We start from the raw sequence: 112284 nt of genomic DNA, 5'->3' as shown, positions 1-112284 counted from the left end.
CCTCCAAATCCAACCTTAGGCTGGGCATTTCGATGAGCCCAAGCCGTCGCTCCAAGGAACCTATACGCCAACTCGATGAATGCGGCATGAGGACCAGTCACCCTTCACCAGCCCGGTTCACACCACGGCGGATTCTGGTTTTCAATCGAACCAGCGACGAGGCGTGAATCCATAGACGGCCAGGAGCGCCAGCATCGCAAGCAGGAATGGCAGATCGTAGAGAAGCGCTAAGATCAGCAGGCCAAAGTAGCCGATGGCGGTCGAGGCCATGATAACCGCGACATACGGGCTCATTGCTTAGTGCCCCTTCCGAGTTTCCCGCTGCCTGTTTTCACAGCTTGTCCAACTTGGTCATCAATCAGACGGTTCGGTGTATTCGGCACGATAATTCTATTTCAGCCTTGTACAAACGCATAGTTGCCCATACAAGGCTAGATGGAAAGAAATCTCAAGTTGTATAATTCAAGATCCAATGAAAAAATCAGCCGGACGCCTTATAAATAAGATTTCCGACGTTGTGTTGTCTGCGTGGCCGGGTCGAAAGCTGCGAAGAATAGAAACTGAAATCGCCAGAATGGAGCGTATTATTGAAAAAGAAACAATGATGAGTTCACCTAAACAAGATGTAATTAAAAATGCAGAGATAGTGCTTCTAAAACTCAATGACGACAAAAGAAAATCGCGAAAGAAAAGTCGTCATACTATATAAATATTGTATAATGATAAAATTTTTCTGGTATTATGATATATAATACGTCAGTATATCATACAAGCACAATTGCCATTACCCTAAGAGTTCCTAAGTTGCATAGTCAGATGCATGTCGGTGGAACGCCTCATCCGGTTATGGAAGTGCGGAGTAAGGCGGATCGAAATTTTGCCTTGTCGAACGAGGCGACGGCCCCCCCGTAAGATCCCATCTTTCGGACAAGATGCGATAGATTTTTGGCCTTCTTACTTGATACATCTCCTCCGCAAGGCCACGTGAGAATGAAAGCCCGTAGCCTGACGAGACACGCCCGTGAATACGCTAAGCTGATGCTACAGCCGGCCTTTCGATTTCCGAATTGGATTTGAAGCAGCGGAATATCCAACGGATCCCTAGCGCGCCAAGTGCGGTCGCTGCGCTCCAGCCCAACGCGCTATCACGCGGTAGGTACGGGATCAGCCCAAACCATATCTGATAGCTCAGCCATAAGAGTACGAGCCCCGCGATTCCCTTGAGGGGCCTTACGACATATCGCGATTGTGTCGGCACCATTGCTCTTGGCCCCCAAGTCCTGCCCATCCAGGCAGTTCGAGCTTCACCGTTAATATATGCGCGCTCGCACAGATGACGTGAGACAGGATCCTGCTCGAACATCCGTCTCGCCCAGTCGTTGGTCTCGTTGAAGACGCCAGCGAGGACACCATGACCGAGAAGAAAACGCCCCAAACCGATGAGGCAGGCCCAACGGCTGCGCCGGACGCTCAGGATCCGCTGAACGTACCAATGGATCAGGTCATCACGAAAACCTCGAAGATCGAAGGCAGCCATACCCAGGAAACCGTCGATCCGGCTGAGCGGCTGTCTGATGATCCCGAGGGGCAGAACGATCTCGCTTGACCCTCTGCGTGTTGCGAACCCTGCCCCGCATGGCTCCGGCCACGCGGGGCAGTTCGCTCATCGCTCAACGGATCAGGCAGCCCCGACCTCGAATTCCATCCCCCGCCCGGGACCCTGGTCGGTATAATCGACCAGAACGTACCCGCGCTCAGCCAAACCCGCTTCGAGGATATCGCGGTGCTTCCGGTACATCTGGCCGATCGCCAGGGGTGTCAGTCGGGGGTTGCCGCGTCGCAATTGCTCGACGCCGATGCTCACCGGCGCTCCTTCGCGGTCGGCAATCCGAGCGAGGGCCAGCGCCAGATCGGCGGCCTTCGTCTCCGAGGCTGATTTCGCTTTAAACGCCATCGCGGTCCCATTCCCTCAAGCCACCCGCAGGGCTGAGCCGGCTTACTCGAACCTTAGGCTTCAACAACTGATCGAGGAAACCCGCGGGCCTTAACCCCTCGGCCTAATCCGAAGCACGAAGGCTGTTGATGAAACGCCTCGCTATCTCGCGCACAGCCTCATCATCTCGGGTGTCGTCATGAGCCTTGTCCCATAGATGGTCCACGCTGCGGCCGAGTTCGTCCAGTAAGTCCGGATGGCGCTGGGCGACGAACCGAATCGTGCCAAACAGCAGATGCTCAATCGCGATTTCCCGGCGGTTCGCATCCGCGATCTTGTCCGAGGTCGGGGTGTGAGGCGCATTTGTCATAACCCCACAACGTCACGCACCCTCGCTAGGTTCGCCACGCAAACCCGGTACGAGTGCCGCAGCACCGTGCGTTTGCAGCACGCGAGACGAGGCAGATATCTCGACAACGGACTCGTGGCTCGAACGGTCATCCGGTGCGTCTAACGCTTCACCGCCCAGATCGGCACGGCACCGTGCGGTCGCCCCGGCACAGCCCGGAAGTATCGCGTCCGCTCGAAACGGATGAAGTCCGGCTCGACCTTCGACACGAGATCGCTACTCAGAACGAGGGCTCCGCAGAAATCGGAGCGGATCACGCCGAGTTCGGGGTGCACGCCGAACAAGCCCAGCGTCGTCCAGCCGAGACGGCCAGCCTCGTCGGCGTACTTGTCGAGGAAGTTCAGGGCCGCGGCATGGACGCCCTGCCAATTCTGTACCGTCAGCCCAGGGCAAGGGACCACATTAGGCTTCATGCTGAGGAAGGCTTCACGCCACGATTGGGGGCTGCCTGGTTCGATCTTGAAGGCGGGTGATGCAGACATGGGGCCCGGCAGTTGTGATGGGCCGGACGGAATAGGGGGCGTGGGGCGGAGGCGCTATGCCCGATGCATCACAGGTGACTGCCCAACGGCGCCATCCAATCAGTCCGAAGCGGTGTAGGAGCTTCTGTCCATCAAGGCAGCGGCGAACGATTCCCGATGGCGGGCGTTTAAGGCCATGCTTGCGCGATCGCCCCTTCGACAGTCTCATTCCAGGGCAACGGCTATCGCCGATCGTTTCGAGGCTGGAGACGTCACGGCGGGGCTGACGCTCGCAGGCGCCAAGGATCATCCGGCCGTTCGAGCGCTAGGGCTAGCGAGCGAAATCGGGAGTTGGAAGTCGCTGCTCGCTCTGTCGGCTGGTGCTTTGGCCTTGGGCATGGTGAAGCGCGATCGCCGCCTCGCACAGGCAGGCCGACACATGCTCCAGGCCGGTATCTTGGCGAGCGTCGTGAAAACGAGCTTGAAAAGGACGGTGCATCGAACGCGCCCAAACGTCCTCATGGATGAGGGGATTTACGCGCGAGGGTGGCCCGGAACCGGCAACGGACCATGGCAATCCTTCCCCTCGGGCCATTCCGCCCTGAGTACTGCGGTCGCTTGTGCCGCCGCTCGAGTCTATCCTGAGGTCAAGGGTGCCGCGTATGTCACCGCTGCCGGGGTTGTCGCAGCTCAAGTTCTACGCGGGGCGCATTTCCCCGCAGATGTGTTGACAGGCGCTCTGATAGGTCTTGCCGCAGAATCGGCGGTCAATAGGCTCACGACGCAAGGCCCGAGGACGCGTTCCTAGCCAAGTTCCCCCACAAATAGGTCGGCTCGCTCCGGCTGTCTCTCACATCTCAACCTGTGCATGCAATGTGCAGGCTCGTTTAGATTCATATCGCGACGGATCTGTTTTCAGCACCGAGACGACCGGCGCGCGATAGTCATTCTGCCGGATCGCGCCGGGCTCCGGCCGCCACAACCTTCATCATGGTGTCGGGCAGCGGGCGCTGTAGCTCGAGGGCGATCTCGGTCGGCGCCTCGAGCCACGTCCGCCACTCCTCCGATGTCGTCAACAGGACCGGCATGGCCTTCGGGTGAACCGGGCCGACGATCCCATTGGCCTCTGTCGTGAGAAACGAGAACAGCCGGTGCTTGGCCTCCTCGCGGTCCGGGTTCTCGGCCTTGGTACCGCGCACGCCGGTCCAGGGACGCCAGATGCCGGCGAAGGCGAAGAGCGGACGGTCGTCATTGAGGGCGAACCACGTGGGCGTCTTCTTCGGCTTGGTGTCGGCGTACTCGCTGAAGGAAGAGACGGGGACGAGACAGCGGTATTCCGGCTTGAGCCAGGGCCGCCAATGCGGGCTCTTCACATTCCGGACGTTTGTGACCGGATGCTCGCCGTACTGCTTCGGACCTGGGATGCCCCATCGAAACATCTCGAGGGCCTGCCTGCCATCCTCGATCCGCACGATGGGCGCCATCTGGTCGGGGAAGATGCCCGGCATCCTCGGGAGGTTTCCGGCGCGATCCTCCGCAACGCCGAATGCCTCACGGATATCTGCCTGCGAGGTGATGAGGCTGTAGAGGTTGCACATTCCAGCACCATTCTGCCGCAGCTACGAACGGCCTTCTGTCACGTTAGCCGAGGCCCTCGGAAGGACAGACGATGACCTCAGACCCACGCACAGCCGGCCCCCGCCCGCCTTTCCCCGGCGACCAGCAGCAGGAACGACCTGGCTTGACCTCGAAGATGACGCCCGTGCCGGACCATGGTGAGGAGAGCTATGTCGGCAAGGGGTTGTTGATCGGCAAGGTCGCCTTGATCACGGGTGGCGACAGCGGAATCGGTCGCGCGGTGGCGATCGCCTATGCCCGCGAAGGAGCGGATGTCGCAATCTCCTACCTGTCGGTTGAGCAGTCCGATGCGGAGGAGACCGCTCGGTGGATCGAGAAGGCCGACCGGCGTGCTCTGTTGCTGCCGGGCGATCTACGCGACGAGGCGCATTGCCGTGAACTCGTCGCTCGCACCGTCGAAGCGCTGGGTGGCATCGACATCCTGGTGAACAACGCAGCTGCGCAGACGCTCAACGAAGAGCTCGACGACGTGACGTCGGAGGATCTCGAAGGGTCGTTCAGAGCCAATGTGTTCGCCATGTACTTCCTCTGCCAAGCGGCGGTACCTCACATGAAACCCGGCTCCGCGATCGTCAATTCGACCAGTCAGCAGGCCAAGATCGCCGATAAGACGATGCTGATCTACGCAGCGACAAAGGGCGCCATCGCGAGCCTCACCATTGGCTTGTCGAACTTGCTCGCCCCCAAGGGTATTCGGGTGAATTGCGTGGCGCCGGGCCCGATCTGGACACCCATCCAACCCATCGTGAAAAGCCCGGAGCAGATCGAGAAGCTCGGAGAGGACACCCTCCTTGGCCGAGCGGGTCAGCCTGCCGAGCTCGCGCCGGCCTATGTCCTTCTGGCTTCGCGCGAGGGCAGCTACATGTCCGGCGCGTTGGTGCCGGTGACAGGGGGCACTCCCATGTTCTAGGCGGGCGGCACATCCCGGCATCGTCGAAAACGGCCGACACGTCACTGTGGGGCTGGACGAGTTCCGTGAGGCGGCGGCTTGCCGGTAGCGGGGTGCGCGATCGACCTACAGACCTCTCTGAGCTGATTTCTCCTCTGTACAGGATCGCACCAAGTCGGAACTAGTACGGCCTCCTGGGCATGACCTCGTGTTCCTCCCCTGAACGGACTTCGCCCGCCCGGCTCATGCCGCGGCGGGCTTTTTGTTTCAGATGAACGCCTCACCGGTCATCGACGACTGGCTAGATGGGTACAATAATTCCAGCGACCTTAACAATATGCTCGCCAAGCACGCGATCACTGGCGTGTTGCCGCTCAGCTGCTTGAGCTCGTGCGATCGCTCGCTTCTTGGGTGACCAAGCATTTCTATAAGCTCGGTCATACACGTCAAATAACACTGGTCGCTGGCGGTCCCGGTTGCTCTTGGCCCTACCGCGGTTATCGCGTGCCGGGCTTTTTCTGTGGGCAACGGCATTCCTGCAATTTCAGCGAGCAGGGGAACGTGCGTTAACCAAATCAACGAGTTACCGTAAACGAAATCTTAACGTTATTGCCTGTGACCGCCCCAAGCGTGATATCAGGACAACCTGTGCGTATGGCCTCGGCCAGAAACCCGAAAGAGCCCGATCTTGTCAGCGTTCTTTAATTCGGACGGCTCGTTTCCGCTCCAGTTCCTGATCATCTTCGCCGTCATCTTCGCCGTGCTGGCCGCGATCGTGCTGGTCTTCCGGCGATTCTCGGGAAGGGGCATGGCGTTGGCCAAATCCGGCCCCCGCGGACGACAGCCCCGCCTCGGTATCGTCGATATCTACGAACTCGACAGGCAGCGGCAACTGATCCTGCTGCGCCGGGACAATGTCGAGCATCTGCTTCTCGTCGGTGGCCCCAACGACGTCATCGTAGAACGCAACATCCATCGCGGCGCCGGCGCCCGCCTCCCTGTCGACGAAGTGGCCAAGGTCGATCCGCTTCAGGAGGAGTCGGCCTTCGAGCCCGCGCGGCCGACCGAGCCTCCGGTGTTCCAGGCGCCGGTCTTTCAAGTGCCGGATCTGCAGCCGCCGACACCCCAATCTCAAGTCTCGAAAGCTCAGGCCTACAGCGAGCCGAATTCACCGGCAGCGGCGCCGGAACTGGCGGCAATGCCCAGGCCGCGCCGCGAAGATCCCGAAGAGCCGAAGACCGCTCCGAAGCCCAGCAAAGCCGACATCATCGCCGCAAAGGCGGCCCGTCGGAATCCACCGCCGCTCGCGAACCTCAAGGCCGAAGCCCCCGACCGTCAGCGCCCCACGGAGACACGCTCGGATGCGGCCGATGAACCGGTGTCCTCCGCGGCAACGCCGAATGCCAATGAGGTCTTTGAAGCCCCCCCGACCCCGGTCGCGCCACCGGTGACCGAGCCTGCGCGCACCGAGCCGCCGGTGCGTCCACAACCCACGGCGAAACCAGCCCCGATGGTCGAGCAGGTTCCCGCCGTTCCGCCGCCGCTTGCGCGGCCGACGAGTTCCCGTCCGGTGGACGCGGCGATCCTGTCCGACATGGCAAGGCAGCTCGAGGAGGCTCTTCGCCGGCCATCCGCCGCAATTTCTCCGTCGCCGCAGGCCGTGCCGCCGAAGGCACCCACGCCGCTGGCGGAACCCAAGCCTGCGCCGAGGCCTGAGCCGGTTCTCGATCCGATGACGACAGAGAAATCCGCCCCTGATCGGCCCGTGGATCCGATTGCGGCCGCCATGGCCGAGCCCGCAGACGCCGAACCGCCGCAGGCCGCGGTGCCTCCCAAGGCCGATCCATCGACGGTGAAGCCGAGCCGGGACGAGCCCGTTCCGAGTGAGTCTGCTCCCGACGGTCAGGAAAAGAGCGAACCGGGAGTATTCTTGCCGGCACCACCACCTCCTCTCCCAGCCGCTCGGGAACCGGCGAGCAAGGAGCCGCTGGCCCCGCGTCGCGCCCCTCCCGCCGCACAGAATCCATTCTCAGTGGAGGAGATCGAGGCCGAGTTCGCGCGGCTGCTGGGGCGTCCCCTCGATAGGAAGGGCTGAGACCAGCGCCTACTCGGCCGCGGAGCGTGACGGAAAGCCCTTTCCGTCATTGGCCAGTGTGGCCGGCAGGGCGAATACCCCCTCGGTGGGTTCGTCCTTCCGCCCGATGAAACGGCCGAAGAGTCGGACGAAAAGGCGAGACAGGTCGTCGACCAGGACGAAGATGGCCGGCACGAAGATCAGCGACAGGCCGGTCGAGACGATGAGGCCGCCGATGACCGCGACGGCCATCGGCGCGCGGAATTCGCCACCGATGCCGAGCGCCATGGCCGACGGCACCATGCCCGCCGCCATGGCGATGGTGGTCATGACGATGGGGCGGGCGCGCTTACGCCCCGCATCGATGATCGCGGTGGCGCGATCCACGCCCCGCGCCATTTCCTCGATGGCGAAATCCACCAGCATGATCGCGTTCTTGGTGACCACGCCCATGAGCATCAGGATGCCGATGACCACCGGCATTGAGATCGGCATGTGGAAGATCAAGAGACCGAGGATCGCTCCCCCGATGGAGAGAGGGAGCGAGAACAGGATGGTGAGCGGCTGCAGGAAGTTTCCGAACAGCAGCACCAGAACGCCGAAGACCATCATCAGTCCCGCACCCATGGCGAGGGCGAACCCTTCGAACACCTCGCCCATGATTTCCGCATCGCCGGTCTGGCTGATGCTCACGCCCGGCGGCAGGTTCTGCGCGGTCGGCAGCGCCATCACGGCTTCGATCAGGGTGCCCAGCGCGTCCGAGCCCTCCATGTCGGCCTCCAGGGCCACGCGGATCGAGCGGTCGTAACGGTCGATCGCCGTGGGACCGCGACCGAGGCTGAGATCGGCCACCGTGGAGAGCGGAACGGAGGCGCCGCCCTTCACCGGGACTTTCAGGCTCTCCAGCTGGGACAGGTCCCCGCGCAGGGCGAGCGGCAGCTGCACACGGATCGGCACCTGTCGGTCGACGGCGTTGAACTTGGCGAGGTTGGCACCGATGTCGCCGATCGTCCCCACCCGCACGGTCTCGGCGATGAGGTCCGTGGAGACACCGAGATCGGCGGCGACGCCGGCTTTGGGGCGGATGCGGATCTCGGTACGGTCGAGCGGTGCCGTGGAGAGTACGTTGATGAGGTGGGGCACGGTGGCCGCCTCACGCTGCAACTGCGCCGCCGTCTCCGAGACGAGGCGCAGGTCCGGCCCCGAAATGATGAGCGCGAGATCGCGCTGCCCGCTGTCTCGCAGCGACCAGAACCGGATGTCCGGCTCCTCTCGCAGAATCGCACCGATGATCCGGTCGAGCTGCTTCTGCGTGCGATGACGGGCGTTCTTCGGCGTCAGGTTGATGGTGAAGCTCGCGAGCCGCACCTCCTTCTTGGCCGGCAACTGGCGGCCGCCATCCACGAATACGCTGCGGACTTCAGGCAGCGCCCTGATCTTGTCGACGATGCCGTCCGTGACGCGGGTGGTGTCGGCGAGGCGGGCACCGGGCGGCAATTCCACGACGAAGATCGTTCGTGCCGCATCCTCTGCGGGAAGGAAGCCGGCGGGCAGCAGCCCGGTGGACATGATCGACCCGGCAAAGCACGCGAGGCCGACGACCAGCGTGACGTATTTATGCCTGACGGACCACGCGACCACGCGGGTATAGGCCCGCATCACAGGCCCCTCGCGCTCGTGGTCGGGACCGTGATCGCGCAAGAAATAGGCGGCGAGCAGCGGCGTGATGAGGCGGGCCACCAGCAGGGACATGAACACGGCCGCCGCGATGGTGAGGCCGAACTGTTTGAAATACTGACCGGCGATGCCGCTCATGAAGGAGACGGGTGCGAAGATAGCGATGATCGTGGCGGTGATCGCGATGACCGCGAGGCCGATCTCGTCGGCGGCTTCGAGGGCCGCCCGGTAGGCGGATTTACCCATCCGCATGTGGCGGACGATGTTCTCGATCTCCACGATGGCATCGTCCACCAGAATGCCCGTCACGAGGGTGATGGCCAGCAGGCTGACGGCATTGAGCGAGAAGCCGAGGGTACTCATCACCCAGAAGGTCGGCAGCACCGAGAGCGGCAGCGCGATGGAGGCGATGAGCGTCGCCCGCCAGTCCCGCAGGAACAGGAACACGACGATGACGGCCAGCGCCGCGCCTTCGATGAGGCTCAGCATCCCCGAATGGTAGTTGCCCACCGTGTTGATGACGGAGGTGTCGATTAGGTCGAACCGGACACCGGGATTCTTCGCCGCGAGATCGGCGATCTTGCGAGCCACCGCGCTGGCGACCTCGGCATCGCTGGCGCCCGTCGCACGCGAGATCGCGAAGGCGACGACGGGCTCGCCATTGAAGCGTGCGAAGGTGCGCGGCTCCTCCGACCCGTCCACCAGCGTCGCCAACTCGTCCAGGCGGACCTTGCGGTTGCCCGGTACGACGATCGAGGTCTGGGCCAGGGTATCGAGGCTGGCGGCGCCGGCCAGCGTTCGGATCGATTGTTCCTGGCCGCCGAGTTCGCCGCGCCCGCCCGCCATGTCGGCCGAGGTGAGTCGGAGCTGGCGGTTCACGTCCGCCGCGGTGATGCCAAGTGCCAGGAGCCGGTCGGGTTTGAGTGTCACACGGATCTCGCGAGCGACACCGCCCAGACGCTCGACTCCGCCGACGCCTTTCACGCCCTGGACCTGCCGGGCGATCACGTCGTCGATGAGCCAGGACAAGTCTTCCGGCGTCATCGCCGGCGCCGAGGCGCCGTAGACCATGATCGGCAGGCCGGCGATCTCGACGCGGCTGATGATCGGCTCGTCGATGGTGCGCGGAAGCGTCACCCGCACCTTGGCGATGGCGTCCTTCACGTCATTGACGGCGCGGTCCACGTTCACTTCGAGGCGGAACTCGATGGTGGTAGCCGAGACGCCTTCCGAGATCGTCGAGATGATGTGCTTGACGCCCTTCACCCCGGCGACCGCATCCTCCACCACCTTCGTCACCTGGGTCTGCAGCTCGGAGGGAGCCGCGCCGGCCTGGGTGACCTGGATCGCCACGATCGGGATGTCGATGTTCGGGAATTGCGTGATCGGCAGCGAGCGGAAGCTGACGAGCCCGAGGATCATCAGGACGAGGAACAGCACGATCGAGGTGATCGGCTTGCGGATCGCCCAGGCTGAGATGTTGAGGCGCATGGGCTGACGGGTCCGATTCTCAGCGCGACGTCACGGAGGCGGCGGCTTCGGCCTTCGGCTGCACCGGTCTGACCCGGTCGCCATGGCGAAGGAAGCTGCTGGCCCGCGCGACGACGGCCTCGCCGGATTTCAACCCCTCGCGGATTTCCATGAACCCGTCCGCCGCGAGGCCGGAGACGACCTTGCGGGCCTCCACCGTGCCGTCATTCACCACGTAGACGAGGGCCGAGCCATCGATCCCGTAGAGTACCGCGGAGAGGGGGACGGCCACGGAATCGCGCCGCGCCACCTCGACCTTGCCGCGCGCGAAGGCGCCGATGCGCAGGGCCGGGTCGCGGTCGAGGCTGATACGGATCTTGCCGAGGCGCGTCAGCCGGTCGATCTCGGGGTCGATCCGTCGGACCTTGCCCGTCACGATTCGCCCCTGGTCCGCTTCGAGGCGCACGATGTTGCCGCGCTTGATCCGGGGCATCCAGGTTTCCGGCACTTCGCCTTCGAGTTCGATCTCGCCGCGCGCGATAAGCCGGAACAACGGTTCGCCCGTGGACGTCGCCGCCGCGCCGATCCGGGCGGTGCGGCGGCTGACGATGCCTCCGTCGGGTGCCTTGATGTCGGTGCGCGCGCGCTTGAGCGCGATCTCGTTGCTCTGCGCCCGCGCCGCCGAGAGATCGGCCTCGGCGAGTTGCAAGCCGCCCTTCGCCGCGGCGAGCCGGCCTTCGCCGCCTTGGGCTGCCGAGACCCGCTGCTCCAGCACCGCCGCCGTGGCGTTCCCGGTCTTGATGAGGGAGCGGGCGCGTTCCAGCGCGAGGTTGGCCTCGATCTGCGCGGCCTCGGATTGGACGATCTGGCTACGGGCCTGAACGATGGCCGCCTGCGCCTTGGCGATGGCGGCGGCGTTGGCCGCCTCCTGCGTGGCGATCATCTCCAACGAGAGCCGGGCCAGGACCTGGCCCTTCGTGACCTCTGCCCCTTCCTCCACCAGCAATTCGGTGATGCGGTAGCCCTCGATTTCAGGCGCGACCAAGATCTCGTCGCGCGGGACGAGCGTGCCGGTGACCACGGCCTGCTCGACGATTTCCCGGCCGGCGGCCGGCACGATGGTCACTGCCGGGGCTGGCGCGGTTGCGCCGCTCACCGGCGGCGCCTCAACCGCCCGAGCCGTCGAGGACAATGCCAAGAGCATGAGGATCGAGAGAAGCTGAAGCAGGCGCATGGAAACGTAGCTCACCGTTCAGCGGAGAAGTCTGGACGACCCAGGCGAAGCGAAGCCGCCGCGCTTGTTTCTTCTCTAAGACGCCGGCCTTTTCATGACGCACGATCAATAGAGGTTTCGCGCTGGCCTGAGCTTCGATTATCCGAGTCGCAGACTTGCGACGGCAGCCTGGCAACCGGGCTGGCGTCATGACTGCTTGGCGAAAGCCTTTTCCAGGAACTTCGCGGCCGAGAGCGCACGAGCATCGTCCCCGAAACGGGCGATGATCTGCACGCCGAGCGGGGCCCCCTCCCCCGGCACGGGGATGGTGACGCAGGGCACTCCCATCAGCGTCCAGAGCCGGTTGAAGCGGGAATCCCCGGTGGAGGCGTACCCCTCCGGCGCCCGGCCCGGGGCCGAGACCGTCAGAAGGACGTCGAGATCGGAATCGCGCAGGATGTCCCGCAGGCTGCGCCTCGCATGATGAGCGACCCGCCGGGCGGCATCGTAGGTAGCGGCCTCGATGGTCCGGGCGGTGTCGAGATGGCCGCGCAGGAGCGGCGGCAGCGAGTCGCGGTGGGTTTCGTATTCCCAGGCGAGGGCTTGCGCCGATTCGAAATCCTGGATCGTCGCATGCGCATCGAAGGCATGGCGGAACTCGTCGGGCAACGCGAAGTCGCGGATGTCGGCAGCTGCCGCTTCCGCCATTACCCGCGCCCGGTCGAGAGCCTGCACCGCGTCGGGCTCGGCGGCCTCGCAATACTCGGGAACGAGGAGGCCGATCCTTGGAATCGGCCCCGTCCCGTCGATCTCCGGCCGGCCGGCGATGAGGGCGAGGGCATGGGCAGCGTCGGCTGCGCTCGCGGCGAACAGGCCGAGTGTGTCCAGGGTCCAGGAGAAGCACTTCACGCCGACCGTCGGCAGCAGCCGGAACGAGGGTTTCACGCCCACCACGCCGCAAAAGGCCGCTGGCCGGATCACCGAGCCGCCGGTCTGTGTTCCCAATGCCAGCGGCAGCATCCCGGCGGCCACCGCCGCTGCCGAACCAGCGGACGATCCACCCGGGGTCCGGCCCGGCGCGCGGGGATTTCGTGTCTCCGTGGGATCGACGAAGGCGAAGGCGGTCGTCGTGGTCTTGGCCAGGGGCACGGCGCCGAGACGCTTCAGACGCGCCACGATCGGCGCATCGGCGCGCGGCTGCCAACCGGCATAGATCGACGATCCCATCTGCGTCGGGAGGTGCGCGGTGTCGATGATGTCCTTGATGCCAACCGCGATGCCGGCGAGCGGGCCCGTATCGGACACCTGCGGGGTTGCATCGGTCGCCACGAAGGCACGGACCGACGGTTCGTGCTCCGCTATCGCGTCCCGGGTCCGCACGATGGCCTGGGCGGGGGTGAGCGTTCCCGCCTCGATACGGGCGCGGAGGGACAGGAGCGAGAGCATCGTCATCGGGTGGCTCGCTGGGGCACAATGAAAGGGAGAGCCGGCGGCTTGTTCCAGGAAGCGCCGTCGGGAGCGGGTGTCACAAGCGTGTCTCGGGCCGCTCGACGAACAGTCGAGGTGATGCCAGGAACGTCGGGAAGCGTCCAGCACATCACGGTGGCGCTGGTGCTGCGGCCTTGCAACTTCTGCGAGAGTTTTCGATTCCCGCTCAGCTTTGGTCTCGCTCATGCATGGCGGTTGCGTCACCGGTGGGCGACGATGACAAGCGTGCCGGAGACACGCCCGTGGCCGAAACGCTGCGAAGAGGGATGCGAGTGGGCGATGGCGGGAATTGAGACGCAGGTGGCCAAGGATCGCGTGGGAATGATGTGCCAATCCTTGCGCCGCGCCATCGTCGAGCGCGCGCTGGCGCCCGGTGATCGCCTGCCGGAAGATGCCCTTGGCGACCGTTTCGGCGTCAGCCGCACCATCGCGCGGCAGGTGCTGGGGCAACTCGCCGGTGAAGGGCTGGTGGAACTCCGCCGCAACCGGATCGCCATCGTGGCGACGCCGAGTTGGGAAGAGGCACGCGACACGTTCGAGGTCCGCATCTCCCTGGAGCGCCTCGTGGTCCAGCGACTGGCCGGTCGCCTCACCGCCGAGCAGGAAGCGATTCTGCTCGCACATATCGACGAGGAGGACGCGGTCCGTGGCGGACCGGAAGCCCCATCGATCCGGCTCGCCACCGAGTTTCACCTCCTGCTGGCGCGAATGACCGGCAGCCCCGTCCTCGTCCGCTACGTGGCCGAGCTCGGCTATCGCTGCGCGCTGACCCTCTCGCTGTACAGCCGTCCGCACTCCTCGGATTGCGCCGTCAACGAGCACCGCGAGATCGTGGCGGCGCTCATGGCCGGCGACGTCGATCGTGCGACTCATCTGATGGATCATCACCTCGATGCCGTGGCCGTGCGGGCGCATATCGTTGCCGAGCCGCCGCGCGAGCGTGACCTCCGCCGGGTCCTGGCGCCCTACGTCACCGAGAAGAGTACTTTGCGACGCCGGGCTGGTTGAAGCGGCGCAAATGCGATTCCGCGCCGGCTTGCGACATGCGCCAATCCGGCGGCTTTAATCTCTCGGCAACCCTGAAAGCCTAGGCCCCTCTCCTCGGACCGTCGGCCCTGACAGGAGAAGCCCGCCTTGCGTGAACCTTTCGTTCCCGATGCGCTGGCCGAGCGGCTGCGGGCCAAGCGGCGCAATACGAGGCCGGTGGCGGCCCTGGTCTGCGAGCCCGCGAAGCCCCTCTTCGCCGAGTTACTCGATGGGCGCGGGCATGGCACCGGGCAGTTCGTGCGTCTGTCGCAGGGAATGGTGGAGCGCATCGCGCGGGTGATGCGCGATGAGGTGGTCGGCGAAGAGGCTTGACCATCCGGCGAGGCCGCATCCCGCCGGGCAGTGTTCCGGTTCGGCGAGAACGGCCTTACAGAGCCGGCGATGGACCTGAGACCTTACCAGCGCGCCAGCCTCGACGCACTCTATGCCTCGTGGCGCAACGAGACCGGCGATGGGCTGATCGTCCTGCCCACGGGGGCGGGCAAGGCCTTCGTCATCGCGGCCCTGGTCCGCGAAGTGCTCGCCGAGCGTCCCGGCGCGCGGATTGCCATTGTCACACATACCCGCGAGCTCATCGCCCAGAATCATCGTGAGCTTATGACCTACTGGCCGGCTGCGCCGGCCGGTATCTACTCGGCCGGCTTGAACCGACGCGAAACCGCGACGCAGATCCTGTTCTGCGGCATCCAATCGGTCTGGAACCGCTTCGACGCCATCGGTGCCTTCGATGTCGTGGTGGTCGATGAAGCCCATCTGATTCCTCGCGACGCGGAGACTCGGTACGGCCGGTTCCTCGCGGCCCTGCGTGCCGCCCGACCGGAGCTGAGCGTCGTCGGCCTCACCGCGACTCCGTACCGCCTCGATAGCGGCCGCCTCGACGAAGGCGAAGGCCGCCTGTTCGAACGCATCGTCTATGAGGCCAATGTCGGCGACCTGATCCACCAGGGCTACCTCGCCCCCCTGATCTGCAAGGCCACCGCCACGGCGCTCGACGTGTCTGGCGTGGCCAAGCGCGGCGGCGACTACATCCCGAGCGCCCTCGAGGCGGCGGTGAACCAGGATTGGATCACCCGCGCGGCGGTGGAGGAAATGGCCGGTTTCGGCCGCGACCGCCGGGCCTGGCTCGCCTTCTGCGCCGGTGTCGCCCATGCCGAGGCGGTGCGCGATGCGGTGCGGGCGGAAGGCTTCAGCTGCGAAATGGTGACGGGCGAGACCGGCAAGCGCGATCGCGACCGGATCGTGCGCGATTTCACCGCCGGAAGGCTACGCTGCCTGACCTCGGTCGGCGTCCTTTCGACCGGATTCAACGTCCCGCGCGTGGACCTCATCGCTCTGCTGCGGCCGACCCAGAGCACGGGCCTCTACGTCCAGCAGGTGGGCCGTGCGCTGCGGACCGCGCCGGGCAAGTCCGATGCGCTGATCCTCGACTATGCCGGCCTGGTACGGATGCACGGGCCGGTAGATATCGTCACCGCGCGCAGTGCCGCCGCGATCAAGGGCCGAGAGGGAGAGATCCGGGCCAAGCCCTGCCCCGGCTGCGGCGCGCTCATCGCTCTCAATGCCAGCACCTGCGAGGCGTGCTGGGTCGAGCCGGACGAGACCGACGAGGATGGGCCGAGCCATGAGGCCGCGGCCGACGACGAGCATCCGATCCTGTCCCGCGCGGTACCGGTCTGGCGCGGCGTCTCCCGGTGGCGGCTCGGTCGCCATGCTTCATCAGGCAGCCTCGACGTCGAGTTCCAGACCGATGACGGGTCGAGTCACCGGGTACGGATCGCCCTGGAGCAGGCCGGATATGGCCGCGAGAAGGCGGTGCAATGGTGGCGTCAGCTCGGCGGGGGGCGCGACGTGCCGATGACCGTCGCCGAGGCCCTGTCGCGGACCGAGGAACTCACCCGCCCGGCCGCCCTTCTGGTCCGAGCCAACGGCCGCTTCTCGGAGAGCGTCAGCTATCGCTTCGCGGACGGCCGGACCTTCGTCGACACGCGGCGGCTTGCCGGAGCCGACGCCTGAGGGGAGCGCCTAAGCCGAGACGTCGTGCTTCGTGAGCAGTCGTTCGGCACTGTCGTTCCAGACTTCCATCGTCACGATCAGACCGTCACGTACCGTGAAGCGGTCGACGTAGCGATTGCCTTCGAACGGCGTTCCATCCGGCCATTCGCCGTAAAGGGTGCCGAGGCTGTAGACCGTGGTGACCCCCTCTCCCGGCACCACGTCCAGACGCTCCAGGCGCTTCTTCACCCAGGCATAGCGGCTCGCGTTGAAGGCCGTCACCTCGCGGGGGTGCCGGAAGACCCGGGCGCCGGTGAACACGATCTCGATCCCCGGCGCCATATAGCCCGCGGCGGTTTCTGGGTCGGGCACCATGGAGGCTTCCAGATAGGCGGTGACGATGGCCGCATCGGTGTCGGTGGTGGTTTCTGCCTCGGTCGCTTGGGTCATGCTCTGGTCTCCGTTCGATCCCGACACTGCTCCGAGCTCGCAAAAAGTGCATGCAACAAGTGTATGCAGTTTGGCGTGAAAGCAGGCATCGCAATCCGCGCTTTTGGAATTAGATAAAAGATATCAACGCTTTGACAAATGGCACGGTGGTTGCGGTGATGGGTCCGATTCCTCCGGAGAGCCGTCCATGCGCAAGCACAGCCCATCATCGCTGACCCGCCGCCTCGCCCTCGGGGCGACCGCGTTGGTCGGTCTCGCGTTCGTCGCGCCGGTGCAGGCGGCTGAGACAATCAAGATCGGCCTCGTAACCGCTTTGTCTGGCCAATCCGCCAAGTCCGGCGAAGCGATCTCGCGAGGCATCGGTCTCGCCATCGACGAGGTCAACGCTGCCGGCGGCGTTCTAGGGCGGCCTCTGGAGCTCGTGGCGCGGGATGACGAGGCCAACCCGTCGAAGGGCGTGCTGGCCGCCCGGGAGCTGATCCAGCGCGTCGGCGTCGTCGCCCTGGTCGGCGGTCTCGATACCCCGGTCTCGATGGCGATCGTGCCCATCGCCAACCAGATGAAAGTGCCCTTCCTCGGGCCCTGGGCGGCGGGCACCGGCATCACGCGTAACGGTGCCGCCGACAACTACGCCTTCCGCGTCTCGGCGGTGGATGCCCTCGTGGACGAGGCTCTCGTCGCCTATGCGATCAAGACCCATCAGGCGAAGAAGCCCGGCATGATCCTCGTCAACAACGCCTGGGGCGAGTCGAACCAGCAGGGTCTGACGGCGGCCTTGAAGACAGCCGGTCTTCCTGCCGCCGGCATCGAGAAATACGAGGCGTCCGACGTGGACATGGTGCCCCAACTCACGCGGCTGAAGGAGGCCGGCGCCGACACCCTGTTCCTAGTCGGCAATGTCGGGCCCTCGGCCCAGATCGTGAAATCCCTCGACCGGATGGGATGGAGCGTACCCGTCGTGTCGCATTGGGGCCCCGCCGGCGGTCGCTTCGATGAGCTTGCCGGCCCGAGCGCCGCCAAGGTGCATTTCATTCAGACCTTCACCTTCGCCGGCAATACCTCGCCAAAGGCGATGGCGGTGCTCGATGCCCTGAAGGCCAAGTATCCAGCGATCAAGTCCATGGCCGATGTGACCCCAGCCGTGGGCATCGCCAACGCGTACGACGCGACGCATCTCCTGGCCCTTGCGATTGGCGAGGCCAAGTCCACAAAGGGGCCGGACGTGCGCGACGGCTTCTACAAGATCGCCACCTATCCCGGCCTGATCAAGACCTACGACAAGCCCTTCGCCCCGGACCGTCACGACGCGCTCGGCCCACAGGATTACGTGTTCACGCGGTTCAAGGACGGCGAGATCGTCGCCGTGGCGAACTGAGGAAGCGGCCATCGCCGTTCATCCCACCCGCGACCTCATCCTGTGGCGCCGCGAAGCGGCCTCGAAGGAGGTCTCCGGAACTCACTGTGCGAACTGGACGCCTCCTTCGAGGCCTCCGCTTCGCTGCGGCGTCTCAGCGATGAGGTGGCTGGGTGGGATGGACCACATGATACGGTGAAAGTGAGAGTTCCATGCTGACCGGCTCCCTTGTGAGCGGCCTCGGTCTCGGGAGCATGTACGGGCTCATCGCCCTCGGCTTCCACGTGACCTACGCCGTCTCCGGTACGGTGAATTTCGCGCAAGGAAGCGCCGTCACTCTCGGGGCGGTGCTGGGCTACATGCTCGGCGTCACATTAGGCTGGCCGATGCCGTTGGCGCTGGCCGCAGCCCTGGCCGGCTGCGCGTTTCTCGGCATCGTGGTCGAGCGCATTCTGGTGCGCCCCTTCGTCGAGCGGAACTCGGATGCCTGGCTCCTTGCCACGGTGGCCGGGGGCGTGGTGCTCGACAACGTCATTCTGTTCACCTTTGGCAAGGAGCCACGCAGCCTGCCCTCCCCGCTGGCGCGCAACCCGGTCGATTTCTTCGGTACCGGAATCTACCCACTGCAGATCGTGATCCCCGTTGTCGGGCTCGCCGTCGCCTTCGCCATCCACACGGTGTTCCGCCGGACAGATCTTGGCCGCGTTCTGCTTGCGGTGGCGCAGAATGCCGACGCCGCGCGGCTGATGGGCATAGACGTGCGTCGCACGGTGGCCTGCGCCTTCGCGCTCTCCGCCCTCCTCGCGGGCGCGGCGGGCCTCCTCATCGCCCCGCTGTTCTCGGTCTCGGCCGAGATGGGCACCCTGTTCGGCATCAAGGCCTTCGCCGTCGCCATTCTCGGCGGGATCGGCTCCGCCACCGGCGTGGTCCTGGCCGGTCTGCTCTACGGCGTCGTGGAAGCCCTGGTCACCGGCTATCTCGGTTCCGGCTACACCCAGATCGTGGTGTTTTCGGTGATCATCCTCGCGCTGGCGCTGCGTCCTGACGGCCTCCTCGGCCGGGCCGCCGTGAACAAGGTCTGAGCCGATGCGCGCCGGAAGCTCCGCCCTGCCCATCGCCATTCTCGCCCTCACCGTCGCGGGGATCGGCCTCGTGGCCGCCACCGACGGCTACAGCCATTTCATCATCGCCCTCGTGGCGTTGACGACGCTGGCCGGAACGGGGCTGAACGTCCTCCTCGGCCTCACCGGCCTGATCTCCTTCGGCCATGCCGGTTTCTACGCGATCGGCGCCTATGCGAGCGCCATCCTGACCCTTTCCGGGGTGAGCTTCTGGCTGGCGCTCCCCGCCGCCGGCCTGCTCTCCGGGGTTCTTGGCGGCGTACTCGCGATCCCCGCCATGCGGGTCAAGGGCCCCTATCTCGCCATGGTGACCATCGCCTTCGGCTTCATCGTCGAGCATGGGCTGATCGAGGGCGGCGCGCTCACCGGAGGCCAGAACGGCCTCGTCATCGCCACCGGCCCGACCCTGTTCGGATTCCCGTTCCTGGAGCGCGAACTCGCGATCCTGTCGGTCCTCGGCGCCGGCCTCGCCCTCTACGGCTTCCATCGCCTCGCGCGCAGCCGCCTCGGCCTCGCCATGCGGGCGGTGCGGGACGCGGATGTCGCCGCCGCGTCCCTCGGCTTCGATCCGGTGCGGGTAAAGACCCTGGCCTTCATGATCTCGGCGGCACTGACCGGCCTCGCCGGGGCGGTGCTGCCGCCGTTGATGCTGTTCATTGCGCCGAGTTCGTTCCCGTTCACCCAGTCGATCCTGTTCGTACTCTCGGTGGTGGTGGGAGGCGCCGGCACAGTGCTGGGGCCGCTCTTCGGTGCCCTGGTCACCGTTCTCCTGCCAGAGACCCTCTCCGGGCTCGCAGAGTACCGCCTGCTGTTCTTCGGCCTCGCGACGCTGGTGGTCCTGTGGCTGGTGCCGGCCGGCATCGTCGGGAGCCTCGCCCGGCTCCTGCCGCGCCGCGTTTCCGGGACTGCGTCTGGAACCGGCGGCGACGTCGTGTCCTACTTGGCGCAGACGCAGCCGGAAGCGCTCTCGGTGGAGGGGATCGGCATCAGCTTCGGCGGCATCAAGGCTGCGGAGGGCGTCTCGGTGAACGCCGCACCTGGCGCCGTCACGAGCATCATCGGCCCGAACGGGGCCGGCAAGACCACCGTGCTCAACATGGTCTCGGGGTTCTACCGGCCCGGTGCCGGGGCGATCCGACTCGCGGGTCGGGATCTCGCCGGTCTGCCCGCCCACCGTATTGCCCGCGCTGGCATTGCCCGGACCTACCAGACCACGCGGCTGTTCGGTTCACTGTCGGTCATCGACAACGTGGCCCTCGCCATTGCCCCCGGGCGTCTGTTCCGAGCAGGCGCGAGAAGCGATGTCGCCGCCTCTACCGCCCTCCTCGCCTTCGTCGGCTATACCGGAGCCCTCCACCGGCCCGCCGCCGAACTGCCTCACGTGGATCGCCGCCTCGTCGAAATCGCGCGGGCCCTGGCCGGTCAGCCACGCGTCCTTCTGCTTGACGAGCCCGCAGCGGGCCTCACTCGCGCTGATACCGACCGTTTGGGTGGTCTCCTGCGCCGCATCGCCGATTGCGGTATCGTGGTGGTTCTCGTCGAGCATGACATGCCCCTCGTCATGGGCATCTCGGACCATATCCTCGTCATGGATGCCGGCCGGCCCATCGCGCGGGGGGACGCCACTGCGGTACGGGCCGATCCCGCCGTCCTGCGGGCCTATCTCGGTGGTGCCGATACCCCTGCCCGGCCGCGCCCGTCCCCTTGGAAAGGTCCCGCCGACGCGGTTCTCTCGGCTCTCGACCTGACCGCGGGTTACGGCGCCGCACCGGTCCTGGACCGGCTGTCGCTGGATGTCCGTCCCGGCGAGACCGTCGCGCTCCTCGGCGCGAACGGGGCGGGAAAATCCACCGCCATGCGTGCGTTGAGCGGTCTCCTCCGCCCGGTAGAGGGCGCGGTGATCCTGGAGGACCGTGCCATCGCCGGCCTACCGGCCCATGCCATTGCCCGCCTCGGCCTCGCCCTCGTGCCTGAAGGCAGGCAGGTCTTCCCGGAACTCTCCGTGTTGGAGAACCTCCGGCTCGGCGCGCATGGACGCAAGGCCCCGATCGATCCGAGTGAGATCGAGGCCCTGCTCGACCGGTTTCCCCGCCTTCGCGACCGGGCAACGAGCCGGGCCGGGCTACTTTCGGGCGGCGAACAGCAGATGCTGGCCATTGCTCGCGGGATGATGGCGCAGCCGCGCATCCTCCTCCTCGACGAACCCTCGCTCGGGCTCGCCCCGTCCATGATCAACGCCCTCTACGCCGTCGTGGCCGAGTTGCGCGACCAGGGCGTCACCATCCTCATCGTCGACCAGATGGCCGCACTGGCCTTGACCGTGGCGGATCGTGGCTACGTGCTGGAACAGGGCCGCGTCGTCGCCTCGGGCTCGGCGGCGGAACTCTCCGCCGATGAGACCCTTGCCGCGGCCTATCTCGGTGCTGCCTGACAATTCGAGGGAATGAGATCGATCATGGAGCGCGATGCATTGACGGATGCACCGAAACACCACGGCCGCTACCGCTATAGCGCCCTGCCCGATCGTCCCGTCTACGACTGGCCGGGGGGGAAGCGCCTCGCGGTCTATGTCGCGCTCAATCTCGAGACTTTCGATTTCGGATCAGGCCTCGGCGCCGAACTGGCTCCCGGCGGTCCCCAGCCGGACGTGCTGAACTATGCCTGGCGCGACTGGGGCAATCGCGTCGGCGCCTGGCGGATGAAAGCGCTGTTCGACGAGCTTTGCCTTCCCGCCAGCGTCCTTGCCAACAGCCGGATCTACGAGGATTGCCCCGGTCTGATCGAGGCTTTCCGGGCACGCGGCGACGAGATCGTCGGGCATGGCCGCACCAACGCGGAGCGACAGGGCAGCCTCGACGAGGATGCCGAACGCGCCCTCATCGCCGAAGCCACTGCCATCCTGGCTCGGGAGGAAGGCAAGGCCCCCGCCGGATGGCTCGGTCCCTGGATCTCGCAATCTCGCGTGACGCCGGACCTCTTGGCCGAGGCGGGATACCGCTATCTCCTCGATTGGGCCCATGACGACCAGCCGATTTGGTTCTCCACACGCGGAGGCGGGCGCATCCTTTCGGTGCCGTATCCCCAGGAACTCAATGACATCCCCGCTATCGTGGCGAGGAAAGATTCCGCGCGGGACTTCGCCGATATGATCGTCGATGGCTTCGACGAGATGCTGCTGCAATCGGAGCGGGCCCCGCTTGTCATGGGGATTGCCCTGCACCCCTATATCGTCGGTCAGCCGCATCGGCTGCGGCCGCTTCGGGCGGCGCTTGCCCACATCGCCTCCCACCGCGACGAAATCTGGCTCACCACCGCTGGAGCCATCGCCGACCATGTGACGAGCCAGGCGGGACCGGAGCCGGGATAGCGCCACCACTTCGCGCGTTGCTCCGACCCAGAGCGCCCGCTGGGTTTGTTCCGTCAGTAAGCGATATGGCTATTAAAGGGTGGAAGGCGCGGAAGGCTTGCGCCATATAGGGGACATGACCGAAACATCGACATACCCCTACACCCTGGAAATCCTCAGCCCCCGCACCGAGGGCGCGACCTACCAATGGGCCATTCGCAAGGGTGGCAAGCTGGTTCAGCGCTCGGACCGAAGCCTGACCAGCGAGGCCAAGGCCCGCGAGAACGGTCTCGCTCAGATCGAGAAGCTCCTATCGGGCTTTGGCGAGCGATAAGCTCGGTTTTCTTCGGTTCCGCACTCGGATAGCGGCAGGTCCTGGTTGAACGCCGGACCGCCGCTAAGACCGTATCGCCGGAACGTGACGTGGGGGCGGGCCTCCCCCGATTGGCTTCGGCCGATGGGACATATGGCGTCACGGTTGATGCCTGAGCCCTTCCACGAACGCCGAACTCCTTCCTGACTACCCTGGCCGCAGCGACCTAATCCGAATGGGTCCTGACGGCCGCTTTGCAAATCGCGTTGGCATATTATATCCCAGTATGTGTCTCTGACGCCGATTGCTGGGAGGTCGCTCGATAGTGAAGCTGGTGCAACCCGATCGTCCAATCTGGCCTCCTGTTCCGGACGAACCCAATGAGGTGCCTCCTTCGATAGAGGATGGGCTTCAGGGCGGAACGCCAAGCGAACGGATACCGCAGGCGGAACCTGGATACAGCCATGAGACCGAACGTAAGGAGCTTGTTCGACCCGCCATATTGCCGGGTTCATAGCTGGCTGCCTACACAGGTCTTGAGTTGTGGCGAGTGTGATAGACTGCAAAGCTTGAAACTGATCGCCCTCACGTAGGTTGACGTCCCAGAGATTCACTTGTGAATTCTGGGACGTTTCATGACGAAGATCGCCACTTCCTTCTTTGCGGTGATGCTGACTGTGTCCGCTCCCGCCTTCGCACAATCGACAGGGCCGGCGGAAATCAAGCAACCCGGCCCGGCACGTATGACAACGCCAGGGACCACCGGCGCACCGGTGGTAAAGCCGGGGGGCATCGATAACGGCGGTCCAGGCTCTATTGGAACCGAGGCGTATGGTGCCGTAGGCGCGGAAAGCCGTTCGAATAACTCGGGTGCTGCGGGCAACGCCAACAAGCCTGAAGTCGCGATCCCCAATACGGGCGGCGGTGGTGGACGATAAACCGCGCGTCGGACGTAGTCCCACAAACGTATTGGTGCTGGTCAGTTGCTCGTGCCGACGGTATAGGTTTGGGCTTTCGTTGAACGATGGCTGTATATCGTCGGATATGACTTGGATTATACGATGATATCATCTCAAAATTAGATTTTATTCATTCGAGTGCTGAAAATTATAACGCTACGGGTGTGTGATGAATTCGTGGCCTGTATGGCATTCAAGCAATCCAGTATTTGCATTTTGGCGGAAGCCGCTCCGGTTCATCGACCATAGACCAGTTATCAGACGATCGACCGGCCCGCGCGAGGAGGGCACCATCGCGAGCCGGTCGATGTACCGCGCATTCACCGGGTGAACGCGCGATGTCGGCATGCCCGAAGCGGTCGGGCATGATTGATGTGTCCCCTCACGATGCGGCCGGGTGAGCCATCGAGGTCGCGCCGGCAGTCGTCCGGTCCTTGTCCGGAACTCGCTTCACGCGGAACCAGAGGGCATAGAGTGCGGGGAGGAACAGCAGGGTCAGAAGCGTCCCGACACCGACGCCTCCGATGAGGACGTAAGCCAGAGCCCCCCAGAACACCGAATGGGTGAGTGGGATGAAAGCGAGCATGGCGGCGGCTGCGGTCAGGATGACGGGGCGGGCGCGCCGCACCGTCGATTCGACGATGGCGTCGTAATCCGACAGGCCGGCTTCACGGTCGTGGTGAATCTGGTCCACCAGAATGAGCGTATTGCGCATCAGGATGCCAGACAGGGCGATCAACCCTAGGATGGCGTTGAAGCCGAAGGGCTGGTGAAAAATCAGCAGAGTCGGCGCGGCACCGACCAAGCCCAGCGGGGCGGTGGCGAAAACCATGAACATGGCCGCGAACGAACGCACCTGAATCATGATGACCGTGAGGGTCACGATCAACATGATCGGGAAAACCGCCACGAGCGACATCATCGCCTTCGCGCTTTCCTCGACCGCGCCGGCTGTGTCGATGCGGTAGCCCGGGGGTAGCTTGGCCTTGATCGGATCGAGCAGGGGCGCAACCTGAGCGTGGATGTCCGGTGGCTGCTTTCCGTCGATCACGTCGCCCTGGACGCGGATATAGGTCTCGCGATTGTAGCGCTTCAGGACTGCATCCTCGCTGGTGCTCTCGAGCCGGGCGACTTGGGACACGGGCACTTGGCGTCCGTCCTTCGTCGCCAGCGTCAGGTCACCGATCTCGCCGAGTGAGCGCCGCTCCGGGCCGGGGCTGCGCAGCAGCACATCGACCGAGCGCAGGTTCTCGCGCACCTGCGTGGCGGGGGTGCCGTTGAGATAATTCTGCAGCTGCTGGCCTGCCTCCTTCGGGGTCAGCCCGATCAGGCGCAGTCGCTCCTGGTCGAAGGCGAGCCTCAGATTGGGGGTCTTGTCGCCCCAGTCCAGATGAACCAGGCGCAGGTTCGGGTTGGCCGCCATGACCTCTCGGATCTCAGCTGCGATGCCACGGATCACGTCGAGATCAGGACCGACGACCCGGAAGGCCACGGGGAAGCGGATGGGGGGGCCGAACACGATCTGCAGCACGCGCACCCGCGCCTCGGGGAAGCGGCCCTCTTCCACAAGTTTGCGGACTCTGCCGCGTAGGACGTCGCGGGTCGCCGCATCGGCGGTCTGCACCACGATTTGGGCGAAGGCCGGATCTGGCAGTTCGGGATCGAAAGAGAGCACGAAGCGGGGCATGCCCTGGCCGATATAGCTCGTGATCTCCCCAGCCTCGGACAGTTCGCGTACGGCCGCTTCGATCCGCTTGACGCTGGCCTCGGTGGTGGCGAAAGCCGATCCCGCCGGCAGGGTCACCTCGACGATGAGTTCGGGGCGCTCGGAATTCGGAAAGAACTGCTGTTCGACCTTCCCCATGGCGACCACCGCGAGCGCGAACAGACCTACCGTGATGCCGGCTGCCATCCATTTGTGGTCGACCGACATCCGCACGACGCGGCGTAGGCGCTGGTAGTTTTTCGTGGCGTAGATGGCCTCGTGGCCGCCTTCCACTTTCTTGATGTTCGGCAGAAGCTTGACGCCGAGATACGGCGTGAAAGTCACGGCGACGATCCAAGAAATGATCAGCGAGAATGCTACGACCCAGAAGATGTTACCGGCATACTCCCCGGCGGTGGAAGCGGCGAAGCCCACCGGCAGGAAGCCCGCGATGGTGACAAGCGTGCCCGTCAGCATCGGCGCGGCGGTGGCGCTCCAGGCATAGGTCGCGGCCTCGATCCGGTCGGCGCCTTCCTCCATGCGCACCACCATCATCTCGATGGCGATGATGGCGTCATCGACGAGTAGCCCGAGCGAAATGATGAGGGCGCCCAGTGTGATGCGGTCGAAGTCGCGGCCCGTCACCATCATGACGACGAACACCGCCGAGAGGGTGAGCGGCACGGCGAGCGCCACGACGATGCCGACCCGGAAGCCGAGCGCCACAAGGGAGACGAAGATCACTACGCCGAGGGCCGTGAAGAACTTGACCATGAATTCATGGATGGCGTCGTCGATGACCTTGGCCTGGTCGGTGATCTTGGTGAAGGTGATGCCCACCGGCGTCTCGTGATGGATCACCACCTCCTCGGCATTGAGGGCCGCGCCGAGGTTCAGACCATTGAAGCCGGGCTTCATCACGAGGCCGAGCATGAGCGCCGGTTCGCCGTCGTTGCGGATCTCGAAGGTCTTCGGGTCTTCGTAGCCGCGCTTGACCTCGGCGATATCGCCTAGCTTGAGACTGCGGTCACCGGCCGCAACGGGGAGGTTTCGGATCGCGTCGAGTCCGTCGATGGCGCCGTCCAGGCGCAGGTAGACGCGTGGACCCACCGCCTCGACGAAGCCTGCCGGTGTGACGTCGTTCTGATTGGCCAGCGCCGCCAGCACTTGCTGGCCGGTGATTCCGAGAGTGGCGAGGCGCTGATACGAGATTTCGACGAAGATCTTCTGGGCCTGCTCGCCGAGGATATTGATCTTCTCGACGCCGGGGACGCGCAGCAGGCGCTGGCGCATATCCTCGGCCCGTAGCACCAGCTGCCGGTGTGGAAGACCCTTTGCCTGCACCGCGTAGAGGGCGAAATAGATGTCGGAGAATTCGTCGTTGAACAGCGGCCCAAGCACGCCACGTGGTAGGCTGGAGGCCTGATCGGAAAGCTTCTTCCTGGCCTGATAGAACTCCGATTGGAGCTTGGCCGGCGGCATGTTGTCCTTGAAAATGACCTTGGTCATCATCAGGCCGGGCCGGACCGTCGTCTCGGCGCGATCGTAGTAGACGAGTTCCTGCAGGCGCTTCTCGAGCGGGTCGGCGACCTGACGCTGCATTTCCTCGGCGGTGGCGCCGGGCCAGGCAGCCGAAACCGTCATCACCTTGACGGTGAAGGCCGGATCCTCTCCTCGCCCGAGCTTTTCGAACGCGAAGAAGCCGGCACCCGTTAGAGCAATGAGGAGAAAGAGCGTTACCGCTCGTTCTCGGACCGCGAGTGCTGAAAGGTTGAAGCCGCTCACCGCACGACTCCCGTCATGCTCGCCGGGGCCGGCCTGACCTTCTGGTCGGGCTTCAGCATATGAGCACCCAGCGCCACGATACGGTCACCCGCACTCAGGCCCGCGACGATGTCCGCGCGCTCCTCGCCCATACGAGCGACCTTCACGACTTGAGGCCGCACTGTTTCGGTGGCTGCGTCGTAGCGCCAGACGGAGGTACCTTGGCCTTGGTCGAACAGCGCGCCGAGCGGAACTTCCACCGCGGCGGCACGGCCGGCACTCAAGGTCTTGAGCAGCAGGGTCACGGTCGCGCCGAGTGGCGCGGTCTCGCCGCCGCCCGACAGGATGTAGCGCGCGCGGTAGGTGCGCGTGGCGGGGTCGGCGGTTGCAGAGAGTTCACGTAGCCGCGCGGGATAGGTGCTCTCGCCTTCGGCGTAGAGGGTGGCCGAGGCTTCGCCTTGCGCGGCACGCCGGCTGCCCTCCGGCAGGAACACTTCTGCCTCGCGGGCGCCATCGCGTGCCAGTTTCACCACCGTCTGCCCGGCGGCGACCACCTGACCGGGCTCCGAGGGGACCTCCATCACGACCCCGTCGGCATCGGCCTGCAACTCGGCATAGCCGGCTTGGTTGGCGATCTGGCTCGCTTGGGCTTCGGCATTGGCGAATTGCGCGATGGCGGCGTCGGCCGCGCCTTTGTTCTGATCGTAGGTCTGTTTCGAGGTCCAGCCGTCGGAGGCGAGTTTCCGGCTGCGCTCCTCGTCGGCTTTGGCCTTGATCATCTGAGCGCGGGCAGCCTCGACGGAGGCGCGGGCCGCGTTGAGCGCGAGGCTGAAATCGGTCCGGTCCAGGCGCATCAGAGGCTGGCCGCGCGTCACCCGGTCACCCGGATCGACGAGACGTTCGAAGATCTTACCTCCGACGCGGAAGCCGAGATTGCTCTCGGTGCGAGCCCGGATCACCCCCGTGTAGCGGGCCATCCCGCTGCCGCTGCGCACGACCTCCACGGTCTGGACCAAGGGCGGCTGAGGTGACACGGCGGTCTCGGCCGGCGAGCATGCCGTCAGGGCAAGCCCGATCATCCCGAGCGCAATCCTCGCATCCATCACGCATTTCCCCGTCGGCGACTCATCGCGAATAAGATGATGAGTAACATATATTTTGCCAAAGAGAAGCGTCAAGATGCGTCGCCGTAGAGCGCGCCCTGTCTGAGGACCTCGCTCTCGGCCTATTCGGGGAAAGGCGGCTCTGCCGGTACTGAAGGCCGCGGCGGCTAGAGTTTCGTCGTCTCCGCCCGCATTGTGATCGGGCCGGCAAGGACTCTCGGCGAAAATCTCAGAACACGGGCAACGGCATGAGCCGATGCTTGGTCACGCCGCACAAAGAGGCCTTGCGACTCCCGTTCTCAACGAAACAGCTGGCGCCAAGGCCGAAAAATAGGGTCAGCCCCGCATGGGCCGGGCTTGCAGGATGGCCGCCAGCACGAAGGGGCGCTTCATCAGGGGGCCGGTATTGCCCCGGTTGACGAGATCATTCGCGCCGGGATGCCGTCGCACGGCTTTTCCCAGATCGAGACGGTAGCCTTCCTTGAAAACGAAAGGCGGCGCCATCGAATTTGCAAGAAACACTTCGACGGCAGCCGCCACTTCCTCTTGGGAAATCAAATTCAGGTCGCACAGGGCGGCTGTCGTCAGCTTTTCGGTCATTCCGAATGGTAGAGCCGCGCCGCTTTCCCGGCAACCATTAGCGCATTCAGTGCTGCTGCATTCTTCATCGGGCAAGCCATGCCTGACGGTCTCGCAGCCGTCAGCCGAACCCCTGAACCATCCGTCTGAGCCAGCGCACTAGTGATGGGTCGATGCGTTAGAGGGCGCACGCGACTTGCTTCAGTGACAACGCCGGTGCAGGGCGATGATGGTGTTCGGCCAGATCTCCGATTCCGCCACCGGCGCCAGGTCCGGATGCCAGTGATCGAGGAACCGTTCGATCCAGCGCGGCGCGTCGAGGGGCATGTACTGATGGACCGCACCCGCGGGCAGGCGCCGCCCGATCAGTTCGGCGGCGCTGCGCGTCCCCGTCGTGACGAGGACGCTGAAGCCCCGGGCGATCATGCCGTCGACCAATCCGACGAGCGAGAGGGCCTCGCCCACGCTTGCTCCGTGCATCCAGACCAGGGACCCGATCGGGCGGGCTCGTCCGGCAAGGCCGCGACGCTCAGGCAGGCGCCCGGGATCCTCCTTGCCCTGGCGGGAGCGCCAGGCCAGCAGGCCCGCCACCGCCGGTTCACCGACATAGAGGCCGAAGCGATAAGCCCGTAGAGCGATTTCCCCTATCTCCGGCGCCGTGGACCGCTCGCCCTGATCGGGGTCTCGTCCGCGATTCCCACCAAGCCCTTTGTCGCCAGTGGGCGCCTCGGCCCGTCGCAGATCGAGGCTGTCGAGACCATTCTGAAACGGCTGGGCGCCGAGCCCGAACCACCGTTTCGCGTGGCGATGATCCATCATCCGCCGCAGCCAGGGGGGGCGTCGCCCGGGCGCGAATTGAAGGACGCGGATGCGTTCACGGCGATGATCGCGCGTGCCGGCGCGGACCTGATCCTGCACGGGCACAACCATGTGGGGAGCATCGCCTTCGTCGAAGGCCCCGGTGGTGCCGCCGTCCCGGTGGTCGGAGCGCCTTCGGCCTCGGCGGTGTCGCACGGCGGCACCTTGCACCGCCGCGCGAGCTATCATGTCTATACGGTCAGAAAGGCCGACGACCGCTACGTGATCGAAGCCAAGGAACGCGGGTTGACGGAGGCCGGGGCGATTGCCGACCTCCGGGTGTTGCAGCTGACGCGAAGATGACCGCTCACCTGCCGGCGATGCCGGATCAGGCCGTCAATCCCACCAGGGGGCGCTGGGCCTGACGGGAGATGCTGGCCTGATACAGCTCTGCCTGAAGCCGCGTGAGGCCGCTCACGAGGGCCGTCGGACCCCGATAGACCGTATAGGTGCCGTCATGGGTCGGTTTGACGTGAATCGTCTGGGACATGGACTGTCTCCCGGCCTCGAGGAATCGGTCGATTCATTCTTTCGGAGTAGGTAGTGTTAATCGGGCGTTCATCCGCCGCAAGTGTGGCAGACGCCTATTCAGTCTACATTCGTCATTGCATCGCACTCCGACCCAAGCGGTGCTCACACACCCCCGGCACAAGAACACGTTCACGATCAACGACGGACAGCAGATTGGTGCGTCGCACAACGATGCATATTCCGCGTCGGTAGCGCTCTGTGCTCAGGCCGATTTGGGCAGTGGCGAAAACTCTTACGGATCATGAGGGCGACCTGACAGCCCACCCTGCGCTGAGCAAGCTGCCGGGCGGACGCCCCGTCATATCGATGCGGATGAAGCCGTGAGGGGATCACGTAGGCCGCTGCCGGCGAGGTGCGGCGATGGGCTGTCAGAACATCACTGGAAACGACATCGTCACTACCGTGCCGCGCTCGAACCGCGACGCGATCTCGAACTCGCCCGACCAACCCATGACGATCCCCTTGACGATGGCGAGGCCTAAGCCGGTGCCCCGACCCTCGGTCTTTGTGGTGAAGAAAGGATCGGTCGCACAGGCAGCGACCTCTTCGGACATGCCACACCCATCGTCGATCACCACGAGCTGAAGGCATGGCACCTCGGCAGGACCCGCGGTGAAGCGCCGGTTGCAACGGTCGACCCGCACCGTGATGCGCGATGCCTCGGCCTGCATGGCGTTCTGGACGAGATTGAGCAGGATCTGGGTGACCTCGCTCTCCGTGGCAAGAACCGGGCTCTCGGTATCCCGAATCGCGACATCGAGAGGCGGACGCAGCATTGGCTGGAGGAACGCGCAGGCATTCTCCACCGCATGGCCCAAGGGTATGGCTTCGGGTACCCTGCGCTCCTGTCTGACATAGGCCAGGATGTTGCGGATGACCCCGACCGCCTGATCGGCGCAGGCGAGGATGGTTTCGAGGTCTGCCCGCTCGGGCGCATTCGCCTCGAAATCCGCGAGCATGATCTCCGTCATGCCATGGACCGGCTGAAGCAGGTTATTCAGTTCGTGCGCCACCGAGCCAACCATCTGGCCGAGGGTCTCGAGGCGCTGACGCTCCCGTTCCGTTCGCTTGCTCTCCTCCTGCCGCTGCCGTTCAAGCAGTTCGAGCTTGCTCCCGAAGGCAATGGCCGCCGCGATGGCCAGGGCGCTCAGACAGGCCGACATCCGGCGGATCATGGCCGGCTCGCTGATGGCGATTCCCATCTCCGAGAGGGATAGAGTGGCCCCCTCGTGAAGGCCGACAATGTCTTCGAGCGAGACACCTGCCGCGATAGCCTCGCGGCCAAGCTCCTCGATATCGACGAGAGCGGCCTCCCCCTCGGTCATCACGTAAAGGCCATCCCGGCGGCATAGCGGTCGAGGAAGACCTTCACGCCACGGCTCCGTCGAAGGCGACGCAGAGGACGGAGCAATCGTCGCTCTCGCATCCGAAGCGTGCGAGCAGGCAATCCGCGAGCCTTTGTGGTTCGTCGCGAAACCGCCAGCACGTCTCGTCGATATCCACGTGCCGCAGGCCGTCGCTCCATAGAACCAGCACGTCCGCCGGATCGAACGCGAATGTGAGGGGGCGGATCGCTCGGATTCCCGCCCCGACGATGCCTGCGGCCCCGTCGAAGCGCCGCGTTCGAGCGCCGAAGATCCCGCCCTGAATGTTGCCGACCCCCGCAACGGTCAATGTCATCGCGGCAAGGTCGATCTGCACGAGGGTGGCCGCCACGCCCCGTGTGCGCACGATCGCCCGATCGGCCCGTTGCATCCGTTCGGCCAGGCCGAGGCCGGAAGAATCCTCCACGGCGGCCACGAAGGATTCGGCGGCGAGCCGCGCGGAGGTGCCATGCCCGAGGCCGTCCGCGACGGCGATGAGCGTCGCGTCATTCTCCCGCCACCAGGCGACGACGTCACCGCAAGCGGTCTCACCCGGGAATGAGCGCAGGGACGAGGCGATCTTCATATACGGGTCAGGCTGCAGGCGATGCGGGTTCCCTCGCCGGGACGCGTCGTCAACGCGAAGGTGTCGACGAGGCGCCTTGTCCCGGGCAACCCGCATCCCAGGCCCCCGAGGGTCGAGTAGCCATCCTGCATGGCCAGAGCGAGATCGGGTATGCCGGGGCCGTCGTCCTCTGCGGTGAAGCCGATGGTTGGAATGCCGTTCACCAGCGCGGCTGTCAGGTGGATGACGCCGCCACGGTCGGCATGGAGGACGAGATTGGTCGCGATCTCGGACACCGCCGTGGCGAAGCCATAGGCCTGCACCGTCTTGAAGCCATGTCGGCCGGCTATATGCCGCGCGGCCCGCCGGGCCTCGGCCACGTCGATCTCCGCGATGATTCGGAACATCAGCGTTTCGAGGGGGGCCTCGTCCGGACGTTCGGATCCGATGGGCGTCGTCATGTATGCCGCACCATCTGCGCCCGGATCATGGTTCGTCCCGGCCGCGTCTCCACGATCATGTCGTCCATCAGCCTGAGGACGGCTGACATGCCGAGACCGAGTCCTCCGCCGGTCGAGAAGCCCGGGGTGAGGGCGGTGGTCACGTTGTCGATGCCGGGTCCCCGATCCTCGATTTCCAGCACGATGGTGCGGGTCAGGGCCGCCACCTGTGTGGTGATGCGGCATTGGCCACCGCCGGCGTAGCGGAGGGCGTTGCGGGCCAGTTCGGAGATCACCGTGGCGAGGCGGGTCTGATCGACGGTGCCTAGCCCTATGTTCCGGGCTGCGTCCCGCCCGGCCTGACGCGCGATTAGGATGTCTTCCTGTCCGTGAATCTCCACGACCGATACCAGGATCGCCGACGTCTCGTCGGGAAACTCAGACCTCGGGTGGTTCGTCACGGTGACCTCCGCGGGTGGCCATCGCCCTCTGAACCTTCGCGACGCCGCCTTCGAGGTCGAACGCCGTTTCCATCTGAATCAGGTTCTGGCCCATCTCCACCAGAGTCAGCGCCACGGCGGGGCGCATGCCGGCCAGTACCGCGACACCGCCCATGATGCCGACCATCTTGGCGGTCTCCGACAGCACCCGCGCCATGTACGAATCCACTACGTCGACGGCGGTGATGTCGATGACGAGCCCATCCGCGCGGTCGTCGCGGAGCAGGGCCAGCGCATCGATCTGCAGATCCATGACCTGCTGGTCCGTCAGGTCGGCGGGCAGGGAGGTCAGCAGGACGCGCCCGAGCTTCAGGATCGGGACGCGCATCAGAACCCCGCCTTGCTGGGCGGTGCCTGGCCATCGGCGGAGAGCAGGCGGAAAGCTTCGCCGAGGCCGGCCCGCAAGGTGCCGCGGGTGATCATGCTCGTGAGGTTCACATCGAGCTTCACCAGGGTCTGCGCTGCATCCGGGCTGATGCCGGTGACGATGACCTTGGCGCCCAGAAGGCGTGCCGCCTCCACGGTCTTTGTGAGATGGAGGGCGACGCGGCTGTCGATCACCGGCACTCCCGTCACGTCGAGGATGGCGATGTGGGCTTCCTCCCGCGTCAACGCTTCGAGCAGCCATTCCATGATCTGTCGCGCCCGCTGCGTATCGACGATGCCCACGAGCGGCATCAGCACGATGTGGCGCCAGATCGGCAGGGCCGGTGTTGCAAGGTCGAGAAGCGCACGGCTCTGGCGCTCGATCAGCCGCTCGCGGGTCTCGACGAAGGCCGAGAAGGTCACAAGGGCAACTCTGTCCACCGTGGCATTCAGGTGCGCGAGAGTCGCGAGGAGTTCGGACGAAAGACCGCCGGCTTCGCGCTGGATGACCGCGCTGACGACGGGTTTGAGCGACATGACGAGGGTCGCGGTCTGGGCGGGGGTGTAGCCGTCCCGAGCCCGCGCCGAGCTGATGATGGTGGCCTGTGAGGCGACCTCGCGGAAGCTGTCCTCGGTTCCTTCAATGCCGCTGAGGAAGAACGCCGTCAGCGCGTCGAGAAAGGCGGCGAGTTCGATCCGCAGAACGCGGGGTGAAGCACTCGGTGTCACGCCGGCACCGCGATCGTCGCGTAAACGCTCGATCCATGAATCGATCACCGCATCGCGGTGCTCCGACAGGATCCGTCCGAGACTGTGCATCAATTCACTCCCTTCAGACGGGCGGCGAGCAGTTCCGTCACGCAGTTCAAGAGCTCTTGCATGCCCACGGGCTTCATCAGCACGCGGTCGGCTCCGGCCCGGATCGCCTCTTCGGTAGAGAAGAGCTGGGGCATCCGTGGCGCCCCGCCCGTGATCGCCACCAGGGGAAGCGGCCGGGTGCGCGATTTCACGTGCTGGATCAGCGTCAATCCATCCTGTCCCGGCATCCAGAGATCGGTCACGATCAGGTCGAATGAACCCGATCCCAGCGCCTGTTCCGCTTCGCCCACGGAACCGCATTCGGTCACCAAATGACCGCCGCGTTCGAGGAATTTGCGGATGGTCCGCCTGACGACAGGGATGTCGTCCACCACCAGGACGGTTGCCATGCGCGCGTGATCACTTTCTGCTTGTAGACGGTACCAGCGGAGCCGAGAGACCGGACGTTAATGTAGGTTACCATTATCCCGCTCTAGGCGCAGCACGGTGACCCATCGTTTGTGGCTCAGGCCCCATGCGTTTCATATGCAGGGAGCCTAGAAAAGCTCGATCTCGTCGCCGCCTCCGACGACGAGTTTGCGCGGTGGGGATGGGCCATCGGCGTTCGCCACGGCGGCGAACTGATCGAGATCGGGCAACTCGCCCGTGGACTGGGCGGCGTTACCCAACGCATCGAGATTGTGGCGTGCCGCCGCGAAGATCGTCTCGAGATGTTCGAGACGTTGGCGCGTGACATCCTGGAACTGAATCGAAGCCATGAGCTCGACCACCGGCTGAGCGATGCGTGCGCTTTCGTCCTGAACCTTCACCAGCGTGTCGCGCTGATGCGAGATCAGTCGCTCCATGTTCTCGGTCAGGTCCGATATCGCCGTCGAGATCTTCCCGAGTTCCACACGCTCACCCGCGATGCGGTGACTGACGAGGGTCGTCAGGTTTTCCCGAATCGAGCCACGCAGCGTCATCAAACCCTCGTTGATGCGGGTCGCCGCCTGATCGGAGGCTTGCGACAGCTGCTTGACCTCGGAGGCGACAACGCCGAAGCCGGCCCCGAACTCCCCAGCGCGCGCCGCCTCGATAGCGGCGTTGAGAGCGAGGAGATTCGTCCGCCTTGCTATGTCGCGGATACCGCCGACCAGGCCGCTCAGTTGATCCGTCGCGGTTTCCACGTCCTCGAGCCGGACGCGGCACTCTTCGATGTCCCGATCACGGCTTTCGAGAAAGGCCGCGATCAGGTTTCGGTTCGTCACGAGTTGCCGGTCGGTCTCCTCCACGATCTCGATTACGCGGGTGTTGGACCCGGACGAATCGAGGAAGCTCAGAAGGTCCGACATGGCGATGTCGACCGCTCGCAGGCTCATCATGATGTTATAGGCCGCCGCTTCGGTCTCGGATGTCACCGAAGCGGTGTCACGCGAGGCCCGCGCGAAGAGCTGATCGTAGACGCCGAAATGCTGCGTCAAGGCATGGTTGAATGGCGGAGGCTCGGTGCCGGACGGCCTGTCCGGCTCCTCCTCACCCGCCTTCGTCTCAGTCTGCTCATGGACGTCGTCGTCCGCGGCAGGGGCGGAAGCAGGATCGTCGGTTCGACCGCCGGACAGGCGTGTCGCGGTGGAAGCCAGCCACGTCGTCGCGAACCCTGCCGCCGCGATGGCGAGGAGGGCCGGCGTGAGACCGAGCGTGGGCAATCCGGCCGCGCCGACGACGAGGGCCGAAAATCCGGCCGCGAGCGGTGCGATCCGCTCCGGCGGTGGAAGGATGGCTTCCCGCCTCATGATTCAGGCGCCCGGCACGAGCTGGCGAATGACCTTGATGAGGGCGGTTGCATCGACTGGTTTCACAATCCAACCGGTGGCTCCGGCCGATTTAGCTTCGTTCCGTTTGTCCTGCTGCGACTCCGTCGTCAGCATCAGGATCGGCGTGAATTGAAGGCCAGGAAGCTTACGTACACGGCGGATCAGCTCGATCCCGTCCATCGCGCCCATATTGAGATCGGTGATGACGAGAGAAGGCTTGGTTCCGGTCTTTAAAGTCTCGAGCGCCTGCTCACCGTTCGCTGCTTTGACAACGCCGAGTCCAGCTTTGGTCAGAATTCCCTCGATGCTCATGAGCATCGTAGGGGAATCATCGACGATCATGATGGTCGCTGCCATGAATGCTCCTTAGACAAATTATAGAAGTCGAGATCAGTCGTAATTTTCTGGAAACCAATCAATAGGTGCAAAATCATTGATTAGTGGTTTAATTGTTCCAGATCCATCTTCTTTCCCCAGCGCATTTCAGGATAAACGGGTATCAAAAGCCTGATCGGGGTTGAGTTCAGGCCAGAGTCCCCCCAGTTCATCCGCCAGCACGCGATAATCGGCCGCACCACGACTGCGCGGGGCGTAATCGTGGATTGGCCGCCGGGCAGCGAAGGCCTCCGCGAGCTGAATGTCGGATCGGATCCCGCTGAGCAGGCGGTTGAAGCCGAACTCCGTGCCGACATCCTGCAGGGTATCCCGGTGATGGCTCGTGCGCGGATTCAGCATCACGGGAAGCAGGCCCGCCAGCGTCAGCCCCGCATTCACCGTCGTGGCGATCCGGAAGAACAGCCGCGTCAGTTGCCGCACGCCTTCGGCTGACAAGGCGTGGGGGATCATTGGGATCAGGACGCTATCGGCGGCCGCCAGGGCATTGACCAGGACCATGTCGAGAGAGGGCGGCGTATCGAGGATGACGAGATCGAACCGCTCGGCGATGGCGGGGGACCGTAAGTTACGTCGCAGAGCCGAGACACTTCGGTCGGCTACGCCCGTCCCGTCGAAGAGCGGGTCGGCGGGCGCCACCGCGACATTGGCCGATACGCTCGGCCGGATGGCCTCCTCGAGCGAGAAGCCCGTCTTGGAGAAGATGTGATGCGCCGTCGGCTCGTCCCGGCCCGCCACCACGCCGAAGCCGAGCCCGGCATGCCCCTGTGTGTCGAGATCGACGAGCAAGATGCGATGGCCGCGTGCCCCCCACTCCGCCGCGAGGTTGACAGCCGTCGTGGTCTTGCCGCTGCCTCCCTTCCGGTTGGAGATGGCGAGAATGGCGGTCACCTGTCGGCTCCGATCCCGCTGAGGAACGGCATGATTGCCTGGGCGAGCGTGGGATCCGACGGCGGCGCGATGCTGGCCGGCCGTGCGGCCGCCAGCACTTGGAGCAGGGCCGTGTGCAGGCCGGCGCATTGCGTCAGCACGACCTTGGGCACCTTGACCCGGCCAAAGAAGGCCTGGAGGTCGAGGGCTTCCTCCACCGAGCAATGACCTTCGAAATGCACGGTCGTGCGAGCAATTCTCAGCGGCATCAGATCAATTCCTTGAGGTCCAGGATGAGCAGGACGCGGCCGTCTCCCAGGAGCGCGGTCCCCGAATAGCCCCGCATGCCCGCCAGGGCGCCCTGGAGGGGCTTGAGGATCACGTCCATTCCCTCGCGGAAATCGTCGATGACGAGGCCCACATGACGGCCGTCGATCTGGCAGACGAGGACCGCCTCCTCGGCTTCCTCGTCGCTGTTCCGCTGGCGCGCCGGCACGCCCAGCAGGGTCGACATCCGCATCAGAGGGATGACGATGTCGCGCAGGACGAAGGCTTCGGCGCGCTTGATCCGCTGGATCCGGCTTTCCGGCACCCGGACCGTCTCGGCGATCATGTCCATGGGCACGCCGTAGACGCCATCCGCGGCCTCCACGACCATCACCCGCGTCACCGCCATGCTGAGCGGCAGTGTGAGTCGGGTGGTGGTGCCTTCGCCCAGGCGCGATGTCACGGAAACACGGCCGCCGAGCTTCTCGACCGTGGTCAGCACCACGTCCATGCCGACGCCGCGACCGGACAGGTCGGAGATCTCATGCGCCGTGGAGAAGCCCGGCCTGTAGATCAGGTTGATCGCCTCCTGATCGGACAGGCGGCCGGCCTCATCGGCATCGATGACACCCTTCTCGATCGCCGCGGCGCGGATCCGGGCCGGATCGATACCGCGCCCGTCATCCTGCACCTCGATGACCACGCCGTCGGCTTCCTGGCGGGCCCGCAGACGCAGGCTCGCCGTGCGTGCCTTGCCGGCGGCCTCGCGTATCTCGGGCTGCTCGATGCCGTGATCGAGGGAGTTGCGGACGATATGCAGCAGCGGGTCGCCGAGCGCTTCGATGATCGTCTTGTCGGCCGCCGTGTCTTCCCCTTCCACGGACAGGTCGATCTGCTTGCCGAGCTTGCGGGCGAGATCGCGTACCAGACGTGGGAATCGATCGAAGATGTCCGAGACCGGAAGCATCTGGACCTGCATGATCGCGCCCTGCATTTCCTTCGCGAGGCGGTCGATGACAGCGTATTGCTCCTTGATCTCCCGCGACATGTCCCGGGAGCCGTAGGTTTCCTCCGCCCGTTTGGCCAGGAAGGGCAGGCTGTTCTTCGAGACTACGAGCTCGCCGATCAGATTCATCAGCAGATCGACTTTGGCTTGCTCGACCTTGAGGGTCTTCTGTGGCGCGCGCACCTCCGGAGCTGCATTCCGTGCGGCTCCGTCCGGCACCGGTGCGGTACTCTTTGGGAGATCGGCAGCCTTCGGCAGGTCGGTTGAAGAGGTAATCGAGGGGAGTGGATCCGAGGGGGGGAAGGTATCCGGCATCCCACCGTTTTCGAGCACGTCCAGGAAGATCAGGAGCGGCAGGGTCGAGCGGCTCTCATGAGTATCCACGATCGCCTGCTGGAACGCATGACGTTGCGCGTCCAGGCCAAGGCCGACGAGCAGGTTGCCGACGACCGCCGCGACGGAGGCCAGCCGAATCTCGTCATACCCCTCCTTGCCGAGGGCTTGCCGTTGGCCCGCAAGAATGCTGCGAGCCACCGCGCCGTTGGGGCCGTCCAATAGCGTAGTCGGAGCCCCCGACGCAGTAGCGGATACGGTGGAATTCCCTACGCCGCCGAAACGCCCGGTTCCGGCCGCGTGGATCAGGGCGCGGACGAGGTCGTGGTCCGGAGCGGTGGCGGAGATTGCGTCTTCGAGCCAGGATAGGGCGTCGTTGCGCCATAGACCCGGCCCGGTGAAGCTCCGAAGCGTCGCCGCGCTGGCACGGATGGCCGCGAGATCGCCCGCGGCGTGCTGGGCCGAGGCGGCCTCGTAAAAATCGTCCCAGACCGGCCCGTCGCTCGGCTCGCCGGCAATCTGGACGAGGTCACGGGCAGAGACCGGGCTGAACGAGACCTGATCCAGCTCGTAGCGTATCGCCTGCTCCACCTCTGTCCGGGGGGCGTCCGTGAGGATGTGGAAGCGCAGGTTGCAATGGTAGGGGTCGAGATCAGCTACCGGTCCCCAGGGCGCCACCGCCTCGATGGTGAAGGCCATGGCCTCGGGAACCTGGAGGGCGGCCTGAAGCGGGTCGGTGCCCGCATAGAAGCAGCCGGGGTCGGGCTCGTAGCACAAGGCCAGAACGGTCGCGCCTCGACAGGCACGACGGAATCCCTCCCGAAGGGATTCCACGGGCAGGCGATGCAGCCAGATCGGCGGCGCTTCGGCCGGCAGCGTTGCGTCAGCCGTCGTGGCGGTTTCCGGCGAATCCTTGGAGGCGACCCGAGCACGCAGGCCCGATGCCATCCGGCTGGCTACGCCATCGGCATCGGCGGGAAGCTCGGCGTCGCCTTCGAGACGGTCGACCCAGAGGCTGACCTGGTCCAGGCTGTCGAGCAGCATGTCGACAAGGCTCGAATCGAGGACGATTTCCTGCGCCCGAACCGCACCGAGCAGATCCTCGGCGGCGTGGACGAGACGGGTCAGCGCGGTCGCGTCGAACAGCCCCGACGACCCTTTCAGGGTATGAACGGCCCGAAACACTTCATTGATCGCAGGTCCGTCCTGCGGGTTCTTCTCGAGCCGGAGCAGGCCGCCGGCGGAGGCCTGCAACAGTTCCCGCGCTTCCGGAATGAAGCGCTGCAGCAAGGGGTTGTTACGGCTCGGGTTGCTCATGCCGCTGCACCGGTGAGAAGGCGGGCGGTCTGGACCAGAGCGACGGGATCGGCGGGCTTCACCAGGTAGAGGTTGGCGCCTGCATCATAGGCTCTGGCGGCATCCTGGTCACCGGCTTCGGTACTGATCGCCACCACGGGAATCGCCCGTAGTGCCGGCTCGTTCCGAAGGCGAGACAGCAACTCGTAGCCGTCCATCTTCGGCATGTTGATGTCGACGATCAGCATGTCGAAACGGCCGAGAAGCGCCCGCTCCAATCCCTCGAATCCATTCGCCGCCTCCTCGACGACGAAGCCCGCCCGGCTGAGCACGTCGCGGTAGAACATGCGCATCGTCGCGCCGTCCTCGACCACGAGGATCTGTTTCTGTTCGGCGCTCATCTCAATCGTTCCCGAGAGGCTTCTGATAGACGATCGTGTCGCCGAATTTGCGCGGCTGAAACATCGACGAGATCCGGCTCATGCTCTCGGAATGCCCGAGGCAGATGAAGCCGCCCGGCGACAGGCAGTCGTAGAGTGCTTCGACGGCCAGCCGGCGCGACACGTCGTCGAAGTAAATCAGAAGGTTACGGCAGAAGATGACGTCGACGGCGCGGTAGCGGGTCGTATGTAGGGGGTCGACGATATTGGCGATGGAGAAGTCGACGGATTCGCGTAACTCCTCGCGGAGTTGGAAGCGATCCGGTCCGACACTTTGGAAATACTTCGCACGCAGTGCCGGAGTGAGCCGGTGCAGCGAGCGCTCGCCGTAAATGCCCTGGCGTGCCTCGTTCAGCACGCGGGTGTCGATGTCCGAACCCCTGATCTCGATGGCGAAATCATCGGCCCGCGACCAGTTCTCGATGATCTGGATCGCGACGGAATAGGGTTCCTCGCCGGTCGAGCACGGCATCGACCAGATCCGCAGGGTATCGCCGATCTTACGCGAGCGTGCGATCTCCGGCAGCATGCCCTGGACCAGGGCATTGAACTGATAATCCTCGCGGAAGAAATAGGTCTCGTTCACCGTCATGATGTTGACGAGGCATTGAAGCTCCTCGCCAGAGGCCTGGAAGCGAACCAGATCGAAATAACGCCGGAAGCTTGTGCTTCCCGTCTTTTCCATACGGTCATACAGGCGCTTCTCGACGAAGTACCCTTTCTTGTCGTTGAATAAAATGCCTGTCCTACGATAGAAGAACTCAAAGAAGATGTTGTATTCTTCTTCGCTGATCGGAGAGTGCCCCTGTCTCATCGTCATGGCGCTGGAGAGCGGCATTACAATCCTCTGATCCGGCGGATCACGGCCGAAACCGCGAAGGCAATGAAGGGGACGTCGGGGAAACGGCCGGGGAGGGCTTCCAGCGCGGGAATGGCGTGTTCGGTGCCGATCTCGGCCAGTCCCTCGACGGCGGCCGCGCAGACATTCACGTGCTCGTCCTCGGCCACGACCTGTGTCAGCCAAAGCGGCGTGCTGGGATGCGGCAGCAGGCTCACGATGTTCACCGCGAAGATGCGCACGTCGCTATCGGCATCGGCGAGCAACTCGGCGACGAACGGCTCGACCTCGGACGGCATCTCCTGAAGCGCCTCGATGACGGCATTGCGCAGGCCGGTATCCTCGCTGCGCAGGAACGGCAGCAGGCCTTCCACCACGCGCTCGGATTTCAGCCGAATGAGAGACGTGACGATGGCGCTCCGGACACTGAGGGCGCTCTCCACTGCCAGCCGATCGCATAGCAGCGGCACTGCTTCCGGGACTGCGCCGAGGGTCCGCGCGGCACCGCGACGCGCCGAAGCCTCCAGGGAGGCGAGTTCGAGGCTCAGCGTCGCCAGATCGATGGTGGACGCCATTACCTGCGTGTCGCCGAGTGCGGCGGGTTTCCTCAGTGCCATCCTAAGCTCCCTGGGCTCGAAGGCCGGCCTGTGGCCGAAGCCAGGCGGTGAGTTGTGCGGCGATGGCGTGGCTCGGCAGCACCATGCTGGCGCCTCCGAGCTTGATGAGTTCGTTCGGCATGCCGAACACGACGCTGGTGTCGGCATCCTGTGCGATGGTCAGGCCGCCGCGCTGGTGGATCCGGGCCATGGCCTCGGCGCCGTCATTGCCCATGCCGGTGAGTTGCACGCCGATGAGCTGCTCGGCGGGAAAATGATCGAGGGCGCTAACGACCAGGCGGGTGACGCTCGGATGCCAGAGATGATCCTGAGACTGGGGCAGCGGGGTCGCCGAATGACCGGTGCCGCGCTTCGTCACGACGAGGTCGGCGTCGCCCTTGGCGATATAGATCGTTCCTGCCGCCAGCGGCGTCTGGCGCGCCGCCTCGACCACGGACAAGGCGCAGAGCTCGTTCAGGCGCCGGGCGAAGACGCCGGTGAAGCTTCCGGGCATGTGCTGGGCCACCAGGACCGGCCAGGGGAGATCGGCAGGCAGAAGCGGCAGGATTTCCTCCAGCACGCTCGGGCCGCCCGTGGAGACGCCCACCAGGACGAGGCCCATGCGGCCCCGCGCGCCGGCCCTTACGCGGTTCGAGACGCTGTCGACGGGCGCCGAAGCGGGTGCGGGGCGCCTCGCCCCGATGCGCTGGCGCAGACCGATGCTACGCCGGATCCGCACCCGTGCAGCACCGCGGATCTTGGTGAGCAACTCGTGGTGGATGCGGTCGATCGACAACGAGATCGTACCACCGGGCTTCTGGACGAAGTCCACCGCACCGAGCCGCAACGCCTGGAGGGTCGTCTCTGCGCCTTCCTCGGTGATGGAGGAGACCATCACCACGGGGCGCGGGTAATCGCTCATGATCCGGGAGAGGCAGGTGATCCCGTCCATCTCCGGCATGTTCACGTCGAGGGTGATGACCTGCGGGTCGAATTCCTCCAGGCTCGCCAGGGCCTCGACGCCGTTGCGTGCGGCACGAACGATGAAATCGCCCTGGCCTTCGAGCAACTGGGTCAGATGCCGGCGCATGAGCGCGGAATCGTCGACGATGAGCACCTTGATCATGCAACTGTCTGACGGGTGAGGTGAAAAGGAGCAGAGGCGGAAGAACGGCACGATCCGAATTCGTGGATCGATGTCCCGTCCCGCGAAGGTCAGCCATGCCCGGGACCGACCGTCATCCGACGCCCATCGAGGGCGGCCGAACGACGGGCGGATTTCCGGAGCGGCCGGGACCGTGAGGCCGGTCCCGGCCGGGTATCAGTGCGTGACCTGTCCGATGGAAGCCGCTTCGTCGGTGTCCAGAAGCTGCAGGATATCCAGCAGCAGGATCATCCGCTTCTGATCCTCGAGGTTGGCCACCCGGCGGATCAGTCGCTTCTGCGCATCCGAGAGGTGAGGGGCATCTCCGATCACCTTGCCGGAGATACGCATCACCTCGGACACGGAATCCACGATGAAGCCCGTGCGCACGTCGCGGATCGTGAAGACCATGATCCGCTGGCGGTCGCTGCGGTCGGCCTGGGCAAGGTTGAAACGCCGCCGCTGGTCGATCACCGGCAGGACGACGCCCCGGAGGTTGATGACCCCCTCGACGAAGGCCGGCGCGCGGGGGATTCGGGTCAGCTCGTCGGGGACGCGGACGATCTCCTGCACGGCTTCGATCGGGACGCCGTATTCCTCGTCCATCAGGCGGAACACCACGAACTGTTCCTCGTCGAGGCTGTCCTGGAGCGTCTCCCGCTCAGAACCGGTGCTGGTGCCCATCATCGTCTCCCCGGCCTTCACGGCCAAACGCAGATCGGCGGTGTCGAACATCCGCCCCGCCGAGAGGACCGAGACTAGGCGCTTGCCACCCTGAAGGCGGCAGATCGCCTGGATCTCGTCCATTGTGCCGTCATGGCTGAGAAGGGTCGGCATGGCCTCCACGAGGCTGCGGTTGACCCGCAGGACCTCCTTGACGCTGTCCATCACGACGCCGACCGAAAAGCCGGACTCACCGCCGAGGGACACCACCACCACCTTGTCGGTGCCGCTGAACGCTTTCGCGGGCAGGCCGAACATCTCGCGGAGCGAGACGAGCGGCAGGAGCCGGTTCCGCAGGGTGATCACTCCGAGCACGTGGCCGGGAGTGTTCGGGATCTGGGTCACGTGCTCGGGGAGCTGCACAATCTCCTGCACCTGCTCGATGGGAAAGGCGTATTCCTGCCCGGCCACCTCGAAGCTGACGAGCTGGTCCTCATCGACCACCGCGTCGACCGATATGGAGACGGATGCCGTCCCGTCCGAGCCGATGAGGCCGCCCGCCGAAGACCGCTGGGCAGCGATGGAGCTGAACTCCCGCTGCACCAGCTGCACAGAGTCGAGGATCATGACCATCGATCCGCCCTTGGCGTCCTTGATCATGCCGGTGAGCAGCTCGGTATCGACGGTGCCGCGGAGCGAGGAGGCGGGCTCGATCCGCTCTGCATCTACGGTCACCACATTGGCCATCCGATCGACGACGAAGCCGATCGGACTGCCCTGGTCGAGCACCACCACGCGGGTCGCGTCGTCGTGGAGCACCGGCGGGAAGTTCAGCACGTCCCGGAGGTTGAGGACGGGTAGGACCGTGCCCCTGAGGTTGGCGAGGCCGAGGAGGGAGCCCGGGCTGAGGGGGACTCGGACCACGGTCGGGACCCGGATGATCTCCTGGACATCCGAGAGGGAGACGGCGAACATCTCGGTCTCGATGTGGAAGATCACGAATTGCCGTGCTTCCGTAAGTGCCGCGTCCGAGACGGGCGGCGGGGCGGCGCGAGCCGCTGGAGGCGCGAACTTGGCCTCCAGCGTTTCTAACGCCTGGGCAACTGCTGGTGCCATGGGGGTGTCTTCCCTTCGAGAGAGCTCGGTTCAGGCGGCCTGGAGCTCGTCGGCGAGGGAGGCGATCTCTTCGATGGCAGCGGCGAGTTGTTCGGCGCCCTTGGCCTGCTCGCGGGCCGCGTTGCCGGCCTCGCCCGAGGTGCGCACCGCCTGCTGGGCCGCCGCCGCCACCTGTTCGACGGCGGTCTGAACCTCCGTCACCATGCGGACGATCCCGTCCGAGCCGTTCAGGATCTCGCGGTTGCCGGTGATGATGTCGCCCATCTCCTTGGCAACCAGCTCCAGGTTCTTGGAGATGATCGCCGACTTCTCCACCTCGACGACGGCCGCCTCGGCGATTTCCTGGATATCGCCGCGCACGAACACGACCGTGTCCTGAATCGCCTTGACGGTATCCTTGATCCGCTCGGCATTCTCTGCGGAATCCCGGGCTAGGTTGCGGATATCCGTCGAGACCACTGCGAAGCCCTTGCCGAACTCGCCGGCCCGTGCGGCCTCTACGGAGCCGTTGACGGCCAGCATGTTGGTCTGGATCGAGACCGTGGTGATCGCATCGACGATCTTGTCGATGCGGCGGCTGACCTGTTCCAGGGCCGCGATCTGATCACGGCTGAGGCGACCGGCCTCGACGGATTTCTGGATTCCGTTCACCATCGTGTCCACCAGGGACTTGTTGTCGGTCAGGATGTCGGCGATGGACTGCGCCTTCTCGACCGCAGCCGTCGCGAAGGCGCGCGATGTCTGGGTCCGCCGCTCGATCTGGGTGATCGCGGCAGAGGATTGCTGTGTGGCCGCCGATTGCTGCTGTGCGCCCTTGGTGATCTGGTCCAGCGCGGTCATGATCTGGGTCGACGCCCGGTTGATCTCTTCCACGGCGCTGGACAGTTCTTCCGCTGCGGAGGCCACCTCTTCGGCGCTCTTGCCGATATTGGCGCTGCTCTTGAGCTCTTCGGCGAGTTCGGAGAGCTCCTGGGACGCCTGTTCGCTCTGCGAGAGGGCCGTCGTCTGCTGCTCGATCATCTTGGCGGCCTCCTGGCAGGCGGAACCCTGCTCTTCGGCCGCCGCCGCGATGATCTCCGCGCCCTTCTGAGACTCCTTGGCGGCGATGCCCGATTCATCGGCCGCCTTCGCCATATCGCGGCACCCGGTGATGATCTCGGCCATGTCCTGACGGATGCGCTCGAGCTGCCCCGTCACGGTCACGCCCTTCTCGGCCTCGCTCCGCGAGGAGGCGGCCGAGCTACCGATGCCGTCCGCCACGATCTTCACGTCGCGCTGGATCTGGGCGACCAGCTCCTGGATGTCCCGGGCCGATTTCTCGCTGGTTTCGGCCAGGGTCCGTACCTCGTCGGCGACGACAGCGAAGCCCTTGCCGTGCTGGCCGGCGCGGGCCGCTTCGATCGCCGCATTGAGGGCGAGTAGGTTGGTCTGATCGGCGATGCGCGCAACGGCTTTGACGATCTCACCGATGGTGGTCGCCTGTCGGTCGAGTTCCTCGACAATCTTGACGGAGGCTTCCTGGCGCTCGGATGCCTTGGCGATGGCCGCGATGGTGTTGCCGATCTGGCCGGCGGTCTCGGCGAGCAGGGCGGACAGGTTCTCGGTCTTACGAAGGGACAGATCGGCATTGTCCTTGGCGGCGAGAATCAGGATTGCGCCTTGGTTCACCGCTTTCATGGTCTCCTGCGCGGCGCTGGCTGCCTCCTCGGCTCCGACGCCGATCTGCTCTGCGGCCTTGCGCAGTTCTTCCGCGGCTGAGGACGCCTCGGCGACGCCGCTGGACAGCTGCGAGGTCGCCGAGGCGATCAGCTCCGCCGCCTTCTGCTGGCGTGCGAAGGTCCGCGCCTTGCGCTTCTCGGCTTCCGCCACGAGATGCGATTTGGCCGGAGGCGAATGACCCTCATCCCGCATGCCATGGGAGACGGGCAGAGCGCGCATCGTCGCCTTCTTCGCAAGAGCCATCTGAGTAAGACCTTCCCAATGTAGCAAGCGGTTGGGAAGGCTCGCTTCTGCTGAAGGCGCTCCAAACCCAAGATAAATTTGAAATTTCCCGGTAGTCTGTGGTTGGAACCAAATTTTACTTAAGTAATGTTCCGTTCCAGCACGATCCAATTGGCCTATATGAATTAAAAAACAGTTAATGCAGGCATTAAGCTCGCTTAATGGAACTCCGATAGGCAAACGTATTCAATTTGCTGAAATATACCTGCAAATAGTATCCCGCACGACGCATAATGGTGACATTAGATATCGATTGCCGATTTGGTTTGACGGGTTCCTCGGATTGAGGATCGCAAAGCGTTAATTCGCCAATTTTTGCTTCGCGATGAGGCTGAACCGCCTCTACGAATTGCTCGAGCCTCCGCACAAAAACGTGCCGTTAATGCATGCTGCAAGTCAGTCGACCTGTTTCATCATGTAATCCGTTGGACGTGCCAGAACGGGGCTGACCATGCGACCTTCTGGCTCATCATTCGAATGCGGGATGCAGACCGCCGGCGCGGACATGCGGAGCATGTCGTTGGCGATATCGAACAGGTCCGCACGTTGACCGACGTGAACCGGGAGCCGCGATCGAGCCGCGTGCTGGAAGTACTCCCCCGTCGCTGTCTGCGCCTCCGGTCCGTTTTCGTGTTGCGGCGATGAGCGATCGGTCTCGTAGGGACCTCGTTCGCAACGAGGTTGCGGGGACCGGCCCTCTATTGTCATGTGAGGGTTACACTGGAACGCAAAGCTTGAGCGAGGACGCGCCTCACCCTAGGCCCATCAGGTCGTGTTCCTTGGCGTGGTGTAGCTTGGTGAGGGCCACCACGATCACCTGATGCATCGAGCAACTGCAGCATTTGTACGACGCTGAAGTGCACCTCGCGCGCACGACCCACGCCCTGAAAGGGCCGCACGAGACGCCAGGCGCTATCGTGAGAAAGCCTATTTGTCGGATCTCCAACGGCATGATTAAGTAGCGCCATGACGATGCTCAGCACGCGATTCGCGGTGCCCTGACTACGTCGATGATGTTCGGCATCGCAATCCCTGTTCCCGATGCCGCTGCGCCATGCTTTTTCTTTTGTCAGCCGGTCGGGAACGTAAAGTTCCGATTGAGTCTAAGCCATAGAGTGCCTTTGGTGTGCGGACCTGCGACGAGTTCATTCGAGCGTCACCCGCCCGCGCCATCGGGAGCCCTGGGCCATGCGGCGTGGCACGGGGGCCCTTACGATCCCGACCAAATGGGTGAGGCCAAAATTGTGGCTACGCTCAGCAACCCCATCCAGCATGAGTGTCACCTACCGTCGTCCCGAGTGGAAGCGGTAGCGCCAGCCCTCCTCAAGCCTGCGTTCCTCCGCGCTCTCCTCAGGGAGTGGCTCCAGCCTCAGCAGAAGCACGGCGAAGCCGTTCGGCTGCAGGTACACCTGCTCTTATAGGGACGGTCTATGGAGGTCACGTTTCACGTCGATCCAGAGATCGGCACTGCACGCGGCGAAGTCGCTCGTGACGTTCGGCCGATGCGGACTGCTGTGATCGAGCGAGTGAACTGGGATCGGGCTTCCGACCGCGGAGATGATATCCGGGAAGGAGAGACCGCGGAAGTATCGCTGCACCCGGCCATTGCCCGTCACGACGATGGCGATCCGCCCGGGGTGGTATTGCACATAGGCTCGAGCCACGGCCTTCTTACCAACCGTGAAGTCGCGTGCGAGCGCAGGAACGTGCTGTAGATCTGAGTCCGATAGGCCGCCATGGCGCCTCGCATTAGGTGCCGGGGCATCAACACAAGAGCGGCGAAGCGGTTGGCCTCGACCTGCGCACCGATCCAATCCCAAAACAGTGAGAGAGCGATCCAGCCTCGCTCGCGCGCTACCGCTTCGCTGGACGTGTCGAGCGCTCTGACAAGGTGCTGCTGACCGACCGTGACGACGAGATGGGCTGGAACCCGTAGGCGAACGTACCAGCGACCACGGCGACATTGCAGATATTCAGCTCGGCGCACCGTTGGCTTCGCTCGCCACAGCCACGGTGACACAGTGTCAAAACGTGGGTTGGGATCGAAAGCTAAAAGCCGTTTGTTGACAGCGGATTATGGTCAAATGGCGGAGGGAGCGTCAGCCATATTGATGTTCAGCACTAGCCAACGTCGTTCGATAATCTATGACTTTTCAATGGTTTAGCTTATGTGCCTTATGCGAGCTTGTCCATTGTAATCCGCCTGCAGCCCACATAAGGTGTGGGCGAAAATGTGGGCGACATGAGTTCGAAGGACATTGCTGGAAAGCGTAAAGGCCGTCATCCTGAAAGGGCGCTCACCGCCGTGCAGGTTCGGGCGCTTAAAGCTCCCGGCAGGTATGCAGATGGCCATGGCCTCTACCTCGTTGTCGAGCCGTCTGGCTCAAAGCGATGGCTTCTGCGGATCGTTATCCAGGGCACACGGCGCGACATCGGATTAGGCGGGGCGAGCCTTGTCACGCTGGCTGAGGCCCGCGAAAAGGCCTTCGCCTATCGCAAGAAGGCGCGGGACGGTGGCGACCCACTTGCCGAACGGCGCAAACCCGTTGAGACGATCCCAACCTTCGCCGAAGCGGTCATACGGGTCTTCGAGGACAACAAGCCCTCGTGGAATAACGCGAAACACGCGGCGCAGTGGAAAACCACCCTCGAAACCTACGCGAATCCATTTTTCGGTAGCCGGCAAGTGGATCAGGTCGAGACACCCGATGTGCTGCGCGCCCTATCGCCGATCTGGCTGACGAAGCCCGAGACAGCGCGGCGGGTGCGCCAGCGAATTGGCACCGTGCTCGATTGGGCCAAGGCCGCCGGTTATCGCAGCGGCGACAATCCGATTGACGGGGTTAGCCGGGGACTGCCGAAGCAAGGTGAGCGCGAGGAGCATCATGCGGCGCTGCCCTATGCTGAGGTTCCCGCCTTTGTCGCTCGCCTACGAGAGTCGAGCGAGCAGGGGGAAATTGCACGATTGGCCTTCGAGTTTTTGATTCTGACAGCAGCCCGTATCAGCGAGGTGCTCGGCGCCGGCTGGTCTGAGGTCAACGATGGCGAAGCGCTGTGGACGGTGCCGGCATCTCGCATGAAGGCGGGGCGCGAGCACCGGGTTCCACTCAGCAGTCGGGCGGTTGTGGTGCTGGCACGGGCGAAGGCGCTCGGCAGCGGCAGTGCCATCATCTTCCCTGGGCGGTCGGGCGTGAAACCGCTGTCGAACATGGTTTTCCTGATGGCGCTACGCCGGATGGCAGTGCCTATCACTGCCCATGGGTTCCGGTCGTCATTTCGCGACTGGGCAGCTGAGGCAACGAACCTACCTCGCGAGGTCGCTGAGATGGCACTGGCCCATGCCGTGGAGAACCGAGTGGAGGCGGCCTATCGGCGAGGCGATCTGCTGGCTAAGCGGCGCGAGATGATGGAAGCTTGGGCGGCATACATAGCTGGCGCTACGATCTCTCATGACCGACAAAAAACAGCTTAGCGATGCGTTCCCTGAGCTACAGCCGAATTTGGGCATCAAGCTCTTTCGCGAAAGGGCCGTAGAAAAGGCTAGTACGCGGCGGGCTTATTTTGTTCTTCGAAGTTTTGTCAGCTATGAAAACTCTGCGGCTGCCAAGGATAAATGGCGAGATAATCGTCAGCTGACCCTGCATGGTTTATGTCATACATCGGCCCGCTATTGGTCTGACAAGGAGCATGATGACAGGGCAGCTGCTGGCTCCATCAGAGCTGAGCTTGGCAAGCTCAAAGCACATGCAGATGCCTTGGTCCAAGGGATGGAAAGCCTCTCGCCCGCTGCCCGAAGAGGGCTTAGCGGCAAAATAGTCAGTGAGATACTGAAGCGGCCATTATCTCAGCGAACATTCGATGATGCCTTACAGGCGGCGAAAGACATTCAAGCGAGCATTGATCTACTCGTAAGCCACAAAGCATCAAAACGAACGCAAGCATCAATACGTAATGCTTGCGGCGCTATCGTCAGTGTTCGCGAGCGGCTTTCTGGCAAACCCTTCTTGCGCAGTTATGAATCAACGAAACGGGGCGCGAACAGCAAGTTTACGACCGGAAAAACCGAGTTTTCGTCATTAGATGCTCTGTTTGTCCAAGCGGCAATGCAAGCCATTGATCCTACGTTGGAGTTACCTCCGATCAAAACGGGCCTGAGGGCGTGGTTCGCGTGGGAGAAGGAACCAGCAGAAGGGCGCGGCGAGGGCAAGGAGCGTCCATAACGCTGAACGAAGACACAATGAGCCATCAAAATCATGCTCAATCGTGTCCTAGGATTCGCTCGCAGTAGGCTGAACGTGGTGATTGATGTCCGACCCTATCCAATAAACTGGAGGGTCCGATGGATCTGAACGCCAAGCCTGAGAACCCCAAGCCCCAAGGTTTCTTACCCGACGGCTACGTTGTCTACGAGCCGACGCCGGTTGCGACGGCGTCGTTGAAGGCCGTGAAGGCGGGCTTCGCCCCGCACAAGCCGGTGAAGCCGAAGTCCAAGCCCGAGCCCATTGCGTTCCCGACCGAGGGCTACTGCACCTACAAGCAGGTGCAGGCGAGGTTGCAAATCAGCAACAGCACCATGTTCTCCTGGTTGAAGCAGAAGAACCGGCTGCCCCGGCTGCCGATGCCTGTCCGCATTGGCCCGCGAGCGATGCGGTTCAGCGTGCAGGACATCCTCGACTACGAGCGCGCGGCCCGCGAGGCCACCAAGGTGGCGGCGGAGTAGTCCGCCTTACGGCAGGTAAACCTGCACCGCACAAGCAACATCGAGCACGCTGGCAACCGGGAAATCTGCCAGCAGCTCTACCCCACCCCCTACGAAATCACTCGCCACCAAAGCAACCGGCCTCCCGGCCGGCAGGGCAGCTTTTGCCAAGGATCCCGCATGTCTGAACCCAACTACCTCGCGGCTCGGCGCCAGAACCGACGGCGACTGATCGGCCGGCTGAAGAAGGGCAGCGACGCTGAGGGCCAGCTCGCTGCGACCCTCGTTGCCTGCACCGAAGCTGATCCCTGCCTGAGCGGTGCCTGCACCGAGTGCGGTGGGCGTCTCCAACTCGCCGCCCTGGACCTGGCCGACCAATACGTTCGCGAGCCCGCACGCGCACTGCGCGGCCGGATGACCATGATCACGGTGGTTCCCAGCTGGGGCTGCATCCTGCCGGGTGAGCTCAATGTGGCCGTTTGTCGGCGGGTCCTGGCTGCGGTGGGGGTGATGCCGCTGTGACCAGCGGCATCACCCCCAGTATCTTCAGCCTCGACATCTCCTTCAATGAGGATCTGACCGGCAAGGGTCCCCCGCCGCACTGGTGCGTGCACGCGGCCGGGCTCGCCGTCGATTGGTTCTCCCAGGCTCAGCAAGCGCCCTTTCGCTTTGCGTTCCCGCGATCCGATTGGGTGAAGCGACCGGTCTGGTTTGAACCTATCGATGCCAGCGGGGTCGCCGAGCGCTACGCGCTCAAGCCCGACCGCGGCCGGCGGGTGACCCACTGGGACGAGCACCGGCTGAACGCCAGCGGCGGTCCCAGCACCAAAACCACTCCCCGTGGGTTGCGGGCGGTTCAGGCCGATGAGCTGGCCATGGTTGAGCATCAGCTCGGCTTGGCTGGCCGGGTCATCGGGTGCGGAATCGATGACGATGCCGTCGAGCGGGCTCTGGGTGGCTTCAACTGGGTGAGAGACGGGCCCTAGGGGCGATTAGGCGGGAGGGGGAACTGCAACCCCCGTCCGCCCTGGCCAAGGCGCCGTCTTCCATGGCGTGCCCGGCGCCTACCCCACCCTGTCAGCGAAAAGCCCGTGCATCCCGTGCATCCCGTGCGTGAGCTGACCCACCACCATCGAAAACCAGTCTGAGGACGGTATCAAAGGATCCATCATGTCAACCGACAGCGCCACGCTCAACACGGGCATTCGCAAAGTCTTCCAGCTTCACGACGAGGGTGCACAGGCATGGTACGACGTCTATGAGGCGCCAGGTATCGCTGGCCCGCTGGTCACTGCCTCTGTTCCGCGTGAAGACCAAAGTGCCGGGGTAGTCATCCGCCACCTCTTGCGGTGCGGGGCGAAACTGCCAAAGACTAACGAGCGCAAGGCTATCGTCACCGCCGCCATCGCATGCGATGCACCCATAGTTCGTCGAGCCGCTCGCAACGGCTGGCGGGACGCCAGCACGTTCGTGACGCACCGTACCGTCGTATCTGGGCGGGACAATGCCGAAGCGATTTTGCCGCCGACCGGAGCTTACGCTGGGAGCACCGGTCACATGCAGGATCGCGGTGACCTCGACGGCTGGCGTTCGCTGATGCTGATCGCGCGCTTCTCGACGGCAATGATGATCGCACTGGCCGCCATCTTCGCAGCGCCGCTCCTCAAGATCGCGCTGCGCCCGAACTTTGGGCTTGTGCTTTTCGGCCCCAGCCGTTCGGGGAAATCCACGGCTCAGCTCGCTGGTGCATCAGCCTTAGGCTATGGCCAGGAAGAGGATCTGCCTAGTCTGAATGCCACGGTCAGCGGTCTTCTGTCGGTTGCTGTCGCTTTCAATGACCACGCGATCCCGATCAACGAGATCGGCACCGCACGAGGTGGAAAGAACAATGTCTATGAGGTGGTTCGCGAGACGACTTATGGGCTGATGAACGGGCAGGACATCATCCGTCACCCGAGTTGGGCCGGTAGTGATGGTGGGGCGACGGCAACCTTCCAGGTTCTGCCACTTATGTCCTCCGAGCACTCGCCCGACGCTTGAGCGGCGCGGAAGGGCGAGACCCGCGATGAGGGGGAGACGGCTCGGCTCATTGGCGTGCCGGTGCTCTTTAACGGGTCCCGCACCATCTTCGATCTGGCACCGAAGGCCCTTTCCGGGGTTGATCTCGCTGCGTGGGAGAAGAAGCAGTTTCAGCTTTTGCGGGAAGGGCTGCCAAACTTTCGCGGTCGTGCCTTCAGCACCTATACCGAATGGCTCGCTAGACAACACAAGGCTGTCGAAGAGGTGGTTCGAATTCTGGTGGCGAACTTCGAAGTGGCCGTAGCGCGGCCAACGATGTCACCGGTTGAACGTGATATCGTGGCGAAGTTTGGCGTCCTTTATGCGGGCGGCCTTTTGGCAATCGCTGCGGGTGTTCTTCCACTGGACATGAAACGACTCGGCGCGGCTTTGAAGCGGGCATGTTTGGCGGCGCTTGCGGAGATCCCCAATCCGCAAGCTGAGCTCATTGCCGACCTGAAGGCCTTGAAGGCCAAGCTTAGCGGCGCCAGCGTTATGGATACCGAGACGTGCACTCGCAAGCAGTTGCGGCTGATGCACAACGCGGATGGCTTTCGCCAGATCAAGAATGAAGGTCTCGAGTTCGTGGTTCGATCCGAGGTTTTCACGCGGTGGTTTCGGTCGGAATTGCGGAGGCAACGGGTCCTTGAATGGCTCGACGCTGAGGGGTTCTTGAACCACGGCCGGGACCGGACCACTGGCCGCTCGATTGAGTGGGCTCAGCGTCAGGTGACTTGGCCTGATACCTCCCGCAAGCGTTCGATCAGCGTCTACCTGCCCGGCGGCTTCGCTGATTTGGAGCGGGCGTTCTAAGCCTTATCTAAGACTGATTACGGACCCCCGGCGCCATAAGCGGCGCCGGGGGTATTTTTGTATGTAAGCGCAACCCCGCCGCGGCAGTCGCTACTGCCCCGCGCCCCGCGCGGCAGCCGCAGGGGTTAAGATCATACATCGGCACCAAACACCTAGCTTTTGGCAAAGATGGCCGACCTGAGCCAAATGTCATGCTCCCAAGGGTATGGCTCTGATGTGGGTGCCCGTTACCCTCGGGAATCGGTCGCATCGGCTTCTCCCAGTCGTGCGCTAGCTCACGGACATGGATCGCATTTTCCCTATGACCCGTGCCGCCGGGCTCGACCGCCTCTCCGTTTTCCTTGCGGATGAGGGAGCCGAGTATGCCGGGTCCCGCAACTTCGACCGCGGGCCCGAAGGGAGGTCCACGACCTCGGCGCTTTCACCCTATCTGCGCCGGCGCCTGATCACCGAGGCCGAGGTCGTCGCTGCGGCCGTCGCTGCCTTTGGTGACGAGGGGGCTGAGAAGTTCGTCAGCGAGGTATTCTGGCGGACCTATTTCAAGGGGCACCTGGAAACCCATCCCGCTGCCTGGACAGGCTACCTTGCACTGGCCGCTGAGGGCGTTGAGCGGCTCGCCGTCGAACCGGGCCTGCGACGGACCTATGAGGCTGCGATTGAGGGGCGGAGCGGCATCGATTGCTTTGACGCCTGGGCCCTCGAACTCGTCGAGACCGGCTGGCTCCACAACCACGCACGCATGTGGTTCGCCTCGATCTGGATCTTCACCCTTCGCCTGCCCTGGGCCCTTGGTGCCGAGTTCTTCATGCGCCACCTCGTCGATGGCGATCCAGCCAGCAATACGCTCTCCTGGCGCTGGGTCGCCGGCCTGCACACTCGGGGCAAGCACTACGTTGCCCGCGCCGAGAATATCCGGCGCTACACTGATGGACGCTTCGATGCGGTCGGCCTCGATGAGTACCCCGACGCCCTCGACGAGCCGATGCCGCCCCGAGAAATACCGTTGCCGCCGGCCGACGCGGTGCCTGACGGTGAGGTCGCACTTCTCCTGCACCTCGACGATTTGCACCCGGAAAGCCTGCCCCTCGGCGCCGCGCGGGTCGTGCGCATCGGCGGCCTCGTTGCCCATTCGGACGGCGCGTCCGACTTAGTTAGGGCTCTGGATGAGGCTGCGATGGCGGAAGTGTTGGCTCGTGCCGCAGCCCATTTCGGATGCCCGGCTGGCCACGCTGATAGCGGTTGGGCGGATAGCCTGCCGGTTGTGACCGCATGGGCCCCGGTCGGACCATCGGCGATGGTGCTGCCACAGGGGTGCCTGCGCCTTCGCCGGGCCTGGGACAAGGCAGCTTGGCCGTTGTCGAATCGCGGCTATTCTCGGCTAAGGAAAGCCATCCCCCAACTCATATGAGGATCTGCAGATCGATTGGTGGGACTGCTCGCCGAGCTTGCCTTCGTCTGCGGTCGTGGGCGAGAGGTCATCACAACCATTCACCGTGTCCCTGATGCTTACCAGCGACGCTGGGAGCCAGCAGGCTTTCCAGTCAGTCGCCGCCAGAAGACCGTGAGGCCACGACCGCTCTCCTTGGCCTACGCGGCACCGACGACTGGGATGTCGGCGAGCCGGGTTGTGTAGCGCGGCGAGCGCATATCGAATCTCGTGGACCACGTTCGCTGCGGCCCGAAGCCGGCCGTGCCGAGTACCACCGCCCCTCGCCCACAGCGGCGGTTGCACGCGTCAAGAGCGTCCATTAGCGCCGAACCCCGCTCGCGGTCGAGACCGTCGAACAGCGCCCGCTGTGAGGCTGTCAGGGGCACAAGATCGACGGTGATGACCCCTGCCTTCGAGTATCGATAGCCCGCCTTCCAGATCCGCCGCACGCCCGCCGTCGCTGCCTTGATCAGCACCAGGGTATCCGACGTCGTTTCGGGTAGGGTGACAACGGTCGAAACGGATCGCTGCGGGTTGCCGGTGCCATGTTCCGAGATATGGAAGGATACCGTCACGTGGTCCGTGCCGAGCGTAGTCCGAAGCGTCCCTCGAAGCGCGGCCGGTGATATGGCCTGAGTCAATCCGGATGGCAGATGGACACCACGTCAACGGTCCACCATCGCCGACATGAGAGCATGTTCCACCTGATCTTCAATCTGCCCAGCCAGTACGTAATCGCCCAGGTGTTGTGGCCTCTCGCGTTGAAGGCCGGCGACGCCGTCCTCCTGCTTATCGCGTCACAGTACCACCTTTGGTGCCGCCTCTTATCCGGCTCGGTGTTTGCGCCCAGGTTTCCAGGCGTGCTGATTGTGCTGTTCAGCCGGGTCTTCGGCACGATCTTACTCGTGGCGGCGATACAGGTGGCGCTCGCCGTCGCATTGTTGGCCTCCAAACTCGCATTGGGTAGCGGCTGGGCTGTCTCCGCCCGCTGGCGCTACGTCGAGGCGGCGCTGGCCATGCCGAGGCGTCCGCTGCCGCATCAGATTTCGATGCAGATCTTGCCAAAGTGCCGATTGCTCTCCTGGTGCTGGAAAGCTTCGACCAAGCCTTCGAGGGGATAACAGCGGTCCACGACCGGCCTCAGATCGCTGGCGTCGATGGCGCGGATCATCTCGATCTGGTGGCGCCGGCTGCCTACGAGCACGCCCTGCAGCCGGATCTGGCGGACCAGCGCAGGCACCAGCGGAAGCAGTCCCTCAACTCCTGTGAGGATGCCGATGACGGAGACGTGGCCCCCGACCCGCACGGCCGCCATCGACTGTTCCAGCGTCGCCGGTCCGCCGACGTCGAGGACGTGATCGACGCCGCGGCCTCCCGTCAGCTGCCGCGCCGTCTCGCCCCAGGCCGCATCCTGCCGGTGGTTGACGACATGGTCGGCCCCGAGCACGCGCAAGCGTTCGAGTTTCGCACCGCTCGAAGAGGTCGCGATCACCGTTGCGCCGGCGGCCTTCGCAAACTGCAGGGCGAACAGCGAGACGCCGCCGGTGCCTTGCACCAGCACCACGTCGCCCCCCTTCAGTCCGGCATCGGCGTGCAGGGCCCTCCAAGCGGTTACCGCCGCCGTGGTAAGGGTCGCCGCCTCAGCGTGATCCCAGCCGACGGGTGCCCGTGTGAACGCGGTCGCCGGCACGGTGACGCGTTCACGGGCATAGCCGTCCACGCCGTCGCCCGGCACGGTCGCAAAGCCCTCGACCTCGGGCGCCCCCTCCAGCCAGGTGGGGAAGAAGGTGCTGACCACCCGGTCGCCGACCGCGAACTCGTTGGTCCCCGGCCCCACCGCCTCGACCTCGCCCGCGCCATCGGACATCGGCACGCGAGCTTCCGAGGGGCCCCACATGCCGCTGACGACGGCATAGTCGTGGTAGTTGAGCGAGCTGGCGCGCAGGCGAACGGTGACCTCGCCGGGTCCCGGCTCTGGGACCGGCCGTTCGCCGAACCCAACCCGGTCGAAGCCGCCTCCGGGCTGGACGACGACGGCGCGCGATAACGAGTGCTTCATGTCCGCCTCTTTGAGTCCCGATGACGTTGTGTGCCGGGCCGTTCGCGCGACGACCGCGATCTGAGTTGCCTCTCGACGATCCGTCCCAAGACGACGACCGTTGCCGGGTCGCCCCAGCGGGCGAGCGTGCAGGTCCGTTCGGCCTAGGCCGGGATTCGGTCGATGCGAGCGGTATCCTCCTCCGCCACGCCGTTCTCGCGATGACGGAAGGCGCTCAGGGCGCGGTAGACCTGAAGCCGGGCGCGCATCACGGAGCCGAGCGGTCGGTGCGCCGCGAGGCTGTGGGCCGGACGGAAGGTCATCACCTCGTCGAAGTAGCGAACGCGGTCCGGCGCGTAGGCGTCCTGACGGGGCAGGCGCAGCGTTGCCACCGTGCGGTAGGGGCTGACGGACACCGGCCAGTCTACCGAGGCGTCCTCGATGGGCTGCTGCTCGGCGTCCGCCCAGAGTTGGGCCCTCAACTCGAACACCACCTCGTGCTCCTGGAAGAAGGCGACGGTGGCATGGCGGAAGCCGTTCTCGTCCTGATTCGGATCGAGCCTCCATTCTGAGAGGGCGCGCTGGCTCTCGGACGAGGGCACGGCCCCGAGCTTGGCCACGTAGTCGCCGTAGCGGACCGGCGCCTGGCTGAAGTAACTGTCGGCCAGGGGATGGCTGTAGGGATGGCCGAAGAAGTCGGCCATCGCACTGTTGGTGCCGAAGGCGTGCAGCGCCTGGTTGAGGTTGCGCATGGTCGACGAGACCGCGCTTTTGATCCCTTCCGGCAGTCCCGTCGACTTGCCGATTACTGTGCCGTCCCGCAGGAATCCGGCCGCCGTGCCCGAGGGGAAGGTGGTCCCGGTCGCGAGGACAAAGTCCTGGGTGTCGGAGGAATGGCCAGGCAGCTTCTCTCCGGGCACGTCGAACACCTTGATGGACATGCCGCGGTGGGTCGATACGCGGTCACCCAAAGTCTCGCCTGGCCCCTGCGCGAAACGAACCGCCACGGGATGAATGCCGGGCGTGGCGAACAGCCCTTGGGCCAGTTCGGGCGGTAGGCCGGCGGAAATCGTCAACTCGCCGGTGACGCAGGCCGAGCTCTTGGCGTGGCTGGCGCGCACCGCATGGTGCTCGCGGGCCTCAACCGTCTCCGATTGCTGCGTCATGCCCTTGATGATGCCGTCAATCGTTTCTTGCTCGTCCGCGGCGGGCTTCTCGATGTCGGGTGCGTATCGCAGGTAGGTCATTGTCCGCCTCGCAGAAAATGAGGAATGGAGTTGCGGAAGGGCCGAATGATTCGCGTCCGGCCACCGACGCGACGCAAGATCAACTTAGCCGTGGCTGCCCGTTCGAAGCCGTCAGGCCGCCATCGACCGGCAGGTTCACGCCGGTGACGAAATGGGCGTCCTCGCTTGCCAGGAAGGCGATGACGCCGGAGATATCCTCAGGGTTGGCGCCGCGCCCCATCGGGATGCGCTCGTTGAACTTTGCGACAAGCTCGGGCTGGTCCTGCATGTTGGCGGTGAACGGCGTGTAGACGAGCGACGGGTTGACCGCGTTCACGCGCACCCCGTTCCTCGCCTCGTCGAGCGCCACGGCGCGGGTGAAGTTTGTCACGGCGCCCTTCGCCGCACAGTAGAAGCTGTGGTTCCAGTCGCCGCCGAGCCCGGAAACAGAAGATATGTTGACGATGCATCCGCGGCTTGCCCGGAGGTGCGGCAGCGCGAAGCGGGTCATGTAGAAGACGCCGTAGAGGTCGGTCTCAATCACCGTCGAGAAGTCGGCGATGTCGCCCTCGTCGACCTTGCCGAGATGGTCTTTGCCGGCATTGTTAACGAGCACGTCCAGGCAGCCGAACCGGTCGACCGCAGCCTTTACCGCAGCTTCGCATCGGCTGGCGTTCGAGAGATCTGCGACCTCCGCTAGGACGGCGACCGCCTCGATCCCGTCCGCCACCTTCCGAAGGCCCTCCCCGTTCTGGTCGACCAGAACCAGGCTCGCGCCCTCCAGCCCGAAGCGCCGCGCCGCGGCCTCGCCGATGCCGGATGCGGCGCCGGTGACCAGCACCACCTTGTTCGTAAAGCGTCCCATGATGTCTCCTGGATGGGGTGGGGCCCGTCTCGGGCCGCACCGGAATGCCTGCCGCGCTCAGACGCTCCGGGACTGGCCGGGATGGCGACCCTCGGCGAACTCTTCGACGATTTTGGCGCAGAAGGCGGGGAGGTCCTTCGGGGTACGGCTCGTGACGAGCCCCTGGTCGGTGACGACCGCCTCGTCGACCCACTCGCCGCCGGCGTTCCGGATGTCGGTTGCAACCGTCGCGAACGAGGTCAGCCTGCGACCTCTCACGACATCCGCCTCGATCAGCGTCCACGGCCCATGGCAGATAACGCCGACCGGCTTGCCCTGGGCGAAGAAATCCCGAACGAACGCGACCACGTCCTTGCTCGCCCGAAGCTTGTCGGCGCCGACCGTGCCGCCGGGAATGACCAGTCCGTCGTATTCGGCCGCCGAGGCCCCCTCGATGGTCGTATCCACGGCGTAGCGTCCGCCCGGGTCGAGGTCGCCGTTCACCGTCTCGGCCTCGCCGGCCTCCAGCCCAATCACGGTGACACTTGCCCCTGCCTTCATCACCGCGTCGTGCGGCTGGACGAACTCGGGTTCCTCGGTTCCGCGCGGTGCGATCAGGATGGCGATCTTCCGTCCATGCAGGCTCATGTCTTCTCTCCTCGTTTCGGTTGGGCCAGACCACTCCCGGAGGGGTCGCGGCGCATGCCGAAACTCCCCGTCCAGGGCGTCGATCCCGAAAGTCGTTCACGCGTGATGGAACGGAGGACGGCCGGGGAGGTTCATTTTCGAGTTGGAGAAAATGGAGTCCGGAGCCTTGCACGCACCTGTCCGCTACAGCCCCGACGTCGAGGTCGTGAGGCCCGACGAGGGGAAAACCATCGAGGGACTGAACGAGACGTTCGACACGATCCTGAAAACGGTCGCCGACGACTCAGGCCACGCCGTCCGCTCCGTCCACGCTAAGGCGCATGGCATTCTCGAGGGCGTGCTGAGAATCGACGCCGACCTGCCACCTGAACTGGCGCAGGGCCTGTTCGCCGCGCCCTTCGAGCACAAGGTCATCATGCGGATGTCGACCAACGCCGGCGACATCCTGCCGGATGCCATCTCCCTGCCGCGCGGCCTCGCCCTGAAGGTTCTGGACGTCGCCGGAGAACGCTTGCCCGATGCCGAGGGCACCACCCAGAACTTCATCATGGTCAACGGCAAGGTCTTCCAGGCGTCGAACACCGAGAAGTTCCTGGGCAGCCTCAAGCTGCTCGCCAAGACCACCGACCGGGTGGAGGGCCTAAAGGTTGCGGCCTCGACGGTGCTGCGTGGGGTGAACAAGGCGCTGACTGCGGTTGGCATAGAGAGCGCAACCTTCGGATCCCTCGGTGGCGCGCCCAACGTCGATCCGCTCGGCGAGACCTACTACAGCGTCACGCCGTTCCGGTACGGCGAGCACATCGCCAAGTTCTCGGTTGCCCCGGTGGCCCCTTCCCTGACCGCGCTCACCGGCACCGAGATCGACGCCTCCGGCCGGCCGGATGCGATCCGCGAGACGGTCCGTTCCGAGATGGTGGGCATCGAGGGGACGTGGGAGTTCCGGGTCCAGCTCTGCCGCGACCTCGAACGCCAGCCCATCGAGGACCCGACCGTCGAGTGGAACGAGGAGGAGGCGCCGTTCCAGCGGGTCGGCCTCATCACAGTCCGGCCGCAGGACAGCTGGGAACCGGCCCGCGTGCAGGCGGTCGACGAAGGCATGCGCTTCAGCGTCTGGACCGGGCTCGCCGCGCATCGGCCGCTCGGCAACATCAACCGTGCCCGCAATGCCCCTTACAAGCACTCGGCGGAGTTCCGCGAACGTTTCAACGGCTGCCCCATCCACGAGCCCGATGCCGGGCACTGAGGATAGACCGCATGCGCAATTCCATCGTGGCGGCGGTGACTGCCCTTATCCTTTTCGGCGCAACCTAGGTCCGGGCGGATGGCGTGGTGAGGACGGAACTGAAGCCCTTCAACATGACCATCCGGGTGTTCGATCCGACCGAGGGCGTGCAGAGCGGCCAGGACTACGTCCTCCCGGTCGACAGCCCGGACATCGAGCACGCCTTCGCCTCGACCACCGCTAACGCCGCCTCGTTCACGAGGAAGGCAGAGAGCGGCAAGGCCCTGCCGGTCGCCTTCACCTGCCTGAAGGTTGAGGCCCGCTGAGGCAACCTCATATGCAGGAGCTGTGATGGCTCTACAGCGGCGCCGACAGCCTTCGGTTGCTTCTGCGATTCCAGGCCCTTGGAACAGTCATTGGCAATGGCAGTCGCTCAGACTGGACGTTTCGTACTTTTGAGTCCTATCCGATCAAACTTCCGGGAAGTACAATGCACAATACGATGAAGATGACTCGCCTCGCCGCGCTTCTCGCCGGAACCGCGCTTCTGACCGCTCCATCGGCCTGGGCGCAGGCCGAGCCCACCATCAAGGATCGCCTCGACGGGGCCGTCTCGACGGTGACCGGCTCGCCGATGGCCAACCTCGACGTCGATATGAAGCACGTCCTCGACGCGTTGAAGAAGCTCGACCCGAAGCCGATCCCGGGCCTGTCTCCCCAGGATGCCCGCAAGCAGCCGAGCCCGACCGATGGGGTAAAGGCGCTCCTGACTGAGCAGGGTAAGCCGACGGCACCCGAGCCAGGCGTGACGACGAAGGAGCTCGCCTACGAGACCGGCGGTGGGTCTCAGAAGGTCCGGATCTACACGCCGGACGATGCCACCGATCTGCTGCCTATCGTCGTCTACTACCATGGCGGCGGCTTCGTCATCGCCGACCTCGACACCTACGACGCGACCCCACGCGCCATCGCCAAGGGCGCAAAAGCCGTCGTGGTCGCGGTCGAATACCGACACGCCCCGGAGGCCAAGTTCCCGGCCCAGCACGAGGACGCCTTCGCGGCCTACAAGTGGGCGCTCGCCAACGCCAAGAGCTTCGGCGGAGACCCGTCCAAGGTCGCGCTGCTCGGTGAGTCCGCCGGTGGCAATCTAGCGACGAACGTCGCCATCATGGCCCGTGACGGGAACGTCGAGAAGCCGCTGCAGGTCGTTGCGGTCTACCCGATGGCAGGGACCAACCTCGACACACAGTCCTACAAGGACAATGCTTCGGCAAAGCCGCTCGACAAGCCGATGATGGCTTGGTTCTACGACCAGACCGTGCGCAACGATGCCGACCGCGCAGATCCGCGGCTCGACATCGTCGGCAAGGCCGACCTCAAAGGCCTGCCGCCGTTCACCGTCGTGACCGCACAGATCGACCCTCTCCACGACGACGGCAAGATGCTCTCCGACAAGATTAAGGCTGCGGGCGGCCAAGTGACCTATCGCGACTACCCCGGCGTGACCCACGAGTTCTTCGGGATGGGCAACGTCGTCGCCAAGGCCAAGGAGGCGGAGACCGCCGTCATCGGTGACCTCAAGGCCACCTTCGGTGGTACCGCGACCGGCTCCACCGGCGCAAAGTGATCTGACGCCCGCCGGCTCGAATGACCGGCGGCAATGGCGACATCGTTGCGGGTCGACCTTCATCTGAGGGCCGGCCCGCTCACCTTTCGAAGGATATACTCGACCGCCTTTTTTCGCTGCGAAAAGGGGCGCCCCGACTTCTTCCAGTTCACCGCAACGACATCCCTCCCAGCGTTCTCATCGACACCGGAGCCGTCCTATCCAGTCGCCCCATGGTCAACGGCACGGCCGGGAACTGCTTGCCGCGGAAGGCATGAACGCGCTGGTTGAGCAGGTACTGTTCGTCGAGTACGTGCAGCTTTCGAAGCTGGGGTCCGAGGTCTATCTCCACGTCGCGCAGGTATCCGTGAGGGTCCGGCTTAGGACCTCGGCGCCGTCCATGGTCATCGCTCGATCCTTGTCGTCGTCATTACGATCTGGCTTGGACTGAAGGGGTTCGATACCCAACCGGATTGCACGAGATGGCCTCGAAATACTTTGTCCCGGGCCTTTGGGATTAGCGCTGCGCTCACCCGACCCGCAAAAGCAGGGCGACCGCGGCCACCGCGATGACGCCGAGGGTCGCGAGGATGCCGCCGCCGCGGCATGCGAACTGCACCGGAGAGTTCTTGGCCGCGAACATTCCGAACGGATGCAGGACGCGCCCAACCAGCAGGACGATCAGCAGGGTTCGCACCAGCGTCGGTCCGCCGCCGCCAGCCTCGACGAGGGCGACGAGGATGAGGGCGAGCGGCACGTACTCGCCGAAATTACCCTGAGTGCGAATGCGTTTCTCCAGTGCCTTGTTGCCGCCATCGCCATGCAGCGTGTCCGAGGTCACGCGGCTTGCCATGACCCAGGCGGAAAGCCCGACGTAGATCAGCGCGAACAGTCCGGCGTAAAAGGCAGTCAGGGCGGGATAGGCCATTGGGAGTCCTGAAATTGGTGCGTGACTGTCGGGGGCGTGCGGCCTCATTCGGCCTTGCGACTCGGGTCGTCGGCCGGGTTGACGTAGTTGAGCCCGAAGGGTCCTGAGCCGTTGACCTGAAGCTCGACCGGCTCGTCCGTAGTCCAGAGCGAGTGCGGCATGTCCTGCGGCAGATAGACGAAGCCGCCGGCCTTCAGGACCTTTCCTTGCGCCTTGTCGATGGTCTCTCCGTGCTGGTGATAGATCGAGCCCGAGAGGATGGTCAGCGTCTCGGGGAGGGAGTGGGTATGGGGAGCGATCACCGTGCTAACCGGGACCTTGATGCGCAGCACGAACGGGCCGGGCTTGGCCGGATCGCCGGCCAACTTACTGAGCTGGATGCCTTTCGGGAGGTTCGCCGGTCCGGCACCGTAAACGACGGCCGAGCCATCTTCGATGGCGACCATTCTCTTCGCATCGTGGCCCTCCTTCGCGGTACCGCAGCCGATGCCGGCGAGCAGAACCGCGACCGCGAGGATCGGGGTTCGAACGAAATGTCTCATGCGAGCTCCTACGCTAAAGTTCGCCCCGCCCGCGACGGCAACCGCCGCGGTTGGGAACGCGGCGCTACTTGGCCTTGTCGGAGATGCCCTTGAGGCCACCGTCGTAGATGCCGCCGACAACCTCCTCGGCCTTGGCGTCCGGTGCGCCCTTGGCCTTGAAATTGCCGGTCCAGGTCAGCTTGGAGCCCTTGCCGTCGTGTGCGACCGAGAGGGTCGACTTGTAACCCTCGACCGGCAGCGGGCTTTCCAGGATGGCATAGGTGTAGTCCATCTTCTTGTCGTCGCGGGCGACCTCCTGCTCGACGATGGTGCCGCCGCCCTTCAGGGACAGGGTACGGACCTTCTTGCCGTCCTTCTCGGACAGCACGCACTTCTCGACGGCCGGATGCCAGTCGCCGATACCGCAGAACTCGCCAATAGTCTTCCAGACAGCCGCCGGGGACGCGGCGACGGTCGTGGTCTTGGTCACGTCAAGGGCGAGCGCCGATGTGGCGGACAGGGACGCGACGGCGAGGGTCGCGGTCAGAATCTTCCTCATGGCGTTTCTCCTTGGTGACGGACCCTTGAGCCGGGTCTCGCTGGGTAGGTTTAGGGCCTGGCTGGGCGATGAGCCCGGCATCGGGTCCGAGCGCTCTTCGCCTTGACATGTTTCGTCATGCGTGAGTCATTCAGGCCTGAATGGAGTTGTAAACATGGCTTTGAAGAAGTCCAGACTGCAGTTGGACGACCAGCTCTGCTTTGCGCTCTACGCCGCGACCAACGCGGTCGTGCGCGCCTATCGCCCACTGCTCGGCGAGCTCGGTCTGACCTACCCGCAGTACCTCGTCATGCTGGCGCTCTGGCAGGACGGATCCGCGCCGGTGCACGCCTTGGCCGAGCGGCTGCAACTCGGGTCCAACGCCGTGACCCCTCTCGTCGACAAGCTTGAGGCGGCCGGCTTCGTCACCCGCGCACGCGGCGCCGACCGCCGCGTGGTATTCGTAGTCCTCACTGAGGCCGGTATCAGCCTTGAAGAAAAGGTCTCGGTCGCGCAGCAGGCCGTCGTCTGCCGGACCGGATTGCCCGAGAAGGATCTGGGCGCGCTTCGTCAGGAGCTGAAGGATCTCACAGATCGCATCGCCGTCATGGGTTTGGTGCCACAGGACGAGCCCACGTAAGGGATCGCCACGCGCCGCAACGACGGTGCATGGGTCCAGTCCGTCAAAGACCACAACAGGAGGAGACGACCATGGTCGAAGCGCCAACCTGCGGAGTCCGCATTGTGGAGAGCTTCGCTGCCAGCATCAGTCATAACGGATACTCCGTTTGGTCTGCGCTGAAACTACCTTAGAGCAGTGGGAAGGCCGAAGGGCAGATTGCGCGCCTCAAGTGCTTGAAGCGCGGCATGCGCGGCCGTACTAAACTTGATATTATCCGACGACAATTTGTTTTTGCAGCCTGATGCATCAGACTTAGCAAAGTGTTACTTTTTAGGTCGAAGGATGCTTCAGCAAACCTCAAGTAAAACTCCGCCTCTTGTGTTTTTCTTTCCGAAACTGGACGAGTAGGAAACTACCAATTGCCGCCGCTTCGCGAGCCAATCGAAAGAAAAGCAGCGCGACTCAGCATCGGGTGCCGCACCAAAATCAACCTAAGCTTGACATTAGGATGATAATCTTATAATGTAAGGGTCGCTGCGAGGTGTTTCGCAGCTAACCGGATGCCCCCGATGCCCCTGCTGTTGCGACGCCTGCCACTACCCGAGCCTCACCGGCAGCAGGCGGGTGCATCCTTCCCATTACACTCAACGCAAGGCGGCCTTCGGGCCGCCTTCCTCGTTTCTGGAGCCGTTTGATGACCCTGAACACCTCAACCAGCCCAACCGCAGCCATACCGCCCGGCCTGATCCTGTTCGGCCGCGACGAACGACAGCGCCCTCACGCTTCGCGCTTTGCCGCCGGTGACAAGGCCGAGGCCGAGCGCGCCGCTGGCCTGATGGGCATGCATGTGCTTGAGATCAGCGACGACACCCACCACAGCCTCGCGGCCGGCCTGCCGCAGGGACGCCTGTTCGGGAGTGGCAAAGCCTTCGTACCGTTCGTCAAAGCCGAGGTGTTCGACCGGCTCGTCGCGGCGGCGGGCCTGCCCGATGTCACCATGCCCGTCAGGGCCTCAGCCAAGGCCACCGGCGCCCCTCCGGCCTCAGGCGGCAGTGCCGGTGACGCTTCGGGCGCCGGAGGCCCTGGCGGCCGCTTCAAGGCGCCCGCCGATTGGCCCGGCATTGAACGGGGCTGCCTCGTGCTCGCCTGCGCCGGCCCCCAAGAGGGCTGGTTCGAGGCGATCATCATGTACACCAAAGCCGACGACGCCTTCGAGCTTCAATGGCGTGATTGGCCGGACGACCCGCTGATCACCCGGCACCGCAGCGAGCTTGGATTGCTGCCGCCCTGCGCGGTTCAAGGCGTGAAGCAAGGGGCATGAACAGGCCGACACCCATCAGCGTCGAGGCGGATCACGCCTCGACCACCCGCACCGATCAGGTGCGTGCCCTGAACGACGCCTTCCGCCGGAGCTTTGCCGGCGGCCATGTGATGCTGTCGCGCGGCGTCGCCACCCTGCCGGAGGAGCGCTGGCGCGAGGCCGAAGCAGCAGTGCAATCGTTCGCGGCCTTCAACGTCGCCGACGACCCGTATAACGAGCACGATTTCGGCGCTTTCGACCTCGCTGGGCAGCGGTGCTTCTGGAAGATCGATACCTACGACCGCGCCATGGTCGGGCATTCGCCCGACCCGGCCGACCCGGCGGTGACCGTGCGCATCCTCACCATCATGCTGGCCCAGGAATACTGAGCCTCCGACACCGATAGCCGTGCCTGCCTGCTGCCTAGCCGGCGCACCTGACCGAACGGCGTTGCGCCTGCCCCTGGCCACCGCACCGCCCTTGTCACCCCCCCATCATCAGGATTCCGAACATGAACTCGTACCTCAGTGCGATGCGGAGCTTTCGCGACTTCACCGGCCGCACCTCGCGCGGCGACTACTGGCGCTTTATTCTCGTGTACCTTGGCATCGCGGTCATCGCCCTGATGCTTGATGCGGCCTTCGCCACGGGCAACAAGGATGGCGGCCTGTTCATCGGCCTTGTCCACCTGATCCACCTCGTGCCCCAGGTGGCCGCCGGCATTCGGCGGATGCACGACACCGACCATTCGGGGTGGTGGTTGTTGCTCAGCCCCGTGGCGCTGGTCTTCGCCTGCTTTGCCGGGACGCCGGGGGTGAACCGGTTCGGGCAGCCCCCAATGGCTGGTGCCGTGCCGGTTTCAATTGGCACCGCGCCATCGGTGGCCGCCCAATCCACCCCGGTTGCGCCGGTCGCCCCGCCGCAGCGTGACGTCATCGCTGAGATCGAACGGCTGGCGCAGCTTCGCACCGGCGGCAGCCTGTCGGAGACCGAGTTCGAGGTGATGAAGGCGCAGGCCCTATCGCAGGCGCGCGGCGCGTGAACGACGACGCCGCCTTGGTGCTGGTCACGGTCACTGTTTGCGTGGCCGTCTATGGCCTGCCCTCGATCATCGCCTTCCATCGGCGCCATCCCAACCGCTGGGTCATCCTGGCGGTCAACGGCCTGTTCGGCGGAACGCTCGTCGGATGGGTCGTGGCGTTGGTCTGGGCGCTGCACGCGGTGCATCGGCCGGATCAGCCCGGCGCCTCGCAGGGCGGTGAGTCGGGGCTAAGCCTGTTCATCAACGACACCCGACGGGTCGCCCTCGTGGCAGCGCCTCACTGGGATGCGGTCGGAAGCGTGTGGCCCACCCTGTCAGCTGCCGATGCCGTGCGGGAGCTCGAACGCCTCGGCGATCTCCGCACCGCCGGTCACATCGACGAGATCGAACACCGAATGCTCAAGAGCGCGGTCCTTCGCGGACTGTAGTACGGATGGACGATATCAACCCGACCCGGTATTTCCGCATCCGACCTTCTGAGACCTTCGAATGGTCTGTTTGCCGGAGGTCTAATCGCCCCAAACAACCAAGCCACCTTAATCGTCAGCGATCAGGTTTCATCTCGCCGATCAGTACCAGCGCAAACGAACCTGTGACCTTTCAGCCCAGGCAACGGAGCTGCCACGGATGTCGCTGTCATAGGCAGGCCCGGACCCCAATGTTAATGCTCATTAATTGGTGCGGTCCGCGACGGGCTTAGCCGCCTGAAGAGGACCCCCGGGTTGAAGGCATCGAACGACGCGCCCCCTCGACTGGACCTGACTGCCTGCGACCGCGAGCCCATCCATATCGTTGGCAGTGTCCAGCCTCATGGGTTCCTGCTCACCCTCGATGTCGCCAGCCTCGAAATCCTGCAGGCAAGCGCGAACGCGCCGGAAACGGCGACCGTCGGCGCGAGCTTGGATGCCGTCCTTCCCGAGCTGGTTCCGGTCGTCCGCCGATACCTCGCCGATCCACCGGCCGAGGATGGTGCTCACTACCTGCGCACCGCGACGCTTGGCACCGGGGGCGTCTACGAGGTCGCCGCGCATCGAGTGAGCGACCTCGTCGTGCTGGAACTGGAGGAAATCGCGGACGCCTCGGTCGAGGCTGGCCTCGACGCGCTGACCCCACGGCTTCGGGCCTTCGTGCAACGCCTGAGGGTCGCCCCGACCATCGAGAAGCTCTGCGCCATCGTTGCCGAGGATATCCGACATATTACCGGCTTCGACCGCGCCCTGGTCTACCGCTTCGACCGCGACTGGCACGGGACCGTGCTCGCGGAGGACGGGAACGGAGCGCTTCCGTCGTATCTCGACCTGCGCTTCCCCGCTTCGGACATCCCGGCCCAGGCGCGCGAGCTCTATCGCCGCAACCGCCTCCGTATCATCCCAGATGCCAGCTACGCTGCGGTGCCGATCCAGCCCACCCTAACGCCGACGGGCAAGCCCCTGGATCTCAGCCAGTCGGTCCTGCGTAGCGTATCGCCGGTGCATGTCGAGTACATGCGCAACATGGGCACGATGGCGTCCATGTCGGTCTCGATCCTGGTCGATGACGCGCTGTGGGGCCTGATCTCCTGCCACAACCATGAACCGCGCCGGGTGCCGCTCCAGGCCCGCAACGCCTGCGACTTTCTCACCCAGATTTTCGCTCTGCAACTCTCCGCCCGCGAGCGTGGCGCCCAGGCGGAACAGCGCTTGGCACTCGGGTCGGTGCAGGCCCGGCTTCTCGGCTTCATGGCCGAGGAAGACAGCTTCGTCGACGGCCTGCTCAACCACCCAACCGACGTTTTGGCGCTCGTCAACGCCTCCGGTGCGGCCGTCGTCACCGGCGACCGGTGCCGCCTGATCGGGTCCACGCCCTCCGAGGCGGAGGTCCGCACCCTCTACGACTGGCTCTCCGCCCGGGACGACGACGAGGTCTTCGCCACCGAGGCGATGTCGGATCTCCTACCAGCAGCCGAAGCGTTCGCCGACAAGGCCAGCGGCCTTCTGGCGATCTCGGTCTCGAAGAAGTACGCGAGCTACGTCCTCTGGTTCAGGCCAGAAGTGGTCCGGACGGTCAAGTGGGGCGGCAACCCGGTCAAGCCGGCGACGGTCGATTCCGAGGGCGGCCCGGATCGCCTGCACCCGCGGAAGTCCTTCGAGATCTGGAAGGAGACACTGAAAGGCCGCTCGCTGCCGTGGTCCTTGCCCGAGGTCGACGCAGCCAAGGACCTGCGTGCCTCTGTGATCGGGATTGTGCTGCGCCGGGCCGAGGAACTCGCTTCGCTCAGCGAAGAGCTCCAGCGCTCGAACAAGGAGCTTGAAGCCTTCTCCTACTCGGTGAGCCACGACCTGCGGGCTCCGTTCCGGCACATCGTCGGTTACTCGAACCTCCTAAAGAGCCGAGAGGCGTCGAACCTTACGGAGAAGGGCCGGCACTACGTGGATACGATCATCGAGGCGGCGTTCTCGGCCGGGACACTGGTCGACAACCTCCTATCGTTCTCGCAGATGGGCCGCCACTCACTCAACCGCGTCGCCGGCAACATGAACGCCCTCGTCGAGGAGGTCCGCCGCAAGGTCATGCGCGACGTCCCCGCCGAACGCACCGTCCGCTGGGAGGTCGGTGACCTGGGCCGCGCCCATGCCGACCCGTTCATGCTGCGCCTGGTCATCGAGAACCTACTCTCGAACGCGCTCAAGTACAGCCGCAAAAGCCCCGAGGCGGTCATCGAGGTCGGACGCTTGCCTCCGAGGGACGGTGAGGCAGTGTTCTTCGTGCGCGACAACGGAGTCGGCTTCGACATGGCCTACGTCGACAAGCTGTTCGGGGTGTTCCAGCGACTCCATCGCGTCGAGGAATTCGAAGGCACCGGCATCGGGCTCGCCAACGTCCGCCGCATCGTAGAGCGCCACGGCGGCCGGACCTGGGCCGAGGGCATCCTCGGCAAGGGCGCGACCTTCCACTTCACGTTACCCTTGAGGGGGGAGGCACCCTGACATGGCGGCCCTGAAACCGATCCTCCTCGTCGAGGACAATCCCAACGACATCGAGTTGACGCTCGCGGCACTTGAGGCGAATCAACTCGCCAACGAGATCATTATCTGCCGGGACGGGGCAGAAGCCCTCGACTTCGTTTACCGCCGGGGCGCTTACGAAAGCCGTGCCGTCCAGGCCCCCGCTGTGATCCTGCTCGACCTAAAGCTGCCCAAGGTCGACGGGATCGAGGTGCTGGCCGCGGTCAAGGGCGATCCCCAGACTCGCTCGATCCCGGTGGTGATGCTGACGTCGTCCCGCGAGGAGACCGACGTGGTCCGTTCCTATGACCTCGGGGTGAACGCCTTCGTGGTGAAGCCGGTCGGCTTCAATGAGTTCTTTAAGGCGATCCAGGAGCTCGGCGTCTTCTGGGCGGTCCTTAACGAGCCGCCGCCGCATCGGGGAGGCTGGCCATCGAACACCTGATGGACGCCCCGATCCGCATCCTTCACCTGGAAGACAGCGACCTTGATGCCGAATTGATCGAGGCCGCCCTCGACGCTGTCGGTCACCCCTGTGTGATCGAGCGGGTCATGGACCGGCCCGACTTCATGGCCGCAGCCGTCGCCGACCGTCATGACCTGATCCTCGCCGACTACGTCCTGCCGACCTTCGACGGAATCAGCGCCTTTGCAATCGCGCGGGAGCAATGCCCAGAGACGCCCTTCGTCTTCGTGTCGGGCACGCTCGGCGAGGAGACCGCCGTCGAGGCGATCAAGAACGGCGCCGTCGACTACGTCACGAAGCAGCGCCTCGAACGCCTACCCCGCACCGTCCTCCGTGCGCTCGCCGAGGCCGGGGCCAAAGCGGACAAGCGCCGGGCCGAGGACGCGCTCCATGCCCTTAACGACACGCTGGAGATCCGCATCGCTGAACGGACCCGCGAGCTCGCGGCGTCGAACGCCGAGCTCCAGTCGCAGATCGTGGAGCGCGAGCGGGTCGAGGAGGCGTTGCGCCTCGCCCAGCGTCTAGAGGCCGTCGGCCAGCTCACGAGCGGCGTCGCGCACGACTTCAACAACCTCCTCACCGTGATCTCGGGCAACATCGAGTTCCTCGAACGCGAGGTCACCAGCGAGAGGGGGAAACGCCGACTCGCCATGATGAAGGGCGCATCCGACCGCGGTGCCAACCTGACGGCGCAAATGCTCGCCTTCTCGCGGCGCCAGCGACTGGAGCCGACACCCGTCAGCCTGAACGCTACCGTTTCATCCATGCGCGACCTGCTGCAGAGCTCGATAGGCGGCGCCGTGAAGATCGAGACGACGCTGCAGCCGGAGCTCTGGCCGGCGCTGGTCGATGCGACCCAGATCGAGCTCGTCATCCTTAACCTCGCCATCAACGCCCGCGACGCCATGGCAGTCGGTGGCAGCCTCACCATCGAAACCGCCAACGTCACGGTCACCGGCGCCCAGACCCGACCGGAGCAGCCCGTCCCGGGCGAGTACGTAATGGTGGCGGTCAGCGACACCGGTACCGGCATGCTGCCGGAGGTCGTTGAGCGGGCCTTCGAGCCGTTCTTCACCACTAAGGAGGTGGGCAAGGGCTCCGGTCTCGGGCTCGCCCAGGCCTATGGCTTCGTGAAGCAATCGGGGGGTGGCATCCGAATTGACACCGTAATCGGGGAAGGGACCTCGATCCGGGTTTACCTGCCACGCGTCGCTAGCGAGACGGAGCCCCTCCCCAAGGCACGACGGCAGGTCGATTGCGCCGGGTGGCAGGCCACCGGCGGCAAGGCCGTGCTCCTCGTCATTGATGACGACACCGAGGTTCGCGAGGTCACCGCAACGCGGCTTTCCGAGGCCGGCCACGAAATCCGCGAGGCCGGATCCGGCCTCGCCGGGCTCGCGGCCCTGGAGGCCGACCCCTGCGTCGACCTGGTGGTACTAGATTTCGCCATGCCCGGAATGAACGGGGCGGAGGTGGCCGTCGAGATCCGTAAGCGCTGGCCCGGCATGCAGATCCTCTTCGTGACTGGATATGCCGACACCATCACCCTGATGAAAGTCGGGTCGGTCGGCGTGGAGGGGATCGTTCAGAAGCCGTTCCGGGACGGCGAGTTGGAAAGCAAGGTCATCGCTGCTCTGAACAGCCGAGTTCCGACCGGCCTGCGTTTGGTATCGAGCGGAACTGCCGGCGACTGAGGATCGGCGCGCGTCGAAATAGGTCATCGATTTAAATAATTAGCGGCCATGCGAGTGCTACGCAGCGGTCTGCAGGATGCCGGAGTCGGGTCTAAGCAGGCCTGAATTTAGAGAAGAGCCGCAGATCGAGTCGCAGGGCGATCACGAGACGTCAGCGTGCTCGCCCCCGTCGGCGGGTCTCACGCGCGCGGGCGCAAGGTAACGATGTTTCCGTTCTCGGCCACAGCGGGGATGGCATGGCCGAGGCGCTCGACGACATTCTCGCTTTGATGAAGGTCGGGGCGTAGTCGCGATAAGCTGAATGTTCGCATCTAAGCGATTCCCCAATGACCGCTCACTACCCTGCTCGGACGCACAGCGTCAGCCATTGCCCTCGGTTTCGAGGGGAAGCAGAGTGATGGCGACCACGGATATTGTCACTTTGTAGCCTGGGTCCGTACGGTGAGCTTGTTTCCATCCGGATCACGAAGATAAGCAACAAAGGACCCGTTCGGGCGCTCTGCGGGAGGGCTTTCGATGGCGGCGCCACCATGCTCAGTGCCGGTCTCATGCCACGCTAGAACATGCTCGCGGCTTGATGCGGCGATACCGATGGTTCCGCCGTTGGCCACTGTCGCCAGCTTGCCATCGATGGGCTTCGTGATCATCAGCCGCCCGCCCTCGTGAGCGTAGATCAACCTGCCCCTGGGGTCCATCACGCCGGGCTTCCCTCCCAACGCGACGAATGTGGCATCGTAGAAGCTCCGAGCCCGGTCCAGATCGTTGCTGCCGATCATGACGTGGGTGAACATAACTTCGCTCCGTAGGAGGGCAGCACGGGATAGCCGTGGTAGAGCGTGGCAACGAGCCGTTGCCGATGGCATACCCACATGTATCGGGCGGCTCAACGACCACTTGTGCCAAACCAAGAAACCGGCATGGCCCGATACAGTCGGCCCGTCAGGGCTCTCTGATTACCCGATACACCTGCATACGGGAGCATCCCAATGCCATGGCAATCGTTGCGGCCCCATCACCTGCTTTCGACATCGCACTGATCCGGTCGTGGTCGAGCCGGCGCTTACCGCCGGCATATACACCGCTGCCTTTCGCGCGCTCGATGCCTTCGCGCTGGCGCTCCTTGATGAACCGTCGCTCCATTTGCGCTACCATGCCGAGCACCGTCAGAACAACGTGACCCATTTCGCCTCGGGTCAAGACGTGCGGGTCGAGCACGGTGACGTGGGCGCCGCGCTGCTCGGCCTCGTGAATGAGGTTCAGGACGTCTCGGGTATCGCGGCCGAGCCGGTCGAGGCGCGTGACCACGAGTTCGTCGCCCGGTCGAAGGAACTCTAGCACGGTCGCCAGTTCGGCTCGACCGTCGCGGCTGCCACCGGAGACCTTCTCCGAACGAATGACCCCGCAGCCTTCGGCCTTCAGCCGGGCGACCTGCCCTTCGAGATCCTGATCGTGGGTGCTGACGCGGGCGTAACCGATGCGGGCCATGGTTTGTAACCTTGAGCTTTAGGCCCGAGGCTACCTTGTCACAAATAGCCGGTGTCAACCCAGATGTTACGATGATCGATATCGGTCATGTTACGTCACAGCAGGGTATACCCCGATGTTAGTCAAATACGCCGGCGTGCGCTTTACGCCAACGAGCAGTCTTTGGCTCGGTGCTGGATAGCAGGCTTCGGTTTCACAGAATCAACCGTCCGAGTTCAACTTTAAACCTGGCACCGTTTTAGCATTTCAACGCCTTACAGGAATCGCTGAGCGGACTTCCGGGTGCGCGCCTTCGCAATACGGTCCGAGACCCTGTTAATGGTGGCTCCCAGCGTTTCGAATGGCGCGGGATCGAGCAACTTGAGGGCCGGCGGTCTCGCGAGGACTTGCTTGAACCCACCGTCGACCTTCTCCATCTCGATGTGCCCGGAGCGGATCGAGAAACGGCGACCGTCGAAGCCATGCGTGTCGGCCCACCGGGCGACCCTTTCCAAATTACTCTGCTCGAAGAACGAGATCGCGTCGTCGATGAAGGCCTGAACGCGGTGCAGGCGGTTCACGAGCTCCTTGGCGTTCCTCGTCACGTCCACCAGTCCCTTCCTGGTGTCAGGTGTCCGTGGCATCTCCAGGAACCTGTCGATCAGCGGAAGCAACTGACGCATTCCGAGCGACAACGCCGGCGTCGAAGAGAAAACGCCTCTGCCTTGGAGCGTTCCCAGTGCATGGGTCCCTTTAGAGATAATCGGGCTTCTGTCGACGCCGGGCACGCGCCCGCCCCTAGCGTGGAAGGCCTTTCGTTCCGCCTCCGTCAGGCCGGCATACCACTCGCGTGCCTGCGCCTCCCGCTCGCGCCGTCTTTCCTCGGCCGCGTGGTCTCTGACCCGCACCGGTATCGCGAGCATGCCGTCCGACCGCGCCGTCGTTGCAGTGGCGGCCGCCACAAGCTCGGGGACGTCTGCCACTAGTTGCCTGCGAAGGTCGTCGAAGGCCCGGATGGACGGATCTTGCGGCAGCCGCGCGATCCAGTCGCGATGGAGGCGGAAGGCATCGGCAAGGTCCCGGATTAGGCGCAGGGAGGATGCCCGGTCCTCCAACTGCTCGCGGCCAGTCGTAAAACTTTGCCAGTTGCCAAGGCCAAGGTGCTTGGCGCCGCATTCGTGTCCGATGAGGTAGCGCCTCTCTTGTTCGTCCCGGAACACGTATCCGCGCTTATGGCGGTGGGCGAAGGCGCAGGTCACGCTCGTGCCAACCTCGTAGCGTCCTTCGTAGGTCAGCCATTCGTCGGTTGGGGGCGCCGCACTGGTGATGTTGTCGAGCGAGAGAGGATCGTCGATGACGAAGATCCGGTCCACGAGCTCGGCATCGGACAACGTCGGGATCTGGACCTTCGTATAACCGCCCTCCGGTGCCGTAGGACGAGTTCGCGCTGCCTTGCGGCCCCGGGCATCCGAAGGGGTACGCGTCGGGGCCGATAGGATACGGTTTGCCGGGACGTCGAGGACGGCGTCGGTAAGGATCGTGGTCTCGTCGCGGACAGCATACTCGATGCCGGTCTGCCTCAAATCGGCTCCGGTGAAATTGAAGCCGCGAACGTCTTCACCCTGAAGTTCCCATCCCCTGAGATCCCGGCCCCGGAAATCGGTTGACGGATCGAGGCCACCAGCTTCGACCAAGGCCTGTAGCCGCTCCTCACGGGTGTCCCAAACGGCGGCGATCCGCGCGAGGGTCTCCGGCGCCAGTGCAGTAGTGTCGAGGCTCTTCACGAACCCTCTCCGCCCTGGGTCCGGGCGGGTGCCTGGGCGGCGGGTAAGCCGAGCGATTGTAGCGCAATCATGAACTCGCCGTCTGCCACGGCAAAACCTGCTTGGCGTTGGGATTCCCCCAGCGCCTTGGCCATCACCAGCCCGGCGACCCTGTTGCGAAGCCCTGCTTTCGCCACGCTGTGCTCCTTGACCGCCCTGGAAGACATCGGCTTCAAAGCGGCCCCGGCCTCCTTCCGATCTACTTCGCCGGATTGCCGGTCGGCCCGCTCGATTAGGACATGCCCAAGGGAGGCCGATGCAGAGACCGTAATGATTACCGGCGCGGCCGGATCCGTCCTGCCGACGACGCAAAGGGGTTTTGGGTCGCCATCCCGGTCGCGCTCCTCGCCGAAATACGTCCCCAGGAGCCGGCCGTCCCTCCTGCGAGCATCGCCACGCACCGGATCGCCGACCTGCCAGCGGTCCTGGCCCGAGGTCACGACGAGATCCGTGACGGATTGGCTGCGAACGGTCTCCTCGCTCTTCAGGCTTTTGCGCGAAGCGCGCTTGAAGCGGGCGGTGAGCTTGGCGAATGCCGAAGGCGTGGTAACGCTCGCACCGAGCGACCCCTCGATACCTAACCCAGCATCGTGCTCAACTCCCCTGCTCTGGGCCTCCGTTCCGCTGACCTCGAAAGAGCCCTTGCCAAGCCGATGCTCGTAGCGGCTTTGCGGAAGCACGGCGCAATTCTCTAGCTGCAACTGCACGTGGCAGGTGCGAAGCTGTATCTCGTAGTCATCGCCACCGATCCGGAGGAGCGACGTTCCGCAACTCAGCTCGAAGTCGACCCGCATGCCGTCACACGGCTCTCCCTGACGGACGTTGATCCCGAGCCCTGCCAGGTAATGGAGGCCGCGCGCATGCGTCGGACCGGTCTTCTCGACGCTCGAAACGGTTCCGGCGTCGTGCGGAGCAGGCGCGACCTGCTTACGTATGCGCGTCGTCATGGTGCGTGCGGACGAGTCATTGCGCTTTTAGGAGCGGGTCACGCAGGGTACGAGAGCATTTATCGAACGGAAAGGGGGCCAGGTTCACTAGGCGGGCTTTCCCACATGCCATGGCTGACCCGATGGCGCGCATGTAGTCAGGGGCGAGGTACTTCTCGATGCCATCTTCAACGGTCGGCGGCGTAAATTTGAGGGTTTCGGCCTCAAACTGAAGACTACGCTGACGGTTGTGGTGAACCAATGATATGTCGCCGTCACCCACTCGCCAGCGCCGATGGCGGGCGCGTGGCTAATCACTGGCACAACGTCGTGCTTGCCGCACGCCTGGACCTTCGGGACGCAGCAGCCGCTCTCGGCGTTGTGGAAGGTCGCGCGCTCCACCGTGCCGGCGAGCGTTTCCTTCGGCGGAGGGGTGTGAGTCGGCGGTCGGGCGTTCCCGGAGCATCAGTGCCGAGGCGCAGCCCGAGAGCAGGCAGATCCTGCATGATTCTGGCCTACCGTCGCCCCGAGTGGAAGCGGTGACGCCAGCCCTCCTCCAGCCTGCGTTCCTCCGCGCTCTCCTCCGGGACGGGTTCCAGACGCAGCAGGATCATCGCGAAGCCGTTCTGCTGGCGGTACACCTGCTCGAAGAGGGCCGGCGCGCGAAGGTCGCGGCTCACATCGATCCAAAGATCGGGACTGCATGCGGCGATGTCGCTCGCGATATCCCGCCGAAGCAGACCGCCGTGACAGAACGAGTGTACCGGGACCGGGCTGCCGACCGCGCAGATGATGGCCGGGAAGGAGAGGCTACGGTAGCAGCGCTGCACCCGGCCGTTGCCCGCCACGACGATGGCGATCCGCTCGGGGTGGTACTGCACGTAGGCCCGAGCCGCCGTTTCCTTACCGACCCCGAAATCGCGCGCGAGCGCAAGAACGTGCTGCAGATCGGGCCCGGGAAAGGCCGCCATGGCCGCTCGGAGAAGGTGCGGGGGCATCAGCAGGAGTGAGGCGAAGCGGTTGGCCTCGACCTCCCTGCGCTGCCGCTGGTCGCCCTCCTTCGCCGCAACGCGCAGCAGGTCAGAACTTTTACACTGGAACCGGCCGGGCTGATCCGGGACATGGTGCGCCATCAGGAAGTGGCCGAGTTCGTGCGCGATGATGAAGCGGCGACGCGGTTCGCCCCCGCGCTTGGCGAGGATGATCCCTTCGGACCGCTTCGCGTCGGTCGCGAGGCCGCCTTCGAACCCATCGGCGTCGAGGTCGTCGATCCTCAGGATTCCGAGGCGCGCGCATAGCTGCTGGATCGGCACGGGCACCAGAAGGTTGGGCTCGGCCTGTAAGATGCGTTTGACGAGCGCCTCCGGCGAGCCCGCGCCCCCGAGGTCTATCCTGCTGATTGCCATCCGCGCAGCCCCTTCCCATCCCTAAGCCGTTTCATCACGCCGCCACGCACCCGCGATCCCGAAACCGGACTGCGGGGAGTTCGTGCAGGCGGCAAGCCGAAATAGGCTTCGTAGCCGATTGAGGGGCATGCCAAATTGAAAAGGGCCGCCCCAAAAGGCGGCCCTATCAAACCGGAAGCTTGGGTTTTTACGCGGATCAGAAATCCATGCCGCCCATGCCCCCCATACCACCGCCGCCACCGGGCATCGCCGGCGCTTCATTCCTCGGAGCATCCGAGATCATGGCTTCAGTGGTGACCAGAAGCCCAGCGACTGACGCGGCACCTTGTAGTGCTGCACGCACGACCTTTGCGGGATCAACGATACCGGCCTGGAGCATGTCAACGTACTCCTCGGTCTGGGCGTTGAAGCCATAAGTCGCCGATGAGTTGGCAAGGATCTTCCCGACCACAATCGAGCCTTCGACGCCCGAGTTCTGGGCGATCTGACGGATCGGAGCTTCAAGCGCCTTCAGGACGATCTTAATGCCGGCCTGGACGTCAGGATTGTCGTTGGTGAGGCCCTGAGCCGCCGCCTTGGCGCGAAGGAGCGCCACGCCGCCGCCAGGCACGATGCCTTCCTCGACCGCCGCACGGGTCGCATGAAGCGCATCATCAACGCGGTCCTTCTTCTCCTTGACCTCGATCTCGGTCGAGCCGCCGACGCGAATGACGGCGACGCCGCCGGCGAGCTTGGCCTGCCGCTCCTGGAGCTTCTCACGGTCGTAGTCCGAGGTGGTGTCCTCGATCTGCGCCTTGATCTGCGCCACACGTGCTTCGATGTCGGCCTTGTCGCCGGCACCGTCGATGATCGTGGTGGTCTCTTTGTCGATGCGTACCCGCTTGGCGTGGCCCAGCATCTCAAGGGTGACGTTCTCGAGTTTGATTCCGAGATCCTCGGCGATCATCTGGCCCTTGGTCAGCAGGGCAATGTCTTCGAGCATGGCCTTGCGACGGTCACCAAAGCCCGGAGCCTTCACAGCGGCGACCTTGAGGCCGCCGCGCAGCTTGTTCACCACGAGGGTGGCGAGCGCCTCGCCCTCGATATCCTCGGCAATGATGAGTAGCGGCTTGCCCGTCTGCACCACAGCCTCAAGGATTGGCAAAAGCGCCTGGAGAGAACCGAGCTTCTTTTCGTGGATAAGGATGTACGGATCCTCGAGATCCGCCATCATCTTCTCGGGGTTCGTCACGAAGTACGGCGAGAGATAGCCACGGTCGAACTGCATACCCTCGACGACGTCGAGCTCGGTCTCGGCGGTCTTGGCTTCCTCTACGGTGATGACGCCCTCCTTGCCAACCTTCTCCATGGCGTGAGCGATCATCTCGCCGATTTCCTTGTCGCCATTGGCAGAGATCGTGCCTACCTGGGCGATCTCCTCGGAGGAGGCCACCTTGCGGGCACGCTCGCCGATATCTTTCACGACCGCAGCAACAGCGAGGTCGATGCCACGCTTTAGGTCCATTGGGTTCATGCCGGCGGCCACGTACTTCACGCCCTCGCGGACGATGGAGGCAGCCAGCACGGTTGCCGTTGTGGTGCCGTCACCAGCGATGTCGCTCGACTTCGAAGCCACTTCGCGCACCATCTGAGCGCCCATGTTTTCGAACTTATCGGCGAGTTCGATCTCCTTGGCGACGGTGACGCCGTCCTTGGTGATGCGGGGCGCGCCGTAGCTCTTCTCGATGACGACGTTGCGACCCTTGGGCCCCAGCGTGACCTTCACGGCGCTGGCAAGAAGCTCGACACCGCGCAACATTTTCTCGCGGGCATCGACGGAGAAACGAACGTCTTTGGCAGCCATGGGGGTGATCTCTTCAGTGATGTAAGGCCCTGAGGCACGCCACAGCGGGCGCCTCGAAAGAGCAGGTCATCGGGTTTGCGAGCGACGCAACCGACCTAGGCGACGACGCCCATGATGTCGGATTCCTTCATGATCAGAAGGTCCTGACCGTCGATCTTGACCTCGGTGCCGGACCACTTGCCGAACAGCACGCGGTCACCGGCTTTCACGTCGGGAGCGTTGATGCGCCCTGATTCGTCCCGAGCGCCGGGCCCGACGGCGATGACCTCGCCCTCTTGCGGCTTCTCCTTTACGGTATCCGGGATGATGATACCGCCCTTGGTCTTCTCCTCACCTTCGATGCGGCGGACGACGACACGGTCGTGCAGAGGGCGAAACTTCATGTTTTGGATCCGGTTTCCTAGCGATCAACCGTCGCCGGTAGGGCGCGGTATCGCAGGGGAGGCAGCTGTCCGAGATTCCACAGCTTACCCCGCGGCCGAGGCTTAGCACTTAATCAGCGAGAGTGCTAACGAGCCTCGTTGCAGTATGTTTGCCCGCACCCAATCACATTGAACGGAATCTGCGATGGGTGAGAAATCAGGCAGGCCATAATACGACACAAGCGCCCCTTGAACCCATCGTCGATAGTGAGCCTTTTGCAGCTTCTCGCGTCCCGCGGAAACGCGAACTATGAAAAGCCCTTCGTTGATGCTCCTACTTTGCACGTGGCTTGCTGCCTGCTGAGCCTTGCGGAAACAACTTCGTGAAGGCAGCCTGCATTTGCTCCGAGCTTTGAGGAATCAGCGTCATCCAGCTTTTCAGGAGCGCCTCAGGTGAAAAGCGGTTCATTTCGTCTAGAACCCGTTTTTCCATCTCAGCCATAACGGCCGCCTGCATCGGCTTGACGTCTGGAAGCCCCATAAACTGCCTCGCCTCTTCCGGAGTACAATCCACCTCAACCGTGACTTTCATCTCGTGAATCTCCCCCAAAACCTCAACGCCGTTGAAATGCGTTCCATTGGTGAAGCATGTGCCTGTGTAAGGCTCAAGGTGCTTGCGAGGCCACCCATAGGAACGATGGGTCCGGGCGGCAGACCTTCCCGGCGGCACCGAATTTGAAGCGGGCCACAGGCTCAAGTAGCCAGCACCAGAAACGTTTCTAGTACAGCTGAAGATTTCTCGTCGGTTCAGTCTATAGGATTGTACAATGAATAGGGGGCACGAAATAAATGCACATACGACCCTACAGGTGCGGAGATGACCAGGCTACTGTGCTCGCGGTCTTCGAACGGACCTTCCACACTTCCCATTCATTCTTAGATAGCAGCGAGCAAATAAAGGCTCGCCAGCATCTCGCACTTCTGCTGAGCCGCCCGGAAACCCTGATTGCAGAGGTGGATAGTTCCGTGATTGCCTTCATTACCGTGGATGACGGAGATTACATTTCAGCATTGTACGTAGACCTCCCACATGTCAGCCGGGGTGTGGCATCGGCCCTCCTGCAGGCGGCACAAGATCGTCACCAGATCCTTTGGCTTCACGTCTTCGCGCAGAATGTTTCTGCCGTGCAGTTCTACAAAGCTCGGGGCTTCGCCGTAGTGGATGAGGATAGGCAAATCGATAGCTCAGGTCGCCGGCATCGACGCTTCGAAATGGAAAACGCCAACGGTTTCGCCACGTATCGTTGACTGCGAGCCACGCGATGGAGCTCTAGTTTGCGTTGGCTCAGCTCAGGCAGTTAGTCCGATGCTTCGGGGTTTACCCTTATGGAGAACCGATCACGCGCCGTGATGCGTTCGGTGGGGAGGTCGATCACTTCCCCCTGAAATATTTCCTGGCTTAGGAAGCAGCGCTCAATGTCGGACCGCTCTTCTTCGATGTCGATATACCAGCACCGCCTCCGACTGCTCCAGCGATAGCTACGAGCTTTCAGGACGTCCTTCGTTGCGATGGGTGAGCCAGCGGCCCAAATGCGAAGACTGGGCTTGCGCGCGGTTTCGAGCAGGCACGCCAGCGCAAGCCGACCGGATGTCTTCAGGGGGGCTGCCAGCAGTGCACGAAGGGCATGGCAATCGTCGATGGCACGGTGGCCCTTATGGAAGAAACCGTAATCGGTCAGCAGGTAGCCGAGCTTCATGCCCTCGTGGCCTTCGTCACGCCATGGCACTTGATGGCAAGTGCAAGCCCAGTTCTTCTCAACGAAGATCGGCCAGCGGCTCTCACAAAACTGGCGGTCGAAGCTTGCGTTATGGGCGATCACCACGACGGCATCGCCAGCCATCGCTTGTACCGCCGCGTCATTAATCCGTTGACCGGCCACGTCAGCGTCCGTGATGCCGGTCAGTCGCGTGATCTCTGGCGGAATCGGCTTCTGCGGCTCTTGGAGTTGGTTGAAGACCTGGAGCACCCGGTAGATGCGGCCGCTCGCTCCGTACTCGAACTTGATCATGCCAAGCTCGATCACCTCGTCGTGCGTGTGATCGACCCCGGTTGTTTCGGTATCGAGGATCAGTCCAATGAACGTAGGCTCGGTCGGCTGATCGGTGCAATCGACGAACGGTCCGACCCTCCTAAGCACGCGGTATTCGCCTGTGCTCTCCAGCACAGAAGCAATGCTGTCGAGGGGGTGCATCACCGCTACCGTGTCCTTGCCTTCAGACTCACCGTCGCATGGCATCTAGGGGCTGCGTCCCGCTCGTGGAAAGACACGGTTGCGTTGGCTCAACTCGACGTGCTGAGCCTCGGTGCCGAGAAAATTAGCATGTGCCAGGGTTCATGCCCCCAAAGGCAGAGCGGCCATGCGGCCCTACGGCTTACCCGCAATAACGCTGCCACGCTCTTCAAGCGCTCGGCCTCGCGTGCGCGAGGCGAAGTCCAGCAAAATCCAGCTTTAGCCGACACAAGCCGATACAAAATGTGGGGTGAATTGGGGGTGGTCGCTCGTCGTCAGGCCAAATTCCGCAGCGATTGCAATGATTTGGCTTGGTCAAATGGCGGAGGGAGCGGGATTCGAACCCGCGATACCGTTTCCGGTATACACACTTTCCAGGCGTGCGCCTTCAACCACTCGGCCACCCCTCCAGTCTCACACGTCGATGCCAGCCAAAGAGGCGGCGGCGATGCGCGAGTGGCGTGCTGTACAAGCCGCGTTCTCGGCGTGCAAGGGACCAGAGCACCGATCGGGTGAGGAAACGTCCGATTTCGCGATTGCTCCGGTGTACCTGTGTCTCAATGGCACCGGGCGGGCGCATCGGAACGCGGCATGCGTTGCGCCATGCGAGGGGGGCTTGGACCGCCACGCGAGGGGGTCTTAGACCGCCATGCGGCGGGTTTTGCGCGATCAGGCGCATTGCGCATCGCGGGGGCTCGAGCGTGGCCCGTCATTGCCGGTCCCGTCGTCGAGCGTGGGGATAAGACCGAGTGGTTCGTTTGGTCGTCGGCGCTCGCTTCGGCAGGCCCGGATGAACAGACCGTGTCCTGCCGTTTGCTGATGTCCCTTCCGTTGAAGGTCCGTTCCGGTTTGCCCGTCCAGCGAAGGCTCGAGGGGCGTGGTTTGCCGAGCATTCCATGGACGGGCGTGTCGGCTTGTAAGACGCCTTCCCAGATAGACTAGTTGGATAGCGGCTCTCCGGTTTCTAGTCCTTTTTATGCAATTGCCGCATCACTTCGCATCTGGTTTCTAGAAACGGCAGATTGCGACGAGATCCTGGCGAGTTTTCGTCGTGCATCGACCTGAACGTTGCGATGCAGCGAGGAGCGGGACATGCCTTCGATCAAGTATACGTACGGCATTGAATTCGATCCTAACGCGAGCCTTGCGATATCGATATCGAACGCGATCTATGACGATGACGGCGCAAAGTACAAATTTCGCGGTCAGATCAACAACGATCCCTATGGGAATGTGATTTCACAGCTCTATAATGGCATCAACAATCTGTCGGAAGATTATATCCTTGAACAATATAAAGTCAGTTTCAACATAAATTTCTCCGATACTACTGGAAATGTGACGCTGAATGGGCATGATTTCGATGACATCATTCAGGGCGGCGTGGGAGACGACATTCTTCGCGGTGGTGCGGGCGACGACACGATACGCGGCATGGGCGGGGCCGACACGTTCTGGGGCGGTGACGGCGACGACCGCCTCGTCGTAAGGGAGGCAGGCGCGAGCGTTCACGGCGATGCCGGCATGGACAAACTGTTCCTGCAGGGAGGAGACAGTTTCGTCTTCACCGACGATACGCTGCAGAATGTCGAGACCATTCATCTCGGTGCGGGCTCCGAATTGGACCTCTCCGCCGTCACGGCGGGCGTGACTATCATCCAAACCAGCAAGATCGGACTTCCGGGCACGATCGTCGGCACTCAGGATGCCGACACGATCATCGCAGGTGGTGGATACGTCTCTATCAGGGGCGGCGACGGCGACGATGTTCTCAAAGGGACGACCGGATTGCCCAGCTTCGCCGGAGAGGGTGGGAACGATGTCATCACCCTCGGCATGCGGGGCGGCCACGCAACCGGCGGCGAAGGCAATGACGTACTTGTCGGAAGCTCCGTGGCACCGAGCGCACTGCACGGCGATTCCGGCAACGATCGCATCAAGGCCGGTGCGGGTGGAGCGACGATCGGGGGCGGCGCGGATGCCGACAAGCTGTTCGCCAATTCGGGAGAGGACCTGTTCGTCTTCACCGCGGGTTTTGGCCGCGACAACCTCTATGGCCTCGATGTCGAGAACGATCGCATCGCTGTGGCCATCGCGGGTGTGGAGTCCGGCGATCTCATGTTCCGTTCGATGAATGGCGGGCAGGATACGCTGGTGACGTTCCGCGGCGTCGAGAGCAGCAACAAAATCATCCTGCACGACGTCCACCTCGCCGACCTCAAAATGGCTCAGGACGACCTGTTCCTCTTCGGCGCGTGACGGCGAGACTGGCCGCGAGATCTCCGCCCCACCGCACGGCTCCGTCCCGAGCCGTCAACCCGCCCGGCTCAGGCCGCGGCGGGTTTCCGGCGTCGCCCGAATGCGCCGAGCATGAGAAGAGTCGGGGATGGCTTTGGACGGGTCCATGGGCCGGGCCTCCGGAGGCTTCGATCTGCGCGGTGAAAGCATCACGGAAGCCCCGTCGTTTCTCGCAAGTCATGAATGACACTTTGGCACCATGATAAACATAGGTATATGTATTTTCGCGCAAATCCTTAAATTTTGCTTAGTATTCATTAGGTTTGGAACATGAAGGATGAGTATTTATTGACCGCCGTCAGTAACGGAGAATGCCTATGTCGAACATTCGCTTGCTCGCACTCGTCGCTCTACTCGGCATGGTCCCGGTCGGGACCGCAACGGCTCAACAGGGTACAGGGTCGCCGGGCGCCAGCGGGGCTCCAACGGGGGCCGAAGGTCAGAAGGTCGAGACCGGCAAGGAGATGACGGGCGGCGAGCGCGGCGGCGGATCGGGAAATACCGGAGTCCCCGGTGGCTCTCCGGCAGCCGATGGTAACAAGACGCAGGATAGCCGGACCACCAAGACCCGCGATCGCTGATCTGCCCCTGCCTCGTTCCGGCCGGAGCGCTCTGCGCCGAAGCGGATTCCGGTTCGGCGAAAAAGAGCGCGGCACCAGGAAGGCCTGGAGATGTGCCCCGGCCCGACGTGGTCGGGCGCATCTCTCGGCGGATCACTCCGCGCCCAGCAATCGATGCTTTCGGCGCCGTATTAGAGGCGGCCGAGAGCGCTCTCTTCTGGAAGCGAGCCTCCCTCCCCTCCTAGCGCCCCTCCCCTCAAGCCGGTTCGGTCGCCAACGAGCCGGATTTGGTGGTGGCAGTCCTTAAAAATTAACTCTTCGCTAACCCTGAGCCCGGCAATTCTTGCCGGGTCCACGTGGGACGTGAAGGGTGTCGAGTATGAGCGAGACGGGCGCCGCCGCGCCGGCTCAGGGGCCGGGTCTGGGGCAGTTCGCGAGTTTCGCGATGCCCAACCGCGCCAACCTCACCGCTCTGTCGAAGCGCACCGACCTGTTCTTCGCCACGGCGGTGATGGGCATCCTCACGGTGCTCATCTTCCCGCTGCCGGCCTTCCTGCTCGACCTGCTGCTGGCCGTCTCGATCATCATCTCGGTCATCATCATGATGACGGGCCTGTTCATCGACAACCCGCTCGAATTCACCGTCTTCCCGACCCTGCTCCTCGTCGCGACCCTGTTGCGGCTGGCCCTGAACCTCGCATCGACGCGCCTCATCCTCGGCCATGGCCACGAGGGAACGGCGGCTGCAGGCCACGTCATCGAAGCCTTCGGCAACTTCGTGATGGGCGGCAACTTCGTCATCGGCATCATCGTGTTCGCGATTCTCATCATCGTGAACTTCGTCGTCATCACCAAGGGTTCGGGCCGTATCGCGGAAGTCGCGGCCCGCTTCACCCTCGACGCGATGCCCGGCAAGCAGATGGCGATCGATGCCGATCTCTCGGCCGGTCTCATCGACGAGAAGGTGGCGAAGGCCCGGCGCGCCGCGCTGGAGGAAGAATCCTCCTTCTTCGGTGCCATGGACGGTGCCTCGAAATTCGTGCGCGGAGACGCCATCGCCGCGCTGCTCATCACCTTCATCAACGTCATCGGCGGCATCATCATCGGCGTGGCCCAGCAGGGCATGCCCTTCGGTGCCGCCGCGAAGACCTACACGCTGCTCACCATCGGTGACGGCCTCGCCAGCCAGGTTCCGGCCCTCATCGTCTCGACGGCGGCCGGTATCCTCGTCTCGAAGGCGGGCGTGAAGGGATCGGCCGACAAGGCGCTCGGCAAGCAGCTCGCCAACTACCCGAAGGCGCTCGGCATGTCGTCGGGCGTGATGGTTCTGCTCTCGCTGCTGCCGGGCATGCCGATGCTGCCCTTCCTCGCCCTCGCCGGCGCTTCGGGCTACGCCGCATGGCACTTCGCCAAGGTCGCCCGCGAGGCCCCGCCCCTCGATTCCGACGGTGCGCCGATGGACGCCACCGCCGTGGCCGCCGCCCAGGCCGCCAAGGAGGAGACGGTGACCGATCTCCTCAAGCTCGACGATCTGAAACTGGAAATGGGCTACGCGCTCCTCGCCCTCGTCAACGGGCAGGAGGGCCAGGACCGCCTGACGGACCAGATCAAGGCCCTGCGCCGCCAACTCGCGGCAGAACTCGGCTTCGTCATGCCCTCGGTCCGTATCCTCGACAACGTCCAGCTCGATTCCAACGCCTATGTGGTCCGGGTGAAGGAGATCGAGGCCGGCACGGGTCAGATCTTCCCCGGTCAGTTCATGGCCATGGACCCGATGGGCGGACAGGTGCAGCTGCCCGGGCAACACATGCTGGAGCCGACTTTCGGCCTGCCCGCCACCTGGATCGACGCCTCCCTGCGCGATCAAGCGCAGCTCAAGGGCTACACCGTGGTGGATGCGGCCACCGTGGTCTCGACCCATCTCACCGAGATCATCAAGGCGCATGTCTCCGAGCTTCTCAACCATGTGGAGGTGCAGAAGCTGCTGAAGGAGCTCTCGAAGGACCACGCCGACCTCGTCAAGGAGGTGGTGCCCTCGCAGATCGGCACCACGGGCATCCAGCGCGTGCTGCAATACCTCCTCGCCGAGCGGGTCTCGATCCGCGATCTCGGCTCCATCGTGGAAGGCATCGCCGAGGTGGCGGGCCATGTGAAGAATCCGCGCGACATCGTCGAGCATGTCCGCGCCCGTCTCGGCCGCCAGATCTGCGCGCAGTACCAGGGGCATGACGGCATGCTGCCGATCATCACCCTCTCGCCGCTCTGGGAGCAGACGTTCCTCGAATCCATCGCCGGGGAGCGCGACGAGCGCTACCTCGCGATGCAGCCCTCCAAGCTGTCGGAATTCGTCAACACGGTGCGCGACCGCTTCGAACAGGCCGCGCGGATGGGCGAGATGCCTGTCCTCGTCACCTCGGCTCAGGCTCGGCCTTTCGTGCGCTCGATCATCGAACGCTTCCGCCGCGAGACGGCCGTCATGAGCCAGGCGGAGATCCACCCGCGCGCGCGGCTGCGGACGGTCGGTTCGGTCTGAGGCCGATATCCGGAATCACGGTGAGGGTCCGCCCGACCGTACCGCGGCGCTCTAAAGGCTCCTTGAGCCGTTTTCCCAAAGCTCTGCCTCATCCTGAGGTGCCGCGTAGCGGCCTCGAAGGAGACGTCCAGAGATCGCGCGACCACTGGAAGTCTCCTTCGAGGCCTTCGCTGCGCTTCGTCTCCTCAGGATGAGGTGATCTGATTGGATGATGGACCTTGGCACAGGTGCCCGCTGGGACATCCGAACGACCGGATTCTCAGAGCGGCTTCTTCTCCAGCCGCTTCTCGATCCTGTTCGGATCGATGCCCGGAGCGACGACGGGGGGCGCGGGCACGGCGGAGGCCGGCGGCGCTTTCGCGAGGTCGGCCAGGCGTGAGCGCTCGTAGAGCAGGACGACCACTACCGAGATGAGCGCCGGGATCCAGAAATAGAACACCCGGAACACGATGACGGCCGCGATGATCGCGTCCTTCTGGCCGGGATCGGTGATCTGCATCGCCGTGATGAAGACGAGCTCGAAGACGCCGAGCCCGCCCGGGGCGTTCGAGACCAGGGCGACGGAGAACGAGGCGAGGAAGATCGCGATGACCGCGATCGGGCCGGGATTCACCGCTTCCGGCAGGGCGAAATACAGGATGCCGGCGGCGCCGAGCAGTTCGAGGGGGGCCGCCAGGAGCTGGCGTCCCATGATCGCCGGGCGCGGATATTCGAGCTTGAACTTGCGGATGTGGAGCGGCGGAAGGCGCAGGATCGACCCGGCGACGTAGAGCGCGACGAAGGCCAGAAGGCCGATTCCGACGATGAGGGCGGTCTTCGGGTCGGTGAGGAAGCCCGGCAGGATGCCCTTGAGCCGCGAGAGCAGCTGCGGCTCGACCACGAGGACGATACCGCCGAGGAGGACCGTTCCCAGGAAGAAGGTGAAGGAGCAGAGAGCCACCAGCACCGCCACCTGGGCGGCCGAAAGGCCCTTGGCCGTATAGGCCCGGTAGCGGACCAGGGCGCCGGAGAAGACCGAGGCACCAATATTATGGGACAGCGCGTAGGTGGTGAACGAGCACACCGCCACGAAGAACCAAGAGATGCCGCGCACCCCCAGATGCAGCAGCGCGATCCGATCGTACCAGGCCAGGGCCGCATAGGCGACGAGGGTGGAGAGCCCGGCCAGCACCATGCGATGCGGCGGAATGGCGACGATGGCCGCCCATACCGCCGCCATCGAGGTCGTCTTCAGCTCCTGGTAGAGAAAGTAACCGGAGATGGCGATCGCCAGGATGCCGATGAGCGGCCAGGCGAAATCCTTGATTGTCTTCATCACGAACCGGTCATGCCCCCACAGCCCAGCCTACCTGCACGACCGCGAGGAGCATCGCAAGCGAGACGGCCGGCCCAGGCATTACCCGGACAGATGTCATGTGAACATGACGACTTCGTGCCGCCCGCCGCGCCGCTCGTTCAGGCGCGGATGCGGGAGAGGCCGATACCGTCCATGGCCGCCTGATCGCGGGCCGCCTCGGCGACGCGTTCCGCCGTGCGCTCGCGATCCTCGAGGATCTCGATCTTCTTGAGCTCCTCGAACGCCTCGCCGAGCTCGGCCTTGGCGTCCGTGAGCTGGCCTTCCAGGGCGAGCGCGGATTGGCGCATGTTGTCCCGTCGGGTCGCGGCGGCGCGGGCATAGGTCGGATAGGCGAAATGGCCGGTGTCGGTGATGCCCGCGCGGCCTTCCTCGTAGGCGACCTCGCGGTCGAGCTCGGACGCCATCCGGTTGAAATCGGCCATCATCATCTCGATTTGCGTCACCCGCCGACGCTTCTCGTCGACCTGGAAGCGGCGCAGCCGGATCAACGTGTCACGCGATTTCATATTGAGGGTCCCATTCCACGCCACGCACGAAAGGCCGGCGCCGTCGGCGCCGGAGACGAGAGAGAAGACGTTCCGGACGTCACTCAGGCGCCGCCGACGATCGCTGCCAACCGTTGGTAACCCTCGCCTATCGAGGTTGCTTCTTCCTTACTCTGACCCAGAAAAGCCTCGATACTTGGCATCAACCCGACGGCTTCGTCCACTTCCGCCGACGCGCCGGCCCTGTAGGCGCCGAGTCTGATGAGTTCCTCCATGTCGGCATAGGTGGAAAGGATGCGCCGGGCGCGCCTCACGGTCGGCAGATGGACGGGGTCGCAGGAGCGCGGCATGGTCCGCGAGACGGAGCGCAGGACGTTGATGGCCGGATAGCGCCCCCGCTCGGCGATGCCGCGCTCCATCACGATATGCCCGTCGAGGATGCCGCGCACCGCATCGGCCACCGGCTCGTTATGGTCGTCGCCCTCCACCAGCACGGTGAAGAGGCCCGAGATCGCGCCCTGCCCCGTGCCGGGTCCGGCCCGCTCCAGCAGGCGCGGCAATTCGCTGAACACCGTCGGCGTGTAGCCCTTGGCGGTGGGCGGCTCGCCCGCGGCGAGGCCGATATCGCGCTGGGCCATGGCGAATCGGGTGATCGAATCGATCATGCAGAGAACCTGCGCCCCCTGATCGCGAAAGTACTCGGCCATGGCCAGGGTGACGTAGGCCGCGTTGCGCCGCATGAGGGCCGGCTCGTCCGACGTCGCCACCACCACCACCGAACGGGCGAGACCGGCGGGGCCGAGATCGTCCTGGAGGAATTCCTGCACCTCGCGCCCGCGTTCGCCCACGAGGCCGATCACCGCCACATCCGCTGCCGTGTAGCGGGCGAGCATGGAGAGGAGGACGGACTTGCCGACCCCGGAGCCGGCGAAGATGCCCATGCGCTGGCCGGCGCACATGGTGATGAAGGTGTTGATGCAGCGGATGCCGAGATCCAGCGGCGGGCCGACCCTGCGGCGGGCATGGGCCGGCGGCGGATCGGCGCGCAGGGGGTAGATGGCCGGGCCGGACGGCAGCGGGCCGAGCCCGTCCACCGGTCGGCCGAGGGCGTCGATGGTCCGCCCGAGCCAGCCGGCGGAGGGGCGGATCGCGCCGGCGGCCTCGTCGCGCACCATGGCCGGACAGCCGCGCCGAACGCCTTCGAGCGAGCCGAACGGCATGGCCAGTGCCCGGTCGCCCTGGAACCCGATGATCTCGCAAGGGACGGCGCCGCCGCCATGCTCCACCATGATGTCCAGGCGCCCGCCGAGCCGCATGGCAGCGACCGGCCCGGCGACCTCGACCAGCAGGCCCTTGATCGCCACGACGCGACCGAACGTCTCCAGGGTCTGGATGCCGGCGAGTGCGGCCTGGGCCGCAGCGAGATTCAGCGTGGGAGAAACGCGGGGCCGGTCCGTCATCTGCGCGTCTCTCAACGATTCATTTACCTCCCTCCTTAACACTGCGTACATCGGGCTTGAAGCGGTCCGTCGTCATTCATGAACGGACTTTCGTTCGTTCGGGATACGATGCATCGCTTGGGCGTGTCAGTTGAGATACAGCTGTCGACGAAGGCAAATCTATCAAGTGCTTAGCTGAATGTTTTCGTGTAATGCTTCCGCCGGCCCCTCACCTCTCGGGGCCGGATCGCCGATCGGTCGCAGCATCATTTTCGGAAACGTTCAATTCTGTGCTTGCCACCGAGAATCAGGTTTTGTTAACGATTAACCATTAGCGTTTCACGTCTATGACGAGGGAGCGTCCGCCACGGGCCGGTGGTGGACGAATGGCGGGGGCTTGCCCGAACGCTGAATACGGCCGGCTGGGCTGGGGACCGACGATGCGGGTACTTCTGATCGAAGACGACAGCGCAACCGCGCAGAGCATCGAACTGATGCTCAAGTCGGAGAGCTTCAACACCTACACGACGGATCTCGGCGAGGAAGGTATCGACCTCGGCAAGCTCTACGATTACGACATCATCCTTCTCGACCTGAACCTCCCCGATATGTCGGGTTACGAGGTGCTGCGCAATCTGCGTGTGGCGAAGGTCAAGACGCCGATCCTGATCCTCTCCGGCATGGCCGGCATCGAGGACAAGGTGAAGGGCCTCGGCTTCGGAGCCGACGATTACCTCACCAAGCCCTTCCACAAGGACGAGCTGGTTGCCCGCATTCATGCGATCGTCCGCCGCTCGAAGGGCCATGCCCAGTCGGTCATCACCACCGGCGACCTGATCGTGAATCTCGATCAGAAGACCGTCGAGGTCACCGGCAGCCGGGTCCATCTCACCGGCAAGGAGTACCAGATGCTGGAGCTCCTCTCGCTGCGGAAGGGCACGACCCTCACGAAAGAGATGTTCCTCAACCATCTCTACGGCGGCATGGACGAGCCCGAGCTCAAGATCATCGACGTCTTCATCTGCAAGCTGCGCAAGAAGCTCGCCAACGCCTCCTCCGGCAAGAACTACATCGAGACCGTCTGGGGACGCGGCTACGTCCTTCGTGAACCGAACGAAGGCGAAGAGCGGATCGCCGTCTGATCCTCCTCGCTTCGGAACTCGGAAAAAAAGGCCTCGCGTGAGCGGGGCTTTTTTGTTGCGGCGAAGGGCCAATCGAAAGGGCGGGCCCGAGTAGCGTTTCGCGCACCGGTAAGCCCTGTCCCAAGATCGCCGTCGTTCATGGCGTCTCAGCGCTCGTTCTTATCCGAATCGATCCGGATCGTGAGGTGAGCGCTTCCTTGCATCAGAAGGACGACCGTACTTCCGATCTTCGAAAGAGGAATGCCGGTCAATGACAATTCGCCGGTCGCGAAAGCCGACGACACCCTTTGTCGTTCGATCTCCCGCCCATCGATGGCGAGGGTCGCGAGCTTGCCGGATTGTCGGTCGGCCAGAGCCGCGAGACGTTTCGCGCTCTCAGCGTCGAGGAGCAGACGCGCGGTCGCTCTGTTCGAAGTGCGCGCGTCTCCCTTGATCGCCGCCTTCGCGACCCGCAGGGGGATTGTTTCGGCCATTGCGGGCTGAAGCGGGATTATTGCCCCTAGAAGAGCCAGGATGGCGAACTGCTTCATGTCGTCAAACCCGTTCTGCAGACGAGCCGGCCTCGCCTGAGCGGGGAGGAACTACAACCCCACGACCTTGCGCAGCATCGGCTGAGGCTGCGTGGCCAGGCCCGGCCGTGCCGCGCTTGGCGCCTGTCCGTAGAGGCCGCGATGCTGCGGGTGCGGCACGAGCCGGTCGGTGAGCCCGATCACGGTTTCGGCCGCGCCGAGAAGCACGACGCCATCCGGGGTCAGGCTGGAGCTGAGACGTCCCAAAACGTCGCCCTTCGTCGGCGCGTCGAAATAGATCAGCACGTTGCGGCAATAGATGATGTCGAACGCCCCGAGCGATTCGAATGGGTGCAGCAGGTTCAGTGGGCGAAAATCCACCATCTGGCGCAGGCTGGCGGAGATGCGCCACTGATCGCCCACCTGCTCGAAATGCTTGAGCAGGGATTGTACCGGCAGGCCGCGCTGCACCTCGAAATGGCTGTAGAGGCCGGCCTTGGCCTTATCCAGCACCTCGGTCGAGAGGTCGGTGGCGACGATATCCACCTGCCAGCCGGCCAGGCGCGGTGCCGCGTCCTGGATCAGCATGGCCAGGGAATACGGCTCCTGGCCCGTGGACGCCGCCGCGCACCAGATCCGCAGGCGGCGCTGGCTCGCGCGCCGAACCAGGGCTTCCGGCAACAGCACGTCCCGGAACAGATCGAAGGGCACGCGGTCCCGGAAGAAGAAGGTCTCGTTGGTGGTCATCGCCTCGACCACCGCGCGTTCCAGGCTCGGGTCACGCGGGGACTTCAGCGCGTTGACCAGATCGTGGAGGGTCGCGAGGGTGAAGCGCCGGCAGACGGGCGTGAGCCGGCTCTCGATGAGGTAGCGCTTCTCGGCACTGAGAGCGAGGCCCGACCGCGTCTTCAGGTAGCTGCGCAGGAAGTCGAATTCGAGATCGGTCATGCGCCATGCCCCGTCAGGAGGTTGCGGAGTGCCGGGCCGATCTCGCCGAGCGGTAGCACGGCCTGGGCGAGGCCGGCCTTGGCGACGCTGCCCGGCATGCCCCAGACGGTGCTGGTCGCCTCGTCCTGGGCGAGCACAGCCGCCCCCGCCTCCGTCAGCGAGCGAGAGCCGTTGGTCCCGTCGGATCCCATGCCGGTGAGGATCACCGCGAGGGCCGCCGATCCGTAGAACGCGGCGGCATCATGGAACAGCACGTCCACCGCCGGGCGGCAGAAATTCACCACCGGCCCATCGTCGAGGCGGATGGAGAGGTCGTTCCGGCTGCCCTGCAGGCCCATATGGCGGCCGCCCGGGGCGACGTAGATTCGGCCCGGCACGATACGCTCGTCGGGCTTGCCCTCCGCCGCCGGAATACCGGTCCTGGCACCGAGATGCTCGGCGAAGACCGCCGTGAAGACCGGTGGCATGTGCTGGACGATCAGGACAGGAAACTGCCGCAGGGTTGCGGTTCCGATCTTCTCCAGCACCTCGCCGACGGCGCGCGGGCCGCCGGTGGACGAGCCGATGAGCAGGCAGCGCGGCGGGATTCCCGTTCGGGTTTTCGGGCGCAGGACGAAGGGGGTCGCCGGCCGTTGGGCCGGTGCCGGGGCACTCTGGACCGCTCCGACAGGGGCTGGCGCGGCATGGGGCCGCCGCCGGGCGCGGGCCGCTCCGAACACGCGGACGCGCTCGATCAATTCGGCGCGGAACGTATCCGAGGTGGTGACGCCGCGATTGCTTTCCGGCTTGGCAAGGTAATCGACGGCGCCGAGGGCGAGGCATCGCAGGGAGATGTCGGCGTTACGCGTTGTCAGCGTCGACATCATCACGACCTGGACGCCAGGGCTCTTGGCGAGAATCAGAGGCAGGGCCTGCGTCCCGTCGAGTTCCGGCATGTCGATGTCGAGAAGCACGACATCGGGATCGGTGCGCGACATGGATTCCAGCGCGATCCGGCCATTCGAGGCCGTCGCCACCACCTCGAACCCGGCTTCGCCGATCCACCGGGCCACGAGGCCGCGAACCACGGCGGAATCATCGGCGATCATGACCCGCACGCGAGCGGCGTTGCTAGCGGCGCCCCCGGTATGCGGAGCGAAGGCGGGGGCGGAGGCGGCAGCGGCCATGGAACTCTACGCTTCGTCGGGACGACGGGAAAACCTCAGCGACGATGGGGCAGGACTGGAACCCACCCTGTCTCCGGGTCAGGCGGCGTCGGCCTGCTGGCCGAATCCAACCTGTTCGAGCTTGGCCGTGACGATGTCGCGGTCGAACGGCTTCATGATGTACTCGTCGGCGCCGGCATGCAGTGCCCGTGCGATGGCACCGACGTCGTTCTCGGTGGTGCAGAACAGCACCTTCGGCGCCAGACCTCCGGGTGTCTGGCGCAGGACCCGGAGGAACTCGTAGCCGTCCATGGTCGGCATGTTCCAGTCGAGCAGGATCACGTCGGGCATCGCTTCGACGCAAGCCGTCAGGGCCTTGGCGCCGTCCTCGGCCTCCCCGACCTTGAAGTTCATGGACTCGAGGATACGCCGCGCGACTTTCCGGATGACGGCGGAATCATCGACGATGAGGCAGTTCTTCATGGGGCTGTCCTCGATCTGGATGGTCAAGCGGCACCGGCGACGTCGAGTTTCGTTCCGAAGGCGAGCAGCGCGTCGACATCGAGGATGACGAGAAGTCTTCCATCGAGCCGGTGCACCCCGAGGGAGAGATTGCGCCAGCGGGAATCGAGGTTGATGGGCACCGGCTCATGCGTCTCCGCTCCGAGCTTCAGCACCTCGCCGACACCATCGACCACGAGGGCGAAGGTTTCGCCACCCTGTTCGAGGCCGATCGCCATCTTCTGGCTGTCGTCGGCACGGTCGGCGAGACCGAGACGTCGGCGCAGGCACAGGGCCGTGACCACGCGTCCGCGCAGGTTGAGGAGGCCGACGATCTCCATCGGCGCCAGCGGGACGGGCGTCACGCCGGCGGGAATGAAGACGTCGTGGACCCGGTCGATCGCGAGGCCGAACATCGTGTCGGCGACGAAGACCGTGATGAAGTCGGTGGTGGCGCCGGAATCGACGCCTTTGTTGCTGTTGGCGGCCTGCATCATGGCTCAGATTCTCCGATTCTGTTCGAAGGCCGTGTTCAGGCGGCTTTGGGAAGGCTGACGATGTCGATTTCGCTGAGGGCCGAGATCAGCCCGCTGCGGTCGAACTTCGCCACCAGATCGAGGATCGAAAGCGACCGGGCGCGCTCGATGGCATCGACGCCCACCGTGCCGGAGAGGCCGATGACCGGGAGCTGCGAGACCCGCTCGTCGCCCTTCCGCATGGCGGCGACCAGATCGAAGCCGTTGCGGCCCGGCATTTCCAGGTCGCACACCACCACGTCGATCCGGCTGTTGTTCACCAGGGTGGTGAGAGCGGCTTCCGCGCTTCCGGCGGTGATCACGTTGTAGCCGGCGGCCTTGAGGACTGGGCTCAGCATGTCGCGGAAGAAGGCGGAATCGTCGACCAGGAGCAGCGTCGCGCTGCGCTTCTCCGGCTTGTGCGCGCCCCGCGCCCAGTCGTCATAGGCGAGCGGCAGGAAGTGGGCGATGTTGATGATCTCCGTGGCGCGGCCGCGCAGGACCGCCGAGCCGATGAGGTCCGAACGCTCGGCCGCGATCTCCACGTCGAGGCGCTCCTCGACGATGTCGATGATCTCGTCCACGACCAGGCCCATGGCCCGTTCGCCGTCCGAGAACACCACCAGCGCCTGCGTGCCTTCGCTCCTGATCTCGATCGACTGATCGGCCGGGACCAGCGGCATGAGCCGGCCACGGTACTGGATCAGCGGGCGTCCGCCGACCCACTCGATCTTGTTGGCTTCGATCTCCTCGAGACGTGTCACGAGCGAGAGCGGCACCGCCTTGAAGCTGCCTCCGCCGCCCTTGAATACCAGCAGCGTAGCCTTTGCGTCGGCGGCATCGGTCTCCTCCGGCTCGGCATCCACCGGGATGACGCCGGTCTGCGTACCCTGGCTGACCTGGCGGGCGATGCCGTTCGGATCGACGATCAGGACCACGGCACCGTCGCCGAGGATGGTGTTGCCGGCAAAGAGCGGCAGATGGCGCAGCTTCGACGACATCGGCTTCACGACGATTTCTTCCGTGTGGAAGACCTCGTCCACGAGGATGCCGAAACGCTGGCGTCCGACCTGGGCGACGACGACGAAGCCGGAATCGATGCTATCGGCGTTCTCCTGCTGCCCGAGCACCCCGGTCAGGGTGACGATCGGGAGAAGGCGCTCGCGCAGGCGCAGCACCGGCGAGCCGTTGATGCGCTCGACCTTCTGGGCCGTGGCCTTGTCGACGCGCACGAGTTCCAGCACCGCAACCTGCGGCACGGCGTAGCGAAGGTCGCCGGCCTTGACGATGAGGGCGGCGATGATCGCCAGCGTGAGCGGGATCTTGATGGTGAAGGTGGTGCCGCGGCCGAGTTGCGTGTTGATGTCGATGACGCCGCCGATCAGCTCGATATTGGTCTTCACCACATCCATGCCGACGCCGCGGCCGGACACCGAGGTGACCGCCTTCGCCGTCGAGAAGCCGGGATGGAAGATGAACTTCGCCACCTGGGCGTCGGTCATCTTGTCGATCTCGGACTGGCTCGCGACGTTGCGCTCCACGGCCTTGCGGCGGATGGCGGCGAGATCGAGGCCCTTGCCGTCATCGGCGATCTCGATCGTGATCGTTCCGCCCTCGTGATAGGCGGCGAGGCGGATCGTGCCACGGGCCGGCTTGCCCGCCGCTTTCCGGTCGGCGGTGGATTCGATGCCGTGGTCGGCCGAGTTGCGCACCATGTGGGTGAGCGGGTCCTTGATGACCTCGAGCACCTGACGGTCCAGCTCGGTCTCGGCGCCGCTCATGATGAGCTCGATCTGCTTGCCGAGTTCCGACGACAGGTCGCGAACCACGCGCGGCAGCTTCTGCCAGGCATTGCCGATCGGCTGCATGCGCGTCTTCATGACGCCTTCCTGCAGCTCGGCCGTCACATGGCTGAGGCGCTGCAGGGGAACCTTGTAGGTGGAATCGTCGTGGCGACGGGCGATCTCGAGGAGCTGGTTGCGGGTCAGCACCAGCTCGGACACCATCGTCATGAGGTGTTCGAGCGTGTCCACGTTGACGCGGATGCTCTGGACCTTCGAGGCTCCGCCCTCGGATTCCCCGGAGGGAGCGTCCGACCCGTTCTTCCGGTTGGCGCCCTTCGAGGACGAATCCTCGGCCAGCGACGCAGGTTCGAACTCGGGAGCGGTGAATTCGGGCTGCTTCGGTTCGGCCATGGCGATGGGTGCCGGCTCCAGCGGGAGCGGCTCCGACAGGTCGGGACCTTCGGCTTCGAGGAAGGCGCGCTCCAGATCGTCGAGGGAGACTTCGCCGGGCTTGAGCTCACGCACGACGGGGTCGGGGAGCTTTGTCTCGACTACGGCGGCCGGTGCCACGAACGGGGCGGCCGACATGGCGTCGAGGGCATTGATCAGGTCGTCGTCGTTTCCGGCCGGCTCGGTGCCGGCGATCTCGAGATCGCCGAGGATCTGCTTGAGCCGGTCCAGCGTCACCAGGATCAGGCTGACGGCGGGGCTGCTCACCGGCATTCCGTCGCGGAACTGGCCCATCAGCGTCTCGGCTGCATGCGCCAGCGCTTCCAGGCGCGGAAGGCCGAGGAAGCCGCACGTTCCCTTGATCGTGTGGACGAGGCGGAAAATGTTCCGCAGGATCGTCTGGTTGTTGGGGTCCTGCTCGAAGCGGACGAGTTCGGCGTCCACCGTGTCGAGATGCTCTGCGCTCTCGGTCAGAAACTCACGCAGCAAGTCATCCATTAGAGGCACTCGGTCCAGACGCGCACTAGGTTTGTGCGAAGTCCACCTTGAGGCCGACAGGTTAGTGAAGAGTTTCGAGAGAGAGACAAATCCACAAGTCGCGGCAGGATTTGATTGAGGCCTGCCGCGACAGTCGGGCCCGTGATCAGGCGAGCGAGGTTTCGGGGGGCTCGCTGTCGGAGGGGCGGGTATCCTCGACCGGGGCAGCGGCGGGGGGCGAGGCCGGCGCGACGGCGTCTGCGACGGGCTCCGCGCTGATCGTCACTTCGTCGCCTTCGATCCCGAAGCGCACGTTCATCGCGGCGACACGCGCGACGAGGCCCGCATAGAACGGCAGGATGCTGTGCGCGTCCACCGCGCCGTTCTCCGGCGTTCCCGCGATCAGATCCTCCACATGCGCCGGGATGCGGGCATGCGACCCCTTCGACCTGATGACGATGGAGGGAGCCTCGCCGTCGCCGCTCACGACGACGTCGATGCGGCCGCCGCGCGGGATCGTGGTGGTGGCGATCATCACGAGGTTGAGCAGGAGCTTGACCTTGTTTTTCGGATAGAGCGCCTGCGGCGCGCTCCAGGTCAGCTGGGTCTTCTCGTCGCCGAACATCCCGCGGGAGACCTTCTCGGCATCGGCGAGGTCTATCGAGGCGCCCGCCGATCCGGCGGCGCCGAAGGCGATGCGGGCGAATTGCAGCCGCGCCGAGGCCTGTTTCGCGCTCTTGCTGATGAGTTCGAGGGCGAATTCCCGCATCGAGGTGTCGCTCTCGTCCTCCAGGACTTCGAGCCCGTTCACGATGGCGCCGACGGGGCTGATCACATCGTGGCAGACGCGCGAGCACAGCAGCGCGGAGAGATCGAGGGAATCGAGATCGACGGGGGTCATCGTGCTCTCCGCACAGGGCAATGAATGGGCCGCCGATGCGGCCGGTCCGTCGGCTCCGAGAGATGAAACCGACTGGGTGCGGCACCGATAGACGGCACAGCATGCTTTGAAAAGCGACGCGACGAGTGCGTAGGACGCTTTGAAGCCGACTCTAGAGTCGACAAGGCGCGGCTCGCAAGGCAAGACTTTCCCATGCCCCTCGATCTGCGGATGCGCGACAGCATCGCGACGACATTGACCGACATCGCCTGCGAAGCGGGCGACATCCTCCGACGACATCATGGTGGCGATTGCGCACACGTGATCAAGCCGGACGGGACCCCTTCGAGCGTCGCCGATATCGCCTCCGAAAAGCTGATCATCGAAGCGCTGAAGCAGCGTTATCCGACGATCCCGATCGTTTCCGAGGAATCCACCCACGACCTGCCGCCGGCGGACCTGTTCTTTCTGGTCGATCCATTGGACGGAACGCGCGATTTTCTCGCGGGAAACCCGGATTACAGCGTCAATATCTGCCTGATCGAAGGAAACAGGCCGGTGGCCTCGGCCGTGGCCGGTCCGGGTATCGGCCGCGTCTGGGGGGCCGGCGTCACCGCGTTCGAGGCGGTGATCCATCGCGGGCGACCGACAGGGCGGAATGCGATCCGGGTCCGGAAAGTACCGGAGGACGGGCTCGTGGCCCTGGTCAGCCGCCGCCACGGCGACACCGAGACGGAGGCCTGTCTCGCCGGCCTTCCCATCGGTCAGAGGCGGGGCGTGGCCTCGGCCCTGAAATTCTGCCTCATCGCCTCGGGCGAGGCCGATATCTATGTCCGTTGCGGCCCGACCATGGAGTGGGACACGGCCGCCGGGGATCATGTGCTGACCACGGCCGGCGGCAGGGTCGTCGTGCCCTCGGGGCGCGAGATCACCTATGGCCATTACCGCATCTTCTACCGCAACGGCCCTTTCGCGGCCCTTGGGGATCCGAGCTATACCAGCCGTCTCGGACTGCCCGATCGCGGGCCCAACCTGAATACGATCCGGGAAGGGCACACCGCGCGGCCCTGACCGGGGCGCCCGTGTCAGCGGGTCACGCCGTCCTCCGTGAGCGACTTCAGGCTCGGCCACGTCTCTTCCGCCACCCCGACGATGGCGGGTGACGCCACGACCTTCGCGCGATGTTCAGAGTTGCGGAACAGGTAGAGCGCATCTCCCGTCGGACCGGGCAGGATCGCGAAGACCAGAGGGTCCGTATCGACGATCCGGCCATCGACGATCCCGATCGGATCGTAGCCGCCGAGACGCGGTGCGTAGACCGACGGCGCATCCCGGAACGCCGCGAGATTGCTCGCTTTCGAAAAGCGCCAGGTCCGGTTCTTCCAGACCCATTCGTAGGTGGCTTTGCCGGCGACCGGCTGGCCTTCGGGGTCGAGGAAGTAGCTCACCGCGTCGAAACCGTTGAGGGCGATCAGCCCCTGCCCCGCCGAGGCGCTTCGAGGTGCGGCGAGGCACGACGCCAACGCGACCGCTCCGAAGTTACGCCGCGTTAACCCTATCATGCGGTACTTCATGCTCGACTCGGCGCGACGCAAGCTCGTCTCTCCGCTCGTCCCGGACCGGATAAACCCATTCGGCAGAATGTGGGTGATCGGGACGGATGTCGAACCATCGATGGGCGAACATGGAGCTCCGGATGACAGATCCTTCGAATCCCCTCTCCGCATCCGCCGAGCCCTCGCCGCTCATCACCCGTCGGCGCGTTCTGAGCCTCGGCGTGGCAGCCGCCGCGCTGTCGATCGCCGCGTCCGTCGCCCCGGCTCTGGCCTTCGACGAGCCGCCCCCCGGCCGTTTCCGTCCGGCCGAGGTCGTGGATAACGGGCATAAGTTCTTCGGCTCCATGTCGCGCGGCCTCGCCCTCACCGTCGAGGAGGCGACCCGCCGTTGGGGCGAGCCCAACGGCTACATCCTCGGGCAGGAAGCCTCCGGCGCCATCGTCGGCGGCGTCCGCTACGGCGAAGGCACACTCTATACCCGCAATGCCGGGCAGCGCCGGATCTACTGGCAGGGACCGTCCATCGGGTTCGATGTCGGCGGCGACGGCGACCGCACGATGATGCTCCTCTACAACATGCCCTCGGTCTCCGGCCTCTACCGGCGCTTTGCCGGGGTCGACGGCTCGGCCTATTTCATCGGCGGGTTCGGGATGACCGCCGTCACGAATGACGGAATGGTGGTGGTGCCGATCAGGACCGGCGTCGGCGCGCGCCTCGGAATCAATGTCGGCTACCTGAAATTCACGTCGAAGCCGACTTGGAACCCGTTCTGATCCGATCCGCCCGGCTCGGTCGGCGTTGGGTTGTCTCAAGCCGTTCAAAGGATTGGTCTCGCACGGGGGAAATGGTTTAAAGACGTTCATGCTGAGGTCTGTCGGCTCGCGCATCTGGCCTATGCAAGCCCGCGGCGGCGTGCCAACGCGAGCCTGCTTAGACTGTTGAAATCTCGCAGGTTTCAGGGCGCAGAGCCGGTGACCACTTTTGCGAAACCTGCTTAGGAAGAGCATCCCCGCGTGATCGAAACCGTGATGATCTTCGCGCTCGGCTTCCTTGCTGCGAGCCTCTGCGCCCTCATGGTCCTGCCGGCCGTGAACGCCCGGGCGATCCGTCTCTCCAAGCGTCGGCTCGAAGGGCTCGTCCCCCTCTCCGCCTCCGAGATCGCCGCCGAAAAGGATTTCCTGCGCGCGCGTTTCGCCGTCACCCAGCGCCGTCTCGAACGGAAGGTGGAAGCCGCACGCGCGAGCCGCCATTCGGATATGGCTGCCATCGGAGCGCGGACTCTCGAGATCGCCGCACTGGCTCGAAATGTGGAGGAGCGGGATGCCACCCTCGCATCCACGAGAGCGACCCTCGACGGCGTCGAACGCGACCTCGCCACCGCTCGGGCGGAAGGAACCCTCAGCCTCTCCACGCTCGAAGTCCTAGAGAACGCCCATCGCGATCTCATCGACGATCTCCATGCGCTACGCAGCGCAGCGGCATCGTCGGAGACCGTGGAAGGAGACACCGCCAGCGACGAACCCGCGCCGGATCTCCAAGCCCGCTACGTAGCGCTTCTGGAGGAATGCGAAGCGCTGCGAGCGGCAAAGGTGCCGCAGGCCAACGTGCAGCAAGACCAGGAGATCGCCGTTCTTCGCCAGCGTATCGTCGAGGTGGCGGATTCGCTGCTGAGGCAGAACCGGCTTCCGTCCGTCGATGTTTTCCCCATGCCCGGTGCGCAGGCCGGCCCTGTTCCGTTGAAACAGGGCGAACGGGTCTGAACAGCCGCCGAAGCCTGACAGGCTTGTTGCAGGTCATGGAAGCTGTGGCGTAGAAGCCGCGTTGTTCATGGGATGACCACCGGCGTGCCTTGTTTCGACCATGCATAGGCATCATCGGGTTCGTCACATCTCCACTGTCTGAGACGGATCTCGTTCCCTATGGCATTCAAGTCGACTTCGCTTGCCCTCGCTCTCGCCACCATGGCCATGTTCTCGTCGGCGGCGGCTTTCGCTCAAGCCGCTCCCCAGACGAAGCGGGGCAACGAGACGTTGAAGAAGTATTGCACCGGCGATTACCTCACCTATTGCGGGAACCTCTCTCCCGACGATCCGGCGGTGGACAAGTGCTTCCAGACCAACTGGACCAAGCTGTCCGAGAATTGCCGCCGTGCGATCGACGCCTACGAGAAGACGGGCGGCAAGAAGGGCTGACCAGCCCGGCTGACACGAAGGTTTGATCCCCTTCCCTGAGGCCTCCGGGCCTCAGGCTGCACAAAGCGTGGCCGTTGCGCTCGCATCGGCGAGCGGCAGCGGCTATGATGCCGCCGCCTGAGGTGCCGGACCCGCGTTGATGTTGTTTCGTTCCCGACTGACGTTGCTCCTCGCTGTGGGCTGCGTGGCCCTCGCCGGTTCCGGCTGCGGCCGGCGCGGTGCCCTGCAGGCCCCCGATACGCGAGCACCAGTGCAATCCTCCGGGATCGGCCTCGGAGCGTCGCCGGTGGCGGATGCCACCGCGGTGGCCGATGGCGACGACCTCGACCCCACGGCGATTTCCGGTACGCCCCAGGCGATCTTCGAGGCTCCCGTACAGACCTCGAGGGGCGTCAAGCGCGGCTATACCGTCCCCAAACAGCCCTTCATCCTCGATCCGCTCCTCTAGATTGACGCAGGCCTGACGTCCGTCCCGACGGGGCTATGTCGGGCGTGCCGTCTTCTGTCAGGTTCGCGTTTCGGGATTCGCGTCCCAAGGCCCGCCATGCACCATTTCCAGTATCGTGACGGCCGGCTGGCCGCCGAGGATGTCGACCTGACCGGCCTCGCGGCCGAGATCGGCACGCCGTTCTATTGCTACTCCACGGCGACGCTCGAGCGGCATTACCGCGTCTTCGCCGAAGCCTTCGCCGGGGACGACGCCCTCGTCTGCTATGCGATGAAGGCGAATTCCAACCAGGCGGTGCTCACCACCCTGGCCCGTCTCGGGGCGGGGATGGACATCGTCTCCGAGGGCGAGTTGCGGCGGGCGCTTGCCGCGGGCGTCGATCCGCAGCGGATCGTGTTCTCCGGCGTGGGCAAGACCCGCGAGGAGATGGCGGCGGCCCTGCATGCCGGCATCTACTGCTTCAACGTGGAGAGCGAGCCCGAGCTCGAAACCCTGTCCGAGGTGGCCTCTTCCCTGGGCGCGACTGCTCCGGTCTCCGTCCGGGTCAATCCGGATGTGGATGCCGGGACCCATGCCAAGATCTCCACCGGAAAATCCGAGAACAAGTTCGGCATCCCCATCGGGCGCGCGGCGGACGTCTATGCCCGCGCTGCGTCCCTGCCGAGGATCGCCGTGTCCGGCGTCGACATGCATATCGGCAGTCAGATCACCGATCTCGCGCCCTTCGCCCATGCGGCTGGGCTCCTGGCCGAATTGGCGCGCAGCCTGATGGCGCAGGGTCACCCCCTCCATCACATCGATTTCGGCGGCGGCCTCGGCATTCCCTATCGCGAGGACAACGCCCCTCCCCCGGAGCCCGCCGCCCTGGCGGATATCCTGCGCCCGCATTTCCGGCCCCTCGGCCTGCGCCCGGTCTTCGAGATCGGCCGCATGATCGCCGGCAATGCCGGCATCCTCGTGACCCGCGTCCTCTACGTGAAGCGCACGGAGGGCCGGACCTTCGTCATCGTCGACGCGGCGATGAACGATCTGATCCGCCCGACACTCTACGAGGCCTATCACGCCCTCCGTCCGGTCATCGAGCCCGGTGCCGACACCCCTCGCCTCGTCGCCGACGTGGTCGGACCGGTCTGCGAGAGCGGCGACTATATCGCGCTGGCCCGGGATATCCCCGATGTCGCACCGGGTGACCTCGTCGCCGTGATGACCGCGGGCGCCTACGGGGCTGTCCAGGCCGGAACCTACAATACGCGCCGCCTCGTGCCAGAGGTTCTGGTGAGCGGCGACCGCGCGGCCATCGTCCGGCCGCGGCAGAGCTACGACGACCTCATCGGCCTCGACCGCGTGCCCGACTGGCTGCGGTCGGACTAAGCAGGTTTAGTAAAAGTGGTCACCGGTTTTGCGTTCCGAAACCTGCGACACTTCAAAGGCCTAAGCGAGGTGAAGCGTTGGCTCGCCAATGCGGACCTGCTTGGCCGCGCACCCGCGATGCGGGTGGGCCGATTTGACCCGATCGCCGCGCGCCGCCACCATGCTAGGCTGACATGGCGGGATGCCTGGAGCATTCCCCGCCTCGGGAGCCCAAACAGAATGGACGAGGCCGACGCGACGACTTCCAAAGCGACCCAGATGACAGCGCCGAAGCCGCCGGCAGCCCGAAGCCGGCTCGATCGGCTCGTATCGCAGTCGCAGGCCGCCGGATTGTGGGAACGTGCCTGGCCGCTCGTCTGGCGGGCGCTCGCCGTGGTCCTGGCTTTCCTCGCGGCCTCGTGGCTCGGGCTCTGGCTCGATCTGTCGCCGTTCTGGCGTATCGCCGGACTCGCCGCCTTCGCCCTCGCCTTCCTCGCCGCTCTGGTGCCGCTGGTCCGCCTATCCCGCCCGAGCCGCCGCGAGGCACTGGCCCGCCTCGACCGTGACGCCGCCGACGGCGCTTCGTCCCACAATCCGGCTTCGGCCATCGAGGATACCCTCGCCGTCGGAACGACGGACCCGGCGACGCAGGCGCTTTGGGCGCTGCATCAGCGCCGCGCAGCCGAGGCCGTCTCCCGTTTGAGCGTCGGCCTGCCGCGACCCGGCATGCCGCGCCGCGACCCCTTCGCCCTTCGCGCCGGCCTCGTCGTGGCGGCGTTGGCCAGCCTGTTCGTCGCAGGCCCGGAATGGCGCCAGCGCATCGGGAGTGCGTTCGACTGGCACGAGGCCGCCGGCCCGGGACCAAACTTTCGCGTCGACGGCTGGATCGATCCGCCGCTCTATACGAGGCTTCCGCCCCTCGTCGTCACGATGAGCGGGACCGAGCAGCGCCTGCGCGCACCGGTCAACTCCACGCTGATCGTCCGGATCGCCGGACAGGGCGATATCGTGCTGACGCCGAATGCGGGTTTCAAGCCTCTCCCCGGCAAGGAAGCGCGCCCGGACCTTCGTGAGGACCGTTTCCAGCTCGTCGGCGGCACCGCCGATCTCATCATCGCCGCGGGCTCGGCGCCCAAGCAGCATCTCATCGTCGAGACCATCCCGGACCTCGCCCCGGAAGTCCGGCGCGCCGGCGCCCTGGAGGTGAATGCGCGCGGCACCTTCAATCTGAGCTACCGCGCCAAGGACGATTACGGCATCGCCTCGGCGGACGGGATCGTCGAACCCCTGACGGGCAGTCGCTCCCTGGTGCCCCTACCGAAGATGCCTCTCGCTTTGCCCTCGGACGCGAGCGGCGAGACCGATACGAAGACCCTTGTGGACCTCACCGACAATCCCTGGTCGGGCGCGCGGGTCCGGCTGACCATCGTGGTGAAGGACGAGGCCGGCCAGGAGGGGCGGACCGAGACGGCGGAGATCACGCTGCCGGCCCGGCCGTTCCGCGAGCCCCTGGCGCGCGCCCTGGCCGAGGAACGCCGGCGCCTCGTCACCGCTCCCGACGAAAGCCGGCGCCGGGTGCAGACCGCCCTCGACGCGCTGATGATCGCACCGGACCAGTTCACGCCGCAGCCCTCGATCTTCCTCGGGTTGCGCACCGCGTCCCGCCGGCTCAAGGCGGCACGGACCGACGAAAACCTGATCGAGGTGGCCGACCTACTGTGGGAGATGGCGCTCAAGATCGAGGATGGCGACCTCTCCGATGCGGAGAAGAGCCTGCGCGCTGCCCAGGACAGGCTGAAGGACGCCATCGACCGGAACGCGCCGGACGAGGAAATCAAGAAGCTGACGGAGGACCTGAAACAGGCACTCGACAAGTTCATGAAGCAGATGGCCGAGCGCCAGCAGAAGCAGCCTCAGCAGCAGGGCGAGAAGGGCAAGTCGCAGCAGAACGCCAAAACCGTCACCCCGGACGATCTGAACAAGATGCTGAAGGACATGGAAGAGGCGATGAAGCGCGGCGACACCGCCGAGGCGCAACGCCTGCTCGAACAGCTGCGCAGCATCCTCGAGAACCTCCAGACCGCCGAGCCGGGAGCCAAATCCGACCCGAATGGCCGTGAGATGAGCAAGCAGGCCGAGGAACTCGACAAGATGTCCCGCGAGCAGCAGGCGCTCCGCGACGAGACCTTCAAGGACGGCCAGAACAAGCGCGGCCAGCAGCCCGGGCAGAAGCAGGGCCAGAAGCCCCAGCGCGGCCAGCAGGGTCAGCAGCAGAATGGCGACCAGGGCCAGCAGGGCGGAGAGCAGGGCCAGCAAGGGCAACAGGGTCAGAAAGGCCAGAAGGGCGAGCAGGGCCAGGGTGGCGCCGGCGAACGCCAGCAGGCTTTGCGCCAGCGTCTCGAAGATTTGCAGAAGCGGATGAAGGAGCTCGGGATGCAGGGCGAGGAAGGCCTTGCCGACGCCGAAGAGGCGATGCGCGACGCCGAAGGCGCCCTCGGCGAGGGCAAGGAAGGCGATGCCGTCGATGCTCAGGGCCGCGCCCTCGATGGGCTCAAGCGCGGCGCGGACGGCATGCAGAAGCAGATGGAGGAGATGGCGCAGGGCGAGGGTGAAGGCGAGGGCGAGCAGGAGGGCGGCGAGAACCCGAACCAGCAGGGGCAGGCCGGCAATCGTGACGACGATCCGCTCGGCCGTCCGACCAAGGGCCGCGACCTCTCCGACGGCCGTGGCAAGGTTCCGACCGCCGACGAATCCGCGGTCCAGCGTACGCGCCGGATCATGGAGGAGCTGCGGCGCAAGCTCGGCGATCCGAGTCGGCCCAGGGAAGAGCTCGACTATTTCGAGCGCCTGCTCCGGCGAAACTGAAGGTCGCACCCGTTCCGCGGGTGCGATCCCCTGCCCTATGGGCTAGGGGATCGGCAGAGCCATATGGGCTTCGTCCCCCCGTTCCGAGCGCGAGCCTCCATGTCATCCAACACCCTGGTCCTCGTCGCCTGCCTCGCCGTGGCCGTCGTGCTGTTTCTCGGTCTCATCAACATGATGCGTGGGGGCAGCGCCAACCTGTCTCAGCGGCTGATGCGCCTCCGCGTACTGCTCCAGTTCGTGGCAATCATTTTCATCATGGGCGTGGTCTGGTGGCGCTCCGCCTGAGCAATTATCACATCTCGGTGAGTGTGGCGGCTGGGTCTCACCTCTCGTCTAAGACGATATCGGGACGGGATTACTGATCGGCCGGGCTGACACCAGCGTATTCCTGCGTGGTAGGAAGGTCGGGTTCACTTTGGATCCGTCATCGATGCAAGCCATCTGCTCTCGCCTGGTCGCCGGCATTCTCGCCCTGCCCGTCGTGTGTTCCGCCCAGGCCGCCGATCTCGGATCGCCGCCTCCCGCCGCGGCCTACGTCACGCCTGTCCAGCCGCTGAGCATCGTGTCCGAAGTGCGTATCGGCGGGGCCGTGCAGGATCCCGGCAGCGCCGAGAAGAACACCAACGCCATCAACGGCGAGATCCTGTTCTCCAAGCCGGTGGTGAGCCTCGATCCGTTCTGGCAGGCCTTCGTGCCGCGCCCGACCGTGGGCGGCAGCTACAATTTCGATGGTCGCACCAGCTTCGCCTATATCGGCGCGACCTGGACGGTGGACCTCTTCCCGCAGACCCTGAACAACCGGGTCTTCCTCGAAGGTTTCTTCGGCGCGGGCGCGCATAACGGTTATACCGGCCTGAAGGCCAACGCACCGGCGGGCTTCAACGCCCTGGGCTGCAACCCTCTCTTCCGCGAAGCGGCGGCGCTCGGCTATCGTCTGACCGAGCATTGGAGCATCATGGCCACCGTCGAGCACATGTCGAATGCCGGCCTGTGCCACGAGAATCGCGGCCTGACGAATTTCGGCGGCAAGATCGGCTACACGTTCTGAGCCCGACGCCCGGATCTGAGATCGGATAACCCTTGGTCACCCTGAACCGCATCTACACGCGCACCGGCGACAAGGGCTCCACGGCGCTCGCCAATGGCGAACGTCGCTCCAAGGCGGATCTGCGGGTCGAGGCCTACGGGACGGTCGATGAGACCAATGCCTGCATCGGTCTCGTCCGTCTCCACGCCGATATCGTCCTCGACGCGATGCTCGGCCGTATCCAGAACGACCTGTTCGACCTCGGGGCCGATCTCGCGACCCCGGAAAGCGACGAGCCGCCGGCTTACGAGCCTCTTCGTATCGTCGCCAGCCAGGTGAAGCGGATCGAGGCGGATATCGACGTGCTCAATGCCGAGCTGTCGCCGCTGAAATCCTTCGTGTTGCCCGGCGGTTCCGCGGCCTCAGCCGCGCTCCATCTCGCCCGCACGATATGCCGCCGGGCCGAACGCCTGACGGTGGCCCTCGCCGCCGTAGAGGGCGAGCGCGTTTCGCCCGAGGCGCTGCAATACCTCAACCGCCTGTCGGACTTCCTTTTCGTGGCGAGCCGCACGGCCAATGCCAATGGAGCCGACGACGTGCTCTGGGTTCCAGGCAAGAACCGCTGAAGCGGGAAATCTGGTAGACCGCATACAAGCGAGCGTGAATTACGGATCGCATGTGTTCGACGCGGGGCTAGACTGTCGCACGCGTTGACAAGTCTGAAATCCCCCCGTTACGGTCCGCCGCTTCATTCCAAGAGGGTGCCCGGACCTTCGACCGCGTCGAAGGCCCCTCGCGCGCTGCGCCGGCCCTTGCCAAGAAAATCATTGGAGGATTGTGACCGCCATGAAGGTTCTGGTGCCCGTCAAGCGGGTCGTCGACTACAACGTCAAGATCCGCGTCAAGGCCGACGGTTCGGGCGTTGAACTCGCCAACGTCAAGATGTCGATGAACCCGTTCGACGAGATCGCCGTCGAAGAGGCGATCCGTCTGAAGGAGAAGGGCAAGGCGACCGAAATCGTCGCCGTGTCCATCGGTCCGCAGCAGGCGCAGGAGACCTTGCGCACGGCACTCGCCATGGGCGCCGACCGGGCGATCCTGGTGAAGACCGACGGGCTCGTGGAGCCGCTGGCGGTGGCCAAGATCCTGAAGGCCGTCGTGGAGAAGGAGGCCCCCGGCCTCGTCATCCTCGGCAAGCAGGCCATCGACGACGATTCCAATCAGACCGGGCAGATGCTCGCCGCCCTGCTCGATTGGCCGCAGGGCACTTTCGCGTTCAAGCTCGAATTCGGCGAGGGTTCGATCGACGTGACCCGTGAGGTCGATGGCGGCCTGCAGACCGTCACCCTCGCCCTGCCGGCGATCGTGACCACGGATCTGCGCCTGAACGAGCCGCGCTACGCGTCGCTGCCCAACATCATGAAGGCGAAGAAGAAGCCCCTCGAGGAGCTGAGCCCCGATGCGCTCGGCGTCGACGTGACGCCGCGGGTCAAGGTGCTGAAGACCGTCGAGCCGGCCGGACGCAAGGCGGGCATCAAGGTCGGCTCCGCGGCCGAACTGGTCCAGAAGCTGAAGGGCGAAGCCTCGGTCATCTGAGCTTCGGGCTCCGTCCGCGCTCCGGCCGTCGCAGGATGGCCGGCGCCGGCCCACAATCCTTATCCTCGGCCGCAATCCGGCGCGACGCCGCGACGGATGCCAGGCCGCACCGCATATGAGGTTCGACGCATAGCATGGCCATTCTCCTCCTCATCGAGCACGATAACGGCGCCGTGCGCGACGCCAGCCTGAAGGCGCTCTCCGCCGCCAAGGAAATCGGCGGACCGATCCACGCCCTGGTCGCCGGTGC

109 protein-coding genes, 1 tRNA gene and 3 pseudogenes (1 of these 113 cut by a window edge) are annotated in these 112284 nt (G+C 64.6%); 51 read left to right on the top strand and 62 right to left on the bottom strand.

The genetic code is table 11. The features are described from left to right. Positions 1-141: 141 nt before the first annotated feature. Positions 142-294: a hypothetical protein gene (locus tag RQI43_RS09300; RefSeq protein WP_200919207.1), complete on the bottom strand. Its 153-nt coding sequence runs from the start codon at positions 292-294 to the stop codon at positions 142-144. 1117 nt (positions 295-1411) lie between these two features. On the opposite strand from RQI43_RS09300, the gene RQI43_RS09295 reads away from it, so the two are divergent. Continuing rightward, positions 1412-1606: a hypothetical protein gene (locus tag RQI43_RS09295; RefSeq protein WP_156467913.1), complete on the top strand. Its 195-nt coding sequence runs from the start codon at positions 1412-1414 to the stop codon at positions 1604-1606. Between the two features lie 72 nt (positions 1607-1678). On the opposite strand, the gene RQI43_RS09290 is transcribed toward RQI43_RS09295, so the two are convergent. The 3 genes from RQI43_RS09290 to RQI43_RS09280 all read right to left on the bottom strand — a co-directional run bounded on the left by RQI43_RS09290 (position 1679) and on the right by RQI43_RS09280 (position 2824). Beyond that, on the bottom strand, positions 1679-1954 hold the full coding sequence (locus RQI43_RS09290; protein WP_056432605.1) for a hypothetical protein: 276 nt from the start codon (positions 1952-1954) through the stop codon (positions 1679-1681). A 103-nt stretch (positions 1955-2057) separates the two neighbouring features. Further along, positions 2058-2303, bottom strand: a complete 246-nt coding sequence (locus tag RQI43_RS09285; RefSeq protein WP_311274970.1) for a hypothetical protein — start codon at positions 2301-2303, stop codon at positions 2058-2060. Between the two features lie 140 nt (positions 2304-2443). After that, a complete protein-coding gene (locus tag RQI43_RS09280; RefSeq protein ID WP_311274969.1) occupies positions 2444-2824 on the bottom strand; it encodes a hypothetical protein in 381 nt (126 codons plus the stop codon). A 175-nt stretch (positions 2825-2999) separates the two neighbouring features. Between RQI43_RS09280 and RQI43_RS09275 the strand changes: the two genes are divergently transcribed. Next, a complete protein-coding gene (locus RQI43_RS09275) occupies positions 3000-3611 on the top strand; it encodes a phosphatase PAP2 family protein (protein ID WP_311274968.1) in 612 nt (203 codons plus the stop codon). 136 nt (positions 3612-3747) lie between these two features. On the opposite strand, the gene RQI43_RS09270 is transcribed toward RQI43_RS09275, so the two are convergent. Then, positions 3748-4401, bottom strand: a complete 654-nt coding sequence (locus tag RQI43_RS09270; RefSeq protein ID WP_311274967.1) for an SOS response-associated peptidase — start codon at positions 4399-4401, stop codon at positions 3748-3750. Between the two features lie 71 nt (positions 4402-4472). On the opposite strand from RQI43_RS09270, the gene RQI43_RS09265 reads away from it, so the two are divergent. Together RQI43_RS09265 and RQI43_RS09260 are read left to right on the top strand one after the other, a co-directional pair. Further along, the gene (locus RQI43_RS09265) at positions 4473-5351 is read left to right on the top strand and encodes an SDR family oxidoreductase (RefSeq protein ID WP_311274966.1); all 879 of its coding nucleotides are present in this window, start codon (positions 4473-4475) and stop codon (positions 5349-5351) included. A 667-nt stretch (positions 5352-6018) separates the two neighbouring features. Further along, entirely contained in the window at positions 6019-7425 is a 1407-nt protein-coding gene (locus RQI43_RS09260; RefSeq protein ID WP_311274965.1) for a hypothetical protein, read from the top strand. Positions 7426-7434: 9 nt separating this feature from the next. Here RQI43_RS09260 and RQI43_RS09255 read toward each other — a convergent pair whose 3' ends face one another. From RQI43_RS09255 to RQI43_RS09245, 3 genes are all read right to left on the bottom strand, one after another. Next, positions 7435-10572, bottom strand: coding sequence for an efflux RND transporter permease subunit (locus tag RQI43_RS09255; protein WP_311274964.1), 3138 nt, complete (start codon positions 10570-10572; stop codon positions 7435-7437). 19 nt (positions 10573-10591) lie between these two features. Then, a complete protein-coding gene (locus RQI43_RS09250; protein ID WP_311274963.1) occupies positions 10592-11785 on the bottom strand; it encodes an efflux RND transporter periplasmic adaptor subunit in 1194 nt (397 codons plus the stop codon). A 186-nt stretch (positions 11786-11971) separates the two neighbouring features. Further along, on the bottom strand, positions 11972-13210 hold the full coding sequence (locus tag RQI43_RS09245) for an amidase (RefSeq protein ID WP_311274990.1): 1239 nt from the start codon (positions 13208-13210) through the stop codon (positions 11972-11974). A 321-nt stretch (positions 13211-13531) separates the two neighbouring features. Between RQI43_RS09245 and RQI43_RS09240 the strand changes: the two genes are divergently transcribed. The 3 genes from RQI43_RS09240 (at position 13532) to RQI43_RS09230 (ending at position 16312) form a co-directional block, all read left to right on the top strand. Then, entirely contained in the window at positions 13532-14260 is a 729-nt protein-coding gene (locus RQI43_RS09240) for a GntR family transcriptional regulator (protein ID WP_311274962.1), read from the top strand. Positions 14261-14386: 126 nt separating this feature from the next. Continuing rightward, positions 14387-14611 carry a hypothetical protein gene (locus RQI43_RS09235; RefSeq protein ID WP_207412839.1) on the top strand — a complete coding sequence of 75 codons (225 nt, stop codon included), beginning with the start codon at positions 14387-14389 and terminating at the stop codon, positions 14609-14611. Positions 14612-14680: 69 nt separating this feature from the next. After that, positions 14681-16312, top strand: a complete 1632-nt coding sequence (locus RQI43_RS09230) for a DEAD/DEAH box helicase (protein ID WP_311274961.1) — start codon at positions 14681-14683, stop codon at positions 16310-16312. 9 nt (positions 16313-16321) lie between these two features. On the opposite strand, the gene RQI43_RS09225 is transcribed toward RQI43_RS09230, so the two are convergent. Beyond that, positions 16322-16741, bottom strand: coding sequence for a nuclear transport factor 2 family protein (locus RQI43_RS09225; protein WP_311274960.1), 420 nt, complete (start codon positions 16739-16741; stop codon positions 16322-16324). Positions 16742-16928: 187 nt separating this feature from the next. Here RQI43_RS09225 and RQI43_RS09220 point away from each other — a divergent pair, with 187 nt between their 5' ends. From RQI43_RS09220 to RQI43_RS09195, 6 genes are all read left to right on the top strand, one after another. Continuing rightward, on the top strand, positions 16929-18116 hold the full coding sequence (locus RQI43_RS09220) for an ABC transporter substrate-binding protein (RefSeq protein ID WP_311274959.1): 1188 nt from the start codon (positions 16929-16931) through the stop codon (positions 18114-18116). Between the two features lie 191 nt (positions 18117-18307). Then, the gene (locus tag RQI43_RS09215; protein WP_311274958.1) at positions 18308-19177 is read left to right on the top strand and encodes a branched-chain amino acid ABC transporter permease; all 870 of its coding nucleotides are present in this window, start codon (positions 18308-18310) and stop codon (positions 19175-19177) included. Positions 19178-19181: 4 nt separating this feature from the next. Then, positions 19182-21647, top strand: a complete 2466-nt coding sequence (locus RQI43_RS09210) for a branched-chain amino acid ABC transporter ATP-binding protein/permease (protein ID WP_311274957.1) — start codon at positions 19182-19184, stop codon at positions 21645-21647. Between the two features lie 24 nt (positions 21648-21671). After that, positions 21672-22583: a polysaccharide deacetylase family protein gene (locus tag RQI43_RS09205; protein ID WP_311274956.1), complete on the top strand. Its 912-nt coding sequence runs from the start codon at positions 21672-21674 to the stop codon at positions 22581-22583. A 115-nt stretch (positions 22584-22698) separates the two neighbouring features. Further along, positions 22699-22896: a hypothetical protein gene (locus RQI43_RS09200; RefSeq protein WP_018042694.1), complete on the top strand. Its 198-nt coding sequence runs from the start codon at positions 22699-22701 to the stop codon at positions 22894-22896. Positions 22897-23510: 614 nt separating this feature from the next. Further along, positions 23511-23813, top strand: coding sequence for a hypothetical protein (locus tag RQI43_RS09195; RefSeq protein ID WP_311274955.1), 303 nt, complete (start codon positions 23511-23513; stop codon positions 23811-23813). Between the two features lie 403 nt (positions 23814-24216). Here RQI43_RS09195 and RQI43_RS09190 read toward each other — a convergent pair whose 3' ends face one another. The 4 genes and pseudogenes from RQI43_RS09190 to RQI43_RS09175 all read right to left on the bottom strand — a co-directional run. Then, positions 24217-27324, bottom strand: a complete 3108-nt coding sequence (locus tag RQI43_RS09190; RefSeq protein ID WP_311274954.1) for an efflux RND transporter permease subunit — start codon at positions 27322-27324, stop codon at positions 24217-24219. Next, positions 27321-28406 carry an efflux RND transporter periplasmic adaptor subunit gene (locus RQI43_RS09185; protein ID WP_311274953.1) on the bottom strand — a complete coding sequence of 362 codons (1086 nt, stop codon included), beginning with the start codon at positions 28404-28406 and terminating at the stop codon, positions 27321-27323. The genes RQI43_RS09190 and RQI43_RS09185 overlap by 4 nt, the downstream gene beginning before the upstream one ends. 336 nt (positions 28407-28742) lie before the next feature. Continuing rightward, positions 28743-29006: a hypothetical protein gene (locus RQI43_RS09180; RefSeq protein ID WP_311274952.1), complete on the bottom strand. Its 264-nt coding sequence runs from the start codon at positions 29004-29006 to the stop codon at positions 28743-28745. Positions 29007-29195: 189 nt separating this feature from the next. Further along, positions 29196-29633, bottom strand: a pseudogene (locus RQI43_RS09175) (3-deoxy-D-manno-octulosonic acid transferase); the annotation flags it as partial. Between RQI43_RS09175 and RQI43_RS09170 the strand changes: the two are divergent. After that, positions 29625-30146 (top strand): annotated as a pseudogene (locus RQI43_RS09170) (metallophosphoesterase family protein); the annotation flags it as partial. The pseudogenes RQI43_RS09175 and RQI43_RS09170 overlap by 9 nt on opposite strands. Positions 30147-30171: 25 nt before the next feature. On the opposite strand, the gene RQI43_RS09165 reads toward RQI43_RS09170, so the two are convergent. The 20 genes from RQI43_RS09165 to RQI43_RS24550 form a co-directional block, all read right to left on the bottom strand. Then, positions 30172-30333, bottom strand: coding sequence for a hypothetical protein (locus RQI43_RS09165; RefSeq protein ID WP_200919205.1), 162 nt, complete (start codon positions 30331-30333; stop codon positions 30172-30174). 409 nt (positions 30334-30742) lie between these two features. Continuing rightward, entirely contained in the window at positions 30743-31699 is a 957-nt protein-coding gene (locus RQI43_RS09160) for an ATP-binding protein (protein ID WP_311274951.1), read from the bottom strand. A gap of 43 nt (positions 31700-31742) precedes the next feature. Further along, a complete protein-coding gene (locus tag RQI43_RS09155; RefSeq protein ID WP_311274950.1) occupies positions 31743-32324 on the bottom strand; it encodes a SpoIIE family protein phosphatase in 582 nt (193 codons plus the stop codon). Then, positions 32321-32764 carry an ATP-binding protein gene (locus tag RQI43_RS09150; RefSeq protein WP_311274949.1) on the bottom strand — a complete coding sequence of 148 codons (444 nt, stop codon included), beginning with the start codon at positions 32762-32764 and terminating at the stop codon, positions 32321-32323. The genes RQI43_RS09155 and RQI43_RS09150 overlap by 4 nt, the downstream gene beginning before the upstream one ends. Beyond that, positions 32761-33204, bottom strand: a complete 444-nt coding sequence (locus RQI43_RS09145; RefSeq protein ID WP_311274948.1) for an anti-sigma regulatory factor — start codon at positions 33202-33204, stop codon at positions 32761-32763. Before RQI43_RS09145 ends, RQI43_RS09150 begins: the two co-directional genes overlap by 4 nt. Continuing rightward, positions 33182-33571, bottom strand: coding sequence for an STAS domain-containing protein (locus RQI43_RS09140; protein ID WP_056424960.1), 390 nt, complete (start codon positions 33569-33571; stop codon positions 33182-33184). The genes RQI43_RS09145 and RQI43_RS09140 overlap by 23 nt, the downstream gene beginning before the upstream one ends. Further along, the gene (locus RQI43_RS09135; protein ID WP_311274947.1) at positions 33571-34428 is read right to left on the bottom strand and encodes an STAS domain-containing protein; all 858 of its coding nucleotides are present in this window, start codon (positions 34426-34428) and stop codon (positions 33571-33573) included. Before RQI43_RS09135 ends, RQI43_RS09140 begins: the two co-directional genes overlap by 1 nt. Continuing rightward, positions 34428-34817 (bottom strand): response regulator, encoded by a 390-nt coding sequence (locus RQI43_RS09130; RefSeq protein ID WP_056424954.1) that lies wholly within the window; start codon positions 34815-34817, stop codon positions 34428-34430. The genes RQI43_RS09135 and RQI43_RS09130 overlap by 1 nt, the downstream gene beginning before the upstream one ends. A gap of 147 nt (positions 34818-34964) precedes the next feature. Then, the gene (locus RQI43_RS09125) at positions 34965-36200 is read right to left on the bottom strand and encodes a methyl-accepting chemotaxis protein (RefSeq protein WP_311274946.1); all 1236 of its coding nucleotides are present in this window, start codon (positions 36198-36200) and stop codon (positions 34965-34967) included. Between the two features lie 3 nt (positions 36201-36203). Continuing rightward, entirely contained in the window at positions 36204-36578 is a 375-nt protein-coding gene (locus tag RQI43_RS09120) for a response regulator (protein ID WP_056424947.1), read from the bottom strand. A 126-nt stretch (positions 36579-36704) separates the two neighbouring features. Beyond that, positions 36705-37505: a ParA family protein gene (locus RQI43_RS09115; protein WP_311274945.1), complete on the bottom strand. Its 801-nt coding sequence runs from the start codon at positions 37503-37505 to the stop codon at positions 36705-36707. Then, entirely contained in the window at positions 37502-37753 is a 252-nt protein-coding gene (locus RQI43_RS09110; protein WP_056424942.1) for a hypothetical protein, read from the bottom strand. Before RQI43_RS09110 ends, RQI43_RS09115 begins: the two co-directional genes overlap by 4 nt. Beyond that, positions 37753-40407 (bottom strand): chemotaxis protein CheA, encoded by a 2655-nt coding sequence (locus tag RQI43_RS09105; protein ID WP_311274944.1) that lies wholly within the window; start codon positions 40405-40407, stop codon positions 37753-37755. Before RQI43_RS09105 ends, RQI43_RS09110 begins: the two co-directional genes overlap by 1 nt. Further along, positions 40404-40787 (bottom strand): response regulator, encoded by a 384-nt coding sequence (locus RQI43_RS09100; protein ID WP_311274943.1) that lies wholly within the window; start codon positions 40785-40787, stop codon positions 40404-40406. The genes RQI43_RS09105 and RQI43_RS09100 overlap by 4 nt, the downstream gene beginning before the upstream one ends. Position 40788: 1 nt before the next feature. Beyond that, positions 40789-41664: a protein-glutamate O-methyltransferase CheR gene (locus RQI43_RS09095; RefSeq protein WP_311274942.1), complete on the bottom strand. Its 876-nt coding sequence runs from the start codon at positions 41662-41664 to the stop codon at positions 40789-40791. Continuing rightward, positions 41664-42281: a HEAT repeat domain-containing protein gene (locus tag RQI43_RS09090; protein WP_056424935.1), complete on the bottom strand. Its 618-nt coding sequence runs from the start codon at positions 42279-42281 to the stop codon at positions 41664-41666. Before RQI43_RS09090 ends, RQI43_RS09095 begins: the two co-directional genes overlap by 1 nt. A 1-nt stretch (position 42282) precedes the next feature. Beyond that, positions 42283-43386: a chemotaxis-specific protein-glutamate methyltransferase CheB gene (cheB, locus tag RQI43_RS09085; protein ID WP_056424932.1), complete on the bottom strand. Its 1104-nt coding sequence runs from the start codon at positions 43384-43386 to the stop codon at positions 42283-42285. Positions 43387-43581: 195 nt separating this feature from the next. Then, positions 43582-45183, bottom strand: coding sequence for a chemotaxis protein CheW (locus RQI43_RS09080; RefSeq protein ID WP_311274941.1), 1602 nt, complete (start codon positions 45181-45183; stop codon positions 43582-43584). A 30-nt stretch (positions 45184-45213) separates the two neighbouring features. Continuing rightward, on the bottom strand, positions 45214-47145 hold the full coding sequence (locus RQI43_RS09075) for a methyl-accepting chemotaxis protein (RefSeq protein ID WP_056424924.1): 1932 nt from the start codon (positions 47143-47145) through the stop codon (positions 45214-45216). A gap of 1651 nt (positions 47146-48796) precedes the next feature. Next, on the bottom strand, positions 48797-49171 hold the full coding sequence (locus RQI43_RS24550; RefSeq protein ID WP_405030583.1) for a DUF6538 domain-containing protein: 375 nt from the start codon (positions 49169-49171) through the stop codon (positions 48797-48799). A gap of 318 nt (positions 49172-49489) precedes the next feature. Here RQI43_RS24550 and RQI43_RS09070 point away from each other — a divergent pair, with 318 nt between their 5' ends. The 8 genes from RQI43_RS09070 to RQI43_RS09035 all read left to right on the top strand — a co-directional run bounded on the left by RQI43_RS09070 (position 49490) and on the right by RQI43_RS09035 (position 56162). Beyond that, positions 49490-50656 carry a phage integrase central domain-containing protein gene (locus RQI43_RS09070; RefSeq protein WP_311274989.1) on the top strand — a complete coding sequence of 389 codons (1167 nt, stop codon included), beginning with the start codon at positions 49490-49492 and terminating at the stop codon, positions 50654-50656. Next, complete coding sequence (locus tag RQI43_RS09065) at positions 50634-51404, top strand: hypothetical protein (protein WP_311274940.1); 771 nt, start codon at positions 50634-50636, stop codon at positions 51402-51404. Before RQI43_RS09070 ends, RQI43_RS09065 begins: the two co-directional genes overlap by 23 nt. A 119-nt stretch (positions 51405-51523) precedes the next feature. After that, positions 51524-51904 (top strand): hypothetical protein, encoded by a 381-nt coding sequence (locus RQI43_RS09060; protein ID WP_311274939.1) that lies wholly within the window; start codon positions 51524-51526, stop codon positions 51902-51904. A gap of 159 nt (positions 51905-52063) precedes the next feature. Further along, positions 52064-52405, top strand: a complete 342-nt coding sequence (locus RQI43_RS09055; RefSeq protein ID WP_311274938.1) for a hypothetical protein — start codon at positions 52064-52066, stop codon at positions 52403-52405. Continuing rightward, positions 52402-52869 (top strand): hypothetical protein, encoded by a 468-nt coding sequence (locus RQI43_RS09050; protein WP_311274937.1) that lies wholly within the window; start codon positions 52402-52404, stop codon positions 52867-52869. The genes RQI43_RS09055 and RQI43_RS09050 overlap by 4 nt, the downstream gene beginning before the upstream one ends. Positions 52870-53053: 184 nt before the next feature. Then, positions 53054-53923: a DUF927 domain-containing protein gene (locus RQI43_RS09045; protein ID WP_311274936.1), complete on the top strand. Its 870-nt coding sequence runs from the start codon at positions 53054-53056 to the stop codon at positions 53921-53923. Positions 53924-53977: 54 nt separating this feature from the next. Continuing rightward, entirely contained in the window at positions 53978-54754 is a 777-nt protein-coding gene (locus RQI43_RS09040) for a hypothetical protein (protein WP_311274935.1), read from the top strand. Between the two features lie 301 nt (positions 54755-55055). Continuing rightward, a complete protein-coding gene (locus tag RQI43_RS09035) occupies positions 55056-56162 on the top strand; it encodes an FAD-binding domain-containing protein (protein ID WP_311274934.1) in 1107 nt (368 codons plus the stop codon). A gap of 179 nt (positions 56163-56341) precedes the next feature. Here RQI43_RS09035 and RQI43_RS09030 read toward each other — a convergent pair. Next, positions 56342-56782: pseudogene (locus tag RQI43_RS09030) on the bottom strand (DUF4113 domain-containing protein); the annotation flags it as partial. A gap of 96 nt (positions 56783-56878) precedes the next feature. Here RQI43_RS09030 and RQI43_RS09025 point away from each other — a divergent pair. Continuing rightward, entirely contained in the window at positions 56879-57304 is a 426-nt protein-coding gene (locus tag RQI43_RS09025; protein WP_227436919.1) for a hypothetical protein, read from the top strand. Here RQI43_RS09025 and RQI43_RS09020 read toward each other — a convergent pair. The 4 genes from RQI43_RS09020 to RQI43_RS09005 all read right to left on the bottom strand — a co-directional run bounded on the left by RQI43_RS09020 (position 57223) and on the right by RQI43_RS09005 (position 60939). Further along, positions 57223-58242: an NAD(P)-dependent alcohol dehydrogenase gene (locus RQI43_RS09020; protein ID WP_227436917.1), complete on the bottom strand. Its 1020-nt coding sequence runs from the start codon at positions 58240-58242 to the stop codon at positions 57223-57225. The genes RQI43_RS09025 and RQI43_RS09020 overlap by 82 nt on opposite strands. Positions 58243-58385: 143 nt before the next feature. Further along, on the bottom strand, positions 58386-59468 hold the full coding sequence (locus tag RQI43_RS09015) for a catalase family protein (protein WP_311274933.1): 1083 nt from the start codon (positions 59466-59468) through the stop codon (positions 58386-58388). Positions 59469-59547: 79 nt separating this feature from the next. Further along, a complete protein-coding gene (locus RQI43_RS09010) occupies positions 59548-60312 on the bottom strand; it encodes an SDR family oxidoreductase (RefSeq protein WP_311274932.1) in 765 nt (254 codons plus the stop codon). Positions 60313-60369: 57 nt separating this feature from the next. Next, the gene (locus tag RQI43_RS09005; protein ID WP_227436911.1) at positions 60370-60939 is read right to left on the bottom strand and encodes a type 1 glutamine amidotransferase domain-containing protein; all 570 of its coding nucleotides are present in this window, start codon (positions 60937-60939) and stop codon (positions 60370-60372) included. Between the two features lie 151 nt (positions 60940-61090). On the opposite strand from RQI43_RS09005, the gene RQI43_RS09000 reads away from it, so the two are divergent. From RQI43_RS09000 to RQI43_RS08990, 3 genes are all read left to right on the top strand, one after another. After that, a complete protein-coding gene (locus RQI43_RS09000; protein WP_311274931.1) occupies positions 61091-62182 on the top strand; it encodes a catalase family protein in 1092 nt (363 codons plus the stop codon). An 86-nt stretch (positions 62183-62268) separates the two neighbouring features. Then, the gene (locus RQI43_RS08995) at positions 62269-62487 is read left to right on the top strand and encodes a hypothetical protein (protein WP_227436905.1); all 219 of its coding nucleotides are present in this window, start codon (positions 62269-62271) and stop codon (positions 62485-62487) included. 176 nt (positions 62488-62663) lie between these two features. After that, positions 62664-63788, top strand: coding sequence for an alpha/beta hydrolase (locus RQI43_RS08990; RefSeq protein WP_311274930.1), 1125 nt, complete (start codon positions 62664-62666; stop codon positions 63786-63788). Positions 63789-64296: 508 nt separating this feature from the next. Here RQI43_RS08990 and RQI43_RS08985 read toward each other — a convergent pair. From RQI43_RS08985 to RQI43_RS08975, 3 genes are all read right to left on the bottom strand, one after another. Further along, positions 64297-64695, bottom strand: a complete 399-nt coding sequence (locus tag RQI43_RS08985; RefSeq protein WP_227436901.1) for an MAPEG family protein — start codon at positions 64693-64695, stop codon at positions 64297-64299. A 44-nt stretch (positions 64696-64739) separates the two neighbouring features. Beyond that, positions 64740-65237, bottom strand: coding sequence for a cupin domain-containing protein (locus tag RQI43_RS08980; protein ID WP_227436899.1), 498 nt, complete (start codon positions 65235-65237; stop codon positions 64740-64742). A gap of 64 nt (positions 65238-65301) precedes the next feature. Further along, positions 65302-65775 carry an SRPBCC family protein gene (locus RQI43_RS08975; RefSeq protein WP_227436897.1) on the bottom strand — a complete coding sequence of 158 codons (474 nt, stop codon included), beginning with the start codon at positions 65773-65775 and terminating at the stop codon, positions 65302-65304. Between the two features lie 154 nt (positions 65776-65929). Between RQI43_RS08975 and RQI43_RS08970 the strand changes: the two genes are divergently transcribed. The 8 genes from RQI43_RS08970 (at position 65930) to RQI43_RS08935 (ending at position 73862) form a co-directional block, all read left to right on the top strand. Next, the gene (locus RQI43_RS08970; RefSeq protein WP_227436895.1) at positions 65930-66394 is read left to right on the top strand and encodes a MarR family winged helix-turn-helix transcriptional regulator; all 465 of its coding nucleotides are present in this window, start codon (positions 65930-65932) and stop codon (positions 66392-66394) included. A gap of 676 nt (positions 66395-67070) precedes the next feature. Continuing rightward, positions 67071-67697 carry a hypothetical protein gene (locus RQI43_RS08965; protein WP_227436893.1) on the top strand — a complete coding sequence of 209 codons (627 nt, stop codon included), beginning with the start codon at positions 67071-67073 and terminating at the stop codon, positions 67695-67697. Next, positions 67694-68065, top strand: coding sequence for a DUF3768 domain-containing protein (locus RQI43_RS08960; RefSeq protein WP_311274929.1), 372 nt, complete (start codon positions 67694-67696; stop codon positions 68063-68065). Before RQI43_RS08965 ends, RQI43_RS08960 begins: the two co-directional genes overlap by 4 nt. 122 nt (positions 68066-68187) lie before the next feature. Then, positions 68188-68718: a DUF805 domain-containing protein gene (locus RQI43_RS08955; RefSeq protein ID WP_311274928.1), complete on the top strand. Its 531-nt coding sequence runs from the start codon at positions 68188-68190 to the stop codon at positions 68716-68718. Next, positions 68715-69146, top strand: coding sequence for a superinfection immunity protein (locus tag RQI43_RS08950; protein ID WP_311274927.1), 432 nt, complete (start codon positions 68715-68717; stop codon positions 69144-69146). Before RQI43_RS08955 ends, RQI43_RS08950 begins: the two co-directional genes overlap by 4 nt. Before the next feature lie 294 nt (positions 69147-69440). Next, positions 69441-71684 (top strand): ATP-binding protein, encoded by a 2244-nt coding sequence (locus RQI43_RS08945; RefSeq protein ID WP_311274926.1) that lies wholly within the window; start codon positions 69441-69443, stop codon positions 71682-71684. A gap of 1 nt (position 71685) precedes the next feature. Continuing rightward, positions 71686-72147: a response regulator gene (locus RQI43_RS08940; protein ID WP_311274925.1), complete on the top strand. Its 462-nt coding sequence runs from the start codon at positions 71686-71688 to the stop codon at positions 72145-72147. After that, positions 72147-73862 carry a response regulator gene (locus RQI43_RS08935; protein WP_311274924.1) on the top strand — a complete coding sequence of 572 codons (1716 nt, stop codon included), beginning with the start codon at positions 72147-72149 and terminating at the stop codon, positions 73860-73862. Before RQI43_RS08940 ends, RQI43_RS08935 begins: the two co-directional genes overlap by 1 nt. A gap of 416 nt (positions 73863-74278) precedes the next feature. Here RQI43_RS08935 and RQI43_RS08930 read toward each other — a convergent pair whose 3' ends face one another. From RQI43_RS08930 to RQI43_RS08895, 8 genes are all read right to left on the bottom strand, one after another. Further along, a complete protein-coding gene (locus RQI43_RS08930) occupies positions 74279-74653 on the bottom strand; it encodes a VOC family protein (protein ID WP_311274923.1) in 375 nt (124 codons plus the stop codon). Between the two features lie 148 nt (positions 74654-74801). Beyond that, positions 74802-75347 carry a recombinase family protein gene (locus RQI43_RS08925; protein WP_311274922.1) on the bottom strand — a complete coding sequence of 182 codons (546 nt, stop codon included), beginning with the start codon at positions 75345-75347 and terminating at the stop codon, positions 74802-74804. Between the two features lie 254 nt (positions 75348-75601). Further along, on the bottom strand, positions 75602-76717 hold the full coding sequence (locus tag RQI43_RS08920) for a hypothetical protein (protein ID WP_311274921.1): 1116 nt from the start codon (positions 76715-76717) through the stop codon (positions 75602-75604). Between the two features lie 389 nt (positions 76718-77106). Continuing rightward, positions 77107-77943: a hypothetical protein gene (locus tag RQI43_RS08915; RefSeq protein ID WP_311274920.1), complete on the bottom strand. Its 837-nt coding sequence runs from the start codon at positions 77941-77943 to the stop codon at positions 77107-77109. 647 nt (positions 77944-78590) lie between these two features. Further along, on the bottom strand, positions 78591-79481 hold the full coding sequence (locus RQI43_RS08910; RefSeq protein WP_311274919.1) for an ImmA/IrrE family metallo-endopeptidase: 891 nt from the start codon (positions 79479-79481) through the stop codon (positions 78591-78593). A 196-nt stretch (positions 79482-79677) separates the two neighbouring features. Then, entirely contained in the window at positions 79678-81324 is a 1647-nt protein-coding gene (gene groL / locus RQI43_RS08905) for a chaperonin GroEL (RefSeq protein WP_311274918.1), read from the bottom strand. Positions 81325-81419: 95 nt separating this feature from the next. Then, on the bottom strand, positions 81420-81707 hold the full coding sequence (gene groES, locus RQI43_RS08900) for a co-chaperone GroES (RefSeq protein WP_311274917.1): 288 nt from the start codon (positions 81705-81707) through the stop codon (positions 81420-81422). 313 nt (positions 81708-82020) lie between these two features. Next, the gene (locus RQI43_RS08895; protein WP_311274916.1) at positions 82021-82278 is read right to left on the bottom strand and encodes a DUF6489 family protein; all 258 of its coding nucleotides are present in this window, start codon (positions 82276-82278) and stop codon (positions 82021-82023) included. A gap of 299 nt (positions 82279-82577) precedes the next feature. Here RQI43_RS08895 and RQI43_RS08890 point away from each other — a divergent pair, with 299 nt between their 5' ends. After that, positions 82578-82994 (top strand): GNAT family N-acetyltransferase, encoded by a 417-nt coding sequence (locus tag RQI43_RS08890; protein ID WP_311274915.1) that lies wholly within the window; start codon positions 82578-82580, stop codon positions 82992-82994. 50 nt (positions 82995-83044) lie between these two features. On the opposite strand, the gene RQI43_RS08885 is transcribed toward RQI43_RS08890, so the two are convergent. Next, positions 83045-83938, bottom strand: coding sequence for a 3'-5' exonuclease (locus RQI43_RS08885; RefSeq protein WP_405030582.1), 894 nt, complete (start codon positions 83936-83938; stop codon positions 83045-83047). Between the two features lie 359 nt (positions 83939-84297). Next, positions 84298-84387 (bottom strand) — tRNA-Ser (locus tag RQI43_RS08880). Positions 84388-85069: 682 nt separating this feature from the next. On the opposite strand from RQI43_RS08880, the gene RQI43_RS08875 reads away from it, so the two are divergent. The 3 genes from RQI43_RS08875 (at position 85070) to flhA (ending at position 89368) form a co-directional block, all read left to right on the top strand. Beyond that, positions 85070-86236, top strand: a complete 1167-nt coding sequence (locus tag RQI43_RS08875) for a calcium-binding protein (RefSeq protein ID WP_311274913.1) — start codon at positions 85070-85072, stop codon at positions 86234-86236. A 356-nt stretch (positions 86237-86592) separates the two neighbouring features. After that, positions 86593-86856, top strand: coding sequence for a hypothetical protein (locus tag RQI43_RS08870; protein WP_056424916.1), 264 nt, complete (start codon positions 86593-86595; stop codon positions 86854-86856). 358 nt (positions 86857-87214) lie between these two features. Continuing rightward, positions 87215-89368, top strand: coding sequence for a flagellar biosynthesis protein FlhA (flhA, locus tag RQI43_RS08865; protein ID WP_311274912.1), 2154 nt, complete (start codon positions 87215-87217; stop codon positions 89366-89368). 259 nt (positions 89369-89627) lie between these two features. Here the strand turns inward: flhA and RQI43_RS08860 are convergent, their stop codons facing one another. The 3 genes from RQI43_RS08860 to fliI all read right to left on the bottom strand — a co-directional run bounded on the left by RQI43_RS08860 (position 89628) and on the right by fliI (position 92670). Then, positions 89628-90683, bottom strand: coding sequence for a lysylphosphatidylglycerol synthase domain-containing protein (locus RQI43_RS08860; protein ID WP_311274911.1), 1056 nt, complete (start codon positions 90681-90683; stop codon positions 89628-89630). A gap of 140 nt (positions 90684-90823) precedes the next feature. Next, positions 90824-91231 carry a flagellar export protein FliJ gene (gene fliJ / locus RQI43_RS08855; RefSeq protein WP_027174293.1) on the bottom strand — a complete coding sequence of 136 codons (408 nt, stop codon included), beginning with the start codon at positions 91229-91231 and terminating at the stop codon, positions 90824-90826. An 83-nt stretch (positions 91232-91314) separates the two neighbouring features. After that, positions 91315-92670: a flagellar protein export ATPase FliI gene (fliI, locus tag RQI43_RS08850; RefSeq protein ID WP_311274910.1), complete on the bottom strand. Its 1356-nt coding sequence runs from the start codon at positions 92668-92670 to the stop codon at positions 91315-91317. Positions 92671-93089: 419 nt separating this feature from the next. On the opposite strand from fliI, the gene ctrA reads away from it, so the two are divergent. Next, positions 93090-93791, top strand: coding sequence for a response regulator transcription factor CtrA (gene ctrA, locus RQI43_RS08845; RefSeq protein ID WP_018042682.1), 702 nt, complete (start codon positions 93090-93092; stop codon positions 93789-93791). 146 nt (positions 93792-93937) lie between these two features. Here ctrA and RQI43_RS08840 read toward each other — a convergent pair whose 3' ends face one another. The 7 genes from RQI43_RS08840 to chpT form a co-directional block, all read right to left on the bottom strand. Continuing rightward, on the bottom strand, positions 93938-94321 hold the full coding sequence (locus tag RQI43_RS08840; RefSeq protein ID WP_311274909.1) for a hypothetical protein: 384 nt from the start codon (positions 94319-94321) through the stop codon (positions 93938-93940). Positions 94322-94372: 51 nt separating this feature from the next. After that, entirely contained in the window at positions 94373-95248 is an 876-nt protein-coding gene (locus RQI43_RS08835) for a protein-glutamate O-methyltransferase CheR (protein WP_056424904.1), read from the bottom strand. Further along, on the bottom strand, positions 95245-96414 hold the full coding sequence (locus RQI43_RS08830; RefSeq protein WP_311274908.1) for a chemotaxis response regulator protein-glutamate methylesterase: 1170 nt from the start codon (positions 96412-96414) through the stop codon (positions 95245-95247). The genes RQI43_RS08835 and RQI43_RS08830 overlap by 4 nt, the downstream gene beginning before the upstream one ends. Positions 96415-96492: 78 nt before the next feature. Next, a complete protein-coding gene (locus RQI43_RS08825; protein ID WP_056425005.1) occupies positions 96493-96876 on the bottom strand; it encodes a PleD family two-component system response regulator in 384 nt (127 codons plus the stop codon). A 23-nt stretch (positions 96877-96899) separates the two neighbouring features. Continuing rightward, on the bottom strand, positions 96900-97388 hold the full coding sequence (locus RQI43_RS08820) for a chemotaxis protein CheW (RefSeq protein WP_056425002.1): 489 nt from the start codon (positions 97386-97388) through the stop codon (positions 96900-96902). A gap of 38 nt (positions 97389-97426) precedes the next feature. Next, complete coding sequence (locus RQI43_RS08815; protein WP_311274907.1) at positions 97427-100141, bottom strand: hybrid sensor histidine kinase/response regulator; 2715 nt, start codon at positions 100139-100141, stop codon at positions 97427-97429. A gap of 145 nt (positions 100142-100286) precedes the next feature. Continuing rightward, positions 100287-101021 carry a histidine phosphotransferase ChpT gene (gene chpT / locus RQI43_RS08810; RefSeq protein WP_311274906.1) on the bottom strand — a complete coding sequence of 245 codons (735 nt, stop codon included), beginning with the start codon at positions 101019-101021 and terminating at the stop codon, positions 100287-100289. A gap of 192 nt (positions 101022-101213) precedes the next feature. Here chpT and RQI43_RS08805 point away from each other — a divergent pair, with 192 nt between their 5' ends. Next, entirely contained in the window at positions 101214-102071 is an 858-nt protein-coding gene (locus RQI43_RS08805; RefSeq protein WP_311274905.1) for a 3'(2'),5'-bisphosphate nucleotidase CysQ, read from the top strand. Positions 102072-102085: 14 nt separating this feature from the next. Here RQI43_RS08805 and RQI43_RS08800 read toward each other — a convergent pair whose 3' ends face one another. After that, positions 102086-102523: a YHS domain-containing (seleno)protein gene (locus RQI43_RS08800; protein WP_311274904.1), complete on the bottom strand. Its 438-nt coding sequence runs from the start codon at positions 102521-102523 to the stop codon at positions 102086-102088. Positions 102524-102696: 173 nt separating this feature from the next. Between RQI43_RS08800 and RQI43_RS08795 the strand changes: the two genes are divergently transcribed. The 11 genes from RQI43_RS08795 to RQI43_RS08745 form a co-directional block, all read left to right on the top strand. Further along, positions 102697-103329, top strand: coding sequence for a DUF1134 domain-containing protein (locus RQI43_RS08795; protein WP_405030581.1), 633 nt, complete (start codon positions 102697-102699; stop codon positions 103327-103329). A gap of 240 nt (positions 103330-103569) precedes the next feature. After that, the gene (locus RQI43_RS08790; protein ID WP_311274902.1) at positions 103570-104316 is read left to right on the top strand and encodes a hypothetical protein; all 747 of its coding nucleotides are present in this window, start codon (positions 103570-103572) and stop codon (positions 104314-104316) included. Positions 104317-104475: 159 nt separating this feature from the next. Then, positions 104476-104748, top strand: coding sequence for a 3',5'-cyclic-nucleotide phosphodiesterase (locus RQI43_RS08785; protein ID WP_311274901.1), 273 nt, complete (start codon positions 104476-104478; stop codon positions 104746-104748). Between the two features lie 139 nt (positions 104749-104887). Continuing rightward, the gene (locus RQI43_RS08780) at positions 104888-105196 is read left to right on the top strand and encodes a hypothetical protein (RefSeq protein WP_056424881.1); all 309 of its coding nucleotides are present in this window, start codon (positions 104888-104890) and stop codon (positions 105194-105196) included. Between the two features lie 96 nt (positions 105197-105292). Continuing rightward, positions 105293-106567 carry a diaminopimelate decarboxylase gene (lysA, locus tag RQI43_RS08775; RefSeq protein ID WP_311274900.1) on the top strand — a complete coding sequence of 425 codons (1275 nt, stop codon included), beginning with the start codon at positions 105293-105295 and terminating at the stop codon, positions 106565-106567. A gap of 219 nt (positions 106568-106786) precedes the next feature. After that, positions 106787-109411, top strand: a complete 2625-nt coding sequence (locus tag RQI43_RS08770; RefSeq protein WP_311274899.1) for a TIGR02302 family protein — start codon at positions 106787-106789, stop codon at positions 109409-109411. Positions 109412-109510: 99 nt separating this feature from the next. Further along, positions 109511-109696 carry a twin transmembrane helix small protein gene (locus RQI43_RS08765; protein ID WP_311274898.1) on the top strand — a complete coding sequence of 62 codons (186 nt, stop codon included), beginning with the start codon at positions 109511-109513 and terminating at the stop codon, positions 109694-109696. A 145-nt stretch (positions 109697-109841) separates the two neighbouring features. Beyond that, positions 109842-110459 (top strand): acyloxyacyl hydrolase, encoded by a 618-nt coding sequence (locus RQI43_RS08760; protein ID WP_056424869.1) that lies wholly within the window; start codon positions 109842-109844, stop codon positions 110457-110459. 32 nt (positions 110460-110491) lie between these two features. Then, the gene (locus RQI43_RS08755) at positions 110492-111064 is read left to right on the top strand and encodes a cob(I)yrinic acid a,c-diamide adenosyltransferase (protein ID WP_207412615.1); all 573 of its coding nucleotides are present in this window, start codon (positions 110492-110494) and stop codon (positions 111062-111064) included. Positions 111065-111284: 220 nt separating this feature from the next. Further along, positions 111285-112034, top strand: a complete 750-nt coding sequence (locus tag RQI43_RS08750; RefSeq protein WP_056258098.1) for an electron transfer flavoprotein subunit beta/FixA family protein — start codon at positions 111285-111287, stop codon at positions 112032-112034. Between the two features lie 134 nt (positions 112035-112168). After that, positions 112169-112284 carry the beginning of an FAD-binding protein gene (locus tag RQI43_RS08745; RefSeq protein ID WP_311274897.1) on the top strand. 835 nt of this gene lie beyond the right edge of the window, so the window shows 116 of its 951 coding nt (coding positions 1-116); it begins with the start codon at positions 112169-112171; the stop codon falls past the right edge of the window.

The sequence above is a fragment of the Methylobacterium sp. WCS2018Hpa-22 genome, assembly GCF_031843785.1.
Lineage (GTDB): Bacteria > Pseudomonadota > Alphaproteobacteria > Rhizobiales > Beijerinckiaceae > Methylobacterium.
This window is presented reverse-complemented; position numbering and strand designations above follow the sequence as displayed.

Excerpts from the sequence above, each read along its gene's own strand:
- RQI43_RS09300 (WP_200919207.1), bottom strand. The coding sequence starts at position 294 with ATGAGCCCGTATGTCGCGGTTATCATGGCCTCGACCGCCATCGGCTAC.
- RQI43_RS09295 (WP_156467913.1), top strand. The coding sequence starts at position 1,412 with ATGACCGAGAAGAAAACGCCCCAAACCGATGAGGCAGGCCCAACGGCT.
- RQI43_RS09290 (WP_056432605.1), bottom strand. The coding sequence starts at position 1,954 with ATGGCGTTTAAAGCGAAATCAGCCTCGGAGACGAAGGCCGCCGATCTG.
- RQI43_RS09285 (WP_311274970.1), bottom strand. The coding sequence starts at position 2,303 with ATGACAAATGCGCCTCACACCCCGACCTCGGACAAGATCGCGGATGCG.
- RQI43_RS09280 (WP_311274969.1), bottom strand. The coding sequence starts at position 2,824 with ATGTCTGCATCACCCGCCTTCAAGATCGAACCAGGCAGCCCCCAATCG.
- RQI43_RS09275 (WP_311274968.1), top strand. The coding sequence starts at position 3,000 with ATGCTTGCGCGATCGCCCCTTCGACAGTCTCATTCCAGGGCAACGGCT.
- RQI43_RS09270 (WP_311274967.1), bottom strand. The coding sequence starts at position 4,401 with ATGTGCAACCTCTACAGCCTCATCACCTCGCAGGCAGATATCCGTGAG.
- RQI43_RS09265 (WP_311274966.1), top strand. The coding sequence starts at position 4,473 with ATGACCTCAGACCCACGCACAGCCGGCCCCCGCCCGCCTTTCCCCGGC.
- RQI43_RS09255 (WP_311274964.1), bottom strand. The coding sequence starts at position 10,572 with ATGCGCCTCAACATCTCAGCCTGGGCGATCCGCAAGCCGATCACCTCG.
- RQI43_RS09250 (WP_311274963.1), bottom strand. The coding sequence starts at position 11,785 with ATGCGCCTGCTTCAGCTTCTCTCGATCCTCATGCTCTTGGCATTGTCC.
- RQI43_RS09245 (WP_311274990.1), bottom strand. The coding sequence starts at position 13,210 with ATGCTCTCGCTCCTGTCCCTCCGCGCCCGTATCGAGGCGGGAACGCTC.
- RQI43_RS09240 (WP_311274962.1), top strand. The coding sequence starts at position 13,532 with ATGGCGGGAATTGAGACGCAGGTGGCCAAGGATCGCGTGGGAATGATG.
- RQI43_RS09230 (WP_311274961.1), top strand. The coding sequence starts at position 14,681 with ATGGACCTGAGACCTTACCAGCGCGCCAGCCTCGACGCACTCTATGCC.
- RQI43_RS09225 (WP_311274960.1), bottom strand. The coding sequence starts at position 16,741 with ATGACCCAAGCGACCGAGGCAGAAACCACCACCGACACCGATGCGGCC.
- RQI43_RS09220 (WP_311274959.1), top strand. The coding sequence starts at position 16,929 with ATGCGCAAGCACAGCCCATCATCGCTGACCCGCCGCCTCGCCCTCGGG.
- RQI43_RS09215 (WP_311274958.1), top strand. The coding sequence starts at position 18,308 with ATGCTGACCGGCTCCCTTGTGAGCGGCCTCGGTCTCGGGAGCATGTAC.
- RQI43_RS09210 (WP_311274957.1), top strand. The coding sequence starts at position 19,182 with ATGCGCGCCGGAAGCTCCGCCCTGCCCATCGCCATTCTCGCCCTCACC.
- RQI43_RS09205 (WP_311274956.1), top strand. The coding sequence starts at position 21,672 with ATGGAGCGCGATGCATTGACGGATGCACCGAAACACCACGGCCGCTAC.
- RQI43_RS09200 (WP_018042694.1), top strand. The coding sequence starts at position 22,699 with ATGACCGAAACATCGACATACCCCTACACCCTGGAAATCCTCAGCCCC.
- RQI43_RS09195 (WP_311274955.1), top strand. The coding sequence starts at position 23,511 with ATGACGAAGATCGCCACTTCCTTCTTTGCGGTGATGCTGACTGTGTCC.
- RQI43_RS09185 (WP_311274953.1), bottom strand. The coding sequence starts at position 28,406 with ATGGATGCGAGGATTGCGCTCGGGATGATCGGGCTTGCCCTGACGGCA.
- RQI43_RS09180 (WP_311274952.1), bottom strand. The coding sequence starts at position 29,006 with ATGACCGAAAAGCTGACGACAGCCGCCCTGTGCGACCTGAATTTGATT.
- RQI43_RS09165 (WP_200919205.1), bottom strand. The coding sequence starts at position 30,333 with ATGTCCCAGACGATTCACGTCAAACCGACCCATGACGGCACCTATACG.
- RQI43_RS09160 (WP_311274951.1), bottom strand. The coding sequence starts at position 31,699 with ATGACCGAGGGGGAGGCCGCTCTCGTCGATATCGAGGAGCTTGGCCGC.
- RQI43_RS09155 (WP_311274950.1), bottom strand. The coding sequence starts at position 32,324 with ATGAAGATCGCCTCGTCCCTGCGCTCATTCCCGGGTGAGACCGCTTGC.
- RQI43_RS09150 (WP_311274949.1), bottom strand. The coding sequence starts at position 32,764 with ATGACGACGCCCATCGGATCCGAACGTCCGGACGAGGCCCCCCTCGAA.
- RQI43_RS09140 (WP_056424960.1), bottom strand. The coding sequence starts at position 33,571 with ATGCGCGTCCCGATCCTGAAGCTCGGGCGCGTCCTGCTGACCTCCCTG.
- RQI43_RS09135 (WP_311274947.1), bottom strand. The coding sequence starts at position 34,428 with ATGCACAGTCTCGGACGGATCCTGTCGGAGCACCGCGATGCGGTGATC.
- RQI43_RS09130 (WP_056424954.1), bottom strand. The coding sequence starts at position 34,817 with ATGGCAACCGTCCTGGTGGTGGACGACATCCCTGTCGTCAGGCGGACC.
- RQI43_RS09125 (WP_311274946.1), bottom strand. The coding sequence starts at position 36,200 with ATGAGGCGGGAAGCCATCCTTCCACCGCCGGAGCGGATCGCACCGCTC.
- RQI43_RS09120 (WP_056424947.1), bottom strand. The coding sequence starts at position 36,578 with ATGGCAGCGACCATCATGATCGTCGATGATTCCCCTACGATGCTCATG.
- RQI43_RS09110 (WP_056424942.1), bottom strand. The coding sequence starts at position 37,753 with ATGCCGCTGAGAATTGCTCGCACGACCGTGCATTTCGAAGGTCATTGC.
- RQI43_RS09105 (WP_311274944.1), bottom strand. The coding sequence starts at position 40,407 with ATGAGCAACCCGAGCCGTAACAACCCCTTGCTGCAGCGCTTCATTCCG.
- RQI43_RS09100 (WP_311274943.1), bottom strand. The coding sequence starts at position 40,787 with ATGAGCGCCGAACAGAAACAGATCCTCGTGGTCGAGGACGGCGCGACG.
- RQI43_RS09095 (WP_311274942.1), bottom strand. The coding sequence starts at position 41,664 with ATGCCGCTCTCCAGCGCCATGACGATGAGACAGGGGCACTCTCCGATC.
- RQI43_RS09090 (WP_056424935.1), bottom strand. The coding sequence starts at position 42,281 with ATGGCACTGAGGAAACCCGCCGCACTCGGCGACACGCAGGTAATGGCG.
- cheB (WP_056424932.1), bottom strand. The coding sequence starts at position 43,386 with ATGATCAAGGTGCTCATCGTCGACGATTCCGCGCTCATGCGCCGGCAT.
- RQI43_RS09080 (WP_311274941.1), bottom strand. The coding sequence starts at position 45,183 with ATGGCACCAGCAGTTGCCCAGGCGTTAGAAACGCTGGAGGCCAAGTTC.
- RQI43_RS09075 (WP_056424924.1), bottom strand. The coding sequence starts at position 47,145 with ATGGCTCTTGCGAAGAAGGCGACGATGCGCGCTCTGCCCGTCTCCCAT.
- RQI43_RS09065 (WP_311274940.1), top strand. The coding sequence starts at position 50,634 with ATGACCGACAAAAAACAGCTTAGCGATGCGTTCCCTGAGCTACAGCCG.
- RQI43_RS09060 (WP_311274939.1), top strand. The coding sequence starts at position 51,524 with ATGGATCTGAACGCCAAGCCTGAGAACCCCAAGCCCCAAGGTTTCTTA.
- RQI43_RS09055 (WP_311274938.1), top strand. The coding sequence starts at position 52,064 with ATGTCTGAACCCAACTACCTCGCGGCTCGGCGCCAGAACCGACGGCGA.
- RQI43_RS09045 (WP_311274936.1), top strand. The coding sequence starts at position 53,054 with ATGTCAACCGACAGCGCCACGCTCAACACGGGCATTCGCAAAGTCTTC.
- RQI43_RS09035 (WP_311274934.1), top strand. The coding sequence starts at position 55,056 with ATGACCCGTGCCGCCGGGCTCGACCGCCTCTCCGTTTTCCTTGCGGAT.
- RQI43_RS09025 (WP_227436919.1), top strand. The coding sequence starts at position 56,879 with ATGTTCCACCTGATCTTCAATCTGCCCAGCCAGTACGTAATCGCCCAG.
- RQI43_RS09020 (WP_227436917.1), bottom strand. The coding sequence starts at position 58,242 with ATGAAGCACTCGTTATCGCGCGCCGTCGTCGTCCAGCCCGGAGGCGGC.
- RQI43_RS09015 (WP_311274933.1), bottom strand. The coding sequence starts at position 59,468 with ATGACCTACCTGCGATACGCACCCGACATCGAGAAGCCCGCCGCGGAC.
- RQI43_RS09010 (WP_311274932.1), bottom strand. The coding sequence starts at position 60,312 with ATGGGACGCTTTACGAACAAGGTGGTGCTGGTCACCGGCGCCGCATCC.
- RQI43_RS09005 (WP_227436911.1), bottom strand. The coding sequence starts at position 60,939 with ATGAGCCTGCATGGACGGAAGATCGCCATCCTGATCGCACCGCGCGGA.
- RQI43_RS09000 (WP_311274931.1), top strand. The coding sequence starts at position 61,091 with ATGGAGTCCGGAGCCTTGCACGCACCTGTCCGCTACAGCCCCGACGTC.
- RQI43_RS08990 (WP_311274930.1), top strand. The coding sequence starts at position 62,664 with ATGAAGATGACTCGCCTCGCCGCGCTTCTCGCCGGAACCGCGCTTCTG.
- RQI43_RS08985 (WP_227436901.1), bottom strand. The coding sequence starts at position 64,695 with ATGGCCTATCCCGCCCTGACTGCCTTTTACGCCGGACTGTTCGCGCTG.
- RQI43_RS08980 (WP_227436899.1), bottom strand. The coding sequence starts at position 65,237 with ATGAGACATTTCGTTCGAACCCCGATCCTCGCGGTCGCGGTTCTGCTC.
- RQI43_RS08975 (WP_227436897.1), bottom strand. The coding sequence starts at position 65,775 with ATGAGGAAGATTCTGACCGCGACCCTCGCCGTCGCGTCCCTGTCCGCC.
- RQI43_RS08970 (WP_227436895.1), top strand. The coding sequence starts at position 65,930 with ATGGCTTTGAAGAAGTCCAGACTGCAGTTGGACGACCAGCTCTGCTTT.
- RQI43_RS08965 (WP_227436893.1), top strand. The coding sequence starts at position 67,071 with ATGACCCTGAACACCTCAACCAGCCCAACCGCAGCCATACCGCCCGGC.
- RQI43_RS08960 (WP_311274929.1), top strand. The coding sequence starts at position 67,694 with ATGAACAGGCCGACACCCATCAGCGTCGAGGCGGATCACGCCTCGACC.
- RQI43_RS08955 (WP_311274928.1), top strand. The coding sequence starts at position 68,188 with ATGAACTCGTACCTCAGTGCGATGCGGAGCTTTCGCGACTTCACCGGC.
- RQI43_RS08940 (WP_311274925.1), top strand. The coding sequence starts at position 71,686 with ATGGCGGCCCTGAAACCGATCCTCCTCGTCGAGGACAATCCCAACGAC.
- RQI43_RS08935 (WP_311274924.1), top strand. The coding sequence starts at position 72,147 with ATGGACGCCCCGATCCGCATCCTTCACCTGGAAGACAGCGACCTTGAT.
- RQI43_RS08930 (WP_311274923.1), bottom strand. The coding sequence starts at position 74,653 with ATGTTCACCCACGTCATGATCGGCAGCAACGATCTGGACCGGGCTCGG.
- RQI43_RS08925 (WP_311274922.1), bottom strand. The coding sequence starts at position 75,347 with ATGGCCCGCATCGGTTACGCCCGCGTCAGCACCCACGATCAGGATCTC.
- RQI43_RS08915 (WP_311274920.1), bottom strand. The coding sequence starts at position 77,943 with ATGCGGGTCGACTTCGAGCTGAGTTGCGGAACGTCGCTCCTCCGGATC.
- RQI43_RS08910 (WP_311274919.1), bottom strand. The coding sequence starts at position 79,481 with ATGGCAATCAGCAGGATAGACCTCGGGGGCGCGGGCTCGCCGGAGGCG.
- groL (WP_311274918.1), bottom strand. The coding sequence starts at position 81,324 with ATGGCTGCCAAAGACGTTCGTTTCTCCGTCGATGCCCGCGAGAAAATG.
- groES (WP_311274917.1), bottom strand. The coding sequence starts at position 81,707 with ATGAAGTTTCGCCCTCTGCACGACCGTGTCGTCGTCCGCCGCATCGAA.
- RQI43_RS08895 (WP_311274916.1), bottom strand. The coding sequence starts at position 82,278 with ATGAAAGTCACGGTTGAGGTGGATTGTACTCCGGAAGAGGCGAGGCAG.
- RQI43_RS08885 (WP_405030582.1), bottom strand. The coding sequence starts at position 83,938 with ATGCACCCCCTCGACAGCATTGCTTCTGTGCTGGAGAGCACAGGCGAA.
- RQI43_RS08875 (WP_311274913.1), top strand. The coding sequence starts at position 85,070 with ATGCCTTCGATCAAGTATACGTACGGCATTGAATTCGATCCTAACGCG.
- RQI43_RS08870 (WP_056424916.1), top strand. The coding sequence starts at position 86,593 with ATGTCGAACATTCGCTTGCTCGCACTCGTCGCTCTACTCGGCATGGTC.
- flhA (WP_311274912.1), top strand. The coding sequence starts at position 87,215 with ATGAGCGAGACGGGCGCCGCCGCGCCGGCTCAGGGGCCGGGTCTGGGG.
- RQI43_RS08860 (WP_311274911.1), bottom strand. The coding sequence starts at position 90,683 with ATGAAGACAATCAAGGATTTCGCCTGGCCGCTCATCGGCATCCTGGCG.
- fliJ (WP_027174293.1), bottom strand. The coding sequence starts at position 91,231 with ATGAAATCGCGTGACACGTTGATCCGGCTGCGCCGCTTCCAGGTCGAC.
- fliI (WP_311274910.1), bottom strand. The coding sequence starts at position 92,670 with ATGACGGACCGGCCCCGCGTTTCTCCCACGCTGAATCTCGCTGCGGCC.
- ctrA (WP_018042682.1), top strand. The coding sequence starts at position 93,090 with ATGCGGGTACTTCTGATCGAAGACGACAGCGCAACCGCGCAGAGCATC.
- RQI43_RS08840 (WP_311274909.1), bottom strand. The coding sequence starts at position 94,321 with ATGAAGCAGTTCGCCATCCTGGCTCTTCTAGGGGCAATAATCCCGCTT.
- RQI43_RS08835 (WP_056424904.1), bottom strand. The coding sequence starts at position 95,248 with ATGACCGATCTCGAATTCGACTTCCTGCGCAGCTACCTGAAGACGCGG.
- RQI43_RS08830 (WP_311274908.1), bottom strand. The coding sequence starts at position 96,414 with ATGGCCGCTGCCGCCTCCGCCCCCGCCTTCGCTCCGCATACCGGGGGC.
- RQI43_RS08825 (WP_056425005.1), bottom strand. The coding sequence starts at position 96,876 with ATGAAGAACTGCCTCATCGTCGATGATTCCGCCGTCATCCGGAAAGTC.
- RQI43_RS08820 (WP_056425002.1), bottom strand. The coding sequence starts at position 97,388 with ATGCAGGCCGCCAACAGCAACAAAGGCGTCGATTCCGGCGCCACCACC.
- RQI43_RS08815 (WP_311274907.1), bottom strand. The coding sequence starts at position 100,141 with ATGGATGACTTGCTGCGTGAGTTTCTGACCGAGAGCGCAGAGCATCTC.
- chpT (WP_311274906.1), bottom strand. The coding sequence starts at position 101,021 with ATGACCCCCGTCGATCTCGATTCCCTCGATCTCTCCGCGCTGCTGTGC.
- RQI43_RS08805 (WP_311274905.1), top strand. The coding sequence starts at position 101,214 with ATGCCCCTCGATCTGCGGATGCGCGACAGCATCGCGACGACATTGACC.
- RQI43_RS08795 (WP_405030581.1), top strand. The coding sequence starts at position 102,697 with ATGACAGATCCTTCGAATCCCCTCTCCGCATCCGCCGAGCCCTCGCCG.
- RQI43_RS08785 (WP_311274901.1), top strand. The coding sequence starts at position 104,476 with ATGGCATTCAAGTCGACTTCGCTTGCCCTCGCTCTCGCCACCATGGCC.
- RQI43_RS08780 (WP_056424881.1), top strand. The coding sequence starts at position 104,888 with ATGTTGTTTCGTTCCCGACTGACGTTGCTCCTCGCTGTGGGCTGCGTG.
- lysA (WP_311274900.1), top strand. The coding sequence starts at position 105,293 with ATGCACCATTTCCAGTATCGTGACGGCCGGCTGGCCGCCGAGGATGTC.
- RQI43_RS08770 (WP_311274899.1), top strand. The coding sequence starts at position 106,787 with ATGGACGAGGCCGACGCGACGACTTCCAAAGCGACCCAGATGACAGCG.
- RQI43_RS08765 (WP_311274898.1), top strand. The coding sequence starts at position 109,511 with ATGTCATCCAACACCCTGGTCCTCGTCGCCTGCCTCGCCGTGGCCGTC.
- RQI43_RS08760 (WP_056424869.1), top strand. The coding sequence starts at position 109,842 with ATGCAAGCCATCTGCTCTCGCCTGGTCGCCGGCATTCTCGCCCTGCCC.
- RQI43_RS08750 (WP_056258098.1), top strand. The coding sequence starts at position 111,285 with ATGAAGGTTCTGGTGCCCGTCAAGCGGGTCGTCGACTACAACGTCAAG.